Source organism: Streptomyces sp. DSM 116793, from assembly GCF_057320905.1.
This window is the reverse complement of record NZ_CM170494.1, coordinates 7,304,421-7,418,645: the sequence shown is the minus strand read 5'-3', so window position 1 is coordinate 7,418,645 and position 114,225 is coordinate 7,304,421. Positions and strand designations below refer to the sequence as shown.

Annotated in this window: 89 protein-coding genes, 1 tRNA gene and 6 pseudogenes (2 of these 96 running past the window's edge); 36 read left to right on the top strand and 60 right to left on the bottom strand. The window is 71.8% G+C overall.

The genetic code is table 11. The annotated features are described in order from the left end of the window. Nucleotides 1-702 carry the beginning of a glycoside hydrolase family 13 protein gene (locus tag ACSMXW_RS29185; protein WP_485808382.1) on the bottom strand. 954 nt of this gene lie to the left of the window's left edge, so 702 of the gene's 1,656 nt are visible here — the first part of the coding sequence; it begins with the start codon at nucleotides 700-702; the stop codon falls past the left edge of the window. A 281-nt stretch (nucleotides 703-983) separates the two neighbouring features. Continuing rightward, nucleotides 984-2,258, bottom strand: a complete 1,275-nt coding sequence (locus ACSMXW_RS29180) for an ABC transporter substrate-binding protein (protein WP_485800693.1) — start codon at nucleotides 2,256-2,258, stop codon at nucleotides 984-986. 166 nt (nucleotides 2,259-2,424) lie between these two features. Here ACSMXW_RS29180 and ACSMXW_RS29175 point away from each other — a divergent pair, with 166 nt between their 5' ends. Genes ACSMXW_RS29175 through ACSMXW_RS29165 form a run of 3 tightly spaced genes read left to right on the top strand, consistent with a single transcriptional unit; the run spans nucleotide 2,425 to nucleotide 6,026 of the window. Next, nucleotides 2,425-2,931: a PadR family transcriptional regulator gene (locus ACSMXW_RS29175; protein WP_485800692.1), complete on the top strand. Its 507-nt coding sequence runs from the start codon at nucleotides 2,425-2,427 to the stop codon at nucleotides 2,929-2,931. Further along, nucleotides 2,928-3,716 carry an ABC transporter ATP-binding protein gene (locus ACSMXW_RS29170; RefSeq protein ID WP_485800691.1) on the top strand — a complete coding sequence of 263 codons (789 nt, stop codon included), beginning with the start codon at nucleotides 2,928-2,930 and terminating at the stop codon, nucleotides 3,714-3,716. Before ACSMXW_RS29175 ends, ACSMXW_RS29170 begins: the two co-directional genes overlap by 4 nt. A 3-nt stretch (nucleotides 3,717-3,719) precedes the next feature. After that, on the top strand, nucleotides 3,720-6,026 hold the full coding sequence (locus ACSMXW_RS29165) for an ABC transporter permease (protein WP_485800690.1): 2,307 nt from the start codon (nucleotides 3,720-3,722) through the stop codon (nucleotides 6,024-6,026). A gap of 322 nt (nucleotides 6,027-6,348) precedes the next feature. Here the strand turns inward: ACSMXW_RS29165 and ACSMXW_RS29160 are convergent, their stop codons facing one another. Then, entirely contained in the window at nucleotides 6,349-7,386 is a 1,038-nt protein-coding gene (locus tag ACSMXW_RS29160; protein ID WP_485800688.1) for a LacI family DNA-binding transcriptional regulator, read from the bottom strand. Between the two features lie 175 nt (nucleotides 7,387-7,561). On the opposite strand from ACSMXW_RS29160, the gene ACSMXW_RS29155 reads away from it, so the two are divergent. From ACSMXW_RS29155 to ACSMXW_RS29140, 4 genes are all read left to right on the top strand, one after another. Then, entirely contained in the window at nucleotides 7,562-8,860 is a 1,299-nt protein-coding gene (locus ACSMXW_RS29155) for an ABC transporter substrate-binding protein (protein ID WP_485800686.1), read from the top strand. 104 nt (nucleotides 8,861-8,964) lie between these two features. Next, nucleotides 8,965-9,876 carry a carbohydrate ABC transporter permease gene (locus tag ACSMXW_RS29150; protein ID WP_485808380.1) on the top strand — a complete coding sequence of 304 codons (912 nt, stop codon included), beginning with the start codon at nucleotides 8,965-8,967 and terminating at the stop codon, nucleotides 9,874-9,876. Further along, nucleotides 9,860-10,810 carry a carbohydrate ABC transporter permease gene (locus ACSMXW_RS29145; protein ID WP_485800684.1) on the top strand — a complete coding sequence of 317 codons (951 nt, stop codon included), beginning with the start codon at nucleotides 9,860-9,862 and terminating at the stop codon, nucleotides 10,808-10,810. The genes ACSMXW_RS29150 and ACSMXW_RS29145 overlap by 17 nt, the downstream gene beginning before the upstream one ends. A gap of 61 nt (nucleotides 10,811-10,871) precedes the next feature. Then, nucleotides 10,872-12,509, top strand: coding sequence for a GH39 family glycosyl hydrolase (locus ACSMXW_RS29140; protein WP_485800682.1), 1,638 nt, complete (start codon nucleotides 10,872-10,874; stop codon nucleotides 12,507-12,509). A gap of 97 nt (nucleotides 12,510-12,606) precedes the next feature. Here the strand turns inward: ACSMXW_RS29140 and ACSMXW_RS29135 are convergent, their stop codons facing one another. The 10 genes from ACSMXW_RS29135 to ACSMXW_RS29090 form a co-directional block, all read right to left on the bottom strand. Beyond that, nucleotides 12,607-14,637: a right-handed parallel beta-helix repeat-containing protein gene (locus ACSMXW_RS29135; protein WP_485800680.1), complete on the bottom strand. Its 2,031-nt coding sequence runs from the start codon at nucleotides 14,635-14,637 to the stop codon at nucleotides 12,607-12,609. 289 nt (nucleotides 14,638-14,926) lie between these two features. Further along, the gene (locus tag ACSMXW_RS29130; RefSeq protein WP_485800676.1) at nucleotides 14,927-15,712 is read right to left on the bottom strand and encodes an SDR family oxidoreductase; all 786 of its coding nucleotides are present in this window, start codon (nucleotides 15,710-15,712) and stop codon (nucleotides 14,927-14,929) included. Beyond that, nucleotides 15,709-16,752: a zinc-dependent alcohol dehydrogenase gene (locus tag ACSMXW_RS29125; protein ID WP_485800670.1), complete on the bottom strand. Its 1,044-nt coding sequence runs from the start codon at nucleotides 16,750-16,752 to the stop codon at nucleotides 15,709-15,711. Before ACSMXW_RS29125 ends, ACSMXW_RS29130 begins: the two co-directional genes overlap by 4 nt. Then, nucleotides 16,749-17,087 (bottom strand): L-rhamnose mutarotase, encoded by a 339-nt coding sequence (locus ACSMXW_RS29120; protein WP_485800668.1) that lies wholly within the window; start codon nucleotides 17,085-17,087, stop codon nucleotides 16,749-16,751. The genes ACSMXW_RS29125 and ACSMXW_RS29120 overlap by 4 nt, the downstream gene beginning before the upstream one ends. Continuing rightward, complete coding sequence (locus ACSMXW_RS29115) at nucleotides 17,084-18,004, bottom strand: amidohydrolase family protein (protein WP_485800666.1); 921 nt, start codon at nucleotides 18,002-18,004, stop codon at nucleotides 17,084-17,086. Before ACSMXW_RS29115 ends, ACSMXW_RS29120 begins: the two co-directional genes overlap by 4 nt. After that, nucleotides 18,001-18,945, bottom strand: coding sequence for an aldo/keto reductase (locus ACSMXW_RS29110; RefSeq protein ID WP_485800664.1), 945 nt, complete (start codon nucleotides 18,943-18,945; stop codon nucleotides 18,001-18,003). Before ACSMXW_RS29110 ends, ACSMXW_RS29115 begins: the two co-directional genes overlap by 4 nt. After that, nucleotides 18,942-20,873, bottom strand: coding sequence for a DUF8034 domain-containing protein (locus ACSMXW_RS29105; protein ID WP_485800662.1), 1,932 nt, complete (start codon nucleotides 20,871-20,873; stop codon nucleotides 18,942-18,944). Before ACSMXW_RS29105 ends, ACSMXW_RS29110 begins: the two co-directional genes overlap by 4 nt. 86 nt (nucleotides 20,874-20,959) lie before the next feature. Beyond that, nucleotides 20,960-21,907, bottom strand: a complete 948-nt coding sequence (locus ACSMXW_RS29100) for a carbohydrate ABC transporter permease (RefSeq protein ID WP_485800660.1) — start codon at nucleotides 21,905-21,907, stop codon at nucleotides 20,960-20,962. Further along, nucleotides 21,897-22,814 (bottom strand): carbohydrate ABC transporter permease, encoded by a 918-nt coding sequence (locus tag ACSMXW_RS29095; protein WP_485800658.1) that lies wholly within the window; start codon nucleotides 22,812-22,814, stop codon nucleotides 21,897-21,899. The genes ACSMXW_RS29100 and ACSMXW_RS29095 overlap by 11 nt, the downstream gene beginning before the upstream one ends. Continuing rightward, nucleotides 22,811-24,172 (bottom strand): ABC transporter substrate-binding protein, encoded by a 1,362-nt coding sequence (locus ACSMXW_RS29090; protein ID WP_485800656.1) that lies wholly within the window; start codon nucleotides 24,170-24,172, stop codon nucleotides 22,811-22,813. The genes ACSMXW_RS29095 and ACSMXW_RS29090 overlap by 4 nt, the downstream gene beginning before the upstream one ends. A gap of 404 nt (nucleotides 24,173-24,576) precedes the next feature. Between ACSMXW_RS29090 and ACSMXW_RS29085 the strand changes: the two genes are divergently transcribed. Continuing rightward, nucleotides 24,577-25,338, top strand: a complete 762-nt coding sequence (locus ACSMXW_RS29085; RefSeq protein ID WP_485808378.1) for a FadR/GntR family transcriptional regulator — start codon at nucleotides 24,577-24,579, stop codon at nucleotides 25,336-25,338. A gap of 87 nt (nucleotides 25,339-25,425) precedes the next feature. On the opposite strand, the gene ACSMXW_RS29080 is transcribed toward ACSMXW_RS29085, so the two are convergent. From ACSMXW_RS29080 to ACSMXW_RS29065, 4 genes are all read right to left on the bottom strand, one after another. Further along, nucleotides 25,426-27,219 carry an amylo-alpha-1,6-glucosidase gene (locus tag ACSMXW_RS29080; protein WP_485800654.1) on the bottom strand — a complete coding sequence of 598 codons (1,794 nt, stop codon included), beginning with the start codon at nucleotides 27,217-27,219 and terminating at the stop codon, nucleotides 25,426-25,428. A 54-nt stretch (nucleotides 27,220-27,273) separates the two neighbouring features. Then, on the bottom strand, nucleotides 27,274-28,035 hold the full coding sequence (locus tag ACSMXW_RS29075) for a carbohydrate ABC transporter permease (RefSeq protein WP_485808376.1): 762 nt from the start codon (nucleotides 28,033-28,035) through the stop codon (nucleotides 27,274-27,276). Nucleotides 28,036-28,145: 110 nt separating this feature from the next. Continuing rightward, nucleotides 28,146-29,132 (bottom strand): carbohydrate ABC transporter permease, encoded by a 987-nt coding sequence (locus ACSMXW_RS29070; RefSeq protein WP_485800652.1) that lies wholly within the window; start codon nucleotides 29,130-29,132, stop codon nucleotides 28,146-28,148. Nucleotides 29,133-29,191: 59 nt separating this feature from the next. After that, nucleotides 29,192-30,433, bottom strand: coding sequence for a sugar ABC transporter substrate-binding protein (locus tag ACSMXW_RS29065; RefSeq protein WP_485800650.1), 1,242 nt, complete (start codon nucleotides 30,431-30,433; stop codon nucleotides 29,192-29,194). Between the two features lie 290 nt (nucleotides 30,434-30,723). On the opposite strand from ACSMXW_RS29065, the gene ACSMXW_RS29060 reads away from it, so the two are divergent. Then, the gene (locus ACSMXW_RS29060; RefSeq protein WP_485800648.1) at nucleotides 30,724-31,779 is read left to right on the top strand and encodes a LacI family DNA-binding transcriptional regulator; all 1,056 of its coding nucleotides are present in this window, start codon (nucleotides 30,724-30,726) and stop codon (nucleotides 31,777-31,779) included. A gap of 43 nt (nucleotides 31,780-31,822) precedes the next feature. Here the strand turns inward: ACSMXW_RS29060 and ACSMXW_RS29055 are convergent, their stop codons facing one another. Together ACSMXW_RS29055 and ACSMXW_RS29050 are read right to left on the bottom strand one after the other, a co-directional pair. Then, nucleotides 31,823-33,187 carry a beta-xylosidase gene (locus ACSMXW_RS29055; RefSeq protein WP_485800646.1) on the bottom strand — a complete coding sequence of 455 codons (1,365 nt, stop codon included), beginning with the start codon at nucleotides 33,185-33,187 and terminating at the stop codon, nucleotides 31,823-31,825. Between the two features lie 403 nt (nucleotides 33,188-33,590). Then, nucleotides 33,591-35,171, bottom strand: a complete 1,581-nt coding sequence (locus ACSMXW_RS29050) for an alpha-L-fucosidase (protein ID WP_485800644.1) — start codon at nucleotides 35,169-35,171, stop codon at nucleotides 33,591-33,593. A gap of 533 nt (nucleotides 35,172-35,704) precedes the next feature. Here ACSMXW_RS29050 and ACSMXW_RS29045 point away from each other — a divergent pair. Beyond that, a pseudogene (locus tag ACSMXW_RS29045) lies at nucleotides 35,705-36,670 on the top strand (arabinofuranosidase catalytic domain-containing protein); the annotation flags it as partial. A gap of 173 nt (nucleotides 36,671-36,843) precedes the next feature. After that, nucleotides 36,844-38,436: a glycoside hydrolase family 27 protein gene (locus tag ACSMXW_RS29040; protein ID WP_485808374.1), complete on the top strand. Its 1,593-nt coding sequence runs from the start codon at nucleotides 36,844-36,846 to the stop codon at nucleotides 38,434-38,436. Between the two features lie 317 nt (nucleotides 38,437-38,753). Here the strand turns inward: ACSMXW_RS29040 and ACSMXW_RS29035 are convergent, their stop codons facing one another. From ACSMXW_RS29035 to ACSMXW_RS29025, 3 genes are all read right to left on the bottom strand, one after another. Next, the gene (locus tag ACSMXW_RS29035) at nucleotides 38,754-39,443 is read right to left on the bottom strand and encodes a FadR/GntR family transcriptional regulator (RefSeq protein WP_485800642.1); all 690 of its coding nucleotides are present in this window, start codon (nucleotides 39,441-39,443) and stop codon (nucleotides 38,754-38,756) included. A gap of 253 nt (nucleotides 39,444-39,696) precedes the next feature. Continuing rightward, nucleotides 39,697-40,098: a RidA family protein gene (locus tag ACSMXW_RS29030; protein WP_485800640.1), complete on the bottom strand. Its 402-nt coding sequence runs from the start codon at nucleotides 40,096-40,098 to the stop codon at nucleotides 39,697-39,699. Then, nucleotides 40,095-41,228, bottom strand: a complete 1,134-nt coding sequence (locus tag ACSMXW_RS29025; protein WP_485800638.1) for an acyl-CoA dehydrogenase family protein — start codon at nucleotides 41,226-41,228, stop codon at nucleotides 40,095-40,097. The genes ACSMXW_RS29030 and ACSMXW_RS29025 overlap by 4 nt, the downstream gene beginning before the upstream one ends. A 121-nt stretch (nucleotides 41,229-41,349) precedes the next feature. Between ACSMXW_RS29025 and ACSMXW_RS29020 the strand changes: the two are divergent. Then, a pseudogene (locus tag ACSMXW_RS29020) lies at nucleotides 41,350-43,128 on the top strand (AMP-binding protein); the annotation flags it as partial. Nucleotides 43,129-43,841: 713 nt separating this feature from the next. Then, complete coding sequence (locus tag ACSMXW_RS29015) at nucleotides 43,842-44,678, top strand: PaaX family transcriptional regulator (RefSeq protein WP_485800636.1); 837 nt, start codon at nucleotides 43,842-43,844, stop codon at nucleotides 44,676-44,678. A gap of 209 nt (nucleotides 44,679-44,887) precedes the next feature. Here the strand turns inward: ACSMXW_RS29015 and ACSMXW_RS29010 are convergent, their stop codons facing one another. Continuing rightward, on the bottom strand, nucleotides 44,888-45,223 hold the full coding sequence (locus ACSMXW_RS29010; RefSeq protein WP_485800634.1) for a DUF6233 domain-containing protein: 336 nt from the start codon (nucleotides 45,221-45,223) through the stop codon (nucleotides 44,888-44,890). Nucleotides 45,224-45,316: 93 nt separating this feature from the next. On the opposite strand from ACSMXW_RS29010, the gene ACSMXW_RS29005 reads away from it, so the two are divergent. After that, a complete protein-coding gene (locus ACSMXW_RS29005; protein WP_485800632.1) occupies nucleotides 45,317-45,502 on the top strand; it encodes a hypothetical protein in 186 nt (61 codons plus the stop codon). Between the two features lie 86 nt (nucleotides 45,503-45,588). Here ACSMXW_RS29005 and proS read toward each other — a convergent pair whose 3' ends face one another. Next, nucleotides 45,589-47,001: a proline--tRNA ligase gene (gene proS / locus ACSMXW_RS29000; RefSeq protein WP_485800630.1), complete on the bottom strand. Its 1,413-nt coding sequence runs from the start codon at nucleotides 46,999-47,001 to the stop codon at nucleotides 45,589-45,591. Nucleotides 47,002-47,165: 164 nt separating this feature from the next. Here proS and ACSMXW_RS28995 point away from each other — a divergent pair, with 164 nt between their 5' ends. After that, nucleotides 47,166-47,750, top strand: a complete 585-nt coding sequence (locus ACSMXW_RS28995) for a GNAT family N-acetyltransferase (RefSeq protein WP_485800628.1) — start codon at nucleotides 47,166-47,168, stop codon at nucleotides 47,748-47,750. 166 nt (nucleotides 47,751-47,916) lie between these two features. Here ACSMXW_RS28995 and ACSMXW_RS28990 read toward each other — a convergent pair whose 3' ends face one another. The 3 genes from ACSMXW_RS28990 to ACSMXW_RS28980 form a co-directional block, all read right to left on the bottom strand. Next, on the bottom strand, nucleotides 47,917-48,303 hold the full coding sequence (locus ACSMXW_RS28990; RefSeq protein ID WP_485800626.1) for a thiol-disulfide oxidoreductase DCC family protein: 387 nt from the start codon (nucleotides 48,301-48,303) through the stop codon (nucleotides 47,917-47,919). A gap of 255 nt (nucleotides 48,304-48,558) precedes the next feature. After that, entirely contained in the window at nucleotides 48,559-51,123 is a 2,565-nt protein-coding gene (locus tag ACSMXW_RS28985) for an oxidoreductase (protein WP_485800624.1), read from the bottom strand. Further along, on the bottom strand, nucleotides 51,108-51,935 hold the full coding sequence (locus ACSMXW_RS28980; protein WP_485800622.1) for an enoyl-CoA hydratase family protein: 828 nt from the start codon (nucleotides 51,933-51,935) through the stop codon (nucleotides 51,108-51,110). The genes ACSMXW_RS28985 and ACSMXW_RS28980 overlap by 16 nt, the downstream gene beginning before the upstream one ends. A gap of 350 nt (nucleotides 51,936-52,285) precedes the next feature. Between ACSMXW_RS28980 and ACSMXW_RS28975 the strand changes: the two genes are divergently transcribed. Then, a complete protein-coding gene (locus tag ACSMXW_RS28975) occupies nucleotides 52,286-52,732 on the top strand; it encodes an ATP-binding protein (protein WP_485800619.1) in 447 nt (148 codons plus the stop codon). 7 nt (nucleotides 52,733-52,739) lie between these two features. Here ACSMXW_RS28975 and ACSMXW_RS28970 read toward each other — a convergent pair. From ACSMXW_RS28970 to ACSMXW_RS28955, 4 genes and pseudogenes are all read right to left on the bottom strand, one after another. Continuing rightward, nucleotides 52,740-53,513 (bottom strand): annotated as a pseudogene (locus ACSMXW_RS28970) (GH12 family glycosyl hydrolase domain-containing protein); the annotation flags it as partial. Nucleotides 53,514-53,938: 425 nt separating this feature from the next. Beyond that, the gene (gene argF / locus ACSMXW_RS28965) at nucleotides 53,939-54,949 is read right to left on the bottom strand and encodes an ornithine carbamoyltransferase (RefSeq protein ID WP_485800616.1); all 1,011 of its coding nucleotides are present in this window, start codon (nucleotides 54,947-54,949) and stop codon (nucleotides 53,939-53,941) included. A 116-nt stretch (nucleotides 54,950-55,065) separates the two neighbouring features. Next, the gene (locus ACSMXW_RS28960) at nucleotides 55,066-56,304 is read right to left on the bottom strand and encodes an arginine deiminase (RefSeq protein WP_485800614.1); all 1,239 of its coding nucleotides are present in this window, start codon (nucleotides 56,302-56,304) and stop codon (nucleotides 55,066-55,068) included. A gap of 94 nt (nucleotides 56,305-56,398) precedes the next feature. Then, entirely contained in the window at nucleotides 56,399-57,097 is a 699-nt protein-coding gene (locus tag ACSMXW_RS28955; protein WP_485800613.1) for a TetR/AcrR family transcriptional regulator, read from the bottom strand. Nucleotides 57,098-57,189: 92 nt separating this feature from the next. Here ACSMXW_RS28955 and ACSMXW_RS28950 point away from each other — a divergent pair, with 92 nt between their 5' ends. Continuing rightward, complete coding sequence (locus ACSMXW_RS28950) at nucleotides 57,190-58,146, top strand: aldo/keto reductase (RefSeq protein WP_485800611.1); 957 nt, start codon at nucleotides 57,190-57,192, stop codon at nucleotides 58,144-58,146. 289 nt (nucleotides 58,147-58,435) lie between these two features. On the opposite strand, the gene ACSMXW_RS28945 is transcribed toward ACSMXW_RS28950, so the two are convergent. Continuing rightward, on the bottom strand, nucleotides 58,436-61,078 hold the full coding sequence (locus ACSMXW_RS28945; protein WP_485800609.1) for a polynucleotide kinase-phosphatase: 2,643 nt from the start codon (nucleotides 61,076-61,078) through the stop codon (nucleotides 58,436-58,438). Next, a complete protein-coding gene (locus ACSMXW_RS28940) occupies nucleotides 61,075-62,757 on the bottom strand; it encodes a 3' terminal RNA ribose 2'-O-methyltransferase Hen1 (RefSeq protein ID WP_485800607.1) in 1,683 nt (560 codons plus the stop codon). The genes ACSMXW_RS28945 and ACSMXW_RS28940 overlap by 4 nt, the downstream gene beginning before the upstream one ends. A 624-nt stretch (nucleotides 62,758-63,381) precedes the next feature. Between ACSMXW_RS28940 and ACSMXW_RS28935 the strand changes: the two genes are divergently transcribed. Further along, nucleotides 63,382-64,191 (top strand): MBL fold metallo-hydrolase, encoded by an 810-nt coding sequence (locus tag ACSMXW_RS28935; protein WP_485800605.1) that lies wholly within the window; start codon nucleotides 63,382-63,384, stop codon nucleotides 64,189-64,191. Between the two features lie 95 nt (nucleotides 64,192-64,286). On the opposite strand, the gene ACSMXW_RS28930 is transcribed toward ACSMXW_RS28935, so the two are convergent. From ACSMXW_RS28930 to ACSMXW_RS28920, 3 genes are all read right to left on the bottom strand, one after another. Further along, the gene (locus ACSMXW_RS28930) at nucleotides 64,287-65,201 is read right to left on the bottom strand and encodes an ABC transporter substrate-binding protein (protein ID WP_485800603.1); all 915 of its coding nucleotides are present in this window, start codon (nucleotides 65,199-65,201) and stop codon (nucleotides 64,287-64,289) included. Nucleotides 65,202-65,336: 135 nt separating this feature from the next. Continuing rightward, a complete protein-coding gene (locus ACSMXW_RS28925) occupies nucleotides 65,337-66,083 on the bottom strand; it encodes a phosphotransferase family protein (protein WP_485800601.1) in 747 nt (248 codons plus the stop codon). 184 nt (nucleotides 66,084-66,267) lie between these two features. Next, on the bottom strand, nucleotides 66,268-67,053 hold the full coding sequence (locus ACSMXW_RS28920; protein WP_485800599.1) for an AraC family transcriptional regulator: 786 nt from the start codon (nucleotides 67,051-67,053) through the stop codon (nucleotides 66,268-66,270). Between the two features lie 20 nt (nucleotides 67,054-67,073). Here ACSMXW_RS28920 and ACSMXW_RS28915 point away from each other — a divergent pair. After that, nucleotides 67,074-68,075 (top strand): annotated as a pseudogene (locus tag ACSMXW_RS28915) (MFS transporter); the annotation flags it as partial. A 352-nt stretch (nucleotides 68,076-68,427) separates the two neighbouring features. Here ACSMXW_RS28915 and ACSMXW_RS28910 read toward each other — a convergent pair. The 7 genes from ACSMXW_RS28910 to ACSMXW_RS28880 form a co-directional block, all read right to left on the bottom strand. Next, nucleotides 68,428-69,270, bottom strand: coding sequence for a PhzF family phenazine biosynthesis protein (locus ACSMXW_RS28910; RefSeq protein ID WP_485800597.1), 843 nt, complete (start codon nucleotides 69,268-69,270; stop codon nucleotides 68,428-68,430). Between the two features lie 358 nt (nucleotides 69,271-69,628). Further along, nucleotides 69,629-70,552, bottom strand: coding sequence for an LLM class F420-dependent oxidoreductase (locus tag ACSMXW_RS28905; protein ID WP_485800596.1), 924 nt, complete (start codon nucleotides 70,550-70,552; stop codon nucleotides 69,629-69,631). A 380-nt stretch (nucleotides 70,553-70,932) separates the two neighbouring features. Continuing rightward, nucleotides 70,933-71,412 (bottom strand): DUF6099 family protein, encoded by a 480-nt coding sequence (locus ACSMXW_RS28900; protein WP_485800594.1) that lies wholly within the window; start codon nucleotides 71,410-71,412, stop codon nucleotides 70,933-70,935. Between the two features lie 214 nt (nucleotides 71,413-71,626). Continuing rightward, nucleotides 71,627-72,007: a nucleotide pyrophosphohydrolase gene (locus tag ACSMXW_RS28895; protein ID WP_485800592.1), complete on the bottom strand. Its 381-nt coding sequence runs from the start codon at nucleotides 72,005-72,007 to the stop codon at nucleotides 71,627-71,629. Then, nucleotides 72,004-73,197 carry an AAA family ATPase gene (locus ACSMXW_RS28890; protein ID WP_485800590.1) on the bottom strand — a complete coding sequence of 398 codons (1,194 nt, stop codon included), beginning with the start codon at nucleotides 73,195-73,197 and terminating at the stop codon, nucleotides 72,004-72,006. Before ACSMXW_RS28890 ends, ACSMXW_RS28895 begins: the two co-directional genes overlap by 4 nt. A gap of 346 nt (nucleotides 73,198-73,543) precedes the next feature. Next, the gene (locus ACSMXW_RS28885; RefSeq protein ID WP_485800589.1) at nucleotides 73,544-73,930 is read right to left on the bottom strand and encodes a cell division protein SepF; all 387 of its coding nucleotides are present in this window, start codon (nucleotides 73,928-73,930) and stop codon (nucleotides 73,544-73,546) included. Between the two features lie 237 nt (nucleotides 73,931-74,167). Continuing rightward, nucleotides 74,168-75,109 carry an MIP/aquaporin family protein gene (locus ACSMXW_RS28880; protein WP_485800588.1) on the bottom strand — a complete coding sequence of 314 codons (942 nt, stop codon included), beginning with the start codon at nucleotides 75,107-75,109 and terminating at the stop codon, nucleotides 74,168-74,170. A 699-nt stretch (nucleotides 75,110-75,808) separates the two neighbouring features. Between ACSMXW_RS28880 and ACSMXW_RS28875 the strand changes: the two genes are divergently transcribed. From ACSMXW_RS28875 to ACSMXW_RS28865, 3 genes are read left to right on the top strand one after another with little or no spacing between them, the layout of a single operon-like run. Further along, a complete protein-coding gene (locus ACSMXW_RS28875; RefSeq protein WP_485800584.1) occupies nucleotides 75,809-76,231 on the top strand; it encodes an RlpA-like double-psi beta-barrel domain-containing protein in 423 nt (140 codons plus the stop codon). Nucleotides 76,232-76,256: 25 nt separating this feature from the next. Beyond that, nucleotides 76,257-76,937, top strand: a complete 681-nt coding sequence (locus ACSMXW_RS28870; RefSeq protein ID WP_485800581.1) for a cell wall protein — start codon at nucleotides 76,257-76,259, stop codon at nucleotides 76,935-76,937. A gap of 10 nt (nucleotides 76,938-76,947) precedes the next feature. Continuing rightward, the gene (locus ACSMXW_RS28865) at nucleotides 76,948-77,847 is read left to right on the top strand and encodes a MauE/DoxX family redox-associated membrane protein (protein WP_485800579.1); all 900 of its coding nucleotides are present in this window, start codon (nucleotides 76,948-76,950) and stop codon (nucleotides 77,845-77,847) included. A 208-nt stretch (nucleotides 77,848-78,055) separates the two neighbouring features. Here the strand turns inward: ACSMXW_RS28865 and ACSMXW_RS28860 are convergent, their stop codons facing one another. From ACSMXW_RS28860 to ACSMXW_RS28845, 4 genes are all read right to left on the bottom strand, one after another. Further along, complete coding sequence (locus ACSMXW_RS28860) at nucleotides 78,056-79,870, bottom strand: phospholipase C (RefSeq protein WP_485800577.1); 1,815 nt, start codon at nucleotides 79,868-79,870, stop codon at nucleotides 78,056-78,058. 230 nt (nucleotides 79,871-80,100) lie between these two features. After that, nucleotides 80,101-81,567, bottom strand: coding sequence for an iron uptake transporter deferrochelatase/peroxidase subunit (gene efeB, locus ACSMXW_RS28855; protein WP_485800575.1), 1,467 nt, complete (start codon nucleotides 81,565-81,567; stop codon nucleotides 80,101-80,103). After that, on the bottom strand, nucleotides 81,564-82,790 hold the full coding sequence (locus ACSMXW_RS28850; protein ID WP_485800573.1) for an EfeM/EfeO family lipoprotein: 1,227 nt from the start codon (nucleotides 82,788-82,790) through the stop codon (nucleotides 81,564-81,566). Before ACSMXW_RS28850 ends, efeB begins: the two co-directional genes overlap by 4 nt. 799 nt (nucleotides 82,791-83,589) lie before the next feature. After that, nucleotides 83,590-84,054, bottom strand: coding sequence for an RrF2 family transcriptional regulator (locus tag ACSMXW_RS28845; protein WP_485800571.1), 465 nt, complete (start codon nucleotides 84,052-84,054; stop codon nucleotides 83,590-83,592). A 300-nt stretch (nucleotides 84,055-84,354) separates the two neighbouring features. Here ACSMXW_RS28845 and ACSMXW_RS28840 point away from each other — a divergent pair, with 300 nt between their 5' ends. From ACSMXW_RS28840 to ACSMXW_RS28810, 7 genes are all read left to right on the top strand, one after another. Beyond that, nucleotides 84,355-87,324: an FAD/NAD(P)-binding protein gene (locus ACSMXW_RS28840; RefSeq protein WP_485808372.1), complete on the top strand. Its 2,970-nt coding sequence runs from the start codon at nucleotides 84,355-84,357 to the stop codon at nucleotides 87,322-87,324. A 406-nt stretch (nucleotides 87,325-87,730) separates the two neighbouring features. Then, nucleotides 87,731-88,612 (top strand): ABC transporter substrate-binding protein, encoded by an 882-nt coding sequence (locus tag ACSMXW_RS28835; RefSeq protein ID WP_485800569.1) that lies wholly within the window; start codon nucleotides 87,731-87,733, stop codon nucleotides 88,610-88,612. Then, a complete protein-coding gene (locus ACSMXW_RS28830; protein WP_485800567.1) occupies nucleotides 88,609-89,700 on the top strand; it encodes an ABC transporter permease subunit in 1,092 nt (363 codons plus the stop codon). Before ACSMXW_RS28835 ends, ACSMXW_RS28830 begins: the two co-directional genes overlap by 4 nt. Then, nucleotides 89,697-90,575, top strand: a complete 879-nt coding sequence (locus ACSMXW_RS28825; RefSeq protein WP_485800566.1) for an amino acid ABC transporter ATP-binding protein — start codon at nucleotides 89,697-89,699, stop codon at nucleotides 90,573-90,575. Before ACSMXW_RS28830 ends, ACSMXW_RS28825 begins: the two co-directional genes overlap by 4 nt. A 417-nt stretch (nucleotides 90,576-90,992) precedes the next feature. Next, nucleotides 90,993-93,293: a SpoIIE family protein phosphatase gene (locus ACSMXW_RS28820; protein ID WP_485800565.1), complete on the top strand. Its 2,301-nt coding sequence runs from the start codon at nucleotides 90,993-90,995 to the stop codon at nucleotides 93,291-93,293. A 30-nt stretch (nucleotides 93,294-93,323) separates the two neighbouring features. Next, the gene (gene rpmG, locus ACSMXW_RS28815) at nucleotides 93,324-93,488 is read left to right on the top strand and encodes a 50S ribosomal protein L33 (RefSeq protein ID WP_485800563.1); all 165 of its coding nucleotides are present in this window, start codon (nucleotides 93,324-93,326) and stop codon (nucleotides 93,486-93,488) included. 63 nt (nucleotides 93,489-93,551) lie between these two features. Beyond that, on the top strand, nucleotides 93,552-93,806 hold the full coding sequence (locus ACSMXW_RS28810) for a type B 50S ribosomal protein L31 (RefSeq protein WP_485800561.1): 255 nt from the start codon (nucleotides 93,552-93,554) through the stop codon (nucleotides 93,804-93,806). 283 nt (nucleotides 93,807-94,089) lie between these two features. Here ACSMXW_RS28810 and ACSMXW_RS28805 read toward each other — a convergent pair whose 3' ends face one another. From ACSMXW_RS28805 to ACSMXW_RS28790, 4 genes are all read right to left on the bottom strand, one after another. Next, nucleotides 94,090-96,144 carry a M6 family metalloprotease domain-containing protein gene (locus ACSMXW_RS28805; RefSeq protein WP_485800559.1) on the bottom strand — a complete coding sequence of 685 codons (2,055 nt, stop codon included), beginning with the start codon at nucleotides 96,142-96,144 and terminating at the stop codon, nucleotides 94,090-94,092. A 47-nt stretch (nucleotides 96,145-96,191) separates the two neighbouring features. Further along, complete coding sequence (locus tag ACSMXW_RS28800) at nucleotides 96,192-97,676, bottom strand: peptide MFS transporter (protein WP_485800557.1); 1,485 nt, start codon at nucleotides 97,674-97,676, stop codon at nucleotides 96,192-96,194. Nucleotides 97,677-98,162: 486 nt separating this feature from the next. Further along, entirely contained in the window at nucleotides 98,163-98,981 is an 819-nt protein-coding gene (locus ACSMXW_RS28795; RefSeq protein ID WP_485800556.1) for a DUF1028 domain-containing protein, read from the bottom strand. A 103-nt stretch (nucleotides 98,982-99,084) separates the two neighbouring features. Next, entirely contained in the window at nucleotides 99,085-99,390 is a 306-nt protein-coding gene (locus ACSMXW_RS28790; RefSeq protein WP_485800554.1) for a CYTH domain-containing protein, read from the bottom strand. Nucleotides 99,391-99,942: 552 nt separating this feature from the next. On the opposite strand from ACSMXW_RS28790, the gene ACSMXW_RS28785 reads away from it, so the two are divergent. Continuing rightward, on the top strand, nucleotides 99,943-100,965 hold the full coding sequence (locus ACSMXW_RS28785; protein ID WP_485800552.1) for an alpha/beta hydrolase: 1,023 nt from the start codon (nucleotides 99,943-99,945) through the stop codon (nucleotides 100,963-100,965). A gap of 131 nt (nucleotides 100,966-101,096) precedes the next feature. Here the strand turns inward: ACSMXW_RS28785 and ACSMXW_RS28780 are convergent, their stop codons facing one another. Further along, the gene (locus ACSMXW_RS28780) at nucleotides 101,097-101,639 is read right to left on the bottom strand and encodes a heme-binding beta-barrel domain-containing protein (RefSeq protein WP_485800546.1); all 543 of its coding nucleotides are present in this window, start codon (nucleotides 101,637-101,639) and stop codon (nucleotides 101,097-101,099) included. 374 nt (nucleotides 101,640-102,013) lie between these two features. Between ACSMXW_RS28780 and ACSMXW_RS28775 the strand changes: the two genes are divergently transcribed. The 3 genes from ACSMXW_RS28775 (at nucleotide 102,014) to ACSMXW_RS28765 (ending at nucleotide 105,877) form a co-directional block, all read left to right on the top strand. Continuing rightward, entirely contained in the window at nucleotides 102,014-102,820 is an 807-nt protein-coding gene (locus ACSMXW_RS28775) for a polysaccharide deacetylase family protein (protein ID WP_485800542.1), read from the top strand. Between the two features lie 474 nt (nucleotides 102,821-103,294). Beyond that, nucleotides 103,295-104,317 (top strand): LLM class flavin-dependent oxidoreductase, encoded by a 1,023-nt coding sequence (locus tag ACSMXW_RS28770; protein WP_485800541.1) that lies wholly within the window; start codon nucleotides 103,295-103,297, stop codon nucleotides 104,315-104,317. A 450-nt stretch (nucleotides 104,318-104,767) separates the two neighbouring features. Further along, nucleotides 104,768-105,877, top strand: a complete 1,110-nt coding sequence (locus ACSMXW_RS28765) for a M28 family peptidase (protein ID WP_485800539.1) — start codon at nucleotides 104,768-104,770, stop codon at nucleotides 105,875-105,877. Nucleotides 105,878-106,046: 169 nt separating this feature from the next. Here the strand turns inward: ACSMXW_RS28765 and ACSMXW_RS28760 are convergent, their stop codons facing one another. Beyond that, nucleotides 106,047-107,348: an MFS transporter gene (locus tag ACSMXW_RS28760; protein ID WP_485800537.1), complete on the bottom strand. Its 1,302-nt coding sequence runs from the start codon at nucleotides 107,346-107,348 to the stop codon at nucleotides 106,047-106,049. Between ACSMXW_RS28760 and ACSMXW_RS28755 the strand changes: the two are divergent. Both ACSMXW_RS28755 and ACSMXW_RS28750 read left to right on the top strand, forming a co-directional pair. After that, nucleotides 107,347-107,604 (top strand): annotated as a pseudogene (locus tag ACSMXW_RS28755) (helix-turn-helix domain-containing protein); the annotation flags it as partial. The gene ACSMXW_RS28760 and the pseudogene ACSMXW_RS28755 overlap by 2 nt on opposite strands. Nucleotides 107,605-107,663: 59 nt before the next feature. Beyond that, nucleotides 107,664-107,954 (top strand): annotated as a pseudogene (locus ACSMXW_RS28750) (type 2 periplasmic-binding domain-containing protein); the annotation flags it as partial. Between the two features lie 85 nt (nucleotides 107,955-108,039). On the opposite strand, the gene ACSMXW_RS28745 reads toward ACSMXW_RS28750, so the two are convergent. From ACSMXW_RS28745 to selD, 4 genes are all read right to left on the bottom strand, one after another. Then, nucleotides 108,040-108,459, bottom strand: a complete 420-nt coding sequence (locus tag ACSMXW_RS28745) for a VOC family protein (protein ID WP_485800536.1) — start codon at nucleotides 108,457-108,459, stop codon at nucleotides 108,040-108,042. A gap of 147 nt (nucleotides 108,460-108,606) precedes the next feature. Continuing rightward, complete coding sequence (gene selB, locus ACSMXW_RS28740) at nucleotides 108,607-110,388, bottom strand: selenocysteine-specific translation elongation factor (RefSeq protein WP_485800534.1); 1,782 nt, start codon at nucleotides 110,386-110,388, stop codon at nucleotides 108,607-108,609. Beyond that, nucleotides 110,385-111,755 (bottom strand): L-seryl-tRNA(Sec) selenium transferase, encoded by a 1,371-nt coding sequence (gene selA / locus ACSMXW_RS28735; protein ID WP_485800532.1) that lies wholly within the window; start codon nucleotides 111,753-111,755, stop codon nucleotides 110,385-110,387. The genes selB and selA overlap by 4 nt, the downstream gene beginning before the upstream one ends. After that, nucleotides 111,752-112,795 carry a selenide, water dikinase SelD gene (selD, locus tag ACSMXW_RS28730; protein WP_485800530.1) on the bottom strand — a complete coding sequence of 348 codons (1,044 nt, stop codon included), beginning with the start codon at nucleotides 112,793-112,795 and terminating at the stop codon, nucleotides 111,752-111,754. The genes selA and selD overlap by 4 nt, the downstream gene beginning before the upstream one ends. A gap of 74 nt (nucleotides 112,796-112,869) precedes the next feature. On the opposite strand from selD, the gene ACSMXW_RS28725 reads away from it, so the two are divergent. Continuing rightward, nucleotides 112,870-112,965: transfer RNA gene (locus tag ACSMXW_RS28725), tRNA-Sec, on the top strand. A gap of 71 nt (nucleotides 112,966-113,036) precedes the next feature. Here the strand turns inward: ACSMXW_RS28725 and ACSMXW_RS28720 are convergent. The 3 genes in view from ACSMXW_RS28720 to ACSMXW_RS28710 are tightly spaced (at most 43 nt apart) and all read right to left on the bottom strand, a layout consistent with a single transcriptional unit that may run on beyond the window. Then, nucleotides 113,037-113,324 carry a hypothetical protein gene (locus ACSMXW_RS28720; RefSeq protein WP_485800528.1) on the bottom strand — a complete coding sequence of 96 codons (288 nt, stop codon included), beginning with the start codon at nucleotides 113,322-113,324 and terminating at the stop codon, nucleotides 113,037-113,039. After that, complete coding sequence (locus ACSMXW_RS28715; protein WP_485800527.1) at nucleotides 113,325-113,696, bottom strand: hypothetical protein; 372 nt, start codon at nucleotides 113,694-113,696, stop codon at nucleotides 113,325-113,327. A 43-nt stretch (nucleotides 113,697-113,739) separates the two neighbouring features. Further along, on the bottom strand, nucleotides 113,740-114,225 hold the 3' portion of the coding sequence (locus tag ACSMXW_RS28710) for a hypothetical protein (protein ID WP_485800526.1). It continues 90 nt past the right edge of the window; the window shows 486 of its 576 coding nt (coding positions 91-576); its start codon lies off the right edge, out of view; the stop codon is at nucleotides 113,740-113,742.

Sequence of the window (114,225 nt, the reverse complement as noted above, 5' to 3'; positions counted from 1 at the left end):
GGGCAGGTCCGGGTGCTTGAACAGGCCCGCGGCGACATCGATCCGGAAACCGTCCACCCCGCGGTCCAGCCAGAAGCGCAGCACCCGCTCGAAGGAGTGGCTCACCCGAGGATCGCGCCAGTTGAGGTCGGGCTGCTCGGGGGTGAACATGTGCAAGTACCACTGCCCGGGCCGCCCGTCGGCCTCGGTGATCCGCGACCAGGCCGGACCGCCGAACATGGAGTGCCAGTTGTTCGGCGGCTGGTCGCCGTTCGGCCCCCTGCCGTCGGCGAAGTGGAACATCCCGCGGGCTGCACTGCCGGGGCCGGCGGCCAGCGCGGCCGTGAACCATGGATGCTCGGCGGAGCAGTGGTTCGGAACGATGTCGATGATCAGGCGCATGCCCAGCCTGTGGGCCGTCGCGACCACCCTGTCGAACTCGTTCAGGTCGCCGTAGACCGGGTCGACGTCGCAGTAGTCGGCGACATCGTAGCCGTGGTCATGCTGCGGAGAGGGGTAAAAGGGGCTCAGCCAGACCCCGTCGACGCCGAGTTTGCGCAAGTAGGGCAGGCCGGCACGCACACCGGCCAGGTCGCCCACGCCGTCACCCGTGCTGTCCAGGAAGCTACGGACATAGACCTGGTAGAGAACGGCATCGCGCCACCACGGCCGCGACGCGGCCGGGCCTGCTTCCGGTGTCAAGGGCTTCGGCGCCCGTGCCATAGGCAACGTCGTGGACACCACACACCACCTTCGGACCCAAAGGGAACTTTGGCATCGGCGGTCCAGTAGATGTCCGCCGTTATGGTTAACACGTTAGCAACGGCTGGACGTTCGATGTCAATGGTGTTGCAGCGGTGGAAAGCCTGGCCGCGCTTCCTTAGCCCAGCTCCACACCATAGGGGCTGCTCAGTGGGGGTGCACTCCCGGAAGCTACCTGGCACACACGGGCGTACGGCGTCATCCGGGTGAGGGTCTACTCCTCGACACCCTCAGATGATTAGTTAACCGTTAACCTCACGACGCAGAACACTTCGGAGTTCGCCGCGCAGCCGGCCCAGCGCCGCGGCAGGGCTGGTCCGGCCACGCAGCACGTCGCCCGCGATCGCCGAGACGGCCAGCGATATCTGGTCGTAGCGCGAACTCTGCGGGCGGGTTCTGGCCCGCTCCACGCTCTTCTTCAAGACCGGCAGGTAGGGGTAGCGGTCGATCAGGTCCGGATCGTTGTACAGTCCTGCCCAGACCGGGGGCAGTGACCCCCGCGTGAGGACCTCGCGCTGCACGGCCTCACTGGTGAGATAGGACAGCAGTCGCGCGGCGGTAGCCGGGTGCCGTGACTGTGCGTTGATCGCGAGACTGGAGCCCCCGAGCACGCTGACGCCGGGACCGCCGGGCCCCGGCAGCGGGGCCACCGCGAACCGGCCCGCGACCGGGGAGTCATGGCCGGAGGCGAGGCCGTACACGTAGGGCCAGTTGCGCAGGAAGAGCAGCTTGCCCCTCTGGAACGCCTTCCGGGATTCCTCCTCCTTGTACGAGAGGGCGGCGCGGGGTATCCAGCCCTCGCGCAGGCCGCGCACCAGGAAGTCCAGCCCCCGCAAGGCGGCGGGGCTGTCGACGGCCACCCCCCGGCCGTCAGGGGTCAGCAGCGACCCGCCCGCCGACATCACGGCCTCGTCCACGTTCACCGTGAGACCCTCGTACGGCAGGTACTGTCCCGCGTACCCGGCCAACCCGTAGTGCGGTGCGATCACGGACGCGTCATGTTCGAGCTCGGCCCAGGTCCGCGGAGGCCGTACGCCCGCTTTGGCCAGGATGTCCGTGCGGTAGTAGAGGAGCCCGGCATTGGTTGTGTAGGGCGCGGCGTACAGCCGGCCCTGGTATTCGGATGTGGACGTGACATTGGGCAGCATCCGGTCCAGCGGCAGCGTGCGTCGGTCGACCGGGGCGATCCAATGGGCACCTGCGAACTCGGCGGTCCAGGCGACGTCGATGTTGAGCACGTCGAACCGGGAGCTCCCCGACCGCAGGCTCTCCTCCATCTGGGCCCGCACCTCGTCCGTCGCCTCGGGCAGCTGGACCAGGGTCACGTGCTCCCCGTGGTGGGTGCGGTTCCATCCGCTCAGTACCCGCTGGAGGTACCCGGTCAGGTCGCGGCCGGTCGCCAGGGTGATGGGGCCTCTGGCAGCGGCGCGGTGGGCTGCCACGCCTGTCCCCGTGTATCCCGCCACGACGACGACAGCCGTCATCAGGAGCCTTCCTGCGGCACGTGTCCAGCGCATGCCTGCCTCCTCCATGAGAGCCGACGTCAGCAGGCCGTGGCCCGGGCGTACGGTGCCTGTGTCACGCGTACGGGATACTAGGGGTCCGGAGTGCGCGTTGCACGACCGGATACGACTGAGGATCACGCGGAGGACCGCACCTGGGCCTGAGGAGGATGAGCGCCCCATGCGTTTCGCTCTGCTGGCGCTCCTGGCCAAGGGGCCAGCCCACGGCTACGAGCTCAAGCTGGCCCTTGAGAGGTTGTTCGGCGCCGCATACCCTCGCCCCAGCATGGCGCAGATCTACGTCACCCTCGGGCGGCTGGAACGTGGCGGGCTCGTCAGCGGCAAGGACGTGGCCCAGAGCAGGCGACCCAACAAGCGGACCTATGAACTGACCGAGGCCGGCCGGGAAGCCGTTGCTGCCTGGTTCGAGGATGTCTCGGACGAGCCCAGGCTCCGCGACGAGTTCTTCATGAAACTCGCCCTGGCCTCCGACAGCGGTCTCGGCGATCAGATCGGCCTGATCAACAAGCAGCGTCGCCACTACCTGAACCTCATGCGGGACCTGTCGCGGCTCGCCGCCGGCGAAGACCGTGACAATAGGATCGGGCACTTGCTCATCGAGGGTGCCATGCTGCATCTTCAGGCCGATCTGGACTGGTTGGAACGATGCCAGGAGGAGTTGGAATGAGCCGCGACGATACCCCGGCCCCACGCCCGGACATTCTCGTGGCGCGCAGACTCGTCAAGACCTACTCTCCCAGCGGGTCGCGCCCATCCGACGGCGGCGGTGTACGCACGTCGGCGTTGCGGGGCCTCGACCTGCGCGTGGCCCGGGGCGAGTTCGTCGCCGTGACAGGCCCCTCCGGCTCGGGCAAGTCCACGCTCCTGCACCTGCTGGCCGGGCTGGAACGACCGGACAGCGGCCACATATGGCTGGAGGGGCACCGGGTCGACGAGTTGGGCGAGACTCGGCGGGCCGCACTGCGCCGACGCCACATCGGCGTCGTGTTCCAGTTCTTCAACCTCGTGTCGACGCTCACCGCCGCGGACAACATCGAACTGGCGGGTCTGCTGGCCGGGCGCTCGGCTCGGCAAGTCCGCGCTCGTCGAAGGGAATTGCTGGACGAGTTGGGACTCGCGGGGAAGGAGGACAGTACCCCTCGTGATCTGGCCGGCGGAGAGCAACAGCGTGTGGCACTGGCCCGCGCCCTTGTCAACACACCGGAACTCCTCCTGGCGGACGAGCCCACGGGCAGCCTCGACAGCCGCGGCACACGGGAGGTCCTGAAGCTGCTGAGCCGTTATCACGCCCGTGGCCAGACCATCGTCATGGTGACGCACGATGCCAACGTGGCAAGCGCTGCCGACCGGGTGGTGAGCATCTTCGACGGTGAAATCGTCGACGAGATCGTCTTCGACGACCGGCCTGTGGGGCCTACGGCCGCCAAGGCAGTCGTACGGCTGATGGACTGACCGATGCGTGCCGTTGCCCGCTGGGCCCTCGCGGATCTGCGCACCCACCTCGGCCAGGCCGGCTTCATCACCCTGGCTGTCGGCGGCATCACAGCCGTCCTGCTGTTCTCCGTCGCCATGCTGGCCCTCGCAGCAGATCCCTGGCAGCGGCTGTTCGCCGCCACCCGCGGCGCGCAGGTGTGGCTCCGGGTCGAGCCAGGGGCCAACACGGCCGCTCTGGCGCGGCTGGACGGCGTCTCGGGTGTCTCCGGCCCCTTCCGCACAACCGCCGTCGTAGCCGAACACGCAGGGCGGCGCACCGACCTCACCGTGCGGGCCAGCGGTGCCCGGCCGCCGAGCGTGAGCCGCCCGGAGGTGGTCAGCGGGCGCTGGCTGGACGGCGGGAAGGACGGAGTCGTGCTCGAGAAGTCCGTCGCGGCTGCGCTCGACGCCCAGCCCGGCGAACGCCTGACCATGGTGGCCGGCCGGACCCCCGTGCCCGTGCGCGTGGTGGGGGTGGCCCAGACGGCCGAGGTCGGGTACGCGCCCTCGAGCGTGCCGGGGGTCGGATGGGCACCGCCGTCCCTCGTAGCCGCAGCCGAAGCGCACGGCGGCCGCGCCGGTCAGACCGTCGGGCTGCGACTGTCCGATCCCGGCCAGACGGCGTACATGGCCCAGCGAGCCGTCACCCTGGTCGGCCCGGACCGGGTCCTGAACATATCGACCTGGTATGACGCCCGCTCGCAGGCGGCCGGCGACAACCAGCTGCTCGGCCTGCTCATCGGACTCTTCGGGCTCGGCGCCCTGCTGGCAGCCGCAGTCGCCGTGACCGGTGGCATCGTCAGCAGAGTACTGGCCCACTCTCACGACATCGCCGTCCTGCGCGCCATCGGCTTCACCCCGTCGCAGGTGGTCGGCATGTTCCTCACACAACACCTGATCCTCGCCTCTCTGGGCGTCGCCGGCGGCGCGGCAGCCACCGCGCTGCTCGGCGCCGATGTGCCCGGATCACTCGGCCAGGCCATGCAGGTGTGGCAGGCCCTGCCAGGACAGTCGGCCTCTGTACTCGGCATCTGCGCCGCCACTGTGCTCGTGATCTCACTGGCCACGGTACTTGCCGCGGTCCGGGCCGTCCGGCCGCCCGGCGTCCCGGCGTCCCGGCCTTCCCCGCCGGGCCGCCGCCGGACCTCCGGGCTCTCTCGACGCGCTCTGGAGGTGAGGACACCGGTCGCGCTGGTCCTCGCCGTCCGCACCCTGCTCAACCGGCCCGGGCGGTCGGCCACCGCCGTCCTGCGCCTCGTACTCCCGATCCTGATGACCACGATGGCGCTGAGCTGCCTGGCGACACTGGACCGAATCGAGCATGATCCGGCACAGGTCGGGCGCGCCGTCCAACTCACCGTGCGGCCCGATCGGCTGTCCGATGCCACGGCCCGCCGCGAACTGGCCAGGGAGCCGGGGGTCGCAGCGGTCTACCCCGAGACCGATCTCGCCGCGCTGGAACCCGGGCAGACCGGCTCGGTCACCTTGCGAGGCATCGGCACCATGGCCAAGCCCTACCCGTTCGCCGTGGTCGCGGGCCGCGCACCAAAGCGGCCCGACGAGGCCGTCGGCGGCCAAGGCCTGCTGGACGCTCTCAACGCCTCGGTAGGGGACTGGGTACGGCTGACCGTCGGCAGTAGGCCCTGCATCCTGCACATCGTCGGCCGTAGCATCGAGACGGACAACGGCGGCCGGGTCATCTCCGCCCCCTTCGAGACGCTTCAGAGGCAGGGGCTCGCCACCCGGCCGCAGGTCTACGGCGTCACTGCACGCCCCGAAGTCGCCGTTACTCGGCTGGGCAGTGCCTTGGCCCACCCGGGCCAGGGCGCGTTCGAGGTGCGCGCGGTCGTCGACCCGGTGGCCTTCCAGCTCTCGCCGATGCGGGGGGTGATCGTCGGGCTCGTGACCGTCCTCGGCATCGTCGGGCTGATCGAACTGCTCACCACGATCGCCACCGCTGTGCGCGACCACTCCCTGGACATACGGGCGTACCGATCGATCGGGCTGACGCCGGCACAGATCGTAGGGACGATGGTCGCCTCCCCCACACTCGTGGTGATGTTCGCCGTGGTGATCGGCGCCGGCCTCGGCAACCCGCTGTCGTACACCCTGATCAACCTGGTGGCTCGGTCGACGGGCGTCGGTGCGGGTGTCGCGCATGCGCTGCCGCCGACCGCGCTGCTCTCCCTCGGGGGCATCTCCCTCGCCATCGCGCTGGTCGCGAGCCTGCCCTCCGCGCTCCACACCGCACGTCGCTCTGAGAACCTGAACGTCACGATCGCCGCGTAGCAGACCGATTCCAGCGCAGGTCGAGCTGCCCCGTGACCAGAGCCGGAAGCGCCAGCTCCGCAGACGTCGGCGTGGCGGAGATTCCGCCCGGCCGAGTGCACCCCGGCAGGTCGGACAGCCAGAACCGGGTGGGGTCGGTTCGGTGGCGGGCCATTCGGCCGGCCCGCCACGCGCACCCTCGGCACGGGGCAGTGGCTTCTCCAGCGCATCGCCACAGGCCCGCAGGCCTGCAGGCGGATGGTGACACGTTCGCGACACCGTCGGGGTGGACATGGCTCCCGGACATGCGGTCACCACTACGCGAGGTGGTGGGCGGATCAGGTCATGCGGCAGGGCCTGTGGAGTCACGGACGTTGAGGGTGGTCGCCAGCTGGAGGTGCCGGGAGGCGGGCTGGACACCGTCCGCCATACCGAGGGCGGTCTCGACGGCCATCCGGCCCATGCCGACGAGAGGCTGTCCGACGGACGTCAGCCGGGGGGTCGTCCACTGAGCCTGCGGCGTGTCGTCGAACCCGGTAACCGACAGATCGCCCGGGACGGTGATACCGCGTTCGTTGGCCGCAGCCAGCACCCCGACAGCGATCTCGTCGTTGCCCGCGACGACCGCGGTCGGCCGATCGTGGAGCGCCAGCATGTCATGGGCGTGCTGACGTCCCGCGTCGACGGAGAACGCGTCGTGGCGGATCAGCGCGCCGTCCGGCGTGATGCCCGCCGAGTGCAGCGCTGCCTGGTACCCGTGGAAGCGCTCCGCCGAGGGAGTGGAACCCAGCGGGCCGCCGATCCAGGCGATCCTGCGGTGGCCCAGCCCGATGACGTGCTCTGTCGCCGAGCGACCACCCGCCCAGTTGGTGGAACCGATGCTGACGACACGCGAGTCGGTGGTGTCGATGGGGTCGATCGTCACCACCGGCAGATCCGCGTCCTCCGCCGCCAGGAGCACCGAGTCGGGCACGGCCACGGCGAGCGCGACGATGCCGACGGCGCCGGACGCCTGCAACTCCGCGACCCAGGCACGGGCCGCCGCACGGGTCGTGCCGATCCAGTCGTCGGGCGGCAGGCGCAGGAGGAGCTCGGCCTGCGCGGCGGTCGCGGCCACGAGGATCCCCTGGAGCACCGTCCCGGCGTAGCGGGACTCGACGAAGTCGACCACGGTGACGAGCGTCCGCTCCCGCTGCAGATCCTGTCGCGCCGTCGTCGGCTTGTAGCCGAGCTCGGCGATGACACCAAGGACGAGGTCGCGCGTGTTCGCCCCCACGTCGCTGCGCCCGTTGAGGACCTTCGAGGCGGTCGCCGGTGAGACACCGGCCAGCCGGGCGACATCCGCGAGGGTGGCTCGTTTGGAACGAGCTCGCTGACTCATCGTGACTCCGTCCGCTTCCGAAAGTTTTTCGTGCTCCAGTGCACGTTACACACGTGCCGTCCTTCGCGTCCATCACGTCAAGATCCTTGACGTGTACAGAAGCGCCGAGTACCTTGCCACGAGCTCCGAAAATGATGCGAAAAAATTTCGAGTCATCTCAAGGAGGAGGCGGCTCATGAGGCTCCGCAAGAAAGCAAGGCCCCTTTCCGCGGCGCTCGGGCTGATGCTCGTACTGGGCGCTTGCTCGAGCGGGCCGGCGGATGGCGGCGACAACCAGGTCGACCTCACGGTCTGGAGTTGGGACGACACCGTCGCGAAGGCCGTGCCCGGTTTCGAGGCGGCGAACCCGAACATCAAGATCAAGGTGGTCAACGCCGGTTCGTCGTACGACGAGTACACGGCACTCGACAATGCGATCCAGGCCGGTTCCGGCGTGCCGGACCTCGCCATGTTCGAGTACTTCGCGGTGCCCTACTTCGCCATTCCCGGGAAGCTCGACGATCTTGGGAAGTTCGGCGTCAAGAACCTCAGGAAGGACTACATCGCTGCCGCGTGGAACGACGTGACGGTCGATGGCAAGGTCTTCGCACTGCCTTCTGACTACGGTCCGTCGGTCATGTTCTACAACGAGGCCACTCTCAGGAAGGCGGGTGTGAACCAGCCGCCGGCCACGTGGGAGGAGTACTACAAGGACGCCAAGAAGGTTCGCGCGCTCGGTGGCGACTACTACATCGCCCAGGACACCGGGGACCTCTTCTTCCTGCTCTCGCTCATCTGGCAGGCCGGCGGTCGCCCGTTCAAGGTGAGCGGCAACAAGGTGCACATCGACTTCACGGAGCCCGGCACGACCAAGGCCGTGGCGTTCTGGCAGAAGATGCTCGACGAGGGCTTGCTCAACACCAAGGTCACAGCCTGGTCTGACGACTGGAACCGCACGCTCAACGACGGCACTCTCGCCTCGCAGATCATGGGCGGCTGGCTGACCTCGTCACTGCCGCAGCGCGCGCCCAAGGCCGCCGGTGACTTCAGAGTCGCCCCGATGCCGCAGTGGCACAGGGGCGAGGAGGTCGGGGCCGAGAACGGCGGAAGCGGCTTCGGCATCCCGGCTGCCGCCGCGCACAAGGACGCGGCGTTCAAGTTCCTCAAGTACTTCACGCACGGCGGCGGCCTCTCGTCACGCGTCGACGCGGGCGCCTTCGTGCCGAACACGTCGGTGTTGGCGAGCACGGACTTCCGGAGCAAGGCCAACAAGTACTTCGGTGACCAGAAGGTCGGCCCCGTGCTGGCACAGGCCTCGAAGACCGTCGCGAGCGACTGGCAGTACCCGCCGTTCTTCGAATGGGCCCGATCGACCTACGGCGACCTCGTATCGCAGTTCTACACCACGGGCAAAGGCTCGCTCGCCGGAATCCTCGAAGAGTGGAAGCAGCGCATGATCAAGTACGGCAACGAGCAGGGCTTCAAGGTGGACTAGCGGTTCCCCGTCCGGGCTGCGTGAGGAAGCGGCCCGGGCCAGGTAACGCACCGAAAGGAACACCGCGAATGCGCCACGTAGGACGTCTCGACGTCACCCCTGTGATGTCGTCGCATACAGCGCAACACCGCGCACCGGCCGGAAAACGCGGCAGGAAACAGATCGGACTGGCGTTCATCGCGCCCTTCGGGCTGCTGTTCACGCTCGTCTACGTCGTGCCGATCGTCTACGCCGGCTATCTCAGCCTCTTCCAGCAGAAGCTCATCGGGGGCAACACGTTCACCGGGCTCGCCAACTACACCAAGCTGTTCCACGATGCGCAGTTCTGGGACGGCGTGGGCCGGGTCTTCTGGTTCACAGTCGTCCAGGTGCCGGTCATGCTGATCCTCGCCATGGCGCTGGCCCTGGCACTGGACTCCAGGCGTCTGCACGGCACCAGGTTCGTGCGGGTGTCGATCTTCCTCCCCTATGCGGTGCCGGCGGTCGTGTCGACTCTCATGTGGGGATTCATGCTGGGCGTCAAATACGGCCTGGTCGGCAGCCTCGACAACGCTCTGGGCGCGGATCTCGACCCCTTCGCCCCCAGCACCACGCTCATCTCCATCGGGGTGATGGTGACCTGGGCGTTCACCGGCTTCAACATGCTCATCTTCTACGCCGTGCTCAAGGCCGTCCCGCGCGAGTTGTACGAGGCCGCGGCACTCGACGGGGCGAACGAGTTCCGAGTGGTCCGCAGCATCAAGCTGCCGGCCCTGCGAAGGTCCCTGGTCATCGCGGTCATCTTCTCGATCATCGGCACGTTCCAGATCTTCAACGAACCGCAGATCCTGCCGTCAATGGTGGCCAACAGCGGCATCACCACCCACTACACGCCCAACCTGTACGCGTACAACCTGGCCTTCACGGGATCTCAGCAAGGCTATGCGGCAGCCCTCGCGCTCGTGATGGCTGCGATCACGATCGCGGTCGCCTATGCCGTCCAGATCAGAGGACTGAGGAATGCCTTCGATCACTAGCACACGAGCTGAATCGGGCGAGGCCGGCGTCGCGACCTCCGGCACATCGGTTCGTCATTCCCGCGACCGTCGCCGCTACACCGTGGAGAACCCGAAGAAAAGCGTGACTCTCACTGTCATGACATGGTTGTCTGCCCTGTACTGCCTGCTGCCGCTCGTGTGGCTGGTCATCAACGCAACCAAGTCACAGGCCGACTTCGTCTCCTCGTTCGGGCTCGCGCCCGGTCACAAGTTCGCTCTGTGGGACAACATCGTCGCGGTGTTCGGATACCAGGACGGGATTTTCTCCCGGTGGCTTCTCAACACCCTCGTCTACGTCGTCGTGGGCGCGGCCGTGTCCACCTTCCTGGCGGCCCTCGGCGGGTACGCCCTGGCGAAGCTCCACTTCACCGGCAAGCGCGTACTCCTTTTCGTCATCCTGGGATCGATCGCGGTGCCGGGCATCGCCCTGGCGATCCCGCAGTTCCTGCTCTTCGCGCACCTCGGCATCACCAACACCCCGTGGGCCGTCCTCATACCCAGTTTCATCAACCCCTTCGGGTTGTACCTGATGTGGGTGTTCACGGCCGAAGCCGTGCCGACGGACCTGCTCGACGCGGCAAAGGTCGACGGCGCCGGTGAGTTCAGGACCTTCGTCCAGATTGCGCTCCCGATGCTCGCACCGGCAAGCGTCACGGTCCTGCTCTTCTCGTTCGTATCGATCTGGAACAACTACTTCCTTCCGTTGATCATGCTCAAGGATCCCAACTGGTATCCACTGACCATCGGACTCAACGAATGGAACAAGCTGGGCTCGACCGCGGGAAACGGCGCTCTCATCCAGAATCTCGTGATCACGGCGGCCCTGCTGACGATCGTGCCGCTGATCATCGCGTTCCTCAGTCTGCAGCGGTACTGGCAGTCGGGCGTGTCGCTCGGCGCCGTCAAGGGCTAGGGGCGGCACCGCCGTGAAGCCGGCCGTCTTCCATAAACGACTCCGCAGAGAATGTGAGACGATGACAGACGATGCTCTGAGCGAACCTCGGTTCCGCATCGACGGCGACCTGCGCGACGAGAGCCCGCTCCCGCACATCTGGTCGGAGTGCGTCGGCGCCGGACGGGCGAACGAGGCCTTGCGCGCGGACTGGCAACAGCAGTTCGGCGAGGTTGTCGATGCCTGCGGGTTCCGTTACATCCGCTTCCACGGCGTCTTCCACGACGACATGTTCGTGTACCGGGAGAGCTATGGTCACGGGTTCGGCCCGAGCGCGCCCCTCGCCTCCCCGGTGTACACCTTCAGCTACGTCGACAAGGTGTTCGACTTCATCCTGGAGTCCGGCGCCCGCCCCTTCGTCGAGCTGGGATTCATGCCACGCGAGTTGGCGACGGTGCACGAGACGGTGTTCTGGTGGGGTGCGCACTGCAGTCCGCCCAAGGACATGGCGCGCTGGGTCGAGCTGGTGACGCGTTCGGTCGAGCACTGGATCGACCGGTACGGTCTCGCGGAGGTGCGCGAATGGCGATTCGAGGTGTGGAACGAACCGAACCTCGTTCCGCATTTCTGGACGGGAACGAAGACGGAGTACTTCGAACTCTACGAACACACCGTGACGGCGATCAAGAAGATCGATCCAGAATTGAAGGTGGGCGGGCCCTCAACGAGCGTCTTCGTGCCCGACGACCGCTACAAGGGCGAGGTCGAGGACCGCTCGGCGATGCACGAGACGGCCAGCGCGTCGGACGTGGACGCGCTCGACTGGCGTCCGGTGTGGATCGAGGACTTCATCGACTGGTGCGCGAAGCGCAAACTCCCGGTCGACTTCGTCTCCACTCACCTGTACCCGACCGATTTCGCGTACGGCGCCGACGGCCAGGGGGTCCACATCGCCCGATACGTCGACGCGACGTTCGACGACCTGGTCGTCCTTCGTGATCTTGTGGCGAACAGCGCGTATCCGGACGCGGAGATCCACATCACGGAGTGGTCGACCTCGCCGTCCGCCCGCGACTTCATCCATGACACGCTGTTCGCGGCGACGTTCATCACGCGGACGTACCTCAAATGTGCCACCCTGGCCGACTCGATCTCCTACTGGACCTTCACGGACGTGTTCGAGGAGGGTGGGGCCGGGCTCGGACCGTTTCACGGCGGGTTCGGTGTTGTGAACGAGGCCGGCATTCACAAACCCACGTTCCACGCCTTCACGATGCTCCAACGGCTGGGTGACCGACTGCTCCTCGCGACGTCCGACGGCGTCGTGACCCGGAACAGCCGGACATCGGCTGTGTCAGCGCTGTTCTTCAACTATCCCGATGAGATGGCCATGAGGGCCGTCGGCTCGGCGGACTCGTATCCGGCGACGCGCGCGCTGGCCGGGATGGGACCGAACCGGAGGATCCACCACTCGATCGGTGAACTCAAGCCGGGGACCACGTTCCTCGTCGAGATCATGGACTGGGAGCACGGGAACGTCGCCGAAGCCTGGCACCAGCTCGGATCGCCCCTCAACCCGTCCCGGACGGACAGCAGGTACTTGCGCGCTGTCGCCGACTCACTCCGCGGTTTCACGCTGACCGTGCCCGACGACGGCGTGCTGGAGATCGATGTCGAGCTCTCGCCGTGGGCGGTGATGTCGGTGCGGCAGGCGGCGTGAGGGCCGTCCGCCCGCTGTCCGGCTCGCCCCCGGGCACAAGGCGGAGATGGCGCGCCCGGGGGTCTGCGGTGGCCGCACCGCAGACCCCCGGGTGCGTTCAGGGAGTCCGGGTACCCGGGGCGGAGCCGTCCGGCACCGGGCCGGAGTGCCGCGTGGCGGCTCGCAGGCCGGGTTCGATGCCGGCCTGGTCCATGACCTGGCGGGCCGCCGCCGGCCAGTCACCGCCGCTCACCTGGACGTTGCCGTTCAGCACGTTGTTGTGCGGGGCACCGGTGGCCACCTGGGTGGCGCCGGTGTTGTACCAGTTCTCCGAGAACGTGTTGTCGTTGGTGTTGTTGGTGGAGCTGGCGTTGGTGAACGCCCACACCCCGGCGTCCTGGATCACGTTGTGGGACATCGTCACATAGCGGGAGCCCTCGTCCAGGTACAGGCCCACCGTGTTGTGGTTGTCGTAGATGTAGTTCCCCTCCATGATCGTGCCGGGGTTCGCCGACAGGTTGTACAGACTTCCGCCGTCATGGAAGACCTTCTTGGTGCCGTGGATGAGGTTGTGGCTGACGACGGTGTCCGCGAGGGTGGTCGGGGTGGTGTAGACCGGCTGGTAGTCGTACAGGCCGCGGTTCTTGTAGTCCGTGCTGCCACCGGGGTCGTTGGCCCCCCAGCCCCAGCCGACGTCGATACCGTCGTAGGCGAGGTCGGAGACCTCGTTGTGCTCGATCACGGCGTGGGTGACGTAGGTGGACAGGATGCCGGACATGTCCTTGTAGTCCTCGGCGACCTTCGTCACCAGGTTGTCCTTGATCGTGATGTTCTTGTTCACCATCGCCGGGTTGGAGGGGTGGTGCGCGTCGGGCTGCACCCCGCCGGCCACGATGCCCGCGCCGGAGTCATCGGAGAAGGTGTTGTCGTAGACGGTGATGTCGGACGTGCCGAGGCCCACACCGGAGGCATGGGCGTTGGCGTCGTTGCCGATGCCGAGCGCCACCTGGCCGAGATGGGTGAACGTGTTCCCGGTGAAGGTGATGCCGCTCGCAGCCGAGACCTGGACGGCCGCGGGTATCTGGTGCCAGTCGTTGCGCGCCGCCTCGAACTCCCGGCAGCCCGACTGGCAGGACGTCAGGAAATCCGCCGGCTGCGGGTAGGCGGCGGCCAGGAACGCACCGTTCTGCTGGTCGGCGTAGCCCGTCGAGGTGCCCGGCTGGAGCCAGGTGGAGTACTCGAAGCGGATTCCCTGGACCGCGATGTCGTGCACCGGGTGGTCATAGGTGCCGCCGATCTGCAGCAGCGAGGTGAGCTGCGGCAGTTCGATGTCACTGGCCTCGGGGTTCTGCCCGGCGGGTGCCTTGTAGTAGAGGTTCCCGGCCTGCGGGTCCAGGTACCACTGCCCGGCGTTCTTGAGGAAGGCGTAGGAGTTCTGCAGCATGAGGGTGCCGCCGGCGAAGGGCTTGGCGAGGGTGTCGTAGCCCCAGTTGTTGTTGTTCCACGCCGGCTGCTGCATCGTGATGGTGCTGCCGTTGATGCTCTGCACAGGTGCGAAGCGGTCGGTGAAGGAGTTCTGGCTCTCCACCTCGATCCGGTTCTGCTGCGGAAGCGACGCGAGGTAGTTCAGCGCGGGGTTGACGATGGTCAGCCCGGACTGGGTCACCTTGACGTCGTCACGGGAGATGGTGACGGAGGCGCGGGGTGCGAGGGCGCCGTCCACGTAGAGCTGCCGCGAGTCCATGCCCTTCGGCACCCGTGCGACGTAGATGTTCGACGCCTGGTCCTTGAGTTTCCAGCCGGTCACCCGCTGTCCGCCCGAGAGGACCGGTGTCTGCCCGGGGAGCGCCCGCCAGGTGACGGTGTGGCCGCCCCGGCCGGAGTCCTCGCTGGTGAGCCTCCATGGCTTCGTCAGGTGGTAGGTCCCGCCGGCCAGTTCCACGACGACGTCGGAGGTCTCCGACAGAGTGCGGGCGAGGTGCTGCGCCCTGGTGAGGGTGGCGACCGGGTGGTCGGCCGTGCCGGGGTTCCGGTCGCTGCCCCCGGGGGCCACCACGATCGTGGCCGTATGGCCGGCCGCGGCCCCGGCGGGAGCCGAGGACAGCGCCGTCGCGGTGAGGGCGGTGAGAGCCGCGGTGACTGCGGCCACTGCGGTTCTTGGGTATCGGAGCATGAGCATCCTTGGGTGAGAAGGTGAGCCCGGTGTGGTGCGGGCCGGGTGAGCGCTCGTGCCGTGGGGCGCGGGCGGTGTCGTCCTCCGTCCCGGCCGTGGCGGACCCGTGGAGGTCTCCGCCTCACCGGTGGCCGGCCGCGCGAGGCGGCGGCACGGCTCGCGGTGAGGCGGGGGCCCGCCGTCCATGGGGCATGGCTGGTACGCGGCCAGGCGTACCCGTCCTGCCGTGCTGTGTCATGCGCTCCGCGGGTGCGGACGCGCGGGTTCAGCGACCGAGCCAGCCGCCGTCGACGGGGATCAGCGCCCCGTGGACGTAGTCGGAGGCAGCGGAGGCGAGGAACACGGCGATGCCGCCGAAGTCCTCCGGCCTGGCCCAGCGGCCTGCCGGGATCCGGTCGAGGATGGCGGCGTTCCGGTCCGGGTCGTCCCGCAGCGCCTGGGTGTTGTCGGTCGCCACATAGCCGGGGACGATCGCGTTGACGTTCACGCCTCGCCCCGCCCACTCGTTGGCCAGGGCTCGGGTCAGCCCGGCGAGCCCGGACTTCGCGGCGGCGTATCCGGGCACGTTGATGCCGCCCTGGAAGCTGAGCAGCGACGCGGTGAACACGATCTTGCCCTGCCCCCGCTCCAGCATCCGGCGTCCGACCTCGCGGGTGAGGGTGAACTGGCTGGTGAGGTCGACGGACAGGACGTGGTCCCAGTCGGCGTCGGAGTGCTGGGCGGCCGGTGCTCGGGCGATGGTGCCCGCGTTGTTGACGAGGACGTCCACCGGCCGGCCCAGGTCGCCGAGCGAGGTGGAAAGGCGCGCCACGTCCGCGCGGTCGGCGAAGTCGGCTCGCAGCACCGTGCAGTGGCGGCCGAGCGCCGTGACGCGCTCCGCCACCTCGCTGCCCGTGGGCTCCAACTGCGCGCTGACCGCCACGATGTCGGCGCCGGCGGCGGCCAGGGCCTCGGCGATGGCCAGGCCGATGCCCCGGCGCGCGCCGGTGACCACGGCGAGTTTCCCGCTGAGATCGAACGCCGGGAGGCGGCTCGGGTCGGTGGGGCTCATCGCCTCTCCTCTCCCTGGGTGCGGCAGTCGATCAGTACCTTCATGACGCCGCCGCCCGCCTCCAGGGCCTCGAATGCCTGCGCGGCCCGTTCGAGCGGTTCGATCCGCGAGATCAACCGCGCCGCGGGGATCTCGCCGTCGGCTATCAGCCGCACCGCCGTCTCGAAGTCCCCGCGGTCGTACAGCCGGGCGCCGACGAGGGTGAGTTCGCGCCAGAAGAAGCGGTGCAGGCTGATCTCCCTCGGCACCGGGTGGATCGCCACCTGGACCAGGCGTCCGCGGGTGGCCAGCGCATCGACCGCCGTGGTCACACCGGCCTGGGCCCCGGAGACCTCGAAGGCCACGGCCGCGCCGGCGCCGCCGGTCCACCGCGCGATGCTCTCGCCCACGTCCCCGGCCCGTGGGTCAAGGGTGGGCAGGCCCACGTCCTCGGCAACGGCCCTTCGGTAGGGGTCGGGCTCCGCAAGCAGGACGTCGGCGCCCGAACGGCCGGCCACGACCGCGATCAGCAGTCCGATCGGCCCGCCGCCGACGACGAGGGCCTTCTCGCCCGCCTGGAGGTCTGCCCGGTGCACGTCGTGCACGGCGACCGCGGTGGGCTCGACCAGCGCGGCGTGGTCCAGGCGGAGGTCCGCCGGGAGCCGGACCAGCGTCGTGGCCGGCACGGTCCAGCTCGTCTGCATGGATCCCGTGGCGTCGATGCCGAGGAAGACCAGCTGGTGACAGATGTGGTCGTGGCCCGCCCGGCAGGCGGGGCACTGCCCGCAGGGCACCAGTGGCATGACGGTGACCTGGTCACCGGTGCGCCAGCCGGTGACGTCCGGGCCGATCTCGGCGATGCGTCCGGACATCTCGTGCCCGATCACACCGGGCGGGTCGACCCGTGCGTCCATGGCACCGTGGTAGACGTGCAGGTCGGTGCCGCAGATCCCGGTGTAGGCGACGTCGACGCGGACGTGCCCGGCGGGGAGCGGTCGGGTCTCGGCGGTCTCCACGGTCAGGGACCGGGCCCCGGTGTAGGCAACACGTCGTAGGGTCACGCGGGTGTCTCCTCGTCCAAGTGCCAGATCTCCGTCAGGTCGGACCACTGCCCGCCGGTGCCCGTGTCGGGCCACGGTTCCTGGCAGGGATCGGTCAGCTGCCACCAGCGCCGGGTCTCCGGGTCGTCGCCGATGGCGGCCATGTCCGCGGCGAAGTCGTCGCCGTGGTACTCGAAGTAGCCGAACAGGGTGTCGCCGCGCAGGAAGATGCTGTAGTTGCGGATGTGCGCGGCGCGCAGGGCCGCCTCGACACCGGGCCACACCCTGCGGTGCAGCGCCAGGTACTCCTCGCGGCGTTCGGGCCGCAGTCGAATCGTCTGGGCCACGCGTTTCATGCCGGTCCCTTCCGCGTCCGGGCCCCGGTGGAGGCGTCGGCGCGATCGAGCCGGTAGACCCGGGCCGCGTTCCCGTGCAGGACGGCGTCGGCCGCGGTGTCCCCGAAGGGGACGAGTGCGGTACGCACCAGGTCGAGCCATGATCCGTACCGGGTGGCCAGAGTCATCACCGGCCAGTCGCTGCCGTACAGACACCGGTCGGGGCCGAAGGTCTCCAGGGCCTCGCGCAGCACGGCGACCATGGGCTCGGGACCGGTGCCGACAGCGGCCTCGGTGGCAAGCCCGGAGAGCTTGCAGACGACGTTGCCGTGCTCCGCGAGCCGGCGCAGCGCCTGCCGCCAGGCGGCGCTCGGGCGGTCGGCGGAGGGTTTGCCGAGGTGGTCCAGGACGATCACGGTGTCCGGGCAGGCCTCGGCCAGTTCGATCAGCTCCGGCATCTGGTGCTCGCGCACGCACGCGTCGAAGGGGAGCCCGGCCCCGCCGAGGAGCGCCACCCCGGCGCGGAAGCCCGCGTCCCTGGTGAAGCCCGCCGGCTCGTCCTGGACGTTGCGCCGTACCCCGACGACAAGGGGGTCGTCCGCGTAGCCGCGGAGCACGTCGGCCGCCGCGGCGGGATCCTCCAGCGGCGCGTGCGCGACCACACCGCGGATCCACGGCCGCTCACTCGCCTCGCTCCTGATCCAGGCGATCTCGTCGGCCGCCCGGTGCGGGGCGCACCCCGCCTCGACGAAGACCACGTCGGTCGGCTCCGGTGTGGCGTCGGCGAGGTCGCGAGGGGTGAAGGGACGGTCGAGCGGGGGGAGCCCGGCCAGCCAGGGGTAGTCGAGCCGGAGCGGGTCCCAGAAGTGGACGTGGGAGTCGATCGGCGTACGGCGGCCCGGGGCGGCACCGCTGTCCGGTGCGCCGGGTGGGTTCATGGCTGTCCTCCTGGGTGCTGGTTCTCGGGACGTCCGCTGGTCCAGCCACGGTCGCGCACCGGTGCCAGACAGTGCTCGACGTCGCGCAGCAGGTCCTCGTCGAGCGGTTCGCGAATCCACCGGAGGGTGCGGCGCACCTCCTCCGCCTGAGCGGCACCGACGATCGTGGTCGCGAAGCCGCCGGTGGTGACGGAGAACTGGAGGGCGAGACGCGCGATGTCCTCCCCCCGCGAACGGCAGAGCCCGGCCGCGGCGGCGCAGGCGTCCAGGACTTCCGCGGGCGCCGGGTGCCAGGGCGCCGGGCCCCCCAAGGTGAGTGCGCCCATCGCCAGCGGTGCGGCGTTGAGCACCGCCGCACCGCACGCCGCAAAGCGCTCCCGCCAGCGGGCCAGGCGCCGGTCCTGCAGGGTGTACTGGCAGTACGACAGGACCGCGTCGACGTGCACGCGCTCGGCCACGTATGCGAGCGCGGGCAGCGGGTACCCCGTCACACCGACGGCCCGCACCAGACCGGCGTCCTGTAGCTCGCGCAGGGCGGGCACCGTCTCCTCGACGATCCGGTCCAGGTCCCCGAACTCGATGTCGTGGCAGTGGATCAGGTCGATGTGGTCGGTGCCGAGGCGTCCGAGGCTCTCCTGCACGCTGCGCCGGACCCGCTCGGCGCTGAAGTCGAAGGTGGTGTCGCCGTACCGGCCCACCTTGGTGGCCAGGAGATAGCCGGACCGGTCGACGCCGCGCAGCGCCTTGCCGAGGACCGTCTCGGCGAGAGTCTGCCCGTAGTACGGCGAGACGTCGAAGCAGGTGATGCCGAGGTCCAGCGCGGTGTGCACGGCGGCGATGCCGTCCCGCTCGGCGAAGGCACCGTACACCGCGCCCAGCGGTGACGCCCCGAAACAGATCTCGGAGAGCGTGGCGGTGGCCTCCGGCGGACTGCCCGTCATGACGTCTCCCACTCCCTCTCCCCGTCGAACGGAGTGCGGTAGGACGGTGTCCGCGTGCGCAGGTCCAGTCGGAGAGTGAGACGGATCCGGGTGGAACGGGGCAGGTCCACCCGCAGCCAGGGCCCGTCGGCCCGGGTCGTGGCCGTGGTGACGGCCGGCTGGCCGTGACCGTAGTCGTAGAGGTCGCCGATCCAGGAGGCGTCCTCGCACAGGGTGTGCTGCACGGTGCGGATGGTGTGTTCGGCGAACGCTCCCGCCTGCACGATCACGGAGCGCCGCTTGGCCGGGTCGAGGTTGATCAGTTCCACGACGGTGGCCTCCGGGTCGATCCGGGAGACCAGGGCCGCCACCGAGTCAGGCAGACCCGGGCGTTCGGCGTCCGCGTCGTAGTAGCGCACGCGCGCCTGCTGCAGGCCACCGTTGTAGACGACCTGCGGCCCGCCCCAGGTCAGTTGTACCAGGGCCTCCGTGACCACCGGGTTCGACTGCTGCCACAGGTGGATGTCGGCCTCGGGCACGTCCCTGCCGCGGTAGCGCTCCATCCGGGTCAGCCGGTGGCGCACCTGGGCCTGCGCGGCGGCCAGGATGCGTTCGGGATACCCCGGGTCGTCGCCGCTCAGGAAGGCGAACCAGGGCTCCTCGTGCCCGGCCTCCTCCTTGCTGCGGAAGGCCCGCACCGTGCGCCAGTCGTACCCGCTCGCCGCACGGAGCCGGTCGAGGCGCTCCCGGTCCGCCGTCGAGGCGGAGTGGTGCCACAGGGCCATCGGGACGGCCATCAGCATCGGGTTGTGGTCGAACCACCCCCCGTCCGCGTACCGGAAGGGCACATGAAGCGTGGGAGTGACCACGTCCTCGCCGAGCTGGACGGCCCACTTGGACTGGAGGCTGGAGTCCGCCTCCACGAAGGCCATGATCTTGCCGTGCGAGATGATCTCGTCCAGGGCGGGGCGCACGAGGTCCAGGTAGGCGTCGTCACCCGTGGCGGATGCCCCGGCCAGCGCGGCGACCACGGCCGCGTGTCCGACGCTGTACCACCCGTGCGGCCAGGACCAGCCGTAGTGCCCGCCGTACCAGCGGCCCTCCAGCAGGCCGCCCACGGTGCCGTCCGGGGCGACGTTGTCGGGGAGGACACCGCCGTGCGCGGCGGCGCGCTCCCGCCATGCTCCGACGTACTCGGTGATCCACTCGCGGTAGCGCTGCTCTCCGGTCAGGATGAGGGCGTTGTGGACCAGGCCGGCCACGGACAGGTTCACCGCGGTGTCGCCCGAGCCCATTCTCCGGCGCATCTCCTCACCCAGCCGCGGGTCCCGGTCGAGCGGCGGGTCGTCGGCGCCGGCCGGCAGCGTCCACTCCAGGGGGTACCCGTACATCCGGGCCTCCTGGGGGAGCCAGGGGTAGGCGTCGCCGTCGAACAGGCCCTCCCGCTCCGGGTCGCTGCCGTTGTGCGGCCGCCGGATGATGCGGTGCTCGGGGTCGTAGTTGCCGTGCCGCGGGTCCACGTAGAGGTCCGCGAAGCGCCGTGCCCGTCCGGCCCACCGCTCGGGAGCCGCCATGCACAGGAAATAGAACAGCAACAGGCTCTCGCCCTGGTGGAACCAGTCGTAGCCGCGCTCGAACTCGTCCTTGAGCATTCCGAGTTCGGTCAGCTGCCGGGTGACTCCCTCCCAGTGCCGCTCGGACTCGGGCAGCAGGTCGTCATGGCCCCCGAGCAGGTAGAGCTGCGGCCAGTTGAAGAAGACCTCGTAGAAGTCGTCCGCACCGTCGCGGGAACTGAGCCGGCCGCGGTACTTCAACCGCCCGTCCGCCTCGGTGAAGTCCCGGGCGAAGCGCCGCCAGGCGTGGTCGAGCAGATCGAACAGCTCACGCTGCGCCGTGGCCCAGCCCGGCGGCTCCAGCAACGGCACCGAGGCCGTGATGACGGGGTGCATCAGATCTCCATTCAGGCAGGGCGGTACCCGGGCGCGGCACGGTGGGCCGGCTACCGGGGCGCACCTCCATACGGCATGGGCCGGGTTCAGTTCTTGGTGGCGCCGGCGAGCATGCCGGCCACGAGGAAGCGCTGGGAGAAGAGGAAGATGATCAGTACGGGGGTGATCGCCAGGAGCGTGGCGAGTGCCAACTCCGGGCGCTGCACCGCGAGCGTGCCGACTGTCGGGTTGAACTGCGGGACGTCGTTGAGCAGTGTCCCGAGGCCGACCTGTACGGGGAACTGGCTGCTCTCGGGCAGCATGACGTAGGGGAGGAAGTAGTTCGTCCAGTTGGCCACGAAGCTGAAGAAGCCGACCAGGGCGACGACCGGAGCGGCCAGGGGGAGGGCGACCCGGCGGAAGACTCCGAACTCCGAGCAGCCGTCGAGCCTCGCGGCGTCCAGAAGCTCCCGTGGCAGCGCTGTGCTGAAGTAGATGTAGGTCAGGTACACGCCGAACGGATAGAAGGCGTACGGCAGGATGATCGACCACATCGACCCGATCAGGTGCACCGCGTTGATCTCGAGGAACAGCGGAACCACGAGCGTGGCGTTCGGCATGAGCATCACCACGAGGGTGGCGATGAGCAGTGTGCGCCGGCCCCTGAACTCGGTCATCGCCAGTCCGTAGCCCGCGGGGACCGCGACGCACAGCGTGAGGACGAGGGCGAGGAACGAGTACAGCGCCGAGTTGCGCAGCCACAGGAAGACCGCGTCGTGCTGGTAGGCCGTCAGCGCGTTCCAGTTCGCCCGCAGCGCGTGCCAGGACCCGAAGGACAGCGGATTGCTGTGCACGAGCTGGCTGTCGGTCTTCGTGGCGGCCAGAAGCAGCCACAGCACGGGAAGCACGAAGAAGACCAGGAACAGCGCGAGGACCACGGCGGGCAGCGGCTGCACGCGGAGGTGGCGGCTGTGGTGGCGCGGTCCCGCCGGCCGGTGTGCTGCTTTCACGTCGGGAGGCGGTGGGGAGGCGGGCCGCCGGATGTCAGTCTGCATCGAAGAACCCCGATCTGGCGACGAAGACTCCGGCGACCGCGAGCCCCACCACCAGCAGTTCCACGGAGATGGCCGCAGCGGTGTTGATGTCGTTGTTCTGGAAGGCGAAGTCGTAGGACAGCTGGTTGAGGGAGTAGTCGCGGCCGGCGACGCCGACGCTGGCCTGGGAGAGGAGTTGGGGCTCGACGAAGAGCTGGGTGCCGCCGGCGAAGGCGAGGATGACCATGTAGACGATCCACTTGCGCAGCAGGGGGATCTGGATCCGCCGAGCGGTCTGCCAGGGGCCCGCGCCGTCGATCCGGGCCGCTTCCAGAACGTCCGGCGAGATGTTGTTGAGCGCCCCGTACATCACGACGATCCATCCTCCGGCGCCGGTCCAGAAGGCGATGAGGGTGAAGAGCACCGGCAGGTGCGACGGCGCGATGACCTGGCTGAACGTCTGGAAGCCGAGCCCACGCAGCAGGAAGGCGAGCGGGCTGACGGCGGGGTCGAGCACGAAGAGCCACACCATCACGCTCGCGGCACCGGCCAGGGCACCCGGGACGTAATAGAGGAAGCGCAGCAGTCTGCTCATCCCCTGGGACGCCAGGCGGTGCAGCAGCAGCGCCAGGCCCACGACGAACACCACCAGCATGACGAGCCAGAGGACGAGGTAGAGCGCCACATGCCCGACGGCGGAGACGAACCGGAAGTCACCGGCGGCCGAGGCGAAGTTCGACAGGCCCACGAAGGCACCGCCCGCGTCCGTGAGCGCGAAGTAGACCGCAGAGCAGGTCGGTACCACGCCGAACGCGATGAGCAGCACCACATAGGCGGCGACGAATCCGTGACCGGGCCGCAGGCGCCGGAGCACTGCCCGGGCGGGCAGCGCCCACGCCCGGCCGGGGCCCGTGCTCGGCACGCTCATCGGGTCACCTTGTATCCGTCGGTGCGCGCGTAGTTGGCGATCGCGTTCTCCCAGGCCGGCAGCATCGAGACGATGCTCTTGCCCGCGGTCAGGCCCGGGGTGACCGTGGCCGCCCAGATGGCCTCCTGGCTGAACTGTCCGTACCCCCAGCCTGGCCACACCTGGTCCGCCGCCGTCCGCAGGGGGCGTGTGATGTCGCCCGCGTAGTAGCCGGAGGACGCCTTGTCGGCGAGCCAGGTCTTGGCCGCGGGTGCGTATGCCGGATACCCGGGCGCCTGCTTGCCCTGGTAGTCGTCGGAGGTGGTCACCCAGGTGAGGAAGGCCGTCGCCGCCTTGAGGTGCGCGCTGTGCGCCGACAGCAGCCACGTGCCTCCGCCGACATCGCCGACCGACGGATGGGAGTCGCCCGCCCACTGGGGCATCGGGGCGACGGCGATCTGGTGCGCCGGGGTCTTGAACGATCCCTCGAACAGCGAACCGCCGTACCAGGAGGGCCCGGGCATCATGAGGATCTTGTCAGCGGCGTTCTTGTCGAAGTCCGAGCTGAACACACTGCTCAGCGACAGCGCCTTCTTCTCGACCAGGGTGTCCAGCAGCGTGGCCATGCGCTTGCAGTTCGCGCCGCCGGTGTCGACCGTGACCGCCCTCGCCCCGGTGATGTGGTTGGCCCCGCACTTCGCGGCCCAGAGGTAGATCTCCGGAGTGAAGACGTCGCCCGCGGAGCCGACCAGGTAGCCGGGGTGCTCCCGCGCGACCTTCTTCCCCAGTGCCTCGTACTGCTCCCAGGTCGTCGGCACCTGGTAGCCCCACTTCTTCATCAGCGGGGCGTTGTACCAGAGCACGGTCTGCGCCAGATCGTTGCGCAGGCAGTAGAGGGTTCCGTCCACGGTGCACGGGTCGTTCGCCCCCTTCGCCCAGCCCGCGAGGGTGGACTTGGGGATCAGTCCCTTGTCCAGCGGTGCGGTGAAGCCGGCCTGCACGGCCCAGGACGTCTCGTTGTTCTGCGTGCTGAAGACCACGTCCGGCCAGCCGTGCCGGGTGCGGTTGAACAGGCTCACCTTGGTGCGCAGGTAGTTGGAGCCGTTGGCGTCCCCGTCGTAGGTGACGATGTCCATCTTCACCGAGGGATGCTTCTTCTGGTACAGCTTGGCAGCCGCCAGGCGCGAGGAGTCGACCCACACCGTCAGCGTTCCGTCCGTCTGCTTCACCGGATGGAAGCCGTTCTGCGCGCCGGCGGATCCGCTTCCACAGGCGGCCGTGCTCATCAGGAGCAGGGCGCCGCCGGCGGCCAGGAGCCCCATGCGCCCACGGCCCTTTCCTGATCTCTTCGCGCCGACCGCGCGGATCTTCGCTGTCATGAACGACTCCACTCATCCTTGTGACGGCCTGCGGGTTGCCCGGCAGGCAGGCGATGTTCCGTCCCGCCGACCCGGACGACGGGTCGGGCAGGCAGGGAGGGATGACAGGCCCCTCGTGAGCGCTACGGAGGGAGCACTCACCTTGGTCACACATAAGAGCGGCCAAAACGGAAGTAGTCAACGGTATGAGCGTGCTTATTTTCGAGAATTCTTAACAACGGCGACCCACTTCTCTGGGTTTTTGCCGCTTATGACCAGAGTTGGGCGATCAGTCAACCGTAATGAGTACGACTCATTCTCGGATCATGTGAGAGCAGGTGTATGCTCACGCGAACAGAGGACCGGCCGTGCACGGGCGATGGCCCGGCGTCGAAGGAGGCAAGCCGTTGGACGGAAAGCCCGTACTGGCGGCAGGCGACCCGGCTGCGCCGCGGCAGCGCAACACCACCCCGGCGGGTTCCTACCGTCCCGGATACGAGCTGGTGGCCGAGCAGATCCTCCAGCTCATCGCCGAGTTGCAACTTCAGCCCGGTGACCGTATGCCGACCGAGAACGAGCTGGCCTCACGCCTGGGTACCAGCCGCACCGTGGTACGGGAAGCCGTGAAGATCCTCTCGGCGATCGGGCGGGTGCGCGCGCAGAAGGGGCGCGGCCTGTATGTGACCGATGACGAAGGGCTGTTGGGGTCCTCCCGCTGGGGAGGCTTCTTCCTGCCGACCGACCTGGAGCACGTCTACCAGCTCTTCGAGTTCCGGCGCGTGCAGGAGGCCGCGGCAAGCCGGCTGGCCGCCACCCGGGCGACACCCGCCGAGCTGCGGTCGATCGAGGCCGCGGCCGCGATCTGCCGCGAGGGGCACCTGACGGGACGGCATGAACTGTTCGACCGCGGCGACGACGACTTCCACGTCAGCATCGCCACCGCCGCGCACAACCCCTTCCTCGTCGCGGCCGTGCGTGAGGCGCGCCGGCTGCAACGCCAGTCGAGCACGATCGGGTTGCACGGCACCGTCGGCGGCCATGCCGCGGAGGCGGTGGAGGAGCACGAGGCGATCTGCCGGGCGATCCGCGAGGGCGACCCGGAGGCGGCGGCCGAGGCCGCCGCCGTCCACCTGGACAACACGCTCGACGACTACCGCCGTGAGATACAGCGCCGCGTCTTCGGCTGATGGGGCGCCGCATGGACGGGCGGCTGTGCACGGCCGCGTCGGCGGGGACCGGCTCGGCAGCCTGGTCGTCGCGTCGGCGACGGCTCCTCATCCCGCGTCGCCGACCGCGCCGTTCGTGGTCTTCGCCCCGGGCCGTCCGGGGTGCGGGGCCGTGTGTCCGCTCCGGCGGTCGTGGTCGTCGGCGAGCAACAGGTAGCTGCTCGCCGTCCAGGTGTAGGCGCGGTCACGCAGTCCCCGGCCGGTCAGCGCGTCGAAGTTCTCGGCGAATCCGAACTTTTCACACAGCGAGCGGAAGCGCCGGCTGATGTCGTCGGCGAGCCCGGTGTGGCCCGCCCGGCGCAGGCCGTCCTCGATGAGCACGGTGGAGGGGGCCCAGATGGGACCACGCCAGTACCCGTCCGGCTCGTAGTGCGGGGAATCGGGGTGCTCGGTGGCCAGGCCGTAGCGGGTGAGGTGGGAGGCGATCCTGTCGGCGAGCCTGTCGGCGATGTCGCGCGGCAGGCGCTCGCCCAGCACGATGGGCATCAGGTCCAGCAGGCTGTGGCTGGTGGAGAGCTGCCCCGTGTCGGGTGAGCAGCCGTGGAAGCGGCCGTCCGACCAGAGCCGGTCCAGCAGGGCCTCCTGAATCGAGTCCGCGGTGCGCAGATGGCGGTCGGCGTCCTGACCGCGGCCCAGTTCCGCGGCCAGTTCCGAGAGCTGTGTCAACTGCAGCACGAGGAACGCGGCCAGGTCGGCCGTGATCAGAACCCGTCGGGGGTCGAAGGTCGTGGCGTTGTCCCAGCCGCTGTCGTTGCCGTGCTGGTAGTGGGGCAGTCTCCGGCCGGGTGCGGTCCGTGCCACGAGCCAGAAATCCGTCCAGCGCCTCAGCCGCGCGTAGGTCTCGGTGAGTTCGCCGGTCCCCGGACGGCACGGAAGGCGTTCACGCAGGCGGCGCAGGGCCCAGCCGTGGATGGGCGGCTTGACGAAGTTGTAGAGGATCTCCGAGTGGGTGATGGAGTCGGGAAGTGCCCCCGTTGTGTCCTGGTGGTCGAAGGGGAGCTGGAACTGGTCCCAGGCCAGCTCTGGGTGGCCCGGTGCCAGAGCGAGGGCGTTGAAGCAGTGATCCCAGCTCCAGACCTTGTCCATCCAGTGCTTGGACATCAGGACCGCCGGGCGGCGGAGGAACCCGGCGGGGCGGACAGTGGCCGACCACAGCACATATGCGGCGAGTTCCGCCGCGGGGGCTTCGCCGGCTGTTTTGGGAACGACGGAGCGGGCGAAGTCCCGGAACGCTTCCTCGCTGCGCGCCAGGGCGGTGGTGAAGTCGACCGCACCGGTGTGCGGCGGCCGTGCGCTGTCCATTTCCTCTATGACCGCCTCCCACCCGTCCGGCCCGGACAGTGTGAGGCGGCGAGCGGTGTCCCCGAGGCCCTCGGCGCCCGCCGGGCGGGCGGTGGCCTCCCCCAGGAGCGTGACCCGGTAGCGGCGTCCCGTCTCATAGGAACTGAACTGGTGGGAACCGTCGACGGGGTCCCGGTAGAAGTACGTCCCGCTGAACGGTGTCAGTTCGGCAGCCGCAGGCTGGACGAGCAGGTCGAGGCCTTGGCCGCGCAGCCGGACGGTGTCGGGGGTCTCGTAGACGAGGTCGATGCGCCCGGCATCGCTGGTCCAGGTCAGCCTGGCGGGCGTGGCCTGCCATGTCGTGCCGGCCCGGTCCCCGGTCTCGGGGCGGAGCGGTACCAGGCGCAGGACGGGGTGCATACCGTTCTGATGGGAGATCAGGTGCACGTCACGGGCCCGGTCGTGCTGGGAGATGACCGGCGACAGGTTGAACCATGATCCGTGGTGGCTGAACGGTATGTCCTGGATGGTGAAGGCACAGCCGAGGGAGGCGTCGGTCATCGACAGGAAACCCAATCCTTCGAGGTCGGGGGTGGCAGACACCGGTGGGGTCGGTCAGTCCTTGACCGCGCCGGCGGTGACGCCGGCCGCGACGTAGCGCTGGGCGAGGACGAGGATCACGGCGACGGGAAGCGACGCGACGACGGCCGTCGCCATGATCGCGTTCCACTCCTGGTTGTTGTTGCCGATGTAGTGGTAGATGCCCAGGGTGATCGGCTGGTGGGCACCACTGCCGTCCAGGGTGCTGGCGAAGACGAAGTCCGACCACGACCAGAGGAAGGCGAACAACGAGACCGTCACGACCGAGTTCCGGCTCATCGGCAGCACGATGGACCAGAAGGTTCGGACCGTGCCTGCACCGTCCGTCTTCGCGGCCTGCATCAGCTCTCCGGGGATCCCCGACATGAACGCGGTGAAGATCAGTACGGCGAAAGGCACCGCCAGGGTGGAGTCGGCGACGATCAGGCCCACGGTGGACTGCAGGAACCCCAGGTTCAGGTAGATGGCGTAGAAGCCCATCGCCATGATGATCCCGGGAATCATCTGCGCCACCAGCATCAGGAAGCTCAGTACTCCGCCTCCGTGCGGCCGCAGTTTGGCCAGCGCGAAACCGGCCGGTGCCGCGAGGACCACCGTGACCAGGACGGTGCCGACGCCGATGACGAGGCTCGTGCCGAGGTAGGGCAACTGCTGGTCGAGCACCTCCCGGTAGCCCCGCAGCGTGCCGTGGAGCGGAAAGAGGTCCGGCGGAGACTTGCGCATGTCCTGATCGCGGGTGAACGAGACGTTCACCATCCAGTAGACGGGAAAGAGCATCACGGCAGTGAGCAGCACACCCAGTGCCGTCCTCCACCGCGTGCCGCCCCAGGGCCGCCGCGGCAGCCGGGCCGGAGCGTGCCGCCTTGGGGTGGCGAGTGCGCGTTGGCTCATGAGTCCGCCTGCTTCCGCTGGGCGCGTATGTAGAGCAGGCCGAAGACCAGGGCGATCACGACCAGCAGGTTGCCGACGGCGGCTCCGGGGCCGAACTGCGGCAGGAGGTTTCCGAAACCCAGCCGGTAGGACCAGGTGGCGAAGGTCGTCGAGGAGTCACTCGGGCCTCCCCTGGTCATGATCCAGATGATGTCGAACACCTTGAGCGTGTAGACGAGGCCGAGGAGCAACGTGATGGCGGAAACGGGGCGCAGCAGCGGGAAGGTCACCCGCCAGAACCGCTGCCACGCGTTCGCACCGTCCAGGGCGGCCGCCTCGTGCAGCGACGCGGGAATCGCCTGAAGGCCGCTGTGCAGGAGCACCAGGTTGAAGGGGACGCCGATCCAGACGTTGGCCAGGGTCACCGAGACCAGCGACCACGACGGCGAGGTCAGCCAGTTGACCGAACCGGTGCCCAGCCAGCCCAGGGCCGCGTTGATCACCCCGGAATCGGAGTTGAGCATCCACGACCACGTCGAGGCAGACACGATCAGCGGCAGTAGCCAGGGAACGAGGAACAGCGCCCGCAGCGTCGTGGACAGCCGGAAGTGGTGGTTGAAGAACACCGCCAGCGCCAAGCCGATGGCGTACTGGAAGAACAGGGAGACCGCGGTGAAGAGGACGGTGTGTTCGAGCGCCGGCACGAAGGTCGCGTCGGCGAAGACCTTCCGGTAGTTCTCCAGGCCCGAGAAGGGCGCCCCGCCCTGCACGAACGACCGCACCGTGTAGTCACGCAGCGACAGATCGGCGTTGCGGTAGAGCGGGTAGGCGTAGAAGGCGGCCAGATAGGTCACGACGGGGACCAGGAATCCCCATGCGATCCACTGCTGGGAGCGCTGTCCCCGCCGTGGCCGGTCGGTGCCGCCGGCAGGACGGCTCGCCGCCCCCGGTACGGGCCCGCCGGGTGCGACGTGGGCGTGCGGCATCCGTGCGGTGGTGTTCATCGGCAGTCAGTCCTTGAGGGCACATGCCCCGCTCGCGGCAGGGCCCGGAAGTCGAGGGGCTACTTTGCGGCGGACTGCGCCGCGGCCAGGGCGTCCTTCGGTGACTTGGCTCCGGTCAGCACGGCCTGCACCGCTCCCCACAGCTGCTTCGAGATCTTCGGGTACCTCGTGCCGAGGTTGTCACTGGTCCTGCCCTTGGCCGCGCGCGCCGCCCGCACCCACACCGTCAGCTCCGGGTTCGCGCCGACCTGCTGGGCCTGGACCGCCTTGGTCGGCGCGACGTAGGACAGGGCCGTGTCCGTGGCCAGCAGGTTCTTCGCGCTGGTCAGACAGGACACGATCTTGTCCGAGGTGGCGTAGCGCCCCGTGTCCTTCTGTACGGGCACGGTGACGAACTCCCCGCCGGTCGGTGCCGGTGCCGTGCCGCCGGAGGCGGCCGGGATGGCGATGGTTCCGTAGTCGAAACCGGCCTTCCTGGCGTTGGCCAGCTGCCACGTGCCGTTCTCGGCGAAGGCGTACGTACCGGTGGCGAACTCCTGCCAACTGGTGGTCTGGGTGTTGTTGATCACCGAGTTGGGCGCGTATCCCTTCCTCAGCCAGTCCGCCCACAGGGTCACCGCGGAGACGGCCCTGTCCGAGCTCAGGTCGGTCAACCGGGCGCCGGCGCCCCAGAACCAGGGAAGGAACTGGAAGCTGCCCTCCTCGGTGCCGATCGCCGAGAACGTGATGCCCTTCTTCCCCGCCGCCTTGACCTTCGCCAGCGCCGCGGTGAGCGTCGCCCAGTCCTTGATCGAGGCGGGATCGACACCCGCCGACTTCAGGATCTTCTTGTTGTAGAACAGCGCCAGAGTGTTCACACCGATGGGCGTGCCGTAGGTCTTGCCGCCGCTCACTCCCGCCGCCAGGAGGTTCGGTTCCACCTGCGAGGTACTGATCTTGTTCTCGTCCGTCGTGGTGAGGACGCCTGCCTCGGCGAGGGTGGAGACGACGGGGTTGTCGAGGACGAGTACATCCGGGGCGTTGGCCTGCTGTGCGGCGAGCAGGGCCTTGCTGGTCAGGTCACTGGTGTCGAAGGCGGTTCGCTTGATCTTCACCCCGGCCCGGGTGCCACAGGCGTCGACCAGCCTGCCCCACCGGGAGGCACCGTCGAACTGCGGGTACGGGTCCCAGAGGGCGTATGTGCCGGGGGATCCCGACGAGCCCGCCGAAGAGGACGACGATCCGCATGCGGCCAGGCTGGACGCGACCGCAAGAGCAGCCAGTGACGCGACGAGGATCCGCCACCGTGGGGCTCTTCTCATGACACCTGTCCCTCTCGCTCCGTGCCGGTCCCGCTGGAAGGGGGCGGGCACGCGTTCGGCTCCGACGGGATCACACCACTGGTTCGAAGCGATGAATTCGAATCGGTTCGACTCGAACGTAGAGCGGACCCTTGGGCCGGTCAAGGCTTAACGACTCTCTTCACAGGGGCTGAAGGGGCCGACCTCATGGACTGGCGACCCCTGACCCTCTCCCGATGCGATCTTGATAGTCGAACCGATTCGCTAGGCAGTAGCATGAAGCATCGAGGTGGACACCTTGAAGGAGCTGCATGAACATCGGGGAGATCGCCCGGCGAGCGGGGGTGTCGCGCAGCACGGTGTCGTACGCGCTCAGCGGCAAACGCCCCGTCGCAGACACCACCCGCCGGCGGATCCAGCAGGTCATCGACGAACTGGACTACCGGCCCAACGCGACCGCCAGGGCCCTCGCGGAGGGCCGGATGCGGACGATCGGTCTCGTGATCCCGCCCGCCGGCAACCGGCTCACCCACATGCAGCTCGAATTCGTGGCCAGTGTGGTCGACGCCGCCTCCCGTGCGGACCTGGACGTGCTGCTGTCCCCTTCCGGAGGCGACCACGACCGCTCCTTCGAGCGGCTGGTCTCCGAGAGGCGCATCGACGGGGTGATCCTGATGGAGATCAGGATGGAGGACGCCCGCGCGGTCCGGCTCCAGCAGGCGCGCGTGCCTTTCGTCGGTATCGGCCGCACCGCCCGGGACCGGGACATGTGCTGGATCGACATCGACTACGCGGGGCTGATCCATCACTCCGTGTGCCACCTCGCCGATCTCGGCCACCACCGGGTGGCGCTCGTCAACCGCTCCCATGAACTGATCACGGCCGGCTACGGGCCCGCGCACCGCGCCCGGCACGGCTTCCTGGACGCCGTGCGGGAGCGCGGCCTGGACGGTGTCGAGGTGCCGTGCGGAGACGACGCCCGCTCCGGCCAGGAATGCGTCGAGCGCCTGTTGCGGAGCCACCCGGACCTCACAGCCGTCGCCACCATCAACGAAGCGGCTCTGCCCGGTGTTCAGCGCGCGCTCGCCGATGCGGGCCTGAAGGTGCCCCGCGACTTCTCGGTCATCGGTGTCGCGGCCCGCCTCTGGGCCGAGGACTTCCGCCCGCCGCTGACAGCGGCCGACGTGCCGGCACAGGACATGGGTGCGCAGGCGGTGTCCCTGCTGCTGGAGAGGATCGCCGCGCCGGCCACGCCGCCACGCCAGATCCTGCTGGCCCCGCCGATCTCACTCCGCTCCAGTACCGCCGCCGTTCCCGCCCACCGGCCGGCCCGAGCCGACGGCCCTTCCGCCGGGGACCGCGGGTGAGCGCACGCGTGGTCACCCCTGCGGTCCCCTGGCGGGCCCCCGGTCACCCCGTCGGAGGCAGCAACGTGATCGTGTAGCCGTCCTGCGCGCTGCCCCACGGCACTGTCAGCGAGGCCGTGCTGCTCCCGCTCACGTTCAGCACCCGGTCGAGGACGGTGGTCGGGCCCGTGACGGCATTGCCCGAGTTGTAGGGGATGCGCTGGAGAACGGCGCGCACCTTTCCCCCGGTCACCACCGACGTGGTGTTCAGACCGGTGAGGTTGACGGTCACCTCCCCGGTGTTGCCGTTGGAGCCGAGGAGGATCTTGGCGTTCCTGGCCGCGTTGTCCTTGGTCGCGAACCCGTCGGTGTTCGTCCCCGGTACGAGGCCTACGACGTTCCCCGTCTGGGACCCGTAGTAGCGATAGGTGAACCACTCGCCGCGGGGCTGGTACCGCCCCGCGCTGTCCTTGGTCAGCAGGCCGGCCTCGTAGTCGTGGAGGGACTGGCCGCCGGCCCAGTTGCCGCGCAGTCCGTCCGCGCCCGCCCGTTCCAGGCGGGATATGAACCATCCACCGCCGCCCGGAGTCTGCATCGACGACGTGGCGTACTCGTTGATCTGGTAAGGCCGGGTCCTTTTGAGGCCGCCGGCGGCCAGGAGCGCATCGGCCCTGCCGACGTCGGCCACGGGGTCACCGGGTTCGTCGTGCCAGCTGTAGATGTCCGGCACCTTGCCGTCCGCCTTGGCGTGGTCCAGGAACGCCTTCCACCAGGCATTGCCCGAGGAGGGCTGAGAGGCCGTACTGGGACCGACGATGAGCTGGTCGGGAAACGCGGACCGGACGGCGCTGTAGAAGCGGGACCACATCTGCAGGTACTGCGCCTGCGACGGCTTCCAGAAGATCGAGAGGTCGGGCTCGTTCCACAGGTCCCACTCGACCCTCATGTGGTTCGCGCGGACGTCCGTGATGAGTTGCCGGACGAAGCTGTCGAACTTCGTCCAGTCACCGTTGTCGCCGGGGAAGGCCTGGCTCGTGGTGCCGTCGGCCCCCCACAGATCGTGCGGGAGCAGGATGAACGTGCCGCCGAGGGCCGTCGTCCGCTTGTACTGGGCGAGCGTGGCGGCCCAGCGGGTGCGGTAGTCGGCGAGGCTGGTCGCGTAGCCGCCGCTGTTGAGCTGTGCGCCTCCGGCCCGCTCCAGGTGCCACTTGATGTCCGTGTAGAAGGCGTCCCCGGGGCGGGAGCCGTCCGGTGACATCCCGTACAGCGTTCCGGAAGCGTGGTACGCGGGTGCTCCACCGGCCGTGGCGAAGTCGACGGTGACACCGGTGTCGACGGCCCGAGCGGTCGTCGGCGGCAGCACGCTGCATGCCAGTGCCGCGGCCAGGGTTGCCATCCCGGCGAACAGCCTGCGCGTGACGATCCTCATGTGCGGCTCTCCCTGATATCTGGCGGGGCGGGGCGGAGGCGCGGGGGCAGCCCACCGGCCCCCTGCACGGGGTACGGGGGCTGCGTCCCGCAGTCGGAAGGGGAATCCGAACCGTGATGCGAACCGGTTCGATTCGAGAACGTAGAGCGTGCTACGACGCCCGTCAAGGCCAACGACCGTGTGGTTCCTGGGGGCCAAGCCCCCAGACTGGCCCCTCGTCAGGGGATCGAGGCTTGCTCCATGCCACGGTCTCGCCCTTGATAATCGAACCGATTCGCCGACGCTTCCTGCGCAAGGCAGCACCTGCCGGCGGACCCGGCAGGTCACACCGACGGGCCGGCCTACCGGACCAGGGCGATCGCAGAGGAACCCGAAGAGGGTCCGACGAGGACCGGCACGACGCTCAGGCGGCGCCTGCCTCGGAGGCGCCTGAGGCGCCGGGCGCGAGGGTGGGGATGCGGCCGGGGAAGGTGAACTTCAGCACGTAGGCCAGTGCACTGTGCGGCGCGGTGGCCGACGGGAGGGTGACGTGCAGTCCGTCGCCGCTCTGGGTCGGGCGGGGCAGGTCGGTGTACGTGCCCGGAGTGCCGCCCAGCAGCTGCAACGACTTCAGTGCGTGCATGTCGATGCGGCCTCCGGCCAGGGTGGTGATGGTCGTCGAGGCGCCCGGCCAGCCGAGGATCGTGGCGTACAGAACGGTGTTGTCCTTGCTGCGGGTGAACCTGATGTCCTTGGCGGTCCCCGCACGCGGCTCCGTGAAGGAGCCGCCGCCCATCTTGGTGGGGCCTTCGCCGTAGACGGTCCAGGCGCGGGTGGTGTAGAGGGATTCACCGAAGCGCTTGAGGTGGTCGCCTATACCGAGCAGGACGTCTTTCTGCCCCTGGGGGATGGTGCCGTCCGCCATGGGCGCGATGTTGAGGAGCATGTTGCCGTTCTTGCTGATCCGGTCGATCAGCGAGTGGAGCATCTGCGGGGTGGAGTAGTAGCCGATGCCTTGGGTGTAGCACCAGCTGGAGCTGCTGATGCTGTCGTCGGTGAGCCAGTAGGGGGTGGCGATGTCGGCCGGGCCGCCACGCTCGTAGTCGAAGACCTCGCCCTTGTTGTTGTAGCCGTCCTTGTACGTGGCCACGACCTCTCGGCCCCAGCCGAGGGCCTGGTTGTAGTAGTACGACAGGAAGTCCAGTCGCTTGGCCTCGTCGACGCGGGTGAGGTCGAAGTCCTCCCAGATGATGTCGGGCCTGGCCTGGTCGACCACCTCCTTGAGCTTGTCGTACCAGAGCTGGTTCTCGGCGGCGGTGCCCAGTTGGCCGTAGAGCTTCTTCAGGCTGGTGGTGGGCTGCGCGGGCACGTGGTCGTAGTAGCCGTTGAAGTTGTACGCGTGGTGCAGGGACACCAGCAGCTTCATGCCCTTGGCGCGTATGGCGTCGCTGAAGAGCCGTAGCAGGTCCAGGCGGGGGCCGCGCTGGACGGAGTTCCATTCGTTGACCGCGCTGTTCCACATCGAGAAGCCGTCGTGGTGCTCGGCCACCGGGCCGGCGAACCTGGCACCCGCGTCGGCGAAGAGCTGGGCCCAGGCGTCGGGGTCGAACCTGCCGCCCGCCGAGAGAAGTCTCGGCGCGAACTGCACGAAGTTGCCGGCCTTGTCACGAGCCCCGTCGATGAAGTTGTGGTAGGGCCATGTGGACGGATCACCATAGGTGGCGATGTGGTGCGCGTTCGCGGCGCTGCCACCGACATACATGTTCCGCGGATACCACTCGTTGTCGTAGGCGGGGACGCTGAAGGCACCCCAGTGGAAGTAGATGCCGAACTTCGCGTCCTGGAACCACTCGGGGGCCGCGGGGTGCCGATCGACCGACGGCCACGTGGGCGAGTAGGACGACGGGGCGGCGTGCGCGGTCCCGCCGCCCAGTCCGAGGTTCGTCGCCGTGGCGGCGGCGACGGTGGCGACTCCCGACAGGAACAGGCGCCTGTTGATCGTCATGAAGTGAACCTTCCGGTGACGTGTACGGGTGGCGGCGCGGCATGGGAGGGCTGGAGACTCCCGGGCGATACATCCCATGTCTCTCCAGAGGTCCCATGCGATCTTCGGAACTGTCAATACGCTTGACGTGGACTGAAGCAAAGGGAGCGCGGCAGCCACCCGTCCTGACGGGAGCGAGCACCACGCTTGCACGGTCGAAGACATCACATGTCAGGCAGCAGTTGCCGCCCCGCCGGCTCCACCGCTCAGCCCGCGTGCGGCACGTATTGACACCCTTCGGCGTCCCTCTATCATCCAGAGACCGTCCGACTTTCCGAATGCTGTTCGATATCTCAAACATGTGTCGTTGGCATGCCTACGCCATACGCAGACTCGCACGCAGGAGGACGCAGATGCAGTCTTCACTCGTTTCCACGCCGGGCCGGGTGCCGCGCGGTCGCCGTACTCCCACCGCCGTGGCCACGTGCTTGGCGCTCACGTTGGTGGCGGTGCTGGGGGCCGCCTTCGGCTGGTCGGTCCCGGCGTCCGCGGCCGGCACGGGCCCGTGCGACATCTACCGCTCGGGCGGCACGCCCTGTGTGGCGGCGCACAGTACGGTGCGGGCGCTCTACGGTTCCTACAACGGCCGTCTCTACCAGGTGCGACGCGCCTTGGACAACGCGACCAGGGACGTCGGTGTGCGATCCCCGGGAGGAGTCGCGAACGCCGCGGCCCAGGACTCGTTCTGTGCGAGCACGTCGTGTGTCATCACGGTCGTCTACGACCAGTCGGGACACGGGAACGACCTGTGGTACCAGGGGTCGAGCGTGGTCCCCGGCTCAAGTCAGAGCAGCCCGGCGAAGGCGACGTCCGAGTCCTTGACGGCTGAGGGCGGCAAGGCGTACTCGCTGTACATCAACCCCGGCAACAGCTACTGGAGGGACGGCCACGCGACCGGTGTCCCCACCGGGAGCGCACCTGAAGGCATGTACATGGTCACCAGCGGCACACACGTCAACAGCGGCTGCTGCTTCGACTACGGCAACAGCGAGACCACGCGGAAGGCCGATGCCGCCGGTGCCATGGACGCGATCAACTTCGGCACCGAGTGCTGGTTCGGCGGCTGCTCCGGGAGCGGCCCCTGGGTACAGGCCGACCTCGAGTGGGGCCTGTACTCCGGCGGCAGCCAGTCCTGGAACCCCGACCAGCGTGCCTTCCCCAGCAAGTTCGTCACCGCGACGCTGAAGAACAACGGGACCTCCCGTTTCGCCATCAAGGGCAGCGACGCACAGGCCGGGGGCCTCACCACCCTGTGGGACGGCTCACTGCCCAGCGGATACAGCCCCATGAAGAAGCAGGGAGCCATCGTCCTGGGCAGCGGCGGGGACTGCTGCAAGCCGGGTGGCGGTGCCAACCTCAGCGCGGGCACCTTCTACGAGGGAGCCATCGTCTCGGGTTACCCCTCCGACCAGACGGAGAACGCCGTCCAGGCGAACATCGTCGCCGCCGGCTACCGCTGAACCGCACCGGCGAGGGACGGACAGTGGTGCGCAGGGCGCCATGGGGCCCGCGCACGTCCGGCACTCGGCCTCGACCACACGACGACCCACTCGCCGGCACCCCATCCCGGAAAGGCATCACCTTGTCCTTACCAGCACGCAGACGTCTGCTCAGCCTCCTTGCGGCAGCCGCGCTGGCGGCCACCGGATTCATCACGGGAGCCCACTCGAGCGCACACGCCGCACCCGGTAGCCCCGCGCTCACCCCACCGCTGGGCTGGAACAGCTGGAACAGCTTCGGGTGCGGAGTCACCGAGACGCAGGTGCACCAGGCCGCCGACGCGATGGTGTCCTCCGGTATGAGGGACGCCGGCTACCGGTACGTGGTGGTCGACGACTGCTGGTTCGATCCGCAGCGCGACGCCGCGGGCAACCTGCGGGCCGACCCGGCCAAGTTCCCCAGCGGGATGAGGGCACTCGGCGACTACATCCACGCCCGGGGCCTGAAGTTCGGCATCTACGAGGCCCCGGGCGAACGCACCTGCGCGCAGGGCGTGGGCTCCTACCCGGGAGCCACGGGAAGCAAGGGCCACGAGGTCCAGGACGCACAGGCCTTCGCCGCGTGGGGCGTGGACTACCTCAAGTACGACTGGTGCTCCTCGGCCGGCACGCGGGACGAGCAGGTCGCACGGTTCACGCTCATGCGCGACGCGCTGCGCGCGACCGGGCGCCCGATCGTCTACAGCATCAACCCCAACAGCCTGCATGCCATCACCGGCGCCACCTACAACTGGGGCGAGGTCGCCGACCTGTGGCGGACGACGGAGGACCTGCTCGACATCTGGCAGAACGGCAACACCAACAGCTACCCGATGGGCGTGGGCAACGTTCTGGATGTCACCGCCCCGCTGGCCGCGCAGGCGGGTCCCGGGCACTGGAACGATCCCGACATGCTCGTCGTCGGCCGACCGGGCCTCACGCTGACCGAGTCCCGCTCCCACTTCGCCCTGTGGGCGCTGATGGGGGCGCCGCTCATGGCGGGCAACGACATCCGCACCATGTCCGCCGACGTCAGCGCCATCCTGCGCAACCCGCGCCTGCTGGCGGTGGACCAGGACCCGTTGGGTGCCGGAGGGCGCCGGGTCCGCGACGACGGCGACACCGAGGTGTTCGCCAAACCCCTGTCCGACGGCTCCGTGGCCGTGGGCCTGTTCAACCGGGGCGGCAGCACCGCGACAGTCACCACCACAGCCACCGAGGCCGGTCTGTCCGGCGGTTCGTTCACGCTCACCGACCTGTGGACCGGAGCCACGTCGGGCACGTCGGGCCGGATCTCGGCGAGCGTGCCGGCGCACGGTGTCGCCGCGTTCCGGGTGAGCGGCGGCAGCCCCCTGGCCGCCACGACCTCCCGGCTGCGGGGCAGCGGGGCCGGTCGCTGCATGGACGTGGACCAGGCCTCCACGGCGGCCGGTGCGACGGTGTTGCTCTGGGACTGCCACACGGCCGCCAACCAGCTCTGGACCACGTGGGCGGGCGGCGAGATCCGTGTCTTCGGGGACAAGTGCCTGGATGCCTACGACCAGGGAACCGCCAACGGCACACGCGCGATCACATGGCCCTGCAACGGGCAGGACAACCAGAAGTGGACCGTCAACCCGGACGGGTCGATCCGCAACGCCCACGCAGGACTCTGCCTCGACGCCTCCGACGCCGGCACGGCCAACGGCACACCGCTCATCCTCTGGACCTGCAACAGCCAGGCGAACCAGAAGTGGACCCGCGTCTAGGGGAAGCCCCCTGGAGGCGCCGCGCAACGTCTCCGGGCGTACCGACCCCGACCGGGCAGTCGTGCCGCGGCCACCGGGGAGCACCGGAACGGGCGGTGCGGAGGAAGCTCGGTGGCCGTAGGCGGTGGCCGTAGGCGGTGGCCGTCACATCCGTCCGTGCGCCGACCGCCGTCCACAGGGCGGCGGTCGGCGCACGGACGACGGTGGACCGAAGGCCGGTCCGGGCGCTCGCCTCGCGTGTCACCGGCGACCGCACCGCGCCCAGCGTCGTGTCACCAGGGCCTGGGCCCGTTGGTGCTTCATCCGGCCCGGTGCTCTCAGGCCTCGTCGTGCTGCAGGTGCTCGCGCAGCCACCGCTCGGTCGTGCTCACGTGAACCAGCGCCGTCGCTTGGGCAAGAGAGGTGTCTCCGGCGGCCAGGGCCGCGTAGATCGCCTCGTGTTCCGCGATGGTCCGGCCACCGGCGTTGTCGTCCACCAGTCCACGCCAGACACGGGCACGCACGGTTCTGCTGGAGATGCCCTCCAGCAGGGTGGCCAGCGTGGCGTTCCCCGTCGCCGCGATCACCGCGCGGTGGAAGGCGGCGTCGTGCTCGTTGAGCACCTCGACGTCGTCACGGGCGCGCCTCATCGCGTCCAGATGGCGCTTGACCTCGGCCAGACCGTCGTCGGAGATCCGCGCGGCGGCCAGGGAGGTGGCGATGGGCTCGAACAGGCGCCGCACCTCGGTCAGTTCCAGCAGGGTGTCGCCCCGGAGAAGCTCCACGGCCGAGCCCAGGCCCTCCAGCAGCAGGGCCGGCTCCAGGCTGGTGACATAGGTCCCGTCGCCGCGTCTGATCTCCAGGACCCGGGCGACCACGAGCGCCTTCACCGCCTCGCGCATGAGGTTCCTGGAGAGCCCGAGCTCCGAGGCCAGTTGCTGTTCCGGCGGGAGTTTGGCGCCCGGCGGAAGCGCACCGGACTGAATGAGCTCCCTGATGCGCGTGATGGCCTTGTCGGTCAGTGACATCGATCGGTTTCACACCCCTTGCCGTGCCGCGTGACACTACCAGGGCATCCCATGTCCAGGAAGAGGCGGCATCACTCTCCGCTATCCGCTCCACCCGGGACGTGTGGGCCTCCACCATCACCTGCGGCTCTTCTCTTCCGCTGACATCCCCACGGGCAGCCAGGCACCGCGAGACGTGGCGACATCCCATGTCCCGGGTGGGTGCACGCGGGCACCCATGCGGCGCGTGCGGCAGGACGGCGCCGGGCCGGTGTCAGGCGAGGACGGCCACGCCGTCCAGTTCCACCAGCGCCCGCTCGTCCCACAGCCGCACCGCTCCGATCACCGCCATCGCCGGATAGTCCCGCCCCGCGCGGCCGCGCCAGATGCGGCCCAGCTCCCGGGCGTGGGCGCGGTAGTCGGCGACATCGGTGGCGTAGACGGTGACGCGGGCCAGGTCGGCGGGGGTGCCGCCGGCGGCGGCCAGCGCGGCGAGGAGGTTGCGCAGGGCGACTTCGAACTGCTCGGGAAGCGTCTCGCCGGTGATCCGGCCCTCGCCGTCCAGTGCCGTCTGGCCGGCCAGCATGACCAGCCGGGAGCCGGTCGCCACCACGGCGTGCGAGAAGCCGGTGGGCGGGGCGAGCTCGGCGGGGTTGACCCGCTCCAGAGGGCTCATCGGTACAGCTCCTTCGCGATGATGGTGCGCTGCACCTCGCTCGCGCCCTCGTAGATCCGTGGGGCGCGCACCTCGCGGTACAGGTGCTCCAGCAGATGGCCGCGGCGCAGGGCGTGCGCGCCGTGCAACTGGACGGCGGTGTCGACGACGAACTGGGCGGTCTCGGTGGCCAGCAGCTTGGCCATGGCGGAGGTCCGGGCGACGCCGTCGTCCCCGCGGTCGTACGCGGCCGCCGCCGCGTACACCAGCAGGCGGGCGGCCTCGGTGCGGGTGGCCATCTCGGCGACCTGGTGGGCGACGGCCTGCAGATCGCCGAGCACACCGCCGAAGGCCCTGCGCCGCGCGGTGTGCCGGACCGTGGCGTCCAGCGCGGCCTGGGCCATGCCGAGCGAGAAGGCGCCCACGCTTGGCCTGAAGAGGTTGAGCGTAGCCATGGCGACCCGGAAGCCGCGATCGGGTTCGCCTATCACATCGGCGCGGGTCACGGGCGTACCGTCGAACACCAGGGCCCCGATGGGATGCGGGGCGAGCATGTCGAGCGGGCTGCCGGTCAGCCCCGGCCGGCCGGCGGGGACCAGGAAGGCGGTGATGCGGCGGGCGCCCGCACCGGGCGTGGTACGCGCGAAGACGGTGTAGAAGTCGGCCTCAGGGGCCTGCGAGATCCAGCACTTGCTGCCGGTGAGCCGCCAGCCGTCGCCGCCCGGACGGCCGGGATCGGGCTCGGCGGCGAGGGTCAGCGCCGCGGCGTCGGAGCCGGCGTCGGGCTCGCTCAGCGCGAACGCGGCGACCGCGCGGCCGGCCGTGACCTCGGGCAGCCAGCGCTCCCGCTGCTCGGCCGTGCCCCAGCTCAGCACGGGGTACGCACCGAGGCCCTGGAGGGCGAGGGCCGTCTCCGCCTCGGTGCAGGCGTAGGCCAGGGACTCCCGCATCAGGCAGAGCTCCAGGGCGCCGGAGGCGAAGAGCCTGCGGAGCAGGCCGTGCTCACCGAGGGCCGCGAGCAGCGGACGGTTGAGGCGCCCGGGCGTGCCCTGCTCGGCGAGCGGGCGGAGCCGTTCGGCGGCGAGCGTGCGCAGGTGTGCGCACCAGGCGCGTTGCTCAGGATCCAGCGCGAATGCGGGCGTCGTGGCCATCGGGTCCCCTCCCGATCCACCTTATCGCGAACCGTTGACTGTCGTCACCATCACGATACGCTCCTTACGCGAGCCCACCACGACTTGCGCGAGCCCACCACCTCAAGGGGGCGAACCGCCCATGGACGCCGGGAACGCCAGGCAGAGAAGCGCCGGAGCCGCACCGCGGCACGCCCCGGGCGACGCACCGCCGCACGCCCCGGGTGACGCACCGCGGCCCGGGGGCGCGGAGAAGGGCCCCGGTGAGCCCTCCGCCGGGTCCCCCGTCTCCGCCCCGCACGCCCCGCGCACCTCCCCCACCGCCCACGCCGACACCTTCGCGCGTGACCACCTGCCTCCCCCCTCGCAGTGGCCCCGGCTCACCTTCGGCCTGCCCGAGCTGCGCTACCCGCCCCGGCTGAACTGCGGTGCCGAGCTGCTGGACGGCACGATCCGGCGGTTCGGGGGCGACCGCACCGCGTTCCGGGGGCCGTCCGGCGAGCCGTGGTCGTACGAGGAGCTGCGGGACCGCGTCGACCGGATCGCACACGTGCTGACCGGCCAGCTCGGCGTGCGGCCCGGCAACCGTGTGCTGCTGCGCGGGCCCACCACACCGTGGCTCGCCGCGTGCTGGCTCGCGGTGATGAAGGCCGGGGCCGTCGCGGTCACCGTGCTGGCCCAGCACCGCACCCGCGAGCTGGCCGCCATCTGCCGGCTCGCGCGCGTCGGGCACGCCCTGTGCGACGCTCGCTCCGTCGACGACCTGGCCGCGGCCGGCGGGCCCGGACTGCGCATCACGACCTACGGAGGCGACACGCCCGGCGATCTCGTGCACCGCTGCGCCCGGCTGCCCCGGCCGTCGCCCTACCGGGCGGTCGACACCGCCGCCGACGACGTCGCGCTGATCGCCTTCACGTCCGGCACCACCGGGCCGCCCAAGGGCTGCATGCACTTCCACCGCGATGTGCTGGCGGTCGCCGACACGTTCTCCCGGCACGTGCTCAAGCCGGTGCCCGACGACGTGTTCACGGGCAGCCCGCCGCTCGGGTTCACCTTCGGACTCGGCGGTCTGGTGGTCTTCCCGCTGCGCGCCGGGGCGAGCGCGCTGCTGCTCGAGAACGCCGGGCCGCGCCTGCTGCTGCCCGCGATCGCCGAGCACCGTGTGTCGGTGCTGTTCACGGCGCCCACCGCCTACCGCACCATGCTGGGCATGCTGGACGGCCACGACATCTCGTCGCTGCGCCGCTGTGTCTCCGCGGGCGAGAACCTGCCGGCGGCCACCTGGCGGTCCTGGTACCACCGCACCGGCCTGCGGATCATCAACGGCATCGGCTCCACGGAGCTGCTGCACATCTTCATATCGGCCGCGGACGGCGACATCAGGCCCGGTACCACCGGCCGCCCGGTGCCGGGCTGGGAGGCGTGCGTGCTGGACGCCGCGGGGCGGGAGGTGCCGGACGGCCGCCCCGGGCTGCTCGCGGTGCGCGGCCCGGTCGGCTGCCGGTATCTGGCCGATCCCCGGCAGAGCGCGTACGTGCGCGACGGCTGGAACATCACCGGTGACACGTATGTCCGCGACGGCGACGGCTACTTCCGCTATGTGGCACGCGCCGACGACATGATCGTCTCGGCGGGCTACAACATCTCGGGCCCGGAGGTGGAGGACGTCCTGCTGCGCCATCCCGACGTGCGGGAGACGGCCGTGGTGGGCCGGCCCGACGAGCAGCGCGGGCAGATCGCCGTCGCCCATGTGGTGCTGCGCGAGGGCGCCGTGCGGGACGCCGACGCCCTGCGCGACTTCGTCAGGTCACAGATCGCGCCGTACAAGTGCCCGCGCGAGATCGTCTTCTGCGGCACACTGCCCCACACGGCGACCGGCAAGCTGCAACGCTTCCGGCTGCGCACCACGGACGACGACCGGCAGCCCGACGGCACCGGACCGGACGCACCGGCCGGCCGGCGGCCCCGCCACGCCGATCCGCCCCCCGCGGAGGGCCGGCGGCCCGACGGCCCGGAACCACCCACCGCGGCCGGCGATCGGCGGACCGGCGGCTCGGGGGCACCGGAGCCGGGTACGGAACCGCGCACGCTCCCGGACCCGGGAGCGGAGGAGGGGCCCGGACCGGGACGACCGGGGCCGGGACCGCGACCGCGCCCCGAGCTGTCACCGGGGTCTGAGCCGGAACCGGGGCCCACGCCGGAACTTGGGCCCGAGACGAGGCCGGAACCCCGACCGGCGCCCAGGCCGGAACCGCCGCCGTCCACGGCACCACCACCGACCCCGGGGCCCGGCGCAGCCGGCCCGCACGGGCCCCGACCGGGCGCCTAGGGGGCTTCTGATGGATCTCCGTGGCGTCGCGACGCCCGGCACGCTCCCCCACGCTCGGCTGCTCCCCCACGCTCGAACGGGCTCGCGCGGGGGCACCCCCACGCGCGGGGGCACCCCCACGCGCCGCACCGGGCACAAGCCCACGTACGCCCAGTACGAGGACGTGCACCCGGCACTCCCCCAAGCTCTTCGAGCAGGGGGCACCCCCAGAGCACGCACTGGGGGCACCTCCCACGCCTTTGGGGCAGTGGGGGAGCCGCTCCTTCTCCCACGGAGATCCATCAGAAGCCCCCTAGAGTGATCACGTGTCCGAGCCGCCACTCCCCCAGCGCACCAGCACCCACACTCCGCGCTCGCTGATCGTCACCTTCTACGGCGCCTACGGCCGCGGGTTCCCCGGACCCGTCCCGGTCGCGGAGCTGATCCGGCTGCTGGGCACGGCCGGGGTGGACGCGCCGTCCGTGCGCTCGTCCGTGTCGCGTCTGAAGCGCCGGGGCCTGCTGGTGCCCGCGCGCACCGCCACCGGCGCCGCCGGGTATGCGCTCTCCCCGGACGCCCGGCAACTCCTCGACGACGGCGACCGGCGCATCTACGCCCATGAACCGCCGCGCGCCGACGACGGCTGGCTGCTCGTCGTCTTCTCCGTGCCGGAGGCCGAGCGCGCCAAACGGCACGTGCTGCGCTCCCGGCTCGCGGGGCTGGGCTTCGGAACCGCGGCACCCGGGGTGTGGATCGCGCCCGCCCGGCTGCACGAGGAGACCCGGCACACCCTGCGGCGGCTGGGCCTCGATCCGTATGTGGAGCTGTTCCGGGGCGCGCACCTGGGCTTCGCGGCGACCGCGGAGTCCGTGGCGCGCTGGTGGGACCTGCCCGCCATCGCGGCGGAGCACGAGCGGTTCCTCGCCGCGCACGAGCCTGTGCTGGCCGCCTGGCGGTCCCGCACGGACACCCCTGCCGAGGACGCCTACCGGGACTACCTGCTCGCCCTCGACTCCTGGCGCCACCTCCCCTACACCGACCCGGGCCTGCCCCCGGAGCTCCTTCCCGCCGACTGGCCGGGCGGCCACTCGGCAGCGGTCTTCCAGGGCCTGCACGAACGCCTCCGGGAGGAGGGCGAGAGGTTCGTACGCGCGACGGACTGAACCACCGGCAGACAGAACGACCGACAGGCCGAACGACCGACAGGCCGCGCGACCGACAGGCCGCGCGACCGACAGGCCGCGACCGAGAGGCCGAGCGACGGGCGGCCTGAACGACCGACGGGCGCCGGCGCGCGGCGGCCGACTCGGCACACAACCGGTCGCGCGCCGGCGCGCGGCCGCCGGCCCGGGCCCCGAGCGCGCTCGGCGGCTCACTCCAGGAGGCCCAGCGTGGTGTCCGGGCGGCAGTGCGGGCACGCGGGGACGCCCTCGGTCAGCGCCCGCACCACCTCGGCCCGGCTGACCTGGCGCAGCCTGCCCCCGGCGGTGACGCAGCCGCCCACATGCGCGTACACCGGCGGCCGGCCGCGCCCGATGCCGACCTCGACCGTCCAGTCCGGCACTGGCGGCCGGGCCCGGGCACCCCGCCGCCGCTCCGCCTCCCGGCGCTCCAGTGAGGCGATCTTCCGCCGGACCCGGTCGAGCGTGTAGAGCAGCCAGGTCTCCAGGACACGGAGGCGCGGCAGATCGGGCGGCAGGTCGGACATGCGTTCGATTCTATGACCGGCAGCGGAGACCTCCACGTGCCCCCTGGCTTCGCCTGCTCGTCCTTGCGGGCGGCCGGTCATCGGGGCTGGCGAGTGTCCTCTGCCCACGCGGCCGTGCTCCCCGCGGCCGCGGTCGGCCCGGCCCTCGCCGGACTGCTCTTCGACGCGAGCGGCGACTACTACGTGCCGAGCCTGGCCGCCGTCTCGGCTTCGCCGCCCGTGGCCCGCTCGCCGCCGCCCCGACCCCGGCTCCCGGCTCCCGGGGGCCGGGGTTCGTGACGGCCGCGTGGACGTCCCGGCCGGCCGGGACGCCGACCCGGCACCGGCGGCCGAGCGGGCCACGGGCGCCGGCCCGCTCCCGCGGGTCAGTAGGCGCGCGCCACGACGGCGACGTTGCCCGGCTGGTCGTCGCTCTCCGGAACCGAGCCGTCCGCGGCGACCAGGCATCGCACGGACACGCCCTGCTCGGCGAGCTTCGCCTCGCCCTCCGGGCCCAGCGTGGCCCAGGGGATGCGCGCCCAGCCGGTGCCGGCGGCCTCCGCGGCCTCCTCGATCGTGGTCACCTCGACGGTGCGCTCCGTGCGGCGCTCGCGGGACTGCGCCAGCAGCAGCGCCTGGTCGTCCTCCAGCACCTTGGGCACGAGCGAGGAGAGCGCCTCGACGGCCGCCGGCTCCTTGCTTCCCGCGATGCGGCGGACCAGCACGGCGGCGCCGTTCTCCAGGTCGCGGGGGCCCACCTCGATCCGTACGGGCACGCCCTTGAGTTCCCAGTCGACCGCGCGGCGGCCGAACGGCACGTCCGCGCGGTCGTCGACGCGGACGCGTACTCCCGCCCTCTTCAGCCGGTCGCCGATCTCATGGGCCTTGGCCAGCACGGCCTCGTCGCCCTTGATGGCGACGACCACCGCCTGGACCGGGGCCAGGCGGGGCGGGATGCGAAGGCCGTCGTCGTCCCCGTGCATCATCACCAGGGCGCCGACCAGGCGCGTGGTGGAGCCCCAGGAGGTCTGCCAGACGTACTCCTGCCGGCCGTCCTTCGACAGGTACTGCGTGTGGAAGGCCTTGGCGAAGTTCTGGCCGAGTTCGTGGCTGGTGCCCAGTTGCAGGGCCTTGCCGTCGCCCATCATGCCCTCCAGGGTGAGGGTGTTGATCGCGCCGGCGAACCGTTCCCTGGCCGTCTTGCGTCCCGGCACGACGTCCATGGCGAGGACGTTCTCCATGAAGTCGGCGTACACGTTCCGGTGGATGTGCGCGGCGTAGTCGCGGGCGTCCTCGTAGCTGGCGTGCGCGGTGTGGCCCTCCTGCCACAGGAACTCGGTCGTACGGAGGAACACGCGCGGACGCAGCTCCCAGCGGACCACGTTCGCCCACTGGTTGATGAGCAGGGGCAGGTCGCGGTAGCTCTGCACCCACTTGGAGAAGTAGTCGTTGATGATCGTCTCGGAGGTGGGGCGGACGACGACGGGCTCCTCCAGCTCCTTGCCGCCGCCGTGCGTGACGACGGCGAGTTCGGGAGCGAAGCCCTCGACGTGCTCGGCCTCCTTCGTCAGGTACGACTGCGGGATGAAGAGCGGGAAGTACGCGTTGGAGGCGCCCGCGTCCTTGATCCGGGCGTCCATCTCCTGCTGCATCCGCTCCCACAGGCCGTACCCGTACGGTCGGATGACCATGGTGCCGCGGACCGGCCCGTTGTCGGCCAGCTCGGCCTTGTTGATCAGGTCCTGGTACCAGCGTGGGAAGTCGTCCGCCCGGGGCGTGAGAACGGGTGCTTTTGCCATGGCGCGCAGGGTAAGGGGTGGGCCCGCCCGCGCGCGAATCGGTCACCCTCGTGTGCCGCACGGCCGGCCGGGGCCCGGCGCCACGGAGGAGTCTTCGGGCCCTGGAGACGGGCGGAGCAGGGCGGCACCGCGGTCGGCCCGAGCGCCCGTTCTACCGTGCTGGGGTGAACGTTGACTCCCTGCCCGGCCGCACCATCCGGCTTGTCCCGTTGTCCGCGGACCACGCCGAAGCGCTCTTCCCCTCCGCCTCCGACCCTCAGGTGTGGCGCTGGATGCCCCGGCCGCGGCCCGAGACCGTGGCGCAGACGCGCGAGATGATCAGCCGGATGATCGCGGATCCCGCCCGGCGGTGCTTCGCGGTGGAACGCCGTGACGACGGTGCCGTGATCGGTTCGACCAGTCTGTACGACCTCGACCTGGCCGAGAGCCGCGGCGAGGTCGGCGCGACGTGGTTCGACCGCTCCTGCTGGGGCGGTCCCTACAACACCGAGTCCAAGCTGCTGCTGTTCGCACACGCCTTCGACGACCTGCGACTGGTCAGGCTCGCCCTGCGCACCGACAACCTCAACGAACGGTCCCAGCAGGCCCTGACCCGCCTCGGCCTCGTCCACGAGGGAACACTGCGCAGCCATATGCGGCGCCAGGACGGCACCCGCCGCGACTCGCTGTACTACAGCCTGCTCGCGGACGAGTGGCCGGCCGTTCGTGAGCGGCTGCGCGCCAGGATCGCCGCCAAGACGACCGCGTGACCACCGGGTGAACGCCTGATCGACGCAGGAACCCACCTGATCGCCGGCGTCGGCTCCCGCCGGCGCGGGCGCCGGCGCGGGCCCGGCACGGCACGGCACGGCGGGCCCCGGTCGTGGCCGGGGCCGGCCCGCGCTCCCCCGGTTCGCCGTGCTCGCCTCGCCGCCCTCAGGGTGTGCGGTGGTGCGTGGGGAGCGCGCAGGCCGGTGTGCCGCCGGGCATGCGGTCGCGGTTGGCCGCGACGAGCCGGTAGACGCCGCGCGCGATCCAGCGCAGCGGAGGCAGGGTGAGCAGGGCACCCGGGACGGCCCACCCCCGGCCCGCGCTCATGAGCAGCCTGGCGACGGCCTGGGCGCCGCCGTACACCGTGCCGGCCGGGGTGATCCACAGGAGTTCGTGTGCGGCCCGCCGCCGGGTGACGCCGAGCGAGTCCAGGTCCGTGAACTGCCACGGGGAGCTCGTACAGCGGGGCCGGATCCGGCGCTCGGCGAACCGCACCGAGGTGCTGCAGAAGGCGCAGTCCCCGTCATAGACGAGCACAGGTCGGGTCAGCATGCCCTCATCATGCCGCGCCGCCGGCTCCGGCATCTGCCGCAGCCGGGAATCCGGCCTCCGGTTCACGGCGATCGCGTTCACGTCCGCCGGGTGGCGGAAGGTCGGACGGACAGGCTCCCCGCTCCCCCGGAACGGGCGCGGACAAGATCGCCGCAGCCGGTGTGGCCGGTCCGCGCGGGGTGCCGCACGGGTGCGGTGCGGGTGCGGTGCGGGTGCGGTGCGGGTGCGGTGCGGGTGGTGGGCGCGGGGACGGTCTCAGTGGGGCAGGGTGAGGCGGGGGCGGGGGGCGTCGGTGCGGCCGGTGGGTGGGCGGCGGCTGCCCGCCCGGTACGGCACCGGCCAGGTCGCGCCCGGGCCCGCGTAGCCCTGCTCCGCCGCGGCGTGCAGGGTCCAGTGCGGGTCGTACAGGTGCGGGCGGGCCAGCGCGCACAGATCGGTGCGGCCGGCCAGGATCAGGGAGTTGACGTCGTCCCACGAGGAGATGGCGCCGACCGCGATCACCGGCACGCCCGTGCTGTTGCGGATCCGGTCGGCGTACGGCGTCTGGTACGAGCGGCCGTGCTCGGGACGCTCGTCGTCGACCACCTGGCCGGTGGAGACGTCGATCGCGTCGGCGCCGTGCGCGGCGAAGGCCCGCGCGATCTCCACCGCGTCCTCGGCGGTGGTGCCGCCGGGCGCCCAGTCGGTGGCGGAGATGCGGACCGTCATGGGCCGCTCCGCCGGCCACACCGCGCGCACCGCGTCGAAGACCTCCAGCGGGAAGCGGAGCCGGCCGGCGAGGGAGCCCCCGTAGGCGTCGGTGCGGCGGTTGGTCAGCGGGGAGAGGAAGCCGGAGAGCAGGTAGCCGTGCGCGCAGTGCAGCTCCAGCAGGTCGAAGCCGCACTCGGCGGCCCGTCGCGCCGCCTCGGTGAACTGTGCGCGGACCCTGGCGAGGCCGTCCGCGTCCAGCTCGTGGGGGACCTGGCTGCGGGGCGTGTACGGCAGCGGGGACGCCGCGACCAGCGGCCAGTCGCCGTCGTCCAGGGGCTCGTCCATGCCGTCCCACATCAGCTTGGTGGAGCCCTTGCGGCCCGCGTGCCCGAGCTGCACGCCCAGGGCGGTGCCGGGCGCCTGGGCGTGCACGAAGCCGGCGATCCGCCGCCAGGCCGCCGTCTGCTCGTCGGTGTAGAGGCCCGTGCAGCCGGGGGTGATGCGGCCCTCGGGGCTGACGCACACCATCTCCGTCATCACCAGGCCCGCGCCGCCCAGCGCCCGGGCGCCCACGTGCACCAGGTGGAAGTCGCCCGGCACCCCGTCCACGGCCGAGTACATGTCCATCGGCGAGCAGACCACGCGGTTGCGCAGGGTCAGGCCGCCCAGCCGGAAGGGCGTGAACATCGGCGGGGTGCCGGGCGGGCAGCCCGCGTCGCGCTCCACGGCCGCGGTGAACGCCGGGTCGCGCAGCCGAAGATTGCCGTGTGTGACGCGGCGGCTGCGGGTGAGCAGGTTGAACGCGAACTGGCGGGGCGGCTGGGCGGTGTAGCGGGCCAGCTCCTCGAACCACTCCAGGCTGGCCCGGGCCGCGCGCTGCGTGGAGGCGACGACGGGTTTGCGCTCGTCCTCGTACGCCCGGAGGGCACGGGTGAGCGCGTCGGTGCGAGTTAGCGCGTCGGTGCGAGTTAGCGCGTCGGTGCGAGTTAGCGCGTCCGCGCCGGTGGGCCCGGCCGCGCGGCCCGGCGCGTTCCCCCCGGCGGGCGAGCCGACAGCGGGCGGCGTGTCCTCGCCGAGGGGTCCGGCCGCACGAGGAAGCGCGTCCCCGCCGACGGGTCCGTCCCCGTGCCCCGGCGCGCCGACCCCGTGCTCCGTCAGGCAGGCGGCGAGGGTGAGGGCGTCCTCGACGGCGAGCTTGGTGCCGGAGCCGATGGAGAAGTGGGCCGTGTGCGCGGCGTCGCCGAGCAGCACCACGTTGCCGGCGGACCAGCGCTCGTTGACGACGGTGCGGAAGGTGAGCCAGGAGGAGTTGTTGCCGCGCAGCGGTCGGCCGTCCAGTGCGGTGGCGAAGACCTTGGCGCAGCGCTCGGCGGACTGCTGCCGGTCGAGCCCGGCGAAGCCCGCCGCCCGCCAGACCTCCTCGCGCATCTCGACGATCACGGTGCTGGCGTCCGCCGCGTACGGGTAGCCGTGCAGCTGCATGACGCCGTGCTCCGTCTCGGCGATCTCGAAGCGGAAGGCGTCGAAGGCGAAGTCCGCGGCGAGCCAGATGTAGCGGCAGCGGTGCTCGGTGACCCGGGGGCGGAAGACCTCGGCCAGCGCGGCGCGGGTGCGGCTGTGCACCCCGTCGGCGGCGATCACCAGGTCGTGGCTCGCCGCCAGCACCGCCACCGGGGGCGCCCCGGTGCAGAAGCGGAGGTCGACGCCGAGGGCGCGGCAGCGCTCGTGCAGGATCGCCAGCAGCCGGCGGCGCTCCAGGGCGGCGAAGCCGTGCCCCCCGCAGACTTCGCGGTGACCCCGGTGCACGACCGCGATGTCGTCCCAGCGCACGAACGAGGCCTCCAGCGCCGCGTACACCACGGGGTCCGCGCTCTCGATGCCGCCGAGGGTCTCGTCGGAGAGCACCACTCCGAAGCCGAAGGTGTCGTCCGGCGCGTTGCGCTCCCAGACGGTGACCTCGCGCGCCGGGTCGAGCCGCTTGAGCAGCGCCGCCGCGTACAGCCCGCCGGGCCCGCCGCCGACCACGGCCACCCGCAGGGGCCGACCGGCCGGCGCGCCGGGCGCGGTCGTGCCGCGCGCGGTCGTGCCGGGCGCCGTCGTGCCGGGCGCCACCGTCACCGGCCCCGCCACTCGGGTGCCCGCTTCTCGGTGAACGCCGCGTGGAACTCGGCGTAGTCCGCCCCCGTCATCAGCAGGGCCTGCGTCGACGCGTCCAGCTCCATGGCGGCGCCGAGCGGCATGTCGAGTTCGGCCGTGAGCAGCGCCTTCGTCTGGGCGTGGGCGAGCGCGGGGCCGTCGGCGAGGCGGCGGGCCAGCTGCTGCGCCCGTTCGCCCGCGCGGCCCTCCTCCGTCACCTCGCTGATCAGGCCGATCCGCTCGGCCTCCGCCGCCCGCACCGGCTCCCCCAGCATCAGCAGCCGGGTGGCGTGGCCGAGGCCGACCACGCGCGGCAGCAGGTACGCGGCGCCCATGTCGCCTCCGGAGAGCCCGACCCTGGTGAACAGGAAAGCGAAGCGCGCGGAAGGGTCGGCCACCCGGAAGTCCGCGGCCAGCGCGAGGACGGCGCCCGCGCCCGCCGCCACCCCGTGCACCGCGGCGACCACGGGGAACGGGCACTCCCGCAGGGCCCGCACGACCTGTCCCGTCATCCGGTTGAAGTCGACCAGGTCAGAGGTGTCCATGGCGAGCGTGGCGCCGATGATGTCGTCCACGTCGCCCCCGGAGCAGAAGCCCCGGCCCTCCCCCGCCAGCACCAGCGCACGCACCGAACGCTCCCGGGACAGCTCGGCCAGCAGGTCGCGCAGATCCGCGTAGGCGCCGAAGGTCAGGGCGTTCAGCTTCTCCGGGCGGGTGAGGGTGACGGTGCCGACGCCGTCGGCCACCGTGAGGCGGAGGTGGTGCCACTGCTGGGTGCGGGACGCGGATCCGGCGAAGGGACTCATGGCGCGGGCTCCTCGGGCGGGGGCGGCTGGCGGGCCGGGCGAGCCGCACTCGGCTGCGCGGGCACGCGCGGGATCGAGGTACCGCATCGAAGTTATCACTTGTTCATGACTTCCGTCACGGTTGCGCGATACCGCGGTACTCTGGCCGGGATGGCGGTCACAAGACCGGCACGACACCGGTGCGAATGGAGCACCGGATGGGCACAGAGAGCTGTGGCGCTGTCACCCGTACAGCGAAAAGGCCAGGTCAGAGGGGTCTCACTGGACCCGCGGGGAGGCTTTGCCCATAGGCCACGTACCATTCAAAAGGTTGAAAGCAGGCCCACCTGCTCCCCGGACTGGATGTCGCCGTGTTCATACCTCCCGCACAGGTCCCCTGGCGCATAGCGCTGCCGCGCACCACGGCCGCCGTGCCCATGGCGCGTGCGGTGGTGCGGTCGGCGCTGGCGGACCTGGAGCACACCGCCGAGAGCGAGACCGCGGAACTCCTCACCGCCGAGTTGGTCGCCAACGCCGTGGAGCACACCGCGGCCGACGGCCCCATCGAGCTGGTCGTCTCGATGCTGCCGGGCGGCTGCCAGGTCGAGGTGCACGACCGCGACCCATCCCCGCCGGCCGCCCTCGGCCTCCTGGGCCCGATCGAGGAGCCCGACCTGTGGTCGGAGCACGGTCGCGGCCTCGTCCTGCTGCGCGCGCTCAGCTCGTCCTGCGGCCACCGCCCCACCGACACCGGCAAGGCGGTCTGGTTCACCCTGGCGTGCGGGGTCCCGCGGCAGCAGCAGCGGCACCCCGCGTAGCCCGTCAGTTCACGCTGGACGAGAACGAGTTCACGGCCAGGCCCGCCCCGTTCTGCCACGGCTCGAAGCCGGCCTGGACGCTGGTCAGGTACCAGGAGTTCTGGGCCTTGCCCAGGCTGATCGTGTGGTTGACGAAGGCCTTGACGTCGAAGCTGTAGCTCGACATCGGCGAGGACGCCACATAGGAGACGACGTCATTGCCGCCGTTGTTGCCCGTCCATACGGCCCAGCTCCGACCGCCGACGGTGGCCGTGCCCGTCTGGGAGCCGACCGGCTGCACGGGGCCGACGTGGTTGAGCCAGATCATGATCTCGGTCCTGTTGACCCCGTCCTTCTTGGGTTGAGGGTCCAGCCAGATGTCGTACGCCGCGTCGAAGACGGCGTTGTCGGTGAAGGTGTACGAGACGCTGCTCGGCGCGCTGCCGATGGCGCTGATCTGCTTGGGCAGGGTGGTGCCCGGCGAGCAGTTCTTGTAGTGGCAGCCGTTGTAGACCGACGGGTACGACTTCGGGGGGCCGTCGGTCGCCACGGAGCCGTCCGCCTGGGTGATCCGGAAGCCGGAGGCGGACACGCTGATGCACTGGGCGGCGCTGGTGCCCCAGCGGTTGTTCTGCACCACGTAGGCGCCCTGGATGGTGGTCGTGCCGTATGCGTCGCATATCTGCGTGTCGGCACGGGCGGTGCCCGTCGCACTCGCGACCGCGGTCAGCGAGCCGACGGCCACCGCGAACGCCGCGAGCGCGGCACGCAGGGAACGCGTCGGGTGGGTGCGGGATGTCATGGGTCCCCTTCCGGGTGGTGTGGGGGCTGACTATGGGAGCGCTCCCATAGCCATCGGCCCCGAACTGTAGGCGCCAATCAGGGACATGACAAGAGCAGTGGGGGCACCCAGGAGGGATCGGGCGAACGCGAACGCGCACCCCGGCAGGGGCGCGGGGAACTGCGCGCGCAACCACCACCCACCGGGGGGCCGGACACGACAGAGACAACCCCTCCGGGACGGCGACGCCCCGACGGCCTCGCCGCGGCCGACCGCGCCCACACGGCGGAGCCGCGCACAGACACAGCCCCGCCTCGCAGAGGCGCGGGGAACTGCGCGCGCAACCACCACCCACCGGGGGCCCGGACACGATGCGAAACAACCCTCCGGGACGGCGATGCGGCGGAGCCGCGAACGATGTCGCAACCCCGCGCCCCATAGGGGCGCTACGCGAGGGTGGCCACCATCAGCGCCTTGATCGTGTGCAGCCGGTTCTCCGCCTCGTCGAAGACGACCGAGTGAGCGGACTCGAACACCTCGTCGGTCACCTCCAGGGAATCCAGCCCGTGCCGCTCGTGGATCTCCCGCCCGACCCGCGTACCCAGGTCGTGGAAGGCCGGCAGGCAGTGCAGGAACTTCACGTCCGGGTTGCCGGTGGCGCGCAGCACGTCCATGGTCACCGCATACGACCGGAGCGCGGCGATGCGCTCGTCCCAGACCTCCTTGGGCTCCCCCATGGAGACCCAGACGTCGGTGGCGACGAAGTCGGCGCCGCGCACACCCCCGGCGACGTCCTCGGTGAGCGTGACCACGGCACCGCTCGCGGCGGCGAGCCGCCGCGCCTGCTCGACCACGGCGGGGGCCGGCCAGTACGCCTCGGGGGCCACGATCCGTACGTCCAGGCCGAGCAGGGCGCCGGTGACCAGGTAGGAGTTGCCCATGTTGAACCGGGCGTCGCCCAGGTACGCGAAGCCGAGGCCGGCGTCCAGGGGCTTCTTGCAGTGCTCGGTCATGGTGAGCACGTCGGCCAGCATCTGGGTCGGGTGCCAGTCGTCCGTCAGGCCGTTGTAGACCGGGACGCCGGCGTGCGCGGCCAGTTCCTCCACGTTCGCCTGGCTGTCGCCGCGGTACTGGATCGCGTCGAACATCCGGCCGAGCACCCGGGCGGTGTCCTTGACGGACTCCTTGTGCCCGATCTGGGAGCCGGCGGGGTCGAGATAGGTCGTGGCGGCACCCTGGTCGGCGGCGGCCACCTCGAAGGCGCAGCGCGTGCGGGTGGAGGTCTTCTCGAAGATCAGCGCGATGTTCCGGCCGGTGAGCCGCCGGGCCTCGGTACCCGCACGCTTGGCCGCCTTGAGCTCGGCGGCCAGCTCGACCAGGCCGCGGAACTCCTCCGCGGTGTAGTCCAGTTCCTTGAGGAAGTGGCGTCCGGTGAGCTTGACCGGGACAGTCGCCATGGGGTGCTCCTGGGGTACGGGTCTCGTAGGACTGGAAGTATATACGATTCTCTACATTTTTATACAGGGTGCCCAGGTGGCCGGCTCCCGCTCCACCGGAGGACCGCGGCAGACGGTCACCGGGGCACGGCGTCCCGCTCCACCGGACAGCTCATGCACCGCGGGCCACCCCGCCCCCGCCCCAGCTCGCTCCCGGGGATCTCGATCACCTCGATGCCCTGTTTGCGCAGGTGCGTGTTGGTGGTGGAGTTCCGCTCGTACGCGACGACGACACCCGGCTCCACCGCGAGCACGTTGCAGCCGTCGTCCCACTGCTCGCGCTCCGCGGAGTGCACGTCCTGGGTGGCCGTGAGGACCCGGATCCCGCTGAGCCCCAGCGCGGCGGCGATGGCGCGGTGCATGTGCTCGGGCGGGTGGTCGGTGACCTTCAGCTCGCTGCCGTCGACGCCCGGCTCGATGGTGTAGGAGCGGAGCATGCCGAGGCCCGCGTACTGGGTGAAGGTGTCCCCGTCGACCATCGTCATCAGCGTGTCCAGGTGCATGAACGCCCGGCGCTTCGGCATGTCCAGGGCGACGATGGTACGCGCGGAACCGGCCGCGAAGAGCTTGTGCGCCAGCATCTCGACGGCCTGCGGGGTGGTGCGCTCGCTCATGCCGATGAGCACCGCCCCCTGGCCGATCACCAGGACGTCCCCGCCCTCGATGGTGGAGGGATAGTCCCCCTGCCCCCGCGACCAGGTGTGGAACGGGCCCGCCCGGTCGCCGTGGAAGAGCGGGTGGTGCCGGTAGATGGCCTCGAAGTGCACGGTCTCGCGCCGGCGGGCGGGCCAGCGCATCGCGTTGATCGAGACGCCGTCGTAGATCCAGGCCGAGGTGTCCCGGGTGAAGAGGTGGTTCGGGAGCGGGTCGAGCAGGAAGTCGTCCAGGTCCATCACATGGAACCGCACCGAGGACGGCTCGGGGTGCCGCTCCAGGAACTCCCGCTTGGTCATCCCGCCCACCAGCGCCTCGGCGAGATCGCCGGACTCCTGCGCCTCGAAGGCGGCCCGCAGGTGGTCCGTGGCCAGCGGACCGTACTCCTTCTCGTCGAAGACACGGTCCAGGACCAGGCCCCGGGCCGCCGGGATGTCCAGGGTCTCGGTGAGCAGGTCACCGAAGAGGTGCACGGTCACGCCGCGGTCCCGCAGGACGTCGGCGAAGCCGTCGTGCTCCTGGCGGGCGCGTCGCACCCACAGGACGTCGTCGAAGAGGAGGGCGTCCTTGTTGCTGGGAGTGAGGCGTTTCAGCTCCAGGTCCGGACGGTGCAGGATGACGCGGCGCAGCCGGCCGGCCTCGGAGTCGACATGGAATGCCATGTTTCCCATCCTGCCCCCACATGACCGGTTGCCACCGGTGACGCTGCGTGTCCGAGGCGGGGGGAGGGCGCCCTCCGGCCCCCGTACCGTCGGCTCACTGCGCGAGCCGCTGCAACCAGTCGCGCAGCAGCGCCGTCTCCGCCGGCCGCAGGGGAAGGCCGTCCGGCCCGGCGCCGGAGACCGCGGCGTCCAGGGCGAGCGCACGGGGCGCGAGATCCGACGGGGCGGAGGCCGGCGGGTCCGTGACGATCGAGGCGATGACGGTGTCCCGCATCCGGGAGGAGACCTCCAGGTCGCGGCCGCTCTCCGCCGTCCCGATCAGGGCCAGGGTCGTCCCCGTGATGGCGGCGAGCAGGATGCGCGCGGCCCGTTCGGCCGGCACCCGGAGCCGCCCCGCCTCGGCGACCCGCCCGAGGAACGTCATCAGCAGCCCGTTCGCCTCGTCCGCCGCGGGCGGCCGCCGCTCCGGGCGCTCGGTCCCGTACATGAGCAGGTAGAAGGCGGGGTGGCGCAGGCCGAAGTCCACGTGCATGTCCCATCCGCGGTGGAGGTCGGCGACCGGATCGTCGGTCCGGCGCAGCGCCTGCTTCTCCGCCAGGTACTTCTCGAAGCCGTGGATGGCCAGGGCGGCGAGCAGCCCGTCCTTGTCACCGAACAGCCGGTACAGCGTCGGAGCCTGCACCCCCGCCGCGGCGGACACCGCACGCGTGGAGACGGCCTGGCTGCCCTCCTTCTCCAGCAGCTCCGCCGCGACCTCCAGGATCTGCCGCCTGACCACGCCCTTCGCATCCATACATCAATGATAAGCGATTCTCGTTATCATCGAAATATCACTGATACAGTGAAAATCGAATCACCGATATCGACAGAACGGGAAGAACCGGCGTGAACAACCCCCTCCTCACCCACCGCCTCGACCCCCACACCGCCGTCAACCGCGTCGGATACGGCGCCATGCAGCTCGCCGGCCCGAACGTATGGGGGCCACCCGCCGATCCCGAGTCCGCGAGGAGCGTCCTGCGCACCGCGGTCGACCTGGGGGTGTCCTTCTTCGACACCGCGAACGCCTACGGCCCGCGCACCGTCAACCAGCTGATCGCCAGGGCCCTGCGGCCCTACCCCGAGCACCTCGTGATCGGCAACAAGGTCGGCGCCGGCCGGGGCGCCGACGGGTCATGGACCAGCGCCGGCCGCCCCGGGCAACTCCGCAGGCAGGTCCACGAGGCACTGTCCGACCTCGGGACGGAGACGAGCGAGCTGACCTATCTGCGGATCGGCGGGGACGGCCAGGCGCCGCCGGGCGACGTCCCCCTGGAGGAGTCCCTGGGCACCCTCGCGGAACTGCGCCGGCAGGGGCTCATCCGGCGCATCGGCCTCTCCGGCGCGACCCCCGACCTGCTGGCCCGGGCCCAGGCGATCACACCGATCGCCGCGGTGCAGAACCGGTACAACCTCCTCGACCGCAGCGGCGTCGAAGTGCTGAAGGACTGCGAGGCCCAGGGCATCGCCTTCGTCCCGTACTGGCCCCTGGCCTACGGCCGTCTCGCCACCCACGACGCCCTCGAAACCCCGGCACGGCGCCTGGGGGCCACCCCCGCCCAGATCGCCCTGGCCTGGCTGCTGCGCCGTTCCCCGGTCATGGTCGTCATCCCCGGCACCTCGTCCCTGGACCACCTGCACGCCAACGCCGCCGCGGACCACATCGCAGAACAGCTCACGGACACCGAGATGACCGCCCTGACGAACCTCGTCGACGAGTCACACGCGAGGATCGACCGCCCCGACCAGTCCACCGTCGACGCCCTCGCGACCTTGGCGGACAGCCGCCGCCGCACCGCCTAGCGCCGCGACGCCGTCAGGCCCCCCGAGACCCCGCCGGGCGGCAGCCGCCGACGAGACGCGACGGGACTCGGGAGGGTGCGGGGGGACTCGGGGGTATGCGGGGGAACTCCTCGGGGGGATGCGGGGGACTCCTCGGGGGGATGCGAAGGGACTCGGGGGATATCCGCTCCGGGGGTGTCTGACAGGCCCTTGAGGCACCGGGGAAGCCGGCGCCACGCCGAGAGTGACCGTACGGCCCGCGGAAGACGCCTGCCGGGGACGGATGTCCCCGGCGCGTCCCCGCAGGACCTCACAACCGCGGATCCACCGGCTCCGACTCCAGCGCAAGCACCGCGAACACAGCCTCGTGCACCCGCCACAACGGCTCCCCCTCCGCCAACCGGTCGAGCGCCTCAAGCCCCAGCGCGTACTCCCGGATCGCCAACGACCGCTTGTGCCCGAGGAACCGCGACCGCAACCGCTCCAGGTGATCGGGCCGCGTGTACTCGGGCCCGTAGATGATCCGCAGGTACTCCCGCCCCCGGCACTTGACCCCGGCCTGCACCAGCCGCCCCTGCCCGGTCCTGGCCATCGCCTCCACCGGCTTGACGACCATCCCCTCGCCCCCGCGTCCGGTCATCTCCATCCACCAGTCGATCCCGGCCCGCACCGACGCCTCGTCACCGGTGTCGACGTACAGCCGCCGAGTGGTCTGCAGCAGGCTTCCGGCGTCGTGCTCCACCATGCGGTCGAGCAGCGCGAGCTGCACATCGTGCGGGAGCACCGCCCGGTTGCGCCCCTGGGACGCCAGGATCTGGAACGGGGCGAGCCGCACCCCGTCCAGCCCCTCCGTGGGCCAGCAGTACCGCCGGTACGCATCGGTGAACGCGGCCGCGTCCCGCGCCCGGTCACGCTGCCGCGCCAGCAGCTCATGGGTGTCGACCCCGCGGTCCGCCGCCGCCTGAAGCGCGCCGAGCGCCCCGGGGAAGACGGCGCCGGAGGCGGCGCCGACGGCCGCGTACCGGGTGCGCAGCAGCCCGGGGGCCTTCAGCGACCACGGCATCAGCTCCGCGTCCAGCAGCAGCCAGTCCGTGGCCAGTTCCTCCCACAGCCCGGCCTGCCCGATCGCGGCCCGCACCCGCCGCAGGATCTCCTCGGTGACGGCGGGATCGTCGAAGAACGGCCGCCCGGTCCGGGTGTACAGCGCACCGGTGGGCGCACCGGTGGGCCCACCCCCCGTCACGCCCGTCGCACCCGAGCCGCTCGCCATACCCGAACCACCACCCCCACGACCCTCACCGGCCACCCCGAACCGCTCCCGCGCCACCTCGGCGTCCCGGCAGACCAGCACCACCGCCCGCGACCCCATGTGCTTCTCCTCGCACACCACCCGTTCCACACCGTCCGCCGCGTACTGCGCGAACGCCTCCGCCGGGTGTTCCAGGAACCCCTCGCGGCGCGAGGTCGCGGTGGGCGCCATCGTCGGCGGCAGATACGGCAGCAGGCGCGGGTCGATCGCGAAGCGGCTCATCACCTCCAGCGCGGCCGCCGCGTTCTCCTCGCGGACCGTGATCCGGCCGGCGTGCCGGGTCTCCACGACCAGGCGGCCGTGCACGTCGGCGAGGTCCAGCGGCCGGCCGTCGTCCCCGCCGGGCGCCGCGGAGCGCAGCGGCCTGGCCGGCTCGTACCAGACCCGCTCGGCCGGCACGTCGACGAGTTCCCGCTCGGGCCAGCGCAGGGCGGTGAGCCGGCCGCCGAAGACGGCGCCGGTGTCCAGGCAGATGGTGTTGTTCAGCCAGGTCGCGGCCGGCACGGGCGTGTGGCCGTAGACGACGGCGGCGCGGCCGCGGTAGTCCTCGGCCCACGGGTAGCGCACCGGCAGCCCGAACTCGTCGGTCTCCCCGGTGGTGTCCCCGTACAGGGCGTGCGAGCGGACCCGGCCCGAGGTGCGCCCGTGGTACTTCTCGGGCAGTCCCGCGTGGCAGACGACGAGCCGGCCGCCGTCGAGGACGTAGTGGCTGACGAGCCCGTCGACGAACCGGCGCACCTCGGCGCGGAACTCCTCGCTCTCCGCGCGGAGCTGTCCGACGGTCTCCGCCAGGCCGTGCGTCTGCTGCGCCTTCCGGCCGGCGAGCCAGCGGCCGAGCTTGTTCTCGTGGTTCCCCGGCACGCACAGCGCGGTGCCCGCGGCCACCATCGACATCACGCGGCGCAGCACGCCGGGGCTGTCGGGGCCGCGGTCGACCAGGTCGCCCAGGAAGACGGCCGTCCGCCCGTCCGGGTGCGCCCCGTCCACGTAGCCGAGCTTGCCGAGCAGCGCCTCCAGCTCGGCGCTGCATCCGTGCACGTCGCCGATGATGTCGAAGGGGCCCGTGAGGTGCGCGAGGTCGTTGAAGCGCCGTTCCCGTACGATCTCGGCGGCCGCCGCCTCGTCGGGGCCGCGCAGGACGTGCACCCGGCGGAAGCCCTCCCGCTCCAGGTGGCGCAGTGAGCGGCGGAGTTCGCGGACGTGCCGCTGGATGACGCGGCGCGGCATGCCGGCGCGCTCGTCGCGGGCGGCGTTGCGCTCGGCGCAGACCTCCTCGGGGACGTCCAGGACGATCGCGACGGGCAGGACGTCGTGCTCGCGCGCGAGCCTGACCAGCTGCCTGCGGCTGTCGGGCTGCACGCTGGTGGCGTCGACGACCGTGAGGCGGCCGGCCGCGAGACGCTTGGCCGCGATGTAGTGCAGCACGTCGAAGGCGTCGGCGGTGGCGCTCTGGTCGTTCTCGTCGTCGCCGAGGAGACCCCGGCAGAAGTCCGAGGAGATCACCTCGGTGGGCCTGAAGTGCCGCCGGGCAAACGTCGTCTTGCCGGACCCCGAGGCGCCGACGAGCACCACCAGGCACAGGTCGGGCACGGCGAGGGGACGCCGGGCGGGGGTGGTGGCCTCCTCGGCCGCGGTACCGGTCATGCTGCCACTGCTCCCTTCCTCGGCTCGGACCTGCTGAAGACCGCCATCTGGGTGGGCGGGCCCACCTCGGGGTCGTCGGGCCCCACGGGGACGGTCCGCACCTCGTAGCCGTGCCGGGCTGCGACGGTCCGCGCCCAGGTGGCGAACTCCGCGCGGGGCCACTCGAAACGGTGGTCGGCGTGCCGCATCCGCCCGGCCGGCAGGCTCGCCCAGCGGACGTTGTACTCGGCGTTGGGCGTGGTCACGAGCACGGTGCGGGGCCGGGCAGCGCCGAAGACGGCATGTTCGAGCGCGGGCAGCCGCGGCGGGTCCAGGTGCTCGATCACCTCGCAGAGGACGGCGGCGTCATAGCCCTTGAGCCGGCCGTCCGTGTAGGCGAGCGAGCCCTGGAGCAGGCGCACGCGTCCGGCCCGCCGCTCACCCATGGAGTCGATGCGCAGCCTCCGGGCGGCGACGGCGAGCGCCCGCATGGAGACGTCCACGCCGACGACCTCGGTGAACCGCGGGTCCTTCAGCAGCTCCTGCACCAGCTGCCCCTGGCCGCAGCCCAGGTCGAGCACCCGGCTCGCACCGGCGGCGCGCAGCGCATCCAGGATGGCGGCGCGCCGCCGGGCGGCGAGCGGGACTCCCCCGGCCGCGGCGGGCTCGGCGGACGCGGCCGGGACCGGGGCCGGGACCGGGGCCGGGACCGGGGTCCCGGTCTCCGGAGCGGCGAGGACGTGCGCCGGGCCCGCGGGGACGGGGTCCGGCTGCACGGGGACAGGCGCCGGGCCCACCGGGACGGCCGGCGGCCCGGAGGTCCCGTCCCCGGTGGCCCCGGCCGCGTCCGCCGCCTCCGCGAGACCGCCCGCCGGGCCGGCGCCGGTGTCCTCCGGCACGGCGTTGTCGATCTCCTCGACGCCGGAGTCGTCGGACTCGGCGAGCCGCGTCAGCTCCAGCCGCTCGCGGGCCTCGCGCGTCAGCGACCAGCGGCGGGCCAGGTAGCGGCTGGTGATGAGGGCCTGTTCCGGATGGCCCGGCAGCCAGCCCTCGCCGGCCCGCAGCAGCTTGTCCACCTCGTCGGACGTCACCCAGTAGTGCTTGGCGTCATCGAGTACCGGAAGCAGTACGTACAGGTGGCAGAGCGCCTGCGCGAGCTGCTGGTCCCCCTCCAGGACGAGGCGTACGTACCGCGAGTCGCCCCAGGACGGGAAGGCGGTGTCGAGCGGTATGGGCTCGGCGGTCACCGTCCAGCCGAGCGGCTCGAAGAGGCGCCGGACCAGCGCGGGCCCGCCGCTCGCCGGCAGTACGGGCACCTCGATGCGCAGCGGCAGCGGCTGTGCGACCAACTCGGGCCTGGCCTTGCACCGGCCCTTCATCGCGCTGGAGAAGACGCTGCTGAGCGCGACGGCGAAGAGAGAGGAGGCGGCGTACGGGCGGTCGTTGACGTACTGCGCGAGCGCCGCGTCCGGGGCGCCGCCACGGCCCTTGCCCCTGCCGCGCCGCACCAGCGCCACCGGGTCGACCTCCAGCAGCAGTGCCGCGGTGCACCGCCGGGCCGACGCCTCGGGGTAGACGACGTGCGCGGTGCCGCAGGAGGTCGCGAAGGCCTGCGCGTGGTCGGGGTGCTTGTGCAGCAGGAAGCCGAGGTCGGTGGCCGGCCACTCAGGGGTACCGGTGGTACTGATCGTCAGGAACACCTGTCCGAGTATCGCCGTGCCGGGCGGCGGTGGCTATGGCCTTTCGGCCTCGGTCCGGGCAGGCCAGGTGCACCGGGCCGGGCCCGCCGCTGCGGGCCGGCGCGCGGCTGTTCCGTGCGCAGCGGTGGTGCACGGGGGTGGGTGCGCGCGGGTCGTACGCCGGGGTGTCCACAGGTGTCGCACGCTGGGCTGTCCACGCGGGGGTGGCAGGGGTCGTACGTGGGGGTGGCACGTGTCGTACGTGGGGGCGTGCGCAGAGGTCGTACGCGGAGGACGTACGCGGAGGACGTACGCGGAGGACGTACGCGGAGGACGTACGCGGAGGACGTACGCGGAGATCATAGGCAGCGGTCGTACGCGGAGGTTATACGCGGGGGTCGTACGCGGGGGTCGTGCGTCGAGGCCCGCCGGCCGCGGCGGTGCCGTCACCCGCCGAGTCGCCCCTCGCTCCGTTCCGGTGCGGCTCTTCCGCGTGGCGGCGCCTCAGGCGCTGTCGGCCGGGCCCCGCAGGAGGCATGATCGAGGGGTGCCGCAGGACGCGGCCGCGGTGTCCGCGGCCCCGGCCGGCAGCGCGGCACGAGGCCGTACACGTCATCCCCAGCCGCACAGGAGCAGTCACCCTTCATGAACACACAGCACGGCACCGGACACGGGATGCGGATCGAGATGGTGGGCGGGCCCACCGCGATCCTGGAGACCGGTGGGGTGCGTCTGATCACGGACCCCACCTTCGACCCACCGCAGGAGTACGACCTCGGACCGGGCCGGGTGCTCGCCAAGACCGCCCCGTCCGCCCTCGGCCCCGACGAGGTCGGGCTGGTCGACGCCGTCCTGCTCTCCCACGACCAGCACGTGGACAACCTGGACAACGCGGGGCGGGCCTACCTGGAGCGGGTGCCGCTCGTGCTGACCACCGCCGCCGCCGAGCAGCGGCTGGGCGGGGTCTGCCGGGCCGTCGGCCTCTGGGAGCACGTCGACCTGCCGCGCCCGGACGGCCGGACGCTGCGGGTCACCCGGGTACCCGCGCTGCACGGCCCCGAGGGGACCGAGGACATCGTCGGGGAGGTCGCCGGGTTCGTCCTGTCCGGCGAGGACGTGCCCACGGTGTACGTCAGCGGCGACAACGCCTCCCTCGACAGGGTGCGCGCGGTGGCGGAGCGGTTCGGCCGGGTGGACGTCGCGGTGCTGTTCGCCGGTGCCGCGCGGACGGGTCTGATCGACGGTTTCCTCACCCTCACCGGCGAGCAGGCGGCGCAGGCGGCGCGCATCCTGGACGCGGCGCATGTGGTGCCCGTGCACTTCCATATGTGGCGGCACTTCTCCGAGGGGGCGCCGGAGCTGGCGAAGGCGTTCGCCGAGGCCGGACTCAAGGAGCGGCTGACGCTGCTGTCGCCCGGCGAGAGCGTACTCGTCGCCGCGGCACCCGCGGCCTGAGCATCCCCGCTGTCCACCCCCGCCTTCCGGTGCGCGGCGCCCCGTCGGGGGCGCGGGGAACTGCGCGCGCGACCCACCCACGGTGCGACGTCGCGTCAGCGGATGCGGCGGGCCAGGGACGGGGCCGGATCGCCGGCCACCGGGCCGTGGAGGATGCCGGCCAGCGCCTCGACGCCGTCGACCAGCCGCGGGCCGGGACGGGCGAACGACGCGTTGGCGTCCACCGCCCAGAGCGGGACTCCCTCCGGCACCCGGTCGGCGATCTCGGCGGCCAGCCGTGCCGACTCGTCGAGGCCGAACCCGCACGGCGCGCACACCACCACCTCCGCCGCGGCGGCGGGACCGGCGGCGAGCTCGTCCCAACCGGTCCGGAACGAGCGTGCCCCGGACCGGCCGAGGACGCAGCGCCCGCCGGCCGCCTCGATCATGTCCGGCACCCAGTGGCCCGGCGCGAACGGCGGGTCGGTCCACTCCAGGACCAACACCGGTACCGGCCTTGCACCCGGACCGCGCGCGCCCTCGGCCCGTACGGCATCGAGCCGCGCCGACAACTCGGCGACCAGCCGTGCGGCCCGGGCGCGGGAGCGGTCACCGGCGGCGGCGCCGATCGTGATGATGGAGTCGAGCACCTCGGGCAGCGTCTGCGGATCGACGGTCAGCACCTCCGCGCGGCAGGCGAGGTACTCCAGCGCGTCGTGGACGGTGGCGACGTCGACCGCGCAGACCGCGCACAGGTCCTGGGTGACGACCAGATCGGCGTCGAGCGCGGCCAGTGCGCCACGGTGGAGGTGATACAGGTCCTCCCCGGCGGCCATCCGCTCGCCGACCAGCCGGTCGATCTCGGCGGGCGACGCCCGGCCGCCGTCGGGCAGCGAGCTGGTGGACACGATGGTCCGGCTGCGGGCCTCGGGTGGGTGGTCGCACTCGAACGTCACGCCGACGACGTCGTCGCCGGCGCCGACCGCGAAGAGGATCTCCGTGGCCGAGGGGAGGAGGGAGACGATCCGCACGTCTCCACCCTAACGACTCCTGACAGAACAAGGCTTCCGGCCCTCTGGAAATGGCGGGGTGCCAGTTCTCGTTGGAACGGGAGACCGCCTGCCCGATGCGTCGGCACGCACTCACAGCAGCGGGCCCGCGCAGCCTCACATCCGGGATCTCAGCACGTCGACCTCACAGCCCGGCGCGAAGGGGTCGAAGCCGTGCTCGACAAGCCAGCGAACCCCCAGCAGGCTTCGCAACGACCACCACGCGCGGATCACGTCGGGATCGACGTCGGTGCCATAGCCGGCGATGACGTCACCGAGGTGCTCCTCGTGTCCGAGCGTCAAGGTGGCGAGGTCGAACAGGGCATCACCCCGGCCCGCCTCGGACCAGTCGATGATGCCCGTGACCTCGCCGCCGTCGACGAAGACGTGATCGATCTGCAGGTCGCCGTGCGTGAACACCCAAGTCCACGGCCGCAGCGCGGCCCCGGCGACCTGGCGGTTGCGGGTGACCAGGTCGGCGGGCAGGACGCCGTTCTTGACGAGCAACTCGCACTCGCCGTCGAGTTCCGCCGCCAGCTCGTCGGGGCCCCGGCGGCGCCGGCCGGGCCAGGGCGGCAACGGCGCCTCGTGCAACTGCCGGATGGCGGCACCCGCCGCGGCCCACGCCGCCGGCGACGCGGTCGACGGCTCACCGAGACGGCCGAGCACCGTCCCCGGAACCGCGGCGATCGCGAGCACGGGCGGCCTGCGCCACAGGACCTCAGGAGTCGGAACCGGCGCCAGGGCCATCGCCTCGACCTCGACGTCGAGGCGCGCCTGATCGGCGTCCACCTTCAAGAACACGTCGCCGACGCGCAGGGTCGCCCGCTCGGAATGGGCGACGACGACTTCTACCTCATCCATGGGCGACCAGTATCCCGGGGATGATCGTCCGCGTCGCCGGGTTTATCGCGTGCGATGGCGCGGCTGACCGCGTCCCGCAACCCGGCGGCCTCGTGCACGACACCGGCCGCCGGCCAGGGCTCCCGCCCACCGCTCTTGTCAGGAGTCCCAAGACGTCGTTCGTTCCGGGCTCCGGGGCCGTTGCTCAATGCATGGCGGATCTGGTTGAGCGGTTGGTGCCCGTGAAACGACCTGTCAGGCCCGTCGTCCGTGCCGGGTCCGCGGCGCGGCCTGGTGTGTGGCCGAAGGCGCGGCGGAAGACGTCGATGAAGGTGCTCGCCGAGGACCAGCCGCACCGGTGGGCCACCGCCGTCACCGGTGTGTCCTCGGCGAGCAGCACCAGGGCGTGGGAGAGCCGCAGTTGGGTGCGCCACTGCGGGAACGTCAGGCCGAGGTCGGCCTTGAACAATCGTGACAGTGTGCGGTCGCTGGCGCCGACCTGTCTGCCCAGGGCCGCCAGGGTGCGGTTGTCGGCAGGGTCGGCGTGCAGGATGGCGCACACTGCCTCGAGCTGCGGTGCGGTCGGTGTCGGAACGTGCAGCGGCTGCTGGGGCGAGACTCGCAGCTGGTCGCACAGGACCGCGCGCAGGCGGCGGTGTTCCGGGCTGTCGTCCGCCGGCGCGCGGGTGCAGGCGAGGATCAGTTCCCTCAGCAGCGGGCTGACGATCAGGCCGGTGGGATGGTCGAGGCCGAGCGGGTTGGTGTCCGCGGGGAGGCCGATCAGGTGCAGTTCGAGGTCGCCGTGGGCCTGGTGGGAGTGCACGGTGCCGGCCGGAACCCAGATCGCCCGGGTGGCAGGGGCTGTCCACGTGCCGGCGCTGGTGGTGACGGCGAGCACGCCCCGGCCGGCGTAGACGAGCTGGTGGTCGTCGTGCCGGTGGGCGTCGATCCCCGTGCCGCGGGCGAGCCGGCGTGCGCTCGTGGGCGCCACCGACTCATGGCGGATGTTCTTTGCTGCCGGCGAGCATGGTCCTCGGCGGGCTCGGTGTGGCCTTGAGCGGGGTCAGCGGCTCCTACCCGCTCACACTGTTGTTCGTGGCACTGTCCGGCATCGGGGTCGCCGCGTACCATCCGGAGTCCGCGCGGGTCGCCCGGATCGCCAGCAAGGGCAGCCACAGCTCCATGGGCTGGTTCTCCCTGGGCGGCAACGTCGGCTTCGCGGTGGCTCCTCTCCTGGTCACCGCCGTGATCGCCACCGGCGGGCTGCGGTTGTCCCCGCTGCTGATCCTGCCCGCGCTGGTCGGCAGCGTGCTGACGCTGCCGGTGCTGCGGGTGCCGGACAAGGCGCCGTCCATCGACGGCCGCAAGGCGGCCGGGGAGGGGCGGGACGACTGGAAGTCGTTCCTGCGGCTGTCGCTGGCGGTGGTGTGCCGGTCGATCGTCTTCGTCGGAATGAGCACCTTCGTCGCCTTCCAGGCGCGGGAGCAGACGGGCGGTGGTACGGCGGCGGGGACGGCCGCGCTGTTCGTGCTCTATCTCGGCGGTGCCGTCGGCACGGTCGTCGGCAGCGACCTGGCCCACCGCTGGGACCGGGTCACGGTGGTGAGCAGGTCGTACCTGATCACGGTCGCGGCCGTCGCCGGCGTGGTGTTCGTGCCCGGCCCGGCGATCTACCTGTTCGTGGCACTGACTTCGATCGGCCTGTACGTCCCGTTCTCGCTTCAGGTCACGCTCGCCCAGGACTACCTACCCACGCGCGTCGGAACAGCCAGCGGGGTCACCCTCGGCCTCATGGTCAGCGTCGGCGGTCTGACCAGTCCCGTCATCGGCAGCATCGCCGACGCCACCTCGCTGCGCACGGCCCTGATGCCCCTGCTCGTGATGCCCGCCCTGAGCTGGCTGCTGTTCCGCACCCTGCCCGAACCGGCCGTCCCGAAGCCGCCGTCAGGAGACGGCGGCGAGGAGGCCGCGCAGGAGACCGGGGGTCACTCCACCGAGCGCAGCAGCCTCTGACCCGACCCACGTCCTCGAGCAGCGGGCCGCCCGAGCACCAGCACGGAAGGACGACGAAGTGCGACAAGCGGTGAGCCGGCATGTGACGTCTCCTTCGGCCGCACCGGTCCAGGATGCCTGTCCGCCGGCCGCCTGGGCCTGCCGCACCGGGCTGCGGCAGGCCCGACTGGCAGCCGATGTCCAGTCATGTGACGTCGGACGGCCACATCGAGTAGTGCCGTTGCACCCGTGCGGCGCCGGTGGTCCTGCACGTGGGGGCATCCTCGTGCGAGCCCGTTCGAGCGTGGGGGAGCAGCCGAGCGTGGGGGAGCGTGCCGGGCGTCGCGGCGCCACGGAGATCCATCAGAAGCCCCTAGGCGTACAGGGTGCCGTCCACGACCGTGACGGCGCTTCCGGTGAGGTGGACGCGGTCGCCGTGCAGGGCGGTGCGGACGAGGCCGGTGCGCTCGGACGCCTGGATGCCGGTGAGCCTGTCGCGGCCGATCCGTGCCGACCAGTAGGGGGCGAGCACGGTGTGTGCGCTGCCCGTGACGGGGTCCTCGGGGATGCCGCTGCCCGGCGCGAAGAAACGGGACACGAAGTCGTACCCCACCCCGGGCTCGGCTGCGGGGGCCGTGACGATGATGCCGCGCAGGCCCTTGCGGCGGGTCAGGTCCGCCACCGCCTGCTCATCCGGAGTCACGGCACGGACGGCGGCCTCGTCGGGAAGGACCGCCAGCAGGTCACCGAGGGCGGCCGCGTGGAAGACGGCCTCGGGCTCGGCCGCCAGCGCCTCGGCCAGCCCCTCCGGCACGGGGGCCGCGGTGCCGGGTGCGGCCGGGAAGTCCAGGGTGATGCCACGCTCCTCATCGGTGTGCGCGATGAGGATGCCGTGCCGCCGACTGCTGAACCGCACGGTCCCGGAGAGTCCCCGCTCGGTGCGGAGCACGTGTGCCGTGGCCAATGTGGCGTGGCCGCACAGTTGGGCCTCGACGAGCGGGGTGAACCAGCGGATGGCCCAGTCGGCCCCGGTACTGTCGGGAGCCGCCGCGCCCTGGAGGGGCAGAGCGAACGCGGTCTCCGAGTGGTTCACCTCGGCCGCGACCCGCTGCATCCAGGTGTCTTCCGGCCACTGCCCGGCGGGCAGCAGACACACGCCCGCCGGGTTCCCGGCGAAGGGGCGGTCGGTGAAGGCGTCGACGATGTGAAATCGCATGCGAGGACGGTAGCGACGCGGCGTGAGACACCGCCAAGTCCAATCCGAGACGAGTGGCCCCTCGCCTCGACCGGCCGTCCTTCCGGTGCACGGCACCCCGTCGGCGGCGCGGTGAACCGCGCGACCAACCGGCCTAAGGTCCGGCCAGGACAGGAGCAGCCCCCTCGGGCCGGTGACGAGCCGGCGGTCTCGTCGTCGGGGCTCGTCACACCCACGCGACGGAGCCTCCCCCACTGCTTCAAGAACTCCGCCACTGCCTTGAAGGCGTGGGCGGTCCCCCCAACGGTGCCCCAGGACACAGCCCCGCGCCCCTTCCAAGCGGGGCTGCGCCCCGCTGAGGGGCGCAGCAGGCGTGGGGCTACGAAAGCTGGCGCTGCACCTCGGACGAGATCAGTTCCAGGTGGTCCAGGTCGGACAGATCCAGGATCTGGAGATAGATCCGCTGGGAACCGATCGCCGCGTACTGCCCGATCTTCTCGACCACCTCGGCCGGCGTCCCGGCAACACCGTTCGCCTTGAGGTCGGGGACCTCACGGCGAATCGCCGCGGCGCGCCGCGCCACCTCCGCGTCGTCCTTGCCGACGCAGGCGACCAGAGCGTTGGAGTAGACCAGGTCGCCGGCACGGCGCCCGAACCGCTCCGCGGCGGCCCTGACCCGGCCGAACTGCCGCTCCGTGTCCTCGATCGAGGCGAACGGGATGTTGAACTCGTCGGCGTACCGGCCGGCGATCTCCGGGGTGCGGGTCCGGCCGTGGCCGCCGATGAGCACGGGCACCTTGTCCTGGGCCGGCTTGGGCAGCGCCGGGGAGTCGACGAGCTGGTAGTACGTGCCGTCGAAGTCGAAGGTCTTGCCCGGCTCCGTGCCCCACAGGCCGGTGATGATGGCGAGCTGCTCCTCCAGCCGCGCGAACTTCTCCTTGGGGAACGGGATGCCGTACGCCGTGTGCTCCTCCTCGTACCAGCCGGCGCCCAGGCCCAGCTCGACCCTGCCGCCGGACATCTGGTCGACCTGGGCGACCTGGACGGCCAGGACGCCCGGCAGCCGGAAGGTGCCGGCGGTCATCAGGGTGCCGAGCCTGATCCGGCTGGTCTCGCGGGCCAGCCCCGCCAGGGTGATCCAGGCATCCGTCGGCCCGGGCAGCCCGTCGGCCGAGCCCATGCGCAGATAGTGGTCGGACCGGAAGAACGCGTCGAACCCGAGGTCCTCGGTCGCCCTGGCCACGCTGAGAAGAGTGTCGTAGGTAGCGCCCTGCTGGGGCTCCGTGAAAATGCGAAGATCCATGCCCCCATCCTGCACACCCCGGCCAGGCCCGATGACCACAACCCCGAACCCCGTCCACGGCCGACGTCACGCCCGCCCCATGGGCACCGGGGGGGACGGGAACCCGCGCGCGACCGCGACGCTCCCGCAACGGACCACCGGGACTCCCACCGGTCCACGCACGGCCGCCGGTCGACGCCACAGGGCGTGCGGCGCACTCCGGGCACGCGGCGATCGGGGCGTCCACGCGCTCCAGAACGTCCGGCGTATCCGTACGTACGGCATCCTCCGTGCGTCCGCCATTCTCCGCACGTGCGGCGCGCTCCGTCGCGTGCGGCCGCCGCGCGCCCGGGTCGCCCGGGGCACCCGCCCCCGTCCCGGCGCGGTCCCTCACCGCACGCTCACGGTGCCCCCGCCGAGTCGGGCTCGGGAAGGCTCTCCTCCTTGGCCGCGAGTTTGCGGAGCATCTCGACGACCCTGTCCCTGGCCTCGTCGGCCGCGTCGATGGCCTCCATGCACTGCCAGTAGATGCCGTCCTCCTCGGCGGAGCACGCGATGCCGACGAGCGCGATCGCCAACTCGCCCACCATCACGCCCAGTTCCAGGAGAGTGTGCCGGGCGTCGCCGATCTCGGAGAGCTGGCTGGCGCGGATGTCCTCGACCTTGAGGGCCGGGGTGCCCAGCGCTCCGCATCCCCTGCCGCCCACTTCGCTCAGCCCCAGCGCCTCGCCCCGCAACTCGGGCGGGCCCCCGACCGCCAGTCTGCTGCCGACCGCCTGCGCCAGGGCCTGTACCTGCCAGGCCTCGACCATGATGTCCGGGACCTCTTGGCTCTGTGCCAGTGCGCGCCTGCCCAATCCGATGAGCTGCACCGCGTCCATCCGCCGTCCCCGTCTTCCTGGAGATCTTCCTCTGCCACGTGCCTCGCGCGGCTCTTCCGCTCCCATGTCGTCCACTACTAAGAGTGAAGCCCCTTGGGACGAAAAGCCAGAGGAAACCCGAAATCTGTGGACAGAAAATCGAATGTTGATAAGGTAGTAACTCCGGAGAGTGACGGATCACGCAGGACGGCCCGGGGTGTTGACGGCCATCGGCTCACGAATCACCCCGAGACGGGGCGGAATCGCGCGGCACCGGAAATCTCCGTTCATTGCGGTCGATCTTGGCGTCAAGTTCCCGTAGGGGGTCGATCCCCAACACCTCGCAGAGCTGGAGCAGATAGGAGAGGACGTCCGCCACCTCGTCCCGGACGCGGTGCGCGGTTCCGGGTTCGTCCATCACCCGCGCCGACTCCTCGGGCGTCAACCACTGGAAGATCTCGACGAGTTCGGACGCCTCCACGCTCAGCGCGGCGACCAGGTTCTTGGGGGTGTGGAAGGGCCCCCAGTGGCGCGCCGCCGCGAAGTCGGCGAGCCGGCGCTGGAGGTACGCCACATCGAGGGGGTGCGGGCCGGGCCCGGGAGAGCTGTCTGTCACGGCTTCAGGTGTACCACCGCGGACGGGATGACCTCCTCGGCGGCGGCGGGGTTGTGCAGGGCTGCCAGCAGCCGGAGGTGGCCGCCGGCGCACATCTCCCCCGCGAGCCGGACGAGTTCGCGGGTCTGCGTCGCGTCCAGGCAGCGGTCGAAGCCGTCGGCGAGGACGGTGAGCGTCTGGTACGCGGCCGGGACCTCGGCCGCCGGGTCGACCGCCAGGACGCCGGGCCCGGTGAGCAACACCAGGGCGAGGGCCAGATAACGGAGTTCGCCGTCGCCCAGGCGCTGCACGGGAGTGACGACGCCCGCGCCGCGGTCCAGCACGGCCTGCGGGGTGCCGTCGTCGAGCCGCCGGGCGAGCAGGTCGTGCACCGGTCCCGCACAGCCGGCGCGGACGGCCGCCACCAGCCGGGCGTGCCGCCGGCCGCACTCCCTGCGGGTGCGGCCCAGCACCGCGGCGAGGTTGCCGCAACCGCTCAGCAGCCGCTCACCGGCCGGCGGGGCCGGGGCCCGCATCCGGGCGGGGCTGGGGTCGCAGGCGAAGACCGAGCGGAGGGCGACCACCAGTTGCTCGGCGGCGGAGAGCACCCACCGCTGGCCCTCGGTGCGCCCGGCCACCCGCAGCGGCAGCAGCGGGGTGCCGAGCCGGTCGCCCGGCAGCGGGTCACAGGGCACCGGCGTGGGCCCGCCGGTGTGCCAGGCCGCCGCCAGCACGTTCCTGCCGGGGTCGCGCAGCCCGGTCTGGAGCAGGGTCACGCCGTCGGCGGTGAGGCGTTCGCCGACGATGCGGAGGTCGGGCTCCGCCTGGACGGCGAGGTCGAGCCGTACGGAGCCCGCCGGGCCCTCGGCGGTACAGCCGAGCCGGAAGCCGCGCCGGCCGGAGGCGTTCCCCGCCCCTTCCGGGACACAGGCCGCCGGGTCGGGGAACGCCTCCGCGAGCCGGGCGCCCCCGCCCAGCCGTGCCAGCGCCCGCGCGGCCCGCAGGACGGTCGTCTTCCCGCTGCCGCTCGGTCCCGCCAGCAGGGTCACGGGTCCCAGCCGGACGACGGCCTTCCGGCGCCCGGCGAACGCGCTGAGCCGCACCTCGGTGAGGGCGGGCCGCAGAGCGCGGGAGGGGGTCCGGGGGGCCGGGACGACGGTGGCGTCCGGGGCTGTGGTCCCGAGGGCCGTGGCGGGAACGGGTGCGGTCATGTCAGGACCGTAGGGATCCGATGATCGGATGAACCGTTCCTCTTGTCGCTCTTCCCACGAACGGGGGACCTTGGGGGCGCCGCGGCGATCCCGCGGTCCCCGCGCCCCTTTGCGGGGACGCCCCTCGCGCCGCCCCTCATGGGACACGCCGACGCCCGCCCCAAGGGGCCACCGCGGAAGGGGCGCGGGGACCGCACGACCGGCCCCCACCGACCGTCAGCCGACCGGGCACCGCGAGGGGCACCCTCGGAGGAGCGCGCGGAACTGCGCGCTCAAGCCCCGCCGAGAGGTGGCGGGTCCGCGACCGCAAGGGGCAGCCCCGAAGGGGCGCGGGCGCCGCGCAGGGTCAGCCCGCCGCGCCGGCCATCACGTCCCGTACCTCGGTACCGGGGGGCGCCAGCAGGAAGACGTTGCGGTCGACCCGGTGCATGGCGCTGCCCAGCCCGAAGACCACCCCGCTGCTGAAGTCCAGGACGCGCTTGGCGACGTCCGTCTCCGCGCCGGTCAGGTCGAGCAGCACGGGCACCCGCGCCATCAGCGTCTCGGCGACCTCGCGTGCGTCCGCGAAGACGTTGACGCGCAGCACCACGAACCGGCGGCGCGCCTCGGTAGCGGCCTCCGCCGCGGGGGCCGCCGGCCGGCCGGGCCAGGTCGGCCAGGCCTCCCCGCTGCGCAGCGGTACGACCTCGGCGAGCCCCTCCCACTGTTCATCAGTGGCGTCGTGGCCGCTCACTGCCCCACCCCGTCCCGGTACTCGCTCGTCGTCTCACCGCACACCGGGCCATTGTTACGCGCCTTCACCCGATCGGCCCAACAGCGACACGGCGCGACCGGAACGCACACAACACCGCCGGCACGGACGGGAGGCGTCCGTGCCGGCGGCCGGTGGGACCAGGGAGGCGGCCGGTGGGACCGGGGAGGCGGGCTCCGGGGAAGGAGCGGCCGAGCGCCCGGGGCGGCGCGACGGGGCCTACTCCTCCTGGATCGTCGGTTTGGTCCGGCCCACCTCCTGCACCTCCCCCGCCTGGGCACGGGCGAGCAGCGTGTCGCCGATGAACAGGTCGTAGACGAGGACGCCGACCAGACCGCCCACCAGCGGTCCGACGATCGGGATCCACCAGTACGCGCTGAAGGAGCCCGCCATGTTGCCGGGGAACGCCAGACTGCTCCAGCCCTCGGCATAGGCGAGCAGCCGGGGGCCGAAGTCGCGCGCCGGGTTGATGGCGTAACCGGCGTTGGCACCGAACGAGATGCCGATGGCGGCCACCACGAGACCGACGAGCAGCGGCCCCAGATTCGACTTCACCGCTTGGTTCCGCAGGTCTATCAAGGCGACCACGAACATCACCAGGAATGCGGTGCCCACGATCTGGTCGACCAGTGGCCCCCAGATTCCGCCGTGGAAATAGGGGGCTGGGAAGGTGGCGAAGATCGAGAACGTCTGAAGCGTGTGCCCGTCGACCTTCGGTGCCTTGATGGCGGTGTCGAAGGCGTTGATGGCCGAGTGGTACACCGCGTACACCAGGGCCGCCCCGGTGAACGCGCCGGCCACCTGGGACGCCCAGTACGGCACCACCTTGGCCCAGGCGAACTTGCGGCGCGCCGCGAGGGCCAGGGTCACGGCGGGATTGATGTGTGCGCCGCTCACACCGCCCGCGACGTAGATGGCGAAGGTGACGGCGAAGGCCCAGCCCCAGGCGACGAGCAGCCAGTCGCCCACCCCCAGGAAGAACGTGGTGGGTCCCGAGGTGCGCCCGGAGCCGGGCAGTGCGGCGACGGCCATCGCGACCACTCCGTCACCGAAGGAGATGAGGACGAGCGTGCCCAGGAACTCGGCGAGGCATTCGCCCATAAGTCCGCCCCGGGCCTTGAGCCCGGAGCCTTTGATGAGGGGCGAGATCTCTGTGGCCATACCGCCTCCCAGAAGGGCAGGGAACTTATCCCGTGGTAGCGCGGCCGCCTGACCCCCGCAACCGCAGCAGGGCCGGTGGAGAGCCCCCGCACCGGCGTCGTCGGCCCTGTTCACGGGCCGTCAGGCTGCCCGTACGGCGGTGGCACCGCGCTCGGTTCCGCCGTCCGCGACAGGCCCGTACGAGGGGCCGGACCCGGCCGGCGTCCGGCGGGAGGGGCCGGACCTCGCATGCGGCGGATCGGGCCCAGCCGCTTGCGGTCCGTGGCCCCACCGGCCGGTGGGGGCCGGGCGCACAGGTCCCCGCGCCCCTCCGGGCCGCACGGCACGGCCCGCACGACCATGTCGCCGCCCCCTGGCGGACGCGCGTAGAAGCGAGCATGATGGGCGTGCTCCACCTGCACTGCCGACACATCTGTCCCACCCGGCACACGCAGGAGGCCCGCCGAGGAGGCAAGCCCCGCACCGCTCCCGTGCCCTGCCCGACCACGGCACCGGAATTGTCATGGGCATGCAAATCTTCCTCGGCGTCTCCGAAGCCGGTGTGCGGCCGCCGCCCACCCCGGGTGGCGGCCGCGCGCCGCCCCATGCCGTGCGCCGGTCCACGAACGGTCCAATGCGGCCCGCCCTCCGGTACGGCGGCTCCCCGACGGGCGAGGCGAGGTGTCGAGGGGGCGGACCGCTCCAGTGAAGGGAAGAGACATGGCTTGCGGATCGACCAGCCTCTGGGCCGGTGAGAGCACCTGGTTCTGCTGCGGCAGTTCCTGGGGCCCCTGCGGCAGCGCCGGCACCGGCGCCTGCGGCACGTGCCAGTCCAGCAGGGCCCAGGCCGCCTGGCCCAACGCCTCGCAGGCGTGCTTCGACATCACCCGGCCCGACCTGTGCGGCGAGAGCATTCCACGGCGCGGCTGCGGCTCGGTGATGAACGTCAGACATCAGTGCTCGGGAGCCACGGTCTGCGTCACGGTCTCCGACTGCGGCCCGCGCACCAAGAGCTTCTGCGGCGAGGCCACCTGCTGCAACGGGGCCTGCCGCACCAACCGCGTGATCGACCTGACCCCGGCGGCCTTCTCGGCGATCGGGAACCTCGATTCCGGCATGCTGCCCGTCTACATCTACGAGTGACGACGGAGTGAGGAGGAGAACCGAGATGAGTGCCAGACACCAGCACGGCCGGCACGACCAACACGGGCAGCAGGACGGGTCCGGCCGGCCCGACCGGCCCGGCGGCCGCCGGGGTTTCGACCGGCGGCGCTTCCTCACCACCGCGGCCCTCGGCGGTGCCACCGTCGTGGGCGCCTCGGCGCTCGGCGGCCTCGACGCGGAGGCGGCGTTCGCCGAGCCGATGCCGTCGCTCGACCCGGCGATCGCCAGGTCGACCTTCGCGGAGGGGCGCATCAGCCGTATCAACGGCAGGGTTCTGGAGGTCAAGGGCTCCTACGGCGAGCAGCACCTGATCCAGCTCACCAACGCCACCAGCGTCTGGAAGCTGAAGCCGACCACGGCCGACGCCATCAGGCCCGGCGACGGCCTCTACGCGCGCGGTGTGGACATGCCGGACGGCACCATCGCGGCCGACGCGGTCTGGGTCAACATCGTCAACATCCTGTGCACCATCCGCGGTATCGCGAAGGACCGCCTGCACCTGTCGCACGGCCGGAACGCGGTGGTGGGCCACATCCACGCCGACCACACCACGGCCTCCTACCTGGGCGGTGCGCAGACCGGCGACCTGTCCCGGCTGCGGATCGGCCAGTCGGCGCAGATCCTGGGCGCCTGGCGGCCCGAGGACGACGGCATCGACATCTCCCGAGTGACCGCGGGCCACTGAGGGAGGGGCGATGATCTCACTCCTGTGCACCCTGGCGCCGCTGGTGTGCGGCGCCCTGCTGGCGGTGACCGGCGCGGGCAAGCTGTTCGGCCGCCGGGTGGCGCGGCAGGCCGCGGGCACCGTGCTGGTGCGGGTGTTCACCGACGGCCGGCGCGCCGCCCTCGCCCTGCGCACCGTCGGCGCGGCCGAGCTGGCCGTCGCGGTGGCGCTCCTCGCGGCACCGCGGTCGGCGGCCGCGGGCGCGGCCACGGCTGCGCTCGGCGCGGGCTTCCTCGGCTACCTGTGCTACGCGAGGGCGACGGCGCCCGAGTCGTCGTGCGGCTGCACGGCCTCGGACGAGGGGCCGATCGGGTGGCGGGCCTTCGCGCGTGCGGGTCTCGTGGTGGTGCTCGGCCTCGCCACGGCCGTGGCGGACGGCACCTGGTGGTCGCGGCTGGCCGGGCACCCGGCGTCGTCCGCGGTCTGCGTGCTGCTCGCCGCGGCCGTCCTGGTGGTGCTCTCGGACGAGGTGGACCGGCTGTGGCTGCTGCCGCTGCGCAGGACGCGGCTGCGGGTCTTCGGCCATCCGCTGGCCGGGGCCGCGGCCACGGTGCCGGTGGCGGCGACCGTGGAACTGCTGGAACGCTCGCTCGCCTGGCAGGCCGCGGCGCCCGTCGTCCGCTCGGGCCTGCTCGACCACTGGGACGACGACGGCTGGCGCATCCTGCGGTACGCGGGCGTGTACGAGGGCGGGCAGGGGGCGCGGCCGGTGAACGTGCTGTTCGCGCTGGACCCGGCGGCGACCGTCGACAACGCCCCGCGGCCCGCCGTCCGGGTCACCGTGGTCGACGACACGACCGATGAAGTGGTGCCGGTCGCGCTGCCCGGCACCGCGCCGCGCACCCTCCTGCCGCTGGCGGAACCGGCCTAGCCGGGCGCGGGACGGCCGCGGGCCCACGGGCGGCGGCCGTGAAGGCACCCGGATGCCCTTCGCGGAGTCCCCGGGACCCATGAGTCCCCGGGCCCACGGGGCCCGGGAAAAGGTCCGGGGCCGACCCCTCGGGGCCGGCCCCGGATTCGTGCGGAGGGACCGGTGCCGTCGGTGCCGCCGCGCACGGGCGGCGGCACCGACGGACGGGTCAGCTCGCGGAGCCGGCCTGGGACCTGCGGCGCCGCAGCACCGCGACCCCGGCGCCGGCGGCGACCAGCGCGACGGCCGCCGCGCCGCCCGCGACGGCGCCCGTGGACACGCCGCCGGTGCCGCTGGCGGACAGCGCCAGCTCACCACCGGTGTACTGCTGGGCGTCCACGGTCTTCTCGCTCACGGTGGGCACGTGCTGCGGAATGCGGCCGACCGACTGCACGGAGCCGTCGCTCTTCAGGAGCACCTGCTGCTCGTTCGGGTGCCTGAAGTCGAACATGCCGTTAAGGGAGCCCGCCTCCGCGTCGAACGAGGCGTCGCCGATCCGGCCCGTGTGCCAGTTGTCCTCGATGAACTTCAGCACCGAGGACTGCGTGGTCAGGGTGTGGTCGACGGCGTTGACCCTGCTGTACGGGGAGACGACCAGCAGCGGCTGGCGCGGGCCGGGGCCGCACCGGTCGGCGTAGCCGCCCGCGGCTGCCGGGCCCGCCTGGCAGGCGGGGCTGTCGGTCGGGTTGCCGTGCGAGTCCGGCTTGCTGTCCTTCGACCCGTTCTGCACCTTGGCCATGACGTGGTCGTACCAGCCGTCCGAGTCGTCGTAGGCCAGGACGATCGCGGTGTCCTTCCACTGCGGCGACTTCTGGATCTTGTTGATCTCGTTCACCACGAAGTGCTGCTCGTCCACCGGGTCCGAGTAGCCCGCGTGGCCGTCCTGGTACTCCGCGCCCTTCAGGAAGCTGACGGAGGGCAGGTTGCCGGTCTTGAGGGCGGCGTCGAAGTCGGTCAGGTCGTACTGGTGGTTCGCCTGGCCGTTGTGCCCGATCTCCTTGACGCTCTTGGGCGGCAGGTGGTGCGGGTTGGCCGTGGACTTGTAGTACTGGAAGGGCTCGTGGTGCGGGCTGTAGTCCACCGAGGCGGCGCCGGCCACGTTGGTGTGCGTCACGGAGCCGCACTTGGCGTAGTGGCCCTGCTGGCCGTCCCAGGGGGTGCCCGGCTTGAAGCCGCCCTGGAACCAGCCCCAGCTCTCGCCCTTCTGGTTAAGAAGGTCACCGATGTTCTTGCCCTGCATGACGCCGAGCGCGTTCTTCGAGGTGTGGTCGGAGCCGGAGCAGTCGTCGTAGGCCGGGTCCGGGTCGTTGATCATGGTGCCCACGCCCTTGGCGTCGGGCGAGACCACGGTGTACGGGTCGGGCTTGTCCGTCTGCTTCGGGTTCTCGGTGCCGCTCGCCGGGTCGGTGGAGATGATGCCGTGCGTCTGGCCCGAGATCAGGCTGACCGCGCCCGGGCTGGAGGGCCCGTACACGTCGCTGAAGGAGTTGTCGTTCAGCGAGTAGTGCTGGGCGTAGTTCCACAGCCCCGTGACGGTGTTGCCGTCGTAGTAGTCCATGACCAGGCCCGGCTCGTAGTAGAGGTTGCCGGAGCACTTGCCCGAGTCGGTGTTCTCGACGAACTTGTCCGCCTTGCCGCCGTTGTAGGCGTACTGCTCAGGCGTGTAGCTGTGGTTCTGGTCGCAGGTGACGGCCTGTTTCTGGCTGAGGCGCTTGGGCGGGTACTGGTTGGGGTTCTTCTCCAGCAGGCCCGCGTTCGTCAGGGTGCGGATGTCCTTCGGCGTGTGCTTGGACGCCTTGAAGGGGGTGCCGTCGGTGTTCGCCGCCTTCGGGTAGGTGCCGAAGTAGTGGTCGAAGGAGATGTTCTCACCGAAGATGACCACGACGTGCTTGATGGGCGTCGCCGTGCTCCCGGAGTGGTGCTGTCCCGAGGCGAGGGCGGGGGCGGTGGCACCGGCGACCGCCAGCGCGGCCGCTCCGGTCATTGCACCCGCCCGGGCCGCCCAACCGCGCACTCGTCGGGGTGATCTTGCATTTTTGGCCATGCGTTCGGCATCCTTCGCTGCTTGCGATGTCTCGGGGAGTGGCATACGACCAGGAGTGTCAGCCTGGCCTGCGACAGCGCGACGGCCCCCGCGTGAAGCCCGGGTGAAGCGCGGGTCACGAGTTGACCGTCAGGCCTTGGCCAGATATTGACCTTTCCGCGACTCGTCAATCATGTCAACAGGGCACGCGCGAACCAGTCGTGTGCGTCCCTGACCCCCGGCAGGGCGTAGAAGTAGCCGCCGCCGAAGGGGGAGATGTAGTCGGTCAGGGGCTCGCCGGCGAGGCGCTCCTGGACGGTCTTGAACTGCCGCTGGAGGTCCTGCTGGTAGCAGCAGAAGATCAGGCCCATGTCCAGGTTGCCGTTGTCGTCCATGCCGCGGTCGTAGTTGTACGAGCGCCGCAGGATCTGGTTGCGCTCGGTGACCGGGGTACGAGGGTTGGCCAGCCGGATGTGGCTGTCCAGCGGGATCACATCGCCCTTGGGGTCCTGGGCGTAGCGCGGCGTGTCGTGCTCGTGGTCGCCGTCCAGCGGTGCGCCGCTGTCCCGGCTGCGCCCGAACATCCGCTCCTGCTCGGTCAGCGAGACCCGGTCCCAGAACTCCACCAGCATCCGGATCAGCCGGATCACCTGGTAGCTGCCGCCGGCCGCCCACCCGGGCTCCCCGGACGCGGGGCCCGCCCACACCAGCCGGTCCATGCTGCGCCGGTCGGACGGATCGGGGTTGGCGATGCCGTCCTTGAAGCCCATGTGGTTGCGGGGGGTGCCGCTGGGCCGCGGCGGCGACGAGAACCCGTCGAGCCGCCAGCGCACCTGGAGCCCGCCGCGGGTGTGCCGGGTGATGTCGCGCAGCGCGTGCAGCACGGTGTCCCGGCTGTCGGCGCAGAGCTGCACGCTGAGGTCGCCGTCGCACCAGGCCGGGTCGAGGTCGTCGTCGGGGAACGGCGCCATCGTGGTCAGCCGCCGCGGGGCCCGGTCCCGCAGGCCGTAGCGGTCGTCGAAGAGCGAGGCGCCCACGCCCACGGTCACCAGCAGCCCGCCGCCGGGCACCTCGGGGCCGAGGGTGCCCGAGTCGGTGGGCGGGGCGGTGATGCCGGCCGGCGGCGGCGCTCCGCCCGCGGTGAGGAACCGGGCGCGCTCGGTCAGGGTCCGCAGCAGGTCGGCGAGGTCCGCCCGGTCGCCGGCGGTCACGTCGAACGAGACGACGACGGAGCTGCGGCAAGGGGCGGTGAGGATGCCGTTCTGGTGGACGCCGTGGAAGGGGACGGGCGCCTTGGCCCGCCCGGACGTGTCCTGCGCCCCGGCGTCCACCGCCTGCCCCGCGACCAGGCCCACGGCACCCGCGGCACCGACGGTGCCCGCTACGGCGGCACCCCGCAGGAAGCGGCGGCGGGTGGGGGTGCCGGGGGTGCCGGCGGCGGGGGTGCCGGCGGGCCGGCCCCGGGTGGTGCCGTCCGCCGGACGCGGTGTGCGGGCGGCGGCGGATCCGGTGCCCTCGCCGGCGGCGGAGGGCGTCTCCCCTGCGGGAGCGGCGGGTTCGGCGTCCTCGCGGGGGGCGGCGGGAGGGGTGTCCGTTCCGGGGGCGGAGGACGTGTCCTCGCCGGTCACCGGGCCGTCCGTGCCGTCGGCCGTGGTCATGCCGTCCTCCGTACGTCGCAGATGGCCGCGATGTCCGCCAGGCGTTCCAGGGCGTCGCCGGTGGCGGCGTCGATCTGCTCCCGGTCCGCGCGGCTCAGGTCCTTCAGCGGGGTCCAGCGGCCGTCCTGGTGCTGGGCGTCGAGCAGCTTCTGCAGGTGTGCCAGGGATCCGTCGAGCGCGGCCAGGTGCGGGTAGCGGGTGCGCAGCAGTGGGTGGAGCCGGCTGAGCACGGCCCGGGTGCCGTCGAGGTTGGCGCGGGCGGTGGCGAGGTTGGTGCCGCTGCCGTAGTCGGTGCGCCCGGTCAGTTCGAACTGCAGGGTGTTCTCCAGGATCTCGTGTGCGCGCAGGCCGAGGTCGGCCGGGTCCATCCGCTCGGTGGCCCAGCCGTCCCGCAGGGCGTGCACGTCCTTGGCGAGGCGGTCGGCGACGGGCCGCAGCGAGGCGGCGGACGCACCGTGCCACAACCCCTGCTCAAGGCGGTGGAAACCGGTGAAGCCGGGGTCGTGGACGCCGCCCGGCAGACCCGCGTCGGTGCCGTTGATGGCCTGGTCGGCGTCGCCGAAGGTGCCGTACGCGGCGCCCATCCGCTCGTACTCCAGGTGGGCCGTGAGCCAGGCCGACCGGGCGCGTGCCAGGTCGCCGGAGCGCACGGCGGAGCGCAGCGCGTCGGTGGCGCCGGCCAGCTCGGTCATCCGTCCGCCGACCCACTTCTGGTAGTCGATGGTGGGCGGGATGAGGTCGTGCTGGTTGACGGGGACCGCGGCGGGGTTGCCGTCGTGGGCGGTGCCGCCGATGTGCACCTCGGGCCCGGTGACGGCCGGGGCGTCGTCCGCCAGGCAGCGGAAGCGGTAGGTGCCGGCGCCGAGCCGGGCGCGCAGCGGGCGGACGGTGCCGGGGGCGAGGCCCTCGACCTCGCCGTAGACGGCGCCGGAGCGGGCGTCCACGAGGTGGACCTCGGCGGGGCGGTCCATGGTGTTGTGCATGCGGAAGGTCTGGGTGCCGGCGTGCGGGCTGCTCCAGCCCCGGCCGCAGGTGCCGAGGGAGACCTCGATCTCGGTGCCCGCGGACGCCACGCCGGCCTTGTCGTCGTCCGATCCCTGGACGAGGACGACGGTGCCGACGGTCACGCCCGCGATCACCAGGGCCGCGGCGGGCGGCAGCCACCGGCCGCGCCCCTGCCACCACCGGCGCCCCGGTGGCCGCTCGTCGGGCACCTCGGCCATACCACTTCTCCGTTCGCTCTCGTCCGGCGGGACACGGCGTCCCGGGTGCGGTGCGGGTGCGGGTGTGCACCACGGCCGCGCTCGGGGCGCGCGAGGCGGGGCGCCACGGCCACGCACCGCGTGCCGCCGGCCACCCACCGCGGACCATCCTGTCGCGGGCCGGCGAACGGTCAACAGCCGCCCGCCGTTTTCACCGCCGGCCGGTCGCTTCACCGCCGGCCCGTCGTTTCCACCGCCGGTCCGCAGTACTCGCCGCCGGCCGCCGCTTCTCCGGGCCGTCCGCCGCCGTCGCCGGGGCCGCCGCCGTCGGCGGCTCCGCGCTGTCGCCGGTCCGGTGCGCGTGCCGGGTCCGGCCGCCGCGTTCTCCCGGGCAGCCCGGCCTCATCGCCCCGGATACCGGACGCGCCCTCATCACAAGCGCACCCGGCACCGCCCCGGCGAACACCGGGCGACCCCCGGGTGACCCACGGGCGAACAGCTCTCCCACGCCGCAGGGAGCCGCCCAGGCCGCGGGCTGGGACGAACGAGCCGCCCGGGGAGGGCGCGGGCCGAGGCGGCGCGAACCGCCCGGTCCGGGGCGGGACGAGCCGACGGGGGCCGGGCCGAGGCGAGCCGCTCGGACGGGGCGGGGCGAGCCGCCGGGGCCGGGCCGAGGCGGGGCCTGGGCGAGGCGGGCCCCGGGCGGGGCGCGCCGAGGCGAGGGCGGGCGTGCCGAGTGCCGGCCCGAGCGGGGCGTCCCGGAGCCCTCAGGCCCGGACGGCCCCGGCCCCTCCGGGGCGGGCGGCCCCGGACATCCCTCTCACTCGCCGTAATCCCGCACATCGTCGATGTACTCCCGGGCGCGGACCCGCACCACCTCGGGCAGCTCGCCACCGGCGAGGTCGGCGAACGTGGTGCTCTCCAGCACCTGCCGCAGGCTGGTGCGCACCGCCCGCCACACATCGGGCAGCACCGCGGCCGCGCCGGGGTACTGAAGCTCGCTCAGGCTGAGGTCGCGCACATTGGCCAGCGGCCCGTCCACCGCGCGTATCACCCGGGCGAGGGTGATCTCGGCGGGCGGCTGCGCCAGCACGTATCCGCCCGTCGGCCCGCGCACACTGCGCACCAGGCGGGCCAGGCGGAGTTCGCGGAGGATGCCGAAGAGGAAGCGGACCGGGATGTTCTGCCGGGCGGAGAGTTCGTCGGCGGTGAGAGGGGCCTCCCCCGCCGCTGCCAGCTCGGCCATCGCCCGGACCGCGTAATCCGTCTTGGCTGTGATCCGCACCGGCGAAAGCTACCACGCCGCCCCTTTTCCCCGATCGGAAGCGGCATTTACCGGACATCGGCCCTTGCGGACGGACGCGCGGAAGCCTCCTTCCGGCGCGCGCCAACCCCCGTGAGAATCACGGTGCTCTAACAGCATTAAGTTCACCGAATCGGTGTACTATCTCGCCCGGCGTGCGACCGACGCCATCGGCGATCACCGGGCCCGCCGAGCCGCGGGACCGAGGGGGAGGTTGGGACGTTGACTGCAACGCGGCGGAACCGGAGCGTGGCCGTCGTGGGGGCGGGCGCCGCGGGCGCCATGGTCGCCATCCAGCTCTGCGAGACGGCGGCACGCCGCCGCCTCCCCCTCGATCTCACCCTGATCGACCCGGCCCCGGAGGCGGGCCGCGGCACCGCCTACGCCACCCCCGACCCCCGGCACCGTCTCAACGTGCCTGCGGGAAACATGAGTTGCTACCCGGACGACCCCGGGCACTTCGTGCGCTGGCTCTGCAGCCACGGCGAACCCACCGTGACCGCCGCCGACTTCGTGCCGCGGCACCGCTACGGCTCCTACCTCGCCGACACCCTGGGCCGCGCCATCGTGGCGGCCCGGGGCGTCGTCGACGTCCGCAGGGTGCGCGCCCGTGCCGTCGGCTGCCGGTGGACCACCGATGCCGGCGGCCGGCGGGCGGCCCGCGTCGAGGTCTCCCGCGGCCCGGCCGTGACGGCGGACTGCGTGGTGCTGGCGACGGGCCCCTTCCGGTCGGACGCCTCGTGGGCGCCGCCCGCGCTGCGCGCCAGCGACCGCTTCGTCGCCGACCCGTGGGCGCCGGGCGCCCTCGCGGGGGCGCTGCGCAAGGACCGGCGCGACGACGTCCTGCTGGTGGGCACCGGCCTGACCGCCGTCGACATGGCCCTGCTGCTCGACCACCCGCTCCGCACCGTGCACGCGCTCTCCCGGGGCGGCCGCCTGCCGCAGGCGCACGCCGTCGCCCCGCTGCCCGCCGCCGCCTGCCCCACGCCCCTCAAGGGTCTGTCCCTGGCCCGGCTGCGCACCGCGGTGCGCGAGCACATCGCCCGCGTCCAGCGTGCGCACGGCGACTGGCGGCCGGCGCTCGACGGGCTGCGCCCGGTGACCGCTGAGCTGTGGGCTTCGCTGTCGGCCCAGGAGCGCGCCGAGTTCGTCCGGCGGGACGGCTCGCTGTGGAACGTGCACCGGCACCGGATGCCCCCGGCCACCGCGGAGCAGGTGGGCCGGATGCGCCGCACGCGCCGCCTGCGGCCGTACGCGGGTGAGGTCACCGCGGTCGCGCCGCGGCCGGACGGGTCCCTCGCGGTGACCCTCCGGGACCGCGGCGAGGACCGGGAGCTGACGGTGGGCTGGGTGGTGGACTGCACGGGCCCCGGGCTGCGGCTGCCGGACCACGCCGACCCGCTGTGGCGGAGCCTGCTCGACGGTGGCGCCGCGGTGCCGGGCCCGCTCGGCATGGGCGTCTGTACCGACGCCGGGCGGCTGCGCGACGCCGCGGGGCGTGCCGAGCGCGCCCTGTGGACGCTCGGAGCCCCCCGGCGCGGGGAGTTGTGGGAGACCACGGCGGTTCCCGAGATCCGCGTCCAGGCGGAGAGCGTGGCCCAGGCCGTCCTCGCCTCCTGGCCGGCCGCGGCCACGGCCGGGCGCGCCGCCGCGTACGAGCGCACCGGCTCCCGCGGTACGGACCGGCCCGAGCCCGCACGGGGCGGAGGAGAGCCGGGCGGAGACCGTTCCGAGCAGGACCGGGGCCGTGCCGAGCCGGGCGGGGGCCGTTCCGAGCCGGGCGGGGGCCGTTCTTTCGGGCTCGGCGAGCGTCCTGAGCCCGGGAGCGAGCGTCCCGAGCCCGGAAAGGACTCTCCTGAGTCCGGAAGGGACCGTTCGGCGCCTGGAAGGGACCGTTCGGTGCCGGTGGGTCGCTCCCGCCGCCCGCGCCGTCCCCGGGATGTGTCCGGCTTCCCGCTCAGCACGCACTCGGCCGCGGCGGCCGCCTACCGGACCGGTGTGGACCGGCTGCTGAAGGTCCGTTCGGGGGCGCGCGAGGCCTTCCGGCGCGCGGTGTCGCTCGATCCCGGCTTCGCGCTGGCGCACACGGCGCTCGCGCTCATCGGGCACGAGTGCGGGGCCGCCGTGGACGTGCCCCGTGCGCTGGCCGACGCCCGGCGCTGCCTCCGGGAGGGCGCGGGCGAGTACGAGCGCTCCCTCACCGAGGTGGTCGCCCGCCGGGTCCAGGGCACCCCGGCGCAGGGCGACGCCGCGCTGGTGCGCCACCTGGACGCCTACCCCGGCGACGCGCTGGCGCTGGCCGTGGCCGTGCCCACGATCGCGTTCTCCGGACTCCACAGCCTGGACGACGACGCCGCCCTCCGCCTGGTGGAACGGACCGCGCCGGCCCACGACGGCCACTGGTTCCACACCTCGCTGCTGGCCTTCATGCGGCAGGAGGAGAGCCGTTTCGACGAGGCCGGGGAGCTGGCCGAGCGTGCGCTGGCCGCGGAGCCGGGCTCCGGGCACGCCATGCACGCGCTGGCGCACGTGCGGTACGAGCGCGGCGAGCACGACCGGGGCCGCGCCGAGCTCGACCGGTGGCTGGGGCACCAGGGCCGCGGCGGCTCGCACCGCGCCCACTTCTCCTGGCACGCCGCCCTGCACGAACTGGCCCTGGCCGACGCCACGGCGGTGCGCCGCCGGTGGTCCGAGCAGCTCTCCCCCGGCAAGGTGTGCGGCATCCGGGCGCTGGTCGACTCCGGCTCGCTGCTCTGGCGGGCGCGGACGGGCGGGAGCTGGCAGGGCGCGTTCCCCATTCAGGAGGTGCTGGAGACGGTCCCCGCTCAGACTCTGGAGCGGCCCGCCAACGCGTTCGTCGCCCTGCACGCGGCGGTCGCCCTCACCGCGGCCGGCGACCTGCCCGCCCTGCGCCGCCTGCACGACCACGCGCTGGGCGCCGACGCCGCCCAGCGGGAGGTCGTCGTGCCGCTCTGCACGGCGCTGGAAGATCTCGTCGAGGAGCGCTGGGCGCCCGCCGCGCGCCGCCTGGAGCGACTGCTGCCCCGGCTGCACGCGGTCGGCGGCAGCGCGGCACAGCGGGAGATCGTGGAGGAGACGCTGCTGTACGCGCTGGTCCGCGGCGGCCGGCACGACGCGGCGCGCGCCCGTCTCACCGTCCGCCTGGACCGCCGCCCCTCCCCGCACGACCGCCGCCGGCTCGCAGCGCTGTCCGGCCGGGGGGCCGGGGCGTCGGGGGCGGCGGGAGCCTGAGGCGGGGCGGCCCCGGCGCGGTTCGCGGCTGCGGCGGGGCCGGCGGCAGGGGCCGGAGGACCGGCCGGGAGGGCGAGTAGGGCCCGGTCATGACGGAGGCCGGGCCCTGCCGCCCTACGCGGCGTCACGATGCGGCGTCCTGTCACCGCGTCAGACCACGGGCATCCGACGCGGCGCACGGCATGGCGTTCCGACACCGCGCACGGACGGCGTCCCGGCCCGGGCTGCGACTGACGTTCCCACACATGGCGTTCCCACACCGCGCACAGACAGCGTCCCGACACGGCGCACGGACGGCGCTCCGACGCGGCGCGCGGACGGCGTTCGGACGCCGCGTCAGCCGAGTTCACACGGCGGCAACGGAATCGTCTCGACAGGCGGGCCCGGCTGCTGGCAACCTCCCGCCATGCACTTCGCCGCGCGTTCCTCCCTTCCGGCCCTGCTGGCCGGGCTCCTCGTCGCCCTCGCCGCCTGCGCCCCCGAGCCCGACGCGTCCGACGATCCGGCGGGCAAAGGGGCCTCCGCGTCCGCCGCCTCCTGCGCCAAGGGCGCCCTCGCGACCAAGACGAAGGGCAGGTTGACGGTCGGCACCGACAAGCCGGCCTACGCGCCCTGGTTCCAGGACGACAAGCCCTCCAACGGCAAAGGGTTCGAGTCCGCGGTCGCGTATGCCGTCGCCCGCTCCCTCGGGTTCACGAAGAGCCAGGTCGTCTGGCAGACGGTGCCGTTCAACAACGCGTACGCGCCCGGGAAGAAGACCTTCGACTTCGACGTCAACCAGGTCTCCATCAGCGACTCCCGCAGGCAGGCCGTGGACTTCTCGTCCGGCTACTACACCGTCCGCCAGGCCGTGGTGACGCTGAAGAAGTCCCGCTTCGCGCACGTCACCACCTTGGCGGGGCTGAAGGACGCGAAGATCGGCGCACAGGTCGGCACCACCAGCCTGGACGCCGTCCAGAACCTCATCGAACCGGCGCACAAGCCGGCCGTCTTCCAGAAGAGCGACTACGTCAAGGAGGCGCTGCGCAACGGCCAGGTGGACGCCGTCGTGCTCGACCTGCCGACCGCCTTCTACATCACCTCGGCCGAGATCCCGGACGCGACGATCACCGGACAGTTCCCGGACGCCTCGGGCAGGGCGGAGCAGTTCGGACTCGTCCTCGACAAGAACAGCCCGCTCACCGGCTGCGTCACCAAGGCGGTCGACGGGCTGCGCGCGGACGGCACGCTGGCCGGTCTGGAGAAGAAGTGGCTCGCCGACGCGGCGTCCGCGCCGGTGCTGAAGTGACGGCCGAGCCCGAGCCCGGGCCCGCGCCGCAGCCCGCGCTCAAGGCCGAGCCCGAGCCCGGGCCCGCGCCGCAGCCCGCGCTCAAGGCCGAGCCCGAGCCCGGGCCCGCGCCGCAGCCCGCGCTCAAGGCCGAGCCCGGGTCCGCGCCGCAGCCCGACCCCGGCCCGGCGCCCGCGCCCGCGCCGCAGTCCGGGGCCGCGCCCGCGCCCCGGTCGGCGGTCCAGGCCGCCGGTGCCGTCGGCGGCTACACACCCTCGGCACGGCGCCTCGAACGCGAGCGGTACAAGCGTGCCCGGGCCCGCAGGTCCACGGCCGTCGCCGCGCTGTCCACCGCGGTGACGGCGGTGCTGCTCTACCTGGTCGTCACCGGCTCCCCCGGCTGGCAGCGCACCCGCGAGACGTTCTTCAGCAGCAGGTACGCGCGCATCGCGCTGCCGGACGTGCTGCGCGGACTGCTGCTCAACCTCGAACTCCTCGCGGCCTGCGGGAGCTGCGTGCTGGTGCTCGGGATGCTGCTGGCCATCGCCCGCACCCTGCGCGGCCCGGTCTTCTTCCCGCTGCGGGCGCTGGCCATCGCGTACACGGACTTCTTCCGGGGGCTGCCGCTGATCATCTGTCTGCTGATGATCGTGTTCGGGGTGCCGGCGCTGCGGCTCCAGGGCGTCACCACGGACCCGGTGGTGCTCGGCGGCAGCGCGCTCGTCCTCACCTACTCCGCGTACGTCGCCGAGGTGTTCCGCGCGGGCATCGAGTCGGTGCACCCCTCGCAGCGCGCGGCGGCCCGCTCGCTGGGCCTGTCCGGTGCGCAGACACTGCGGTACGTGGTGCTGCCGCAGGCGGTGCGGCGGGTGGTGCCGCCGCTCCTGAACGACCTGGTCTCGCTCCAGAAGGACACCGGCCTGGTCTCCATCGCCGGTGCCGTGGACGCCGTGTACGCGGCGCAGATCATCGCGGGCAAGGACTTCAACTACACGCCGTATGTGATCGCGGGCCTGGTCTTCGTCGCGCTGACCATCCCGATGACCCGTTTCACCGACTGGGTCACCGCACGGCTCGACCGCAGGCGCGGCCAGGGAGGGACCGTATGAGCGGCTCGGCGGTACAGCCGGAGGTGCCACCGGAGCGGCCCGTTGCCGGGGCGGCGGAGGCAGTCGGGACGGCCGAGGCGGCCGGGGAGGCGGCGGCCGGGGAGGCGGCGACCGGCGCGGCCGCCGGGCCCGTGCTGCGCCTGGAGTCCGTGCGCAAGACGTACGGGCGGCAGCAGCGCGTCGTGCTGCGTGATGTCTCGCTGGCGGTGCCGCAGCACACGGTCACCGCCCTCATCGGCGCCTCCGGCTCGGGGAAGTCGACGCTGCTGCGCTGCGCCAACCTCCTGGAGGAGATCGACGACGGCGCCATCTACCTGGACGGCGAGGAGATCACCGACCCGCGCGCCGACGCGGACGCCGTGCGCCGCAGGATCGGCGTGGTCTTCCAGTCCTACAACCTCTTCCCGCACATGACCGTCCTGCAGAACATCACCCTGGCCCCGCGCCGGGTGCTGGGCGTCGGGCGCGAGGAGGCCGAGGAGCGTGCGCATGCGCTGCTCGCGCGGCTCGGCCTGGCCGACAAGGCGCGCGAGTACCCGGACCGGCTCAGCGGCGGCCAGCAGCAGCGCGCGGCCATCGTCCGCGCGCTCGCCGTCAGGCCCCGGCTGCTGCTGCTCGACGAGATCACCGCGGCGCTCGACCCCGAGCTGGTCGGCGAGGTGCTCACCGTGGTGCGGGGCCTCAAGGACGAGGGCATGACCATGGTCCTGGCCACCCACGAGATGGGCTTCGCCCGCACGGTCGCCGACCAGGTGTGCTTTCTGGACGATGGCGTGGTGTGCGAGCGAGGGAGCGCCGAAGAGGTCTTCGGCGCTCCCCGTGAGGAACGTACGCGCCGCTTCCTGCGCCGCATCACGGAGGCAGGCCGCCTCTAGGGCACGCCCCCGCACCGCCGCCCTCTCCCGGCCGGCGCCGTCTCCCGATACCGGCGCCCTCTCCCGGCCGGCGGCCTGCCCGGCAGGGGCTGCCCCTTCGGGCCGGTGGCGATCCGCCGGCCCGCTTGGGCCGCTCGCGCAGTTCCCCGCGCCCCTCCAGGGCACACGCCCGTGCGTCGCCTCCACCGGCCGGCGGCCTGCCCGGCAGGGATTGCCCCTTCGGGCCGGTGGCGATCCGCCGGCCCGAAGGGGCCGCTCGCGCAGTTCCCCGCGCCCCCTCCGGGGCGCGTCTGCGGACGTGCCCCGTTTCGTTCTCTCCGCGCCCACCCGCTACCCTTCAGCTTCGTAGCATACGAGGAGAAATACGACAATAATCGATCAGACCGTACATTCTTCCCCGATCCATGGTGACCAGGCATGGCCCACCCCTCCCACGGTGACGCGCACGGCCGGCGCGGGTCGGTCGGTGGTGCGCCCGTGTTCGGCGTCAAGGCCACGGCGCTCGTCGATGACGCCGGGCGGATCTCGGGGTGGTCGCCGGGCATGCGGCGGCTGCTGGGACACCGGGCCGAGGACGTCGTGGGCCGTCCCGTGGAGATCCTGATGGAGGTGCCCGGCCAGAGCGGCGGTCCCGCCGCGGCGGGGGATGTCGTGGTGGGCGGCGACGCGCCGGAGGCGCCCTGGCTGCGCCGGCTCGCCGAACGCGGGTGTGTCCAGCAGGCCGGCACGGGCGGGCACTGGTCCTGTGTGGTGCAGGCACGGGACCGCGAGGGGCACGGGGTGCCGGTGGCGATGGAGGCCACCCCGATGGCGGGGGCCGACGGCAGAAGCGCCTGGCTCCTGTCGGCCGTCGAGCTCTCCCTCTCCGGCGTGGCCGGAAGCGACGACAGCTCGCTGCTGCGCACCCTCATGGAGCGCTCCCCGATCGCGCTCGCCCTCTGGGACACGGATCTCAACTGCATCTGGGTGAACGCCGCGGCAGCCGCGGCCGGTGGGATGCCCTCCCGCAGGGTGGGCCGGCCCCTCGAGGAGGCCAAGGCCCTCGGTTTCGATCTCTCCGCGATCGCGCCCGTGATGCGGCGCGTGCTCGCGGACGGCACGCCGATGATCGACCTGGAGGTGCGCCGCACCGGACTCGACGGGACGGAGAGCGCCCTGTCCGCGTCCGTCTTCCGGCTCGACGGCGCCGACGGGACACCGCAGGGCCTGTGCACGGTCGGCATCGATGTCAGCGACAGCCTCGCACGCCGGCGGCTGGCCCTGCTGAACACGGCCGGCACCCGGATCGGGACCACCCTCGACACCCTGACCACCGCCCAGGAGCTGGCGGACATCGCCATCCCCACCCTCGCGGACTACGCCACCGTCGACCTGGCGGACTGGATCCCGATCGGCGAGATCCCCCGCGAGCGGCCCGGCGGCAGCTCCTACGGCAGCGGTCCCGTCTTCCGGCGGGCCGGGATGGCGTCGATCCACGAGGGCGCCCCGGAGTCCGTCTTCTCCCCCGGTGAGATGGTGTACCAGCCACCGTCCTCGCCCATGGTCAAACCGCTGCTGACCGGCGAGTCGCACTTCGAGCCGCGGCTGGACACGAGCCACTACTGGCTCAGCGAGGATCCGGTACGCGCCGCCAGGATCCGGGAGACCGGCATGCACTCGGCGATGTTCGTGCCGCTGAAGGCGCGCGGCGCGATCCTCGGGGTGGCCGTCTTCATCCGCTCGGACAACCCCGTGCCGTTCACCCGGGACGACCTGCTGCTCGCCGAGGAGCTGGCGACCCGGGCGGCCCTGAGCCTGGACAACGCCCGCCAGTACTCACGCGAGCGCAACGCCGCCCTCGCGCTCCAGCGTGACCTGCTGCCGCGCCGGCTCAGCGGCGGGCCCGGCCTGGAGCTCACCTCTCGCTACCTGCCGACCGACAAGCACGAGGGCGTCGGCGGCGACTGGTACGACGCCATCCCGCTGTCCCGGGGCCGGGTGGCCCTGGTGGTCGGGGACGTCGTGGGCCACGGGATCAACGCCGCCGCCGCGATGGGCCGGCTGCGCACGGCCGTGCACACCCTCGCGGCGCTGGAGCTGCCGCCGGACCGGCTGCTCGCCCACCTGGACCGGGTCGCCCTGAACCTCTCCGAGGAGGCGGACGACCGGGACCGCTCCGGCGTCCCCAGCCTGGCCGCGACCTGCGTCTATGCGGTGTACGACCCGGCGACCCGGATCTGCACGCTGGCCCGCGCCGGCCACCCGCCGCCCGCGTTCGTCACCCCGCGGGGCGAGGTCTCCTTCCTGGAGGTGCCCACCGGCGGACCCGTCGGCTGGGGGCTCGCGGATTACGGGACCGTCGAGATCGAGCTTCCGGAGGGGACCAGGATCGCGCTGTTCACCGACGGCCTGATCGAGAGCCGCAAGGACGACATCGACACCGGTCTCGCCCGGCTCGCCGCGGCCCTGCGGTACGACCCGCCCACGCTGGACGAGTGCTGCGGCCATGTCATCAAGACCATGCTGCGCGGCGCCACGCCCGAGGACGACGTGTCCCTGCTGGTGGCCCGCACCCGCGCGCCGGACGCGCGGGCCCTGGGGCGAGGCGTCCAGGGGAGCCGGGCGCCCCTGGGGACGCCGGGAACCCCAGGGACGCAGGGGACGCCTGTGACCGCGGGCCGGTCAGGCCGGGTCCGAAACCAGCCCCGGTCATCTGCGATCGAGAGCCGATCGGCTTGATAACGAAAATCGTTATCGTATAATGGGGGCATGGCCCGCACCGAACTGCGCCCGGTCGTCGAGCTGCGCTCCACAGCCCACACCGGATACGCGTACACAACAAGGGAAAACCGCCGCAACGACCCCGCTCGTCCGGCCCTGCGCAAGTACGACCCGGTCGTCCGCCGGCACGTCGACTTCCGCGAAGAACGCTGAGTCCCGGCGCGGCGCCCCGGGAGCAGGAGGGCGCCGCGTCCGGTCTCGTACCGAAGGAGCACCATGAAGTCCGGAATCCACCCCTCCTACGGCCCCGTCGTGTTCCGCGACAGGGCCGCAGGCTTCGCCTTCCTCACCCGCTCCACCCTGTCCAGCGACAAGACCGTGGAGTGGGAGGACGGCAACGCCTACCCCGTGGTCGACGTGGAGATCTCCTCCGCGAGCCACCCCTTCTACACCGGCGCGGCGCGCGTGGTGGACACCGCCGGCCGCGTGGAGCGCTTCGAGCGCCGCTACGGCCGCCGTACGGGCCGGTGACAGTCTCCGGCCACGTGCCGGGCTACGGCCACGCGCCGGGGTACGGCCACGCGCCGGGGTACGGCCACGCGCCGGGGTACGGCCACGCGCCGGGGTACGGCCACGCGCCGGGGTACGGCCACGCGCCGGGGTACTCCCCGCCCGGCGGTACCCGGCCGGGGAGTACCCGTCGCGGGCCGCGGCGGCCCGGGGCGACCGCGGGCCGGCCTGGCCCGACCGTGAGCCGGGCCGGTCCGGGTGCCGCTCGTGGTGCGGTTCCGTACCACCCGGCCACCTGGTCCGGCTACCTGGTGACGGTGCACGTCGAGGTGGCCGACTTGGCCGGGTCGCTGACGGACGTCGCGGTCAGGGTGACCCGGCCGTTGTGGCTTGCGGACGGGCTCGCGGCGACGGCCACGTCGACGCCGGTGGTGCCGTCGAAGCGGGCGGTGGCCAGTTCGTCGGGCAGCGAGGTCCGCCAGCCGTCGCCCTTGACGGTGGCCCTGAGCCGGTAGACGTCGGAGTGCAGGTACCGGCTCGCGTCCTCGGGCCCCGCGTCGCCGCCACCGCGGTACCGGCCGGTGTTGGTGACGTCGAACCGGCAGGTTCCGAGCCAGTCGTCCCGGCCGGTGCGGGCGTCCGCGGCGGCCGCCGTTCCGTGACTGAGCGCGACGCCGTGCCTCGCGGGTCCCGCACCGTCCAGGGACTGGACCGCGACCGTGTACAGCAACTCGCCGTTGCCGTCCATGTGCTTGCCGATGATGTAGAAGTGCAGCCGGTTGGCCTTGTCCACGTACTCGTACGCGCTGCCCGAACCGGTGCCCGCGTGGAACAGGCCGTCGTTCAGCTGGCGGTAGTCGCCGATCGTCCGCTTCACCGGGGTGCCGTCCGGCTGGTAGTAGTCCACCATGTCGATGTCCTGCGGATTGGCGTCGATCATCCAGCTGAAGCAGAGGTAACCACAGCTGTCGTCCTCGTCGTCGAACGGCTTGTTCTTGGTCAGCATGACGCCGTGATCGGGCGTGAACGAGTCGGCACCGATGCGCTGCACCGTCTCGATGGTGTAGTCGGTGAACCCGGGCCCGGAGCACAACGGGTCCTTGTCGAGGTCACAGGCCGGCGTCTGGTCCTTGCCGAAGTCGACCTGGACGCCCTGGATGTCGTTCTTCTCGGGCTTCGCCGAGCGCGCCTTGACGTCGAACACGGCGATTCCGCTCTTCCGGAGCCCGTCCTTCGACAGGTGCAGGATCTGAGCGTCGTCGACGAAGCCGAGCTTCGTCTTGGTGCGCACCGTCTGGCCGGCCGGCAGCGCGGCGCCCTCGGTGGCGGGTACCACCCAGCGCATGTGGGGCCCGCCGGGGCCGTTGAACGAACCCCGGTCCATCAGGTCGAACGGCCCGGTCCCGGCCCGGTGGTAGGGCTCCGCGTAGGGATTGTTGTTGTTGTCCCCGATGTCGAACGTGTGCGATATCTCGTGCGTGATCGTCCCGGAACTCTCGCCCTGGCGTATTCCGGAGTTCCCCCACAGTTGGGCGCCCGCCTTCCAGGACGTGAAATCGGTGTAGCGACTGCGTACAGCGTTCGGCAGCGTCGGGTCCGGGGGTCCCCAGGCATCGGGGACGTCGTCCTTGGTCTGGAACTTCATCGGGCCGAATTCCTGCCAGACCGAGGTCTCGTCGTATCCCGCGTACACACGCAGGACCCGGTCGAACTTCTTGGCGTTCTCCTCCCCGACGTCCTTCTTCCACATCGGGTCGACATCGTGCTCGATCGAGCCGTCGCAGGTGTGCCCCGAGGGGCATCCCGCCCGCTCCTGCCCGATGTCGTTCAGACCGTACTCGTACGAGGGGCGAGGCGCGCGATATTCGCCGACGGGCACGAACTCCACGCCGATGCGCCCGTTCGTCTGCTCCATCCAGTACTCGTTGACGGTGTGGCCGTGGTTCAGCTCGCTGGGCCTGCCGTAGAAGTCGGCGTAGAACCTGGCTACGTCCTCCCGTTCGACCGGGTCGATCTGCGGGTTGCCGAATTCGTCACTGTGCTTGGGCAGCGTCATGACGAACGGCTGGTCGGGGAAGTCCACGGCGACCACGGCGATTCTGAGCTTCTGCTTCGCGGGCTGCCTGGCGGGGTCAGCCCAGTCGGTTCCGGGTACGGGGTGGTAGTCCGCCCACGTCATGTCCTGTTGGTCCTGCCAGTGCTGTGGATCGATGGGGTCGAAGGGACTCTTCCCGGTGGACGCCCCGGGGCCGGAGTCCGGCCGCGTCGCCGCGACGCCCGCGCTTCCGAGCAGCGTGGCACTCGCGAGCAGTGCCACGGCCGCGACGATTCGCGTGGTCCTTCGTTTACGTTTCACCATCACCGCTCCGTGGGATTCGAAGAGTTGGCGGGCTCGACGTTCACTCGTCATTCGGCTCCTTCCATGGCGCGGCGCACGGTGGGCGCGAGGAAGAAGAGGACAATTCCGAGGAGAAGCACTCCGGTGCCGAGGATCCCGAAATACGCGGTCTCGGTCTCGGGTTCGTAGAACCGGACGACCTGGGCGCTGAGGCCCTGGCCGACGGCGTCCGCGAGAAACCAGATGCTCATCATCTGCGAGGCGAATGCCGCCGGCGCGAGTTTCGTGGTCGCGGACAGGCCCACCGGTGACACGCACAACTCGCCGAGCGTGATCACGACGAACGCCCCGACCAGCCACAGCGGGTGGGCGGGGGTGCCGGTACCGTTCAGCACACTGGGCACCATCATGATCAGGTACGCCAGTCCCGCGAACATCAGCCCCGCCGCGAACTTACGTGGCGTGCTGGGCTGGCGCGGGCCGAGCCTGGTCCACAGCTGTGCGAAGACGGGCGCGAGCAGGACGATCGTGACCGCGCCGATGGACTGGTACCACTCGGGGTCGATTCCGAAGCCGAGCCCGTCGAGGTCGGTCCGCTGGTCCGCGAAACGCGCGAGGATGGTCGAGCCCTGCTCCAGGAGCATCCAGAACAGCGCCGCCGCGATGAACAGCGGAATGTACGCGCGCATGCGGGTCCGCTCGACCGGAGTGGTTCTGCGGCTGCGCAGCATGAAGGTGAAATACGCGGCGGAGAGCAGGACGCCCAGAACGGTGACGGTGTTGATGACCAGTTCCACGGAGAGCAGGCCGGTCAGCGCGAGGACGGCGATGAGCACCGCCACCGCCGCCACTCCGGCACCGATGCGCGCGAGTACGCGGCCCCTTTCGGTCCCGGCCAGGGGATCGGCGGGACGCCGCCCGGCTTCGCCGAGGGCCCGGCCGCCGAGCACGTACCAGACGATTCCGAGTGCCATGCCGACCGCGGCGACCGCGAATCCGGCGTGGAATCCTGCGGTGTCCCGCAGCCCGCCGACGGCGAAGGGCGCGACGAACGCGCCCAGGTTGATGCTCATGTAGAAGAGGGAGAATCCGGCGTCCCGCCGCGTGTCGCCCGCCGGATACAGGTCCCCGACGACCTTCGAGACATTCGTCTTGAGCAGACCGGTGCCCAGTACGATCAACGCCATGGATCCGTACAGCGCGGCCGGCCCGCCGCCGGGGATCGACAGGCATATGTGCCCAAGCATGATGAGGACGGCACCGGAGAGAAGCGAACGCCGCGGGCCGAGTATGCGGTCCGCGACCCATCCGCCGATGACGCCCGACATGAAGACGAGGGAGCCGTAGATCGACATGAGCGACGCGGCGAGGCCCTCGTCCATGCCCAACCCGCCGTCGCGCACCGAGTTGTACATGTAATAGAGCAGGATGGCCCGCATACCGTAGTACGAGAAACGTTCCCAGAATTCGGTGAAGAACAGCGGCGAGAGTCCCGCCGGGTGACCGAGGAATCCGCGTCCCGCACGCTCATCGGTGCGCTCTGTGGTGGTCACATGCATGTCCTTCCTTCGAAGGGCCGCCGAGGGCGCGACGCCGCCACCCATCCCGGTTCGTTCTCCGGTCGCCTGTTCGCCCGCGTGCTCGCCTGCCCGTCATGGGCACGAACGGCCGACCCGGCGGACACCCGACGTAGGTCGATCGCGCTCGTGCGTTGAGCCTTGGGTCTCGCGTTGGGATCCCACGTGGATCTCGCGTTGGGATCTCACGTGGAGTTCTCGCGTTGGGGTCTCGCGCGTGTTTCACTCACCGAACGCCGATCGTTCGATATAGCAAACGATGCCACCGTAAGATGTGGCATGTGCACTGTCAATGGCACTGCACGACTAAACTCTGACTGAACTTCCCTGCACCTGGAGCGCGTTCAGTGCTACACAGCCTCACCTGCGTTCGCTTTACCGAACGACGCTGGTTCGGCAAACTGAACGAACCGGCGACCGGAACGGGCTGAGGGGAAGCCCGAACGGCCTCCCCTCGGTGCCTTACGCCTGCTCGCAGCCCCCGCCGTCCCGCAGGCGGGCCAGCACAACCGGGTCGATGCTGCCGGGAACCAGACGGTTCTCCAGGTTCTCCACCCCGGCCCACACGTCCAGCGAGGCGTAACCGCGCCCGGCGACCAGGCGCTGGACCTCCTCCTCCAACTCGCCCGACAGCTCCAGGAGGGCGTCCGGGTCGGGCTTGCCGAACAGCAGCTCGTGGACGTCGAGCAGGCGCCTCAACTCGGCGACGGCGTCGGGGTGGTCGTCCACCCGCAGGTCACAGGCGACGTCGCTGCCGCCGCCGTACCCGGCGCCGGGGGCGACCACGTACAGGGCCGCGCTCTGGCGGCCCCGCCGGTCACCGCCGGCGGCGTCCCCCGCCGCCAGCACCGCGGCCAGCCGCCGGTCGAGCGCCGGCTCCGGCGAGGAGAGCCAGGCAGCCTCCATGGCCTCGACCACCTCGGGGCCGGCGAGGATGTTGCCCTGGATCGCGTAGCCGTCGCCCGCCGTCCCCCCGGCCCAGCCCAGGCACTCCTCGCCGGTGTACGTCGCGCCGGGACCTTCAGGGCCGACGACTCCCACCTGACGGTGCGCGTGCTCCCGGTCCATGGCGACGAGACCGGCGACCACGTCCGCGGGCCGCACACCCGTACGCAGCAGCGCGAGGGCCTGGGGCCGGTAACGGAGGTTGGCCGCCGCCTGAGTGGCCACCACCCCGATCCCGGCCTCCGCGGCCGGCACCACCGCACCGACCGCCAGAAACTTGCTCGCCACCGCTATACCGAAGGCCGGACCGGACCGGGCCACGATCGAAAAGGTCATAAAGGAGGACGGTAGAACGGTCCGATCATCAGCACCAGAAGTCAGGCGGACGGTGCCGGCGCGGATACCCGCCCCGGAGGGGCACGGGTTCAGGGGTAGGGGCTTATGGACGAACCCCGTACTCGGCCAGCCATCCGAGCAGTTCTTCGCGGGACGCCAGGACAAGGCGCCCGCCGGTGAAACGGGGATCGTCGGTGACCTCCGCCACGCACTCGGCCGGGGGCACGAACGACCGCGCCTCCTCGTCGGTGGCGAACTCGGCTTCCGCGAGCACCAGGCCCCGGAGACGGCCGTCGAAGACATCGACTCCCAAGGGAGGCACGCTGTACCGGGTCTTCGACAACAGCGCGGCCGGCAGTGAGGCGAGCACGTCGTACTCGGCCGGAGACAGGTACACATTCGTGATCATGCCCTGGACCGCGCCGGACTGAGGGATAGGGACCTTTTGGGTGAGCTTGAGCTCGCACCGACCGTTCGAGAAGTCGGCTCGCCGCAGCCTCAGGCGTGTGCCCACCACATATCGGTCCGTGATCACACGGGTCACGGACGCCGTGGACGGCGCCGGGGGATCGGCCAGCAGGAACCGTCTCTCCCGCTCGACACGCGCGTACCCGCCCGGCCGAACCGACCGGCCCTCAACGCCGCCTGCCCTGTCCATCACGAGGACAGCCTCTCAGCAGCCCCTGCCTTCTCATCCGGCATCTCTCAGCAACGCGGCCGACCCCGCTGTTCCTCTCCCCCGCTCTCCCCACTCCCCCGGCCGCGCACCGCGCCCCGGGCGGGGACCCCCGGGCCGGGGCCCCCGGGCGGGAGATTCGATGCGCGCGCGAGATGATGGTCGCGGCGCGCACCGCGCTGCGCGTGCCCGCGGTCCGGTGGCCGGTGCGACTTACGGCCTTTCCCCCGGTCCCGGGCGTCCGACGTAACCCGGTGCGGCGGCACTGCGCGGAGAGAGGAACACGTGAACGCCAGCCGGCCCCTGCCGGCCGACGGTGCGGAACGGGCTCCGGTGCCCCCGCCGCCGTTCGACCCGGAACTGGCCACCGTCCTGGACGGTCTGGAGGACCTGCGCGGCGCCGAGCCGGCGTCGCCGGCAGCCGTGCCGCGGTGGCGCGCGCTGCTCGCCGAGGGCGCTCCGGATCCCACGCTGGAGGAGCTACGCGACGGTGGCGCCTTCGAGGTGGACGAGCGGGCGGTGCCGGGACCCGACGGCGCGCCGGACGTACCCCTGCTGATCGCCCGCCCGGCGGGACTGGCCGACGGCGCACCCGTGGTCTACCACCTGCACGGCGGAGGCATGATCGGCGGGACCGCCCGCACCGGCGTGCCCGGCGTCCTGCGCGAGTGGGCCGCGCCCCTCGGACTCGTCGTGGTCTCCGCCGACTACCGCCTGGCTCCCGAGCACCCGTACCCGGCGGGCGTCGAGGACTGCTACGCAGGCCTGGTGTGGGTGGCACGGCACGCCACGGAGATCGGCGGCGACCCGGAGCGGATCGTGGTGGCGGGCGGCAGCGCGGGCGGCGGGCTGACCGCGGCCGTCGCGCTCATGGCGCGCGACCGGGGCGGGCCGCGCCTCGCCGGCCAGCTGGCCATGTGCCCCATGCTCGACGACCGCAACGACACCCCCTCCGCCCGGCAGATGGCCGGCCACGGCGTGTGGGACCGGCGCGCCAACGAGGTCGGCTGGGCCTCGCTGCTCGGCGATGCCCGCGGCACCGACCGGGTTCCGCCCTACGCCGCACCCGCCCGCGCCACCGACCTGTCCGGCCTGCCACCGGCCTACATCGACGTCGGCGCCGCCGAGACCTACCGCGACGAGGACGTCGCCTACGCCACCCGCATCTGGCAGGCCGGGGGCGACGCCGAACTCCACGTCTGGTCGGGCGGGTTCCACGGCTTCGACCAGATGGCACCCGACGCCGCCGTCTCCCGCGACGCCCGCGACGCCCGCGTCCGCTGGCTACGCCGCATTCTGGAACGGTGACCGGCCGGCCACGGCAACCACGGCACACCGGTCGGCCGCGGCGCGGCTGGCCGACCAGCAGCACATCCCGGCACGAGCAACCCCAGAGCCTGCGAGGAGACGTCCAGGGGTCCACCGCCCCGGCTCGGCTGTCAGTCGACGCGCCGCAGTTCCGCGGAGAGATGGTGGTGCAGCGGCTGACCGACCGCCGCGAGGTCGTGGACGAAGGTGAGCGTGTCCTCGCCCACGAGGGTGTACCGGCGGCGCGTGGCGTCGACCTGCTTGGCGGTCGGGGCGAGCGCCACCTGATGGGTGGCCAGGTCGACGAGGCCGTCGCCCGCACGGCCGACCGAGATCTCCACGATGCCGGTGGGCTGGGTGATCAGCGCCTCCACACGCCCGTCGGGTCCGAGCCGCCACCAGCCGCTCTCCCGGGCCGCCGGCCGCTGCGGGGTGCCGTCCGCACCGAGCAGCCAGGCGCGCGACTCGAAGCGGAGGAAGGGCCGCCCGTCGTGGCTGAAGGTGACCTCCTGCGCGTACGCGAACTCGTCGGCGAGCGTGGGGTACCCGCCACGGCCCCGCCCGGCCCAGCTGCCGAGGAGCCCGAGCACCGGCGCGAGCAGCGCGTGCGGCGCAGGTGCCTCGTCCGGCCGAAGGACGTCGGGGTACGGGTGCTGCCGGACGGGCTCGGACATGGTGGACGCTCCTGGGTCGGAGGGACGGCGGGCGCGATGCGTGACGGGTGACGGGTGACGGGTGACGGGTGACGGGTGACGGGTGACGGTCGCAGCCTAGGACCTACCGCCGACTCTGTGAGACGCCGGCTCCGAAACGCTCCGGCCGTGCGCGGCCCGCCGGGCCACACGGTCACCGGAAGCAGCACTGCCGACGCCGAAGCTGATCGAGTATCGCGGTCATGCGGCGAGCAAGCCATGCCGGGTCCGCTCAAGAGAGTCCCACGTCAGTCGCTATACACGCTATCTATACACTGCACACATACACGGTGTGTATAGTGCTACGCGGCCCGCTTCTCCACGGGCCCCGCAGCCACGACGAGGGGATCTTCAGCATGCTCAGCACGGCCGCGGCGCGTCGCATACGCGGGCTCGCCGCACTTGGGGCTGTCGGCTCGTTGGCGTTCGGGCTGACCGCCTGCAACGGCTACGACGCGACGTCACCGGCGGACGTCAGGGAACACGCGACGGCCAAGGGCGAGAAGGCGTTCGCCGAGGGGGCGAAGGGGCGGATCGACTGCCGGAAGGCCCGGTGCGTGGCGCTCACCTTCGACACCGGGCCGAGCGTGCGCACGCCGCACATCCTTCAGATCCTGAGTAAGTACCACGTGCACGCGACGTTCTTCACGCTCGGCAAGAACCACGTCCTGAAGCACCCGCAGACGACGAAGCGGATGGTCGCCGAGGGACACGAGGTGGAGACCCTCACCTGGAGCCACCGCATCCTGACCAAGATCGGCAAGGACGAGGCGCGCGAGGAGATAACCAAGGGGCGGGACGCCGTGGAGCAGGTCACCGGCGTCAAGCCCACGCTCCTGCGTCCGCCGCAGGGCCGCACCAACGACGACATCACCGAAATCTGCCGCAAGCTCGGCATGGCGGAGGTCGAATGGAGCGCCACCGCCTCCGACTTCGAGACCAACGACTCGGCACTGATCGAGAAGCGGATACTGGACGAGACCAAGCGGGACGGGATCATCCTGCTGCACGACCGGGTGGACCCCACCAACCACGGCTACAACGGCACGGTGGAGGCGGTGCCCGGCATCATCTCCACGCTCCAGCACCGGGGCTACACGTTCGTCACCGTCAAGCAGCTCCTCGCCCCCGGGACGCCGGAGCCGGGCAAGGTCTACAAGTGACCCCGGAACAGCGGTAGCCCGCCAAGACCTGCTGACACCCGGCGATCCCGTCTGGGCCCACGGTGTCAGCCCGCTGCCGGCCGTGTGGTCGCCAGTGCGACCGGCACTCCGGCCGTGAGGGGCAGGGTCTGGTCGCACGGCCGGGTCCGGTGACCGCACCCGTGCCGACCAGCGCGGCGAGGGCACCCGGCACCCGGCACCCGGCACCCGGCACCCGGCACCCGGCACCCGGCACCCGGCACCCGGCACCCGGCACCCGGCAACGATGCCAGACCCACCGCCGGGCCCGGCCTCCGGCCGGCGCGGACCGCCACCGCACCGGCGCACCGCCACCGCACCGGCGCACCGCCACCGCACCGGCGGACCGCCACCACAGGCGCCGGCCTCCGGCTCAGGCGCCGACCGCGAGACCGGGCCGCAGACCCGCACGACTAGTTCAGGAATCAACTAGTTAGCCGCGGTGTTGTGCCGCGTATGAAGCGCATCGGTTTTCTGTCCTTCGGACACTGGTCCGACACCAGGCACTCCCAGACGAGGTCGGCGGCGGACTCGTTGCTCCAGGCCATCGATCTGGCCGTAGCGGCCGAGGAACTCGGAGTCGACGGTGCTTACTTCCGCATCCACCACTTCGCCCGGCAGCTGGCGTCGCCGTTCCCGCTGCTGGCCGCGATCGGCGCCAGGACGTCGCGGATCGAGATAGGCACCGGTGTGATCGACATGCGCTACGAGAACCCCCTCTACATGGCCGAGGACGCCGGCGCCGCGGACCTCATCGCCGGCGGCAGGCTCCAGCTCGGCGTCAGTCGCGGCTCTCCGGAGCAGGTCATCGACGGCTGGCGCTACTTCGGCTACGCGCCGGGCGACGGCGACACCGACGCCGACATGGCCCGCAAGCACACCGAGGTGCTGCTGACCGTCCTCCAGGGCAAGGGCTTCGCCCAGCCCAACCCGCAGCCGATGTTCGCCAACCCACCCGGACTGCTGCGCATCGAGCCGCACTCGGAGGGGCTGCGGGAGCGCATCTGGTGGGGCGCCGGCTCCAACGCCACCGCGACCTGGGCGGCCAAGATGGGCATGAACCTGATGAGCTCGACCCTCAAGGACGACGAGGGCGGCGCTCCCTTCCACATACAGCAGGCCGCCCAGATTCGCGCGTTCCGCGAGGCGTGGGCGGAGGCGGGATGGGAACGCGAGCCGCGCGTCTCCGTGTCGCGCAGCGTCTTCGCGCTCACCAGCGACCAAGACCGCGCGTACTTCGGCCGCGAAGGCGACAGCGCCGACCACATCGGCTACATCGACGCCAGTACGCGCGCGATCTTCGGCCGTACCTACGCCGCCGAGCCCGACGTTCTGGTGAAGCAGCTCGCCGAGGACGAGGCGATCGCGGAGGCCGACACGCTGCTGCTGACCGTGCCCAACCAGCTGGGCGTGGACTACAACACCCATCTGCTGGAGAGCATCCTCACGCACGTCGCGCCCGCACTCGGCTGGCGCTGACGCCCACCGGCCGGGCGAGTGACCGTGAGCAAGGTCCCGATCACCGCCGGTACCGGGTACACCGGTGCCGCCACCGCCGCCGAGCCCGCGACGCTGCTGCGAGGTCGCGTCGTACTCCTCCCTCGGCGCGGGGGCGGCGGTCCGGCACACGCCACGGAGCTGTGGGCCGCCCTGGCCTCGGGCCCGTCAACGCGGTTCACTCCCAGTCGTCGCGAGACACTGGAAGTGAATATGATCACCGCCGGGTCGAGCGCGCCATGCTTGTCCGGCCTCCGCGCATGCCGGGAACGGTGCACGGCGCACCCGGACGGCTCCGGGGCAACCGGCAACCCGCCGGATGCCGTCCGGATCGCGCATGTGCCGTCCTCGGCGGAGATTCGATCGGTCAGAGCCGACCTCGCTCCCGGGTGGGCACCCGATGAATGAAAGGATCGGCTCCGGGAGGGCTGTATGACGTACCCCGCAGACGACGAGCCGGGCATGCTGGTGCGGCGGTTCCAGCGTGACATCGACCTCCGACGGCTGCAGCACGATGTGCTGGAAGTGGCCGGCGGGCCCCGCAGCCGTCGTCATGGGCCCGAGGGCATGCGACGTGCCGAGACCCATGTGCGCGGGGCGCTCGAAGCGGCTGGCTGGCGGGTTGACCGGCAGCCGTTCGACGTGCGCTGGCGGATCGGCGCAACGGATCGCCGGGGCCACCGGATGCTGCCGCTCCAGCTACGCCTGCACCGCCGGATCACGGGCGCGAATCTGGTCGCGGACCTTCCGGGAACCACGCCGGATCGTCCCACCGTGGTGGTGGGAGCCCATCTGGACACGGTGGAGGGCAGCCCGGGCGCCGACGACAACGCCTCCGGGGTGGCCGTGGTCCTGGAGACGGCGCGGCTCCTCGCTTCGCTGCCCACCAGGCCCGCGGTCACCCTGGCCCTGTTCGACATGGAGGAGGTGGGCCTGGTCGGCTCGTCGGTCGCGGCCCGCCGCCTGACCGGCGTCCGGCCCCTCACCGGCATGCTGTGCCTGGAGTCGGTCGGTTGCTTCTCCGCCGAACCACACAGCCAGCGGATGCCACCCGGATTCAGCCGTGCCTTCCCCGACGCCGCGCGCGCGGTGCGGGGTGCGGAATCACGCGGAGACTTCGCCCTTGTGGTGCATCGCCGTTCCTCGGCGGCGGCGGCCGAGACCTGGCAACGGGCCGCGGCTGCCTACGCCGACCCGCTGCGGACCATCGCGGTGCGCGATCCGCGGGCTGACGGCGTGATCGGCGTGCTCCAGGGACTGCTGGCCCCACCGCTCATGCACCTCGGCCGCAGCGACCATGCGTCCTTCTGGAACCGCCGGGTCCCGGCGATGATGCTCACCGACACAGCGAACTTCCGCAACGCCCGCTACCACCAGCCGGACGACACCCCCGACACGGTGGACTTCGGACGACTGGCCGCGGTCACCGCTGCGACGGCCGCCACGGCCGTCCTCTGGGCAGCACGGCCTGACACGGGGTTCGGCACGGCGCGTCCCGCCGACCGCCGAGGCGGAAGGCCGCCGCGGCGGAAGGTGATCTGACCGCACTCCGCGCAGGTCCACACCGCCGTGCGGGCGCATCGACTCGGCCTCGACGCTCAGGGGGACGCGGCCCGGCCGGTCCCCGCCCGCTCCGAAGAGGGGCGGCGCGAAGACCCTGCGGCCGCCGCGCGGCCTGGCCGCCCGATCGCGGTGACCGCCGCGGCGCCCGTCAGGCGCGGTGGCCCGGCGCCGGCTCCTGCTCCGGCTCCGGCTCCGGCTCCGGCTCCGGCTCGGAGAGAAGCGCTGTCGCGCGGCGGGGCAACAGCAGTGGGGTCGCCAGCAGGAGCACGCCGGCCAGGGCGATGGCCGTACGCGGGCCGAGTAGGCCGCCCAGCACGCCCCAGACGGCCGTCAGGAGCGCGGTCGAGGCCTTGGTCGTGACCGTCCAGGCGGACAGTGTGCGGGTGACTCGGTCGGTCGCGGTGCGCTCGAGGCGGTAGGTGGCGTAGACGGGGTTGAAGACCCCGCAGCAGAAGATGAGCCCGAGCTCGACACCCATCACCAGCAGCAGCCCTCCGGTGCCCGGCCCCAGGAAGGCCAGGCCCACGGGCCAGAGCGCGCGCAGCGCCCCGGACACGACCAGGACCCGGCGCTGTCCGAACCCGGCGACGAGCCGTCGCGCCAGCCGCGAACCGAGCAGCCCGCCGATCGAGGGCGCGGCGAAGGCGAGGCCGTACTGCCACGGTGCGAACCCGAGCCGGCCGAGCATCAGGACGGCCAGCAGCGGCTCGGCGGCCATCACCAGGCCGTTGAACAAGGCGGAGTTGAAGAACAGGGGCCGCAGCGTCGCGTCGGCGAGGATGTACCGCCAACCGTCGAGCAGGTCGCCGGCCCGCATGCGCGCGGCCGCCCGGCGCTCGGGCCGCGGCTCGTGCCCGCCCGTCGCGCGGATGCCCAGGGCCGAGAGCAGGTAGCTGACCGCGTCGGCCACCACCGTCGCCACCGGACCGAGGAGCCCGATCGCCGCGCCGCCCAGCGGAGGTCCGATGATCGTGGTCGTCCAGGCCGTGGACTCGAATCGGGCGTTGGCGACGAGCAGGTTCTCGGCCGGCAGCAGCGTCTTCAGGTACGCGCCGGAGGTGGCACGGAAGGTGATGTCGGCCGCCGCGACGACGACCGAGACCAGCAGGAGCTGAAGGAAGGTGAGCACGCCGAGCGCGAAGGCGGTGGGGATCGTCAGCAGCGCCGCGAACCGGATCAGGTCCATGGTGATCAGCACCGGCCGCTTGCGGCGGAACTCCACCCACGGACCGAGCGGCACCGCCACCGCCGCGCCCACCGCAGCGCCCGCGGAGGAGAGCGCGGCGACCTCGGCCGGTCCGGCGTGCAGCACCCGGATGGCGATCAGCGAGAACGCGCCGAAGGCGAGCCACGTGCCCAGCGCGCTGGTCCCGTACGCTCCCCAGAGCCACCCGAACCGCCGCCCCAGCCGACGCCCGGGCAGCTGACCCGGCCGGTTCCCGCTCCTCATGCCCGACGCCCCTCGCCACTCACCCGCACAACCGATCCGCGACCGGTTGCATCAAAGCGAGCCCCGCACCCTGGGATCAAACAACCGCGGAGCCGCGGGCCACAACCGATGGTTGTATCCATGGGGTGTCGACGTGGACCTCGACACCGTCCGGACCTTCCCCGCCGCCGCCGACGCCGGGCAGTTCCAGGAGGCCGCCGCCGAACTGGCGGTCACCCAGCAGGCCGTCTCCAAGCGCATCGCCGCACTGGAGCGCACGCTCGGTGTGCGGCTGTTCACCCGCACCGCACGCGGCGCCGATCTCACCATCGACGGGTCGAGGCGACCGGCCCCAACTTCGGCTCCGACGTGCTCCTGGACACCATCGCCGACACCCCGGCCCTGGCCACCTTCATGGGCGGGCGGACCCGCCTCGTCTGGCCCGCCGACCATGATCTGCGCCGCATCCCGGTGACCGACCCGACGCCCGTCTACCCGCACTCGCTCCTCTGGCACCGCGAAAACCCCCACCCGGCGCTGGCCACCCTCCGCGCCCACCTCGCCGCCACGGCCGCCGGCCACGACGCCGCCGGAACCTGGGCGCCGGGCTGGGTGACGCCGCGCTGAACGCCGCCGCGTCCGCGATCACCGCGGCCGGACCGGCGGACGGTGGCCCTGGTCCGAACGCGCCGGGGGTACCGGGGGCCTCCGGTCAGGGGAGGGGGGTGTTGTGGGGCCAGGTGCGGCGGGTGAGGACGACTCGGTAGCCGTCCGGGTCGGCGAGCGTGACGCCGCCCTCGTCCCAGTACGGATTGTGCGACGGGACCACCGTCCCCCCGTGCGCCGTGGCGCGCGCGAGAGCCTCCTCGCCCACCGGCTCGCCCAGGTAGATCACCAGCAGGTCCTCGGGCGTGGGGGTGGGGGCGACGGTGTCGGTCGTGCCGACCGTCAGCTCCAGGTGCCACCGCCCACCGGCCGGACCCACCATGAGCAGATCGCGCGTCCCGTCCTCCGGCCGCCCCGCGACCCTGAACAGGACGCTCAGGCCGAGGCCCTGGACGTAGAAGCGTTCGGCGGCCGCCAGGTCCGCCGAGGGCCGGGCGATCCGGATGGTGTGGTCCGCATCGATCATGCTGTGTCACTCCTTCGTCGAGGCTTCAGCGGAACCTCGCCGCATACGGGGCCCTTCGAGCCAACTCGATCACTGCGGGAGAGGCATGGACACCGAACACCGCCGGCCCCGGCTCGTCCGGAGAGGGATCGTCGTCCCCTCCCCTTCTCATGATCCACCAAGGCACTGGCGCCGGTTCGTGTCGACGCGCCTGGTCAGACCCCGCCGGTCCATCAGTTCCAGCAGCGGCACCGCCACGCGGCGCGACGTCCGCAGCACCTGTCTCGCCTGGCTCGTCGTGAACGGCTCAAGCAGTGCGGTGAGCCGCCGACGTGCTTCTTCGGGCGCGTCAGGGAGGAGCACGACGCCGCCGGAGAGGCGAAGAAGCAGTCCGGTACGCGCCGCGGCGGCCAGGTGCCGTTCGGTCAGCCCGAGAGACGCCAGTTCCTCGGCCCCGGGGGCGTCGAAGGGGGTCTTGGCCAGGCGGACGCGGACCGTGGACAACGCGTGTGCGACCGAGGCCGGGAAGGCGGTCGCGGTGCCGGCTCGGTGGATGCCGGTCGCGTCTCGGACGAGACCGGCCTCGCGCACCAGGGTGTCGAGCAGGTACGCATCGGGCAGGGAGAGTTCGCGTACCGCAGCAGCACGTGGCATCCCGGGGTCCAGTGGATGGTCGGCTTCCCACTGCTCGACCGTGCGGCGCAACGCGCTTTTCCAGGCATTCCACCGGTCCTCGTGCACGAACCAGTCCCCGATGCGGAGCACTTCGGCGGGTGGCTCCCAGAGCGGGGAGACGACACCTGCGGCGATGAGATCGCCACGCCGTACGGTCCCGCGCCGGGCGAGCTCGCCAACCGGGGCGGGGGTGTCCGGCAGGTCGGCAAGGACACGCGCCCGCGCGGCTGCCGCTCCCCGTCGGGTGAGCGGGGGCGGTCGCACATCGAGGACGGTGAGGCCGGCGGCGACCCGCTGTTCGCCCGGGTCCCGGAGCACCGCCCGTTCACCTTGGTGGACGGCCACCGGAGCGGCGAGCGTCAGACGGGCGACCGTACCGCCGAGGGGGCGCACCCGTACGGGGACCGCGGCGGAGCCATGGTGCAGGACGAGATGGGTGGGCAGTCGTTCCTGCCGGTGGCTCAGGCGTACGTCCAGGACGGTGGAGCGGGTCCAGCCGGCGGAGTCGATCAGCGCATGCCCACGACGCAGTGAGGCGAGCGCATTGCCGCGCAGGTTCAAGGCGACGCGCGAGACGGCAGACGCTTCGGCGACGGGGGCCTTCAAGGCTTCCACGGAGCGGACGCGGACCGTGTCGCCCGTGGGCACGACGGTGAGCTGGTCGCCCTTCCTGATGGTCCCGCTGCCCAGGGTGCCCGTGACCACGGTGCCCGCTCCGCGGATGGTGAAGACGCGGTCTATCCACAGCCGGGCCGGACCGTCCGGCGCGGGCTGAGGCATCGCGTCCGTCATCCTCCGGAGGGCCTGCCGCAGCTCGTCGATCCCCTGCCCGGTCACCGCGCTCGTGGCCACGGCTTCCACGGCGGCCAGCGGCGTGTGCGCGAGTCGCTCACGGGCCCGGGTCATGACCGGTGCGGGATCCGCTCGATCGGCACGGGTGACCGCGAGGACACCGTGACGCACGTCGAGCGCCTGGAGCGCGGCGAGATGCTCCTCGGTCTGACGGGCCCAGCCGCAGTCCGCGGCCACGACGAGCATGACAGCGGGCACCGGGCCCACTCCAGCAAGCATGTTGGTGATGAAGCGCTGATGCCCCGGGACGTCGACGAAGGCCACGGTGCCACCGCCGGGCAGCACGGTCCACGCGTAGCCCAGGTCGATCGTCATACCGCGCTGCTTCTCCTCGGCCCACCGGTCGGTGTCCATTCCGGTCAGGGCCCGAAGGAGGGCGGTCTTGCCGTGGTCCACGTGACCGGCGGTGGCCAGCACCCTCATGAGGGACCCCCCGCGCGGGCACGCTGGTCGGCCGCAGGTTCGTCCCCGAGTGCTGAGAAGGCGGCTCGGACCGCCTCCAGCAGCTCCGGGTCCCTGTCCGGGGGCACGCATCGCAGGTCCAGGAGGCAATGGCCCCGATCGAGGCGTCCGACCGTGCAGGGCGTGCCTGCCCGCAGGGCGGCCGCGAATCCCGCGGGCAGTCGAACGGCCCAGCCGGGCAGTGCGACGCCGGGGGCGCCGCCTCCGCCCACGACACCGGCACTGGGCACCACGTCGGCCGTTATGCCCGCGCGGGCCAGGTGCCGCGTCAGTTCGGCGCTGCGGGCGCGGAGTTCGTCAGGCGCGGCGTGCAGATACCGGTGAACGGGAGTCTCGGGACCGGCGAGCGTCGCCTCCAGAGCGGCCAGGGTGAGTTTGTCGACGCGCAGGGCGCGGGCGAGGGGATGCCCGCGCAGCGTGTCGATCACCTGCCGGGTACCGAGGAGCAGCCCGGCCTGTGGGCCGCCCAGGAGTTTGTCACCGCTCGCCGTGACGAGCGCCGCGCCGTGCTCCAGCCAGCCGGCGGCATCAGGTTCGTCCGGCAGGACGGGATCGGCGGCAAGGAGCCCCGAGCCGATGTCCCCCACCACCATCGGCCCCAATGCGGCCAGATCCGCGACGGACACAGACCGTGTGAAGCCCTCGATGCGGAAGTTGGAGGGATGGATCTTCAGGATGAATCCGGTGTCCGGGCCGATCGCGCGACGGTAGTCCTCGAGATGGGTGCGGTTGGTGGTGCCGACCTCGCGCAGCCGCGCCCCGGTACTGGCCAGCAGATCAGGGAGGCGGAATCCGTCGCCGATCTCGATGAGTTCGCCCCGGCTGACCACGATCTCCCGCCCCGTGGCGAAGGCGGTGGCCGCGAGGACGAGGGCCGCCGCGCCGTTGTTGACGACGTGGACGTCCTCGGCGGCGGGCACCGCCGACCGGAGTGCGGCCAGGGCTCCCCTGCCTCGCCGGGCACGTGCTCCGGTGCGGATGTCGAACTCCACGTCGACGTAGGCGCCCGCCGTCCGCACGGCGTCGAGGGCGGCATCCGAAAGGGGCGCACGCCCGAGATTGGTGTGCAGGACGACGCCCGTGGCGTTGAGGACCGGGCGCAGTGAGGAGGCGGCCTGCGGCAGGAGAGCCGCCGCGCAGTCCGCGACTGCCTCCGGAGGAATCTCGCCCTGCCGGGCCCGGCGCTGGGCCTCACGGACGGCCTCCTTCACCGCGGCGCGCCCCACGCGCAGTTCTGCCTCCGCCAGACGCGCGTCAGCCAGTACGGTGTCGGTGCGCGGGACAAGGCGCCGCCGGTCGGTGGGCCGCGCCGTGGGTACGGTGGTCATCCGATGACGAGTCTCTCGTTCCGTGCCGTGATCAGTTCGCCGATGACGGGGGCACCGGGTATCTCCCCGGCGATCAGCAGCCCGCCGGAGGTCTGGGCGTCGGCAAGCAGGAGGCGCTCGTCCTCGGTGACCTTGGAGCCCCAACCGGTGTGCGGCGAGACCCAGTCGAGGTTGCGCCGGCTCCCGCCGCTGACGAATCCGTCACGTACGGCTTCCCGCGCTCCGTCGAGGTAGGGGATCGCGGCCGGGTCGATCCGGGCGGTGACGCCGCTTGCGCGCGCCAGCTTGTACAGATGGCCCAGTAGTCCGAACCCGGTCACGTCGGTGGCGCACTCGACGCCGGCGGCCAGGGCCGCACGCGAGGCGTCCGCGTTGAGTGCGGCCATGGTCTCGACGGCCTGGGGGAAGTGCTCTCCGGTGCGCTTGTGCCGGGTGTTGAGAACGCCGATGCCCAGGGGTTTGGTCAGGGACAGCGGGAGACCGGGCCTTCCGGCGTCGTTGCGCAGCAGGCGGTCGGCGTCGGCGAGACCGGTGACGGCGAGGCCGTACTTGGGGTCCGCGTCGTCGATGCTGTGCCCTCCGGCCAGGTGGCACCCGGCGGCCCGGGTGATGTCGAGTCCGCCGCGCAGTACCTCCGCCGCGAGTTCCGTGGGGAGCGTGCCGGTCGGCCAGGCGAGCAGGTTCACGGCGACGAGGGGCGTACCGCCCATGGCGTAGACATCGGAGAGCGCGTTGGCGGCGGCGATACGACCCCAGTCATAGGCGTCGTCCACGACCGGCGTGAAGAAGTCCGTCGTGAGGATCGTGGCCCGGTCTCCGTCGATACGGACGACGGCCGCGTCGTCCCCGCTGTCGAGGCCCACGAGTAGCTCGCCGTGACCGAAGGAGCCGGGAGGAGGGCTCAGCTCCCCCACCATCGCCTCCAGTTCGCCTGGTGGGATCTTGCAGGCGCAGCCCCCGCCGCGGGCGTACTGCGTCAGGCGAACAGGGCGAGCGGTCTGGGATGCGCGAGCCGGCTGGTGCTGGGTGTCAGTGTTCATGTTCCCCGTATCGATGCGGACTTGGAGCGCGGAGCAGCCATCGAGGTGGTGCAGGTGTCAGCTATGGTGGCGGCGGAGGCGTCAGGGTTCCTGGTGGGCCTCCCCGCCTTCAAAGCGGGTGGGGCGGGGCATCCTCGCCCGGCGGGTTCGATTCCCGTCCGCCTCCGCCAAGGTGAGCCGCCGGGCGGTTCGCCCTCTGCGTGGGCCAGACGGGACGTTGCCCGGCCTGGCCCACGCCGGCTCAGTCGGCCAGGAGCGCTCCGAGGCCGGAGCGGCCCGGCTCGACCAGCACTCTGTCGTCGGGGCCCGAGGAGACGCGCACCTGTCTGTCAGTGCGGCGCAGCGAGCCCGCGGCTACGAGGTTCACGGAACCGTCCACGTCGACGCCGGGGCGGTTGAAGTGGATGGAGAGGACCTCCCGAGGGCTGCCGTCGGTCTCCACGCCCGCGGCCACGTACACCGTTGACGTCCCGTCGTCATTGCTCTTGATGAACGCGATGCCCCGGTCTGTCGGGGTTCGGGTGGGCATTCAGGGTCTCCTTTGTTCGGCATCTGCGTGTGGTGTGGCGGCGAACAGGGGTTCCGGAGCTTCGGTCGGCGTGCCGAACATGAGCTGCTTCCACTCTCCGGAGTAGCCGTAGATTCCGCAGGACGTGGAGGCACGCAGTCGCGCCGGTATCCGTGACGCCGCGATGTGGTGCTGTGACTTGCCCATGGCGTAGACGCTGTCCAGCCGGTCCCACAGGGACAGGCTCAGCAGGGTCCGCTCCCGCCACCGGACGAGGGTCGTGTGGCCGAGATATCCCTCGGCCACCCGGCGTACTTCCTTCTTGACCTTGCGGTGCAGGGCCAGGATGAGCAGGAGCGAGAGCAGGCCGGGACACTCGAACCGAGTGATCACGACTTGTCCCCGCGGGTCGCTCACGCGATGGTGTCCGCTCACGTCACCAGCTCCCCACGGGCACGGTCACCGCGACGACCAGCAGGGCGACCCCGCAGGTCCTGCGGAGGACGGCGAACCAGGGACGGAGCCTGTCCCCCTGGTCGGGCATTCCCTTGACGCAGTAGTAGGCACTGCGCACCGCCACGGTGAGCACGCCCACCACGGCCATCTCGACGAGGACGAACCACGCCGCACCCGGGACGAGCAGTCCCGTTCCGACGAGTGCCGCCCACGTCAGTGAGGTGCTCTTCTGCGTGGTGAACAGCAGCGCCAGGTCGAGCCCCCACACCACGCCGAGCCGCCCCGGCGGGATGGTGCGTATGTACGCCTGCGGGACCTGACGCCAGATGTGCGGCGTGCGGTCGGCCACGTCTGCCAGTCCGAGCGCCAGCAGCATCACCATGACCGTCAGCAGTCGTGCGTGCGGCGGCAGCCACCACTCCAGCAGCCTGCCGAGCCCGAACAGCGCCGCGGCCGTGAACAGCGA

Coding starts and splice junctions, on each gene's coding strand:
- ACSMXW_RS28825 (WP_485800566.1), top strand. CDS start 89,697: ATGAGCGGCTCGGCGGTACAGCCGGAGGTGCCACCGGAGCGGCCCGTT.
- ACSMXW_RS28850 (WP_485800573.1), bottom strand. CDS start 82,790: ATGGCCGAGGTGCCCGACGAGCGGCCACCGGGGCGCCGGTGGTGGCAG.
- ACSMXW_RS28795 (WP_485800556.1), bottom strand. CDS start 98,981: ATGACCTTTTCGATCGTGGCCCGGTCCGGTCCGGCCTTCGGTATAGCG.
- ACSMXW_RS29170 (WP_485800691.1), top strand. CDS start 2,928: ATGAGCCGCGACGATACCCCGGCCCCACGCCCGGACATTCTCGTGGCG.
- ACSMXW_RS28780 (WP_485800546.1), bottom strand. CDS start 101,639: ATGTCCGAGCCCGTCCGGCAGCACCCGTACCCCGACGTCCTTCGGCCG.
- rpmG (WP_485800563.1), top strand. CDS start 93,324: ATGGCCCGCACCGAACTGCGCCCGGTCGTCGAGCTGCGCTCCACAGCC.
- ACSMXW_RS28790 (WP_485800554.1), bottom strand. CDS start 99,390: ATGATCACGAATGTGTACCTGTCTCCGGCCGAGTACGACGTGCTCGCC.
- ACSMXW_RS28905 (WP_485800596.1), bottom strand. CDS start 70,552: ATGGATCTTCGCATTTTCACGGAGCCCCAGCAGGGCGCTACCTACGAC.
- ACSMXW_RS28980 (WP_485800622.1), bottom strand. CDS start 51,935: ATGAGTCCCTTCGCCGGATCCGCGTCCCGCACCCAGCAGTGGCACCAC.
- ACSMXW_RS29035 (WP_485800642.1), bottom strand. CDS start 39,443: ATGTCACTGACCGACAAGGCCATCACGCGCATCAGGGAGCTCATTCAG.
- ACSMXW_RS29150 (WP_485808380.1), top strand. CDS start 8,965: ATGTCGTCGCATACAGCGCAACACCGCGCACCGGCCGGAAAACGCGGC.
- ACSMXW_RS28870 (WP_485800581.1), top strand. CDS start 76,257: ATGAGTGCCAGACACCAGCACGGCCGGCACGACCAACACGGGCAGCAG.
- ACSMXW_RS28720 (WP_485800528.1), bottom strand. CDS start 113,324: ATGCCCACCCGAACCCCGACAGACCGGGGCATCGCGTTCATCAAGAGC.
- ACSMXW_RS29130 (WP_485800676.1), bottom strand. CDS start 15,712: ATGAGCCCCACCGACCCGAGCCGCCTCCCGGCGTTCGATCTCAGCGGG.
- ACSMXW_RS28875 (WP_485800584.1), top strand. CDS start 75,809: ATGGCTTGCGGATCGACCAGCCTCTGGGCCGGTGAGAGCACCTGGTTC.
- ACSMXW_RS29115 (WP_485800666.1), bottom strand. CDS start 18,004: ATGAACCCACCCGGCGCACCGGACAGCGGTGCCGCCCCGGGCCGCCGT.
- ACSMXW_RS29120 (WP_485800668.1), bottom strand. CDS start 17,087: ATGAAACGCGTGGCCCAGACGATTCGACTGCGGCCCGAACGCCGCGAG.
- ACSMXW_RS29080 (WP_485800654.1), bottom strand. CDS start 27,219: ATGACCGACGCCTCCCTCGGCTGTGCCTTCACCATCCAGGACATACCG.
- ACSMXW_RS29090 (WP_485800656.1), bottom strand. CDS start 24,172: ATGACAGCGAAGATCCGCGCGGTCGGCGCGAAGAGATCAGGAAAGGGC.
- ACSMXW_RS28840 (WP_485808372.1), top strand. CDS start 84,355: ATGGTCGCCATCCAGCTCTGCGAGACGGCGGCACGCCGCCGCCTCCCC.
- ACSMXW_RS29160 (WP_485800688.1), bottom strand. CDS start 7,386: ATGAGTCAGCGAGCTCGTTCCAAACGAGCCACCCTCGCGGATGTCGCC.
- ACSMXW_RS28935 (WP_485800605.1), top strand. CDS start 63,382: ATGAACACACAGCACGGCACCGGACACGGGATGCGGATCGAGATGGTG.
- ACSMXW_RS28990 (WP_485800626.1), bottom strand. CDS start 48,303: ATGCTGACCCGACCTGTGCTCGTCTATGACGGGGACTGCGCCTTCTGC.
- selD (WP_485800530.1), bottom strand. CDS start 112,795: ATGAACACTGACACCCAGCACCAGCCGGCTCGCGCATCCCAGACCGCT.
- proS (WP_485800630.1), bottom strand. CDS start 47,001: ATGGCAAAAGCACCCGTTCTCACGCCCCGGGCGGACGACTTCCCACGC.
- ACSMXW_RS28835 (WP_485800569.1), top strand. CDS start 87,731: ATGCACTTCGCCGCGCGTTCCTCCCTTCCGGCCCTGCTGGCCGGGCTC.
- ACSMXW_RS28945 (WP_485800609.1), bottom strand. CDS start 61,078: ATGACCGGTACCGCGGCCGAGGAGGCCACCACCCCCGCCCGGCGTCCC.
- ACSMXW_RS28890 (WP_485800590.1), bottom strand. CDS start 73,197: ATGACCGCACCCGTTCCCGCCACGGCCCTCGGGACCACAGCCCCGGAC.
- ACSMXW_RS29060 (WP_485800648.1), top strand. CDS start 30,724: ATGAACATCGGGGAGATCGCCCGGCGAGCGGGGGTGTCGCGCAGCACG.
- selA (WP_485800532.1), bottom strand. CDS start 111,755: ATGACCACCGTACCCACGGCGCGGCCCACCGACCGGCGGCGCCTTGTC.
- ACSMXW_RS29070 (WP_485800652.1), bottom strand. CDS start 29,132: ATGAACACCACCGCACGGATGCCGCACGCCCACGTCGCACCCGGCGGG.
- ACSMXW_RS29140 (WP_485800682.1), top strand. CDS start 10,872: ATGACAGACGATGCTCTGAGCGAACCTCGGTTCCGCATCGACGGCGAC.
- ACSMXW_RS28955 (WP_485800613.1), bottom strand. CDS start 57,097: ATGGATGCGAAGGGCGTGGTCAGGCGGCAGATCCTGGAGGTCGCGGCG.
- ACSMXW_RS28865 (WP_485800579.1), top strand. CDS start 76,948: ATGATCTCACTCCTGTGCACCCTGGCGCCGCTGGTGTGCGGCGCCCTG.
- argF (WP_485800616.1), bottom strand. CDS start 54,949: ATGGCGACTGTCCCGGTCAAGCTCACCGGACGCCACTTCCTCAAGGAA.
- ACSMXW_RS28910 (WP_485800597.1), bottom strand. CDS start 69,270: ATGCGATTTCACATCGTCGACGCCTTCACCGACCGCCCCTTCGCCGGG.
- selB (WP_485800534.1), bottom strand. CDS start 110,388: ATGAGGGTGCTGGCCACCGCCGGTCACGTGGACCACGGCAAGACCGCC.
- ACSMXW_RS29010 (WP_485800634.1), bottom strand. CDS start 45,223: ATGTCCGACCTGCCGCCCGATCTGCCGCGCCTCCGTGTCCTGGAGACC.
- ACSMXW_RS28820 (WP_485800565.1), top strand. CDS start 90,993: ATGGCCCACCCCTCCCACGGTGACGCGCACGGCCGGCGCGGGTCGGTC.
- ACSMXW_RS29105 (WP_485800662.1), bottom strand. CDS start 20,873: ATGCACCCCGTCATCACGGCCTCGGTGCCGTTGCTGGAGCCGCCGGGC.
- ACSMXW_RS28765 (WP_485800539.1), top strand. CDS start 104,768: ATGACGTACCCCGCAGACGACGAGCCGGGCATGCTGGTGCGGCGGTTC.
- ACSMXW_RS29110 (WP_485800664.1), bottom strand. CDS start 18,945: ATGACGGGCAGTCCGCCGGAGGCCACCGCCACGCTCTCCGAGATCTGT.
- efeB (WP_485800575.1), bottom strand. CDS start 81,567: ATGACCACGGCCGACGGCACGGACGGCCCGGTGACCGGCGAGGACACG.
- ACSMXW_RS29095 (WP_485800658.1), bottom strand. CDS start 22,814: ATGAGCGTGCCGAGCACGGGCCCCGGCCGGGCGTGGGCGCTGCCCGCC.
- ACSMXW_RS29175 (WP_485800692.1), top strand. CDS start 2,425: ATGCGTTTCGCTCTGCTGGCGCTCCTGGCCAAGGGGCCAGCCCACGGC.
- ACSMXW_RS28925 (WP_485800601.1), bottom strand. CDS start 66,083: ATGGATGAGGTAGAAGTCGTCGTCGCCCATTCCGAGCGGGCGACCCTG.
- ACSMXW_RS28775 (WP_485800542.1), top strand. CDS start 102,014: ATGCTCAGCACGGCCGCGGCGCGTCGCATACGCGGGCTCGCCGCACTT.
- ACSMXW_RS29100 (WP_485800660.1), bottom strand. CDS start 21,907: ATGCAGACTGACATCCGGCGGCCCGCCTCCCCACCGCCTCCCGACGTG.
- ACSMXW_RS29075 (WP_485808376.1), bottom strand. CDS start 28,035: ATGCTCTTTCCCGTCTACTGGATGGTGAACGTCTCGTTCACCCGCGAT.
- ACSMXW_RS28745 (WP_485800536.1), bottom strand. CDS start 108,459: ATGATCGATGCGGACCACACCATCCGGATCGCCCGGCCCTCGGCGGAC.
- ACSMXW_RS29155 (WP_485800686.1), top strand. CDS start 7,562: ATGAGGCTCCGCAAGAAAGCAAGGCCCCTTTCCGCGGCGCTCGGGCTG.
- ACSMXW_RS28810 (WP_485800561.1), top strand. CDS start 93,552: ATGAAGTCCGGAATCCACCCCTCCTACGGCCCCGTCGTGTTCCGCGAC.
- ACSMXW_RS29030 (WP_485800640.1), bottom strand. CDS start 40,098: ATGAGCCCTCTGGAGCGGGTCAACCCCGCCGAGCTCGCCCCGCCCACC.
- ACSMXW_RS28760 (WP_485800537.1), bottom strand. CDS start 107,348: ATGAGGAGCGGGAACCGGCCGGGTCAGCTGCCCGGGCGTCGGCTGGGG.
- ACSMXW_RS28880 (WP_485800588.1), bottom strand. CDS start 75,109: ATGGCCACAGAGATCTCGCCCCTCATCAAAGGCTCCGGGCTCAAGGCC.
- ACSMXW_RS29055 (WP_485800646.1), bottom strand. CDS start 33,187: ATGAGGATCGTCACGCGCAGGCTGTTCGCCGGGATGGCAACCCTGGCC.
- ACSMXW_RS28860 (WP_485800577.1), bottom strand. CDS start 79,870: ATGACCGGAGCGGCCGCGCTGGCGGTCGCCGGTGCCACCGCCCCCGCC.
- ACSMXW_RS28805 (WP_485800559.1), bottom strand. CDS start 96,144: ATGGTGAAACGTAAACGAAGGACCACGCGAATCGTCGCGGCCGTGGCA.
- ACSMXW_RS29025 (WP_485800638.1), bottom strand. CDS start 41,228: ATGGCCACGACGCCCGCATTCGCGCTGGATCCTGAGCAACGCGCCTGG.
- ACSMXW_RS28960 (WP_485800614.1), bottom strand. CDS start 56,304: ATGGCATTCCATGTCGACTCCGAGGCCGGCCGGCTGCGCCGCGTCATC.
- ACSMXW_RS29065 (WP_485800650.1), bottom strand. CDS start 30,433: ATGAGAAGAGCCCCACGGTGGCGGATCCTCGTCGCGTCACTGGCTGCT.
- ACSMXW_RS29145 (WP_485800684.1), top strand. CDS start 9,860: ATGCCTTCGATCACTAGCACACGAGCTGAATCGGGCGAGGCCGGCGTC.
- ACSMXW_RS29050 (WP_485800644.1), bottom strand. CDS start 35,171: ATGACGATCAACAGGCGCCTGTTCCTGTCGGGAGTCGCCACCGTCGCC.
- ACSMXW_RS28900 (WP_485800594.1), bottom strand. CDS start 71,412: ATGGACGCGGTGCAGCTCATCGGATTGGGCAGGCGCGCACTGGCACAG.
- ACSMXW_RS28770 (WP_485800541.1), top strand. CDS start 103,295: ATGAAGCGCATCGGTTTTCTGTCCTTCGGACACTGGTCCGACACCAGG.
- ACSMXW_RS29165 (WP_485800690.1), top strand. CDS start 3,720: ATGCGTGCCGTTGCCCGCTGGGCCCTCGCGGATCTGCGCACCCACCTC.
- ACSMXW_RS29180 (WP_485800693.1), bottom strand. CDS start 2,258: ATGCGCTGGACACGTGCCGCAGGAAGGCTCCTGATGACGGCTGTCGTC.